Below are 115,343 nucleotides of genomic sequence, written 5' to 3'. Positions count from 1 at the left end.
CCCCGCTCCGCGACCGGGACGGCGGCCCCGGCACAGCACCGACCTGCGGGCCGAGCCGTCGGCAGCCTGCGGCGGTGCCCGCGGCGCCCGGCCCGCGCGCCGGTTCAGCCCGCCGTGATCCGCCCGGTCCGCGGCGCGCTGTCGGTGAAGGCGAGCGCGGGCAGGGCCACCGGGCGCGGCGGGACGGGCGCCTCGGCCGGCGCGGTGACGGCGTTCCACCGGCCGCCCGCCGCGCCCTGCCCCCCGCTCCCGCCGCCACCACCGCTGCCCCCGCCTCCCCCGCCCTTGCCGAGCGCGACGGTCTGCGCCTGCCCGGCCGGGCGGAACAGGATGCGGGTCGGGTCGGGCGACTCCGGGTCGAGCCACAGCTCGCTGCCCGCCGGGCCGCCGAACTCGCAGTCCAGCACCGCGATGTCGTCGGGCTTCCCGTCGTCGGTGGCCCGGAACGCCACCCCGGCCTTGCGGTAGCCGGTCAGCCGGCTGCGGCTCAGGGTGACCGGCTCCCCGGCGAGTTGGTGCTTGAGTGTGGTCACCGCGTAGTCGGACTGCCCAGCGGCGTCGATCAGCAGCCCGTCGAGGACGGTGCCCCGGTCGCGGCCCAGCGCGTGCACCGCGACGCCGCCCGCGGCGTTGCCGTACAGCACCGAGGCGGTGTAGTCGAAGTCGTTCAGGTAGGCGCCGTGCTCGATGCCCCAGCCGCCGTTGTGGTAGGCCGCGTACTGGGTGACGGTGTGGTGGTGCTCGGCGTTCAGCCAGACGAAGACGCCGTTCTCCAGGTTGTTGTGCGCCAGGCAGCGTTCGAAGGTCCAGACGCCCTCGCTGGTCTCCGGCCACTCGTAGCCGGACGCGCCGGTGGCGCCCTGGACGCCGACGGCCACGCAGTCCCGGGCCGAGGAGCCCGTCCCGGCGCCGAGGCTGAACCCGGTGAGCCGGTAGCCGCGCGGGTCGGGCTCGAAGACGGTGCGGGAGGCGACGCAGCCCTCGTAGGCGATGTCGTCGGACGGGCCCTGCGGGGTGCGGGTGTCGATCGGGCCGTCCCACCAGTAGGCGTCCTCCCAGGTCTCGTGGGAGATGCAGCCGCGGAAGGTGATGCCGTGGCTGGCGTGCGGCACGAAGGCGTGGCTGCCGGTGTCGCGGACCACCACGCCCTCGACCACGGTGCCGCGCGAGGTGTCCAGCAGCATGTGGAAGTGCAGCCCGTACCGGCCCAGCACCGCTTCGGTGACCGGCTTCCCCTCCCAGGTGTCCTTGCCGTCGGCGCGCGGGCCGAGCCAGCGCAGCGCGGCGTGCCGGACGTCGGGCGGGCGGCTGGAGGTGAGGTGGACGTGCGCCCGGCCCTGCGCGGTGCCCTCGACCCGGACGTTGCGGCTGAGGTTGAGCACCTCCGCGCCGAAGGTCGCGCCGCCGCCGAGCGCCACCCGGGGGTGGGCGTGCCGCAGCGGGGCGGTCAGGGTGACGGTGGCGCCGTCGACCCGCGCGACGGTCACCAGGTCGTACGCGGTGGAGAAGTCCTCGGTGTCGGGCGGCGCGGTGGGGGTGACGGCCAGTTCGTCGCCGGGCTGCCAGCCCTCGGGGGCGGCGGCCAGCTTCAGCGCGGTGTCGCCGGGCCCGAGGTCGGTGGCGGCCCGGGTCCAGGCGGTGCGGGGGGCGCCGTCCAGGCGCAGGTAGCCCTGGCCGGTGACCCACAGGCCGGTGTCGCTGTCGACGACGGTCATGCCGCCGCCCGCGAAGCGGCGCTCGTCGACGTGCGGGAAGCGCAGGGTGTGGGTGTGCGCGGCGTCGGGGGCCAGCGCCAGGACGCCGCGCACCTCGACGTTGCCCGCGCTGGCCAGGGTCAGCGTCCGGTCCGCGGCGAAGACCAGCGAGCCGCTCCGCTCCACCAGCAGCGAGCCGACCTCGGCGTCGGCGTCCAGCACCACCTTGTCGGTGATCCGCACCGCGCTGCCGGGGCCCGGCGGCCTGCCGCCCCAGCCCTTGGCGTCCGACCACTTGCGGCCGCCGCCGTCCAGCACCGGGGGCGGCACGGAGGGCTGCGGGCTGCCGGACGCGGGCGGCGGGGCGCCGGTGCCGTGCTGGTGGCCGGGCGGCGCGCCGGTGCCGACGCCGAGCGGCCCGGGCCGGGCGGCGGGCTCGTCGGCCCCCGCCAGGGACTGCCGCAGGACCACTCCCCCGCCGAGCGCCGTCGCCGTCCCGACCGCCAGCCAGGTCAGCATCCTGCGCCGCCCGACCGGCGGGCGCCGGTGCCGCGCCGGGGGTTGCTCGCCCTCGCGCTGCTGTTCCACCTCGGCCGCCCTTCCGGAATCCGGGACCCCGCGTCGTCGGGGGCAGCATAAGCACGGCCGATACCGGTCCACGGCGTCTTCCGGGTGGGTTAAGCATCCTGACGTAGCACTCCGGACGCGCGTTCGACCGCCGCCCGGAAGGCCACGGGGCAGGCCTGCCGCAGGGGTTGACGTTCGGTCAATTGCCCTTTCCGGTAAGGGCCCTATGACGGCACTGCGGCTTTTCCACCATTCGAGGCGCCGATCGTGCGTAAACGGTAGGTTCGTCGTCCAATCTTGTCCCGATTGGTCTCCGCGCCCACGTCACGGGATGGTCAAGGCGATTCGTGAACGCTGGTGGAGAAGGCCGAATTCTCTCTACCTTGGGCCATCGCTATCGCACTGGATAGGCCGCCACGCCCTCTGGTGTCCGGAGCCCGGTGCGGTGAAATCCATTCACTGGGAGATGACGGTGGGGGCTTTGCCCAGACACCCCGCACTCCGGCGTCGGCTGCTCGGCCGACCGCGCGGAGTGGGACTGCTGACACTGTTGGCCGTACTGACCACGCTGCTGGTGGCGCCGCCCGCGGGCGCGTTCAGCGGGAAGGACGCACCCGAGGTCTGGGGGCCGCCGAACACTCACGTGCAGGAGACCGCCTCGGTCGCCGGCCACGACGACGACGTGACGGCGGTCACGGCCGACCCCGCGCCCGCCCGGGTCGCGGCCGCGACGCCGCGCACACCGAAGTCCGGCTCGACGACGGTCCCGGTCGGCCGGGTCTCGTCGGAGCAGCTCGCCGCCCGGGCGGGCAGCGGCGGCGCCGCGCCCTCGGCGGGCGGCCCGGCCCGCGTCCAGGCCGGCGACCTGCCGGTCTTCCTGACCGACCGGGCCCCGACCGGCACCGCCGGGAAGGACGGCGCCGCGAAGGACGGCGCCCAGGCCCGGCCGCAGGAGGCAGCCGAGCCGCCCACCGTGCGGGTGGACGTGCTGGACCGGGCCCGCTCCAGGACCGCCGGGCGCAGCGGCCCGGTGCTCGCCCTGTCCGGCGCGGGCGGTTCGGCCCGCCCCGGGCACCCGCTGGGCGTCTCGCTCGGCCTGAAGGACCTGATCGGCGACGGCACCTGGTCCGACCGGGCCCGGCTGGTCCGGCTGCCCGAGTGCGCGCTGACCACCCCGGACCTCCCGGAGTGCCGCACCAGCACCGTGGTGGCGTCCGAACTGGACGCGGTCAGCGGCACGCTGAGCGCGGACCTGGAGCTGCCGGCCGTCTCCGACGCGGGCACGAAGGCGGCGAGGGCGGCGGCCGGGACGGGCGCGCAGAGCGCCGCGCTCACCTCCGGCACCGTGGTACTGGCGGCGGAGGCCGCGCCGTCCGGCTCGCTGGGCTCGTTCGCGGCGACGCCGATCAGCCCGTCCGCGTCCTGGAGCGCGGGCACCAACGCGGGCAACTTCACCTACTCGTACACCGTGGACGTGCCGAGCCCGGTGGGCGGTGCGGCACCGAACCTGGTGCTGCAGTACGACTCCTCCTCGGTGGACGGGAAGACCGCGGCGACCAACGCGCAGCCGTCCTGGATCGGCGAGGGCTGGGACTGGTCGCCCGGGTCGATCTCCCGCTCGTACAAGCCGTGCACCAAGTCCGGCATCGACATGTCGGGCGACGAGTGCTGGGCCGGACAGGCGCTCCAGCTCAACCTGGCCGGGCACTCGGGCACCGTGGTCAGGGACGACCACAGCGGCGAGCTGCGCCTGCAGGGCGACGACGGCACGAAGATCACGCCGCTGACCGGGCTGGCCAACGGGGCCTGGAACGGCGAGGGCTTCAAGGTCACCACCACCGACGGCACCCAGTACTGGTTCGGCGCCAACCACCTGCCCGGCGGCGACGGCACCGACCCGGCCAGCAACTCGGTCAACACCGTGCCGGTCTACCACCCGCACGCCGGTGACCCCTGCTACACCAGCGCCAAGGGCGCGGCGTCCTGGTGCCAGATGGGCTGGCAGTGGAACCTGGACCACGCGGTCGACCTGCACGGCAACCTGGTGACGTACCGCTACGCCAAGGAGTCCAACTACTACAGCCGGGGCGGCGGCCAGAACAACGGCACCGGCACCCTGACCGGCTACGACCGCAACTCGTACGTGACCGAGATCGGCTACGGCGTCCGACTGGCCGACCGGATCGCGGCCAAGGGCGCGGGCGACCCGGCCGAGAAGATCGTCTTCACGGTGCGTGAGCGCTGCTGGGCCGACGGCGCGTCCTGCGCGTCCTCGCAGATGACCGCGGACCACCAGGCGAACTGGCCCGACACCCCGCTGGACCAGCTCTGCGCCTCCTCCGGGCCGTGCACCAACTACGGGCCGTCGTTCTGGACCTCCCGGATGCTGGCGAAGATCGCGACCGTGGTGTACACCGGCGGCGCGGCCCGCACCGTGGACACCTGGGAGCTGACCCAGAGCCAGGCCGACCCGGGTGACGGCACGCCCAAGCTGGCCTGGCTGAGCTCGATCAAGCGGACCGGCGGCAACGGGCAGGCCGACCTCCCGGTGCCCGCGGTGACCTTCGGCCAGCAGTCCTACCCGAACCGGGTGGACGGCATGGTCCCGCCGGTGCCCCGGTTCAACCACCCGCGGATGAAGGAGATCCGCACCGAGACCGGCGGCCGGATCACCGTCACCTACAAGGACGCCGACTGCTCCCGCAACGCCGGGCGGATCCCGTCCTCGGCGCAGGGCAACACCATGGCCTGCATGCCGGTGAAGTGGGTGCCGCCGAACTCGCCGTACAACACCAAGCCGTACGACGACTGGTTCCTGAAGTACCTGGTGTCCTCGATCAGCGAGGAGTCGATGGTGACCTCGCCGAGCACGGCGAAGATCACCGAGTACTCCTACGGCGGCGGCGCGGCCTGGCACCACGACGACTCCGAGTTCGCCGACGACGACACCCGCACCTGGGACAACTTCCGCGGCTACCAGACCGTCACCACCACCACCGGCTCCGGCGCCGACGGCCCGAAGACCAAGAACGTCACGACCTTCCTGCGCGGCATGGGCGGCCAGGTCACCGACACCTGGGGCGAGAGCGTCACCGACGCCGACGAACTGGCCGGATTCGTCCGGGAGACCCAGAACTTCGAGTCGGACGCCCCCGGCGCCAAGGTCATCGGCGGCACCCTGACCACCCCGTGGATCTCCGCCGCGACCGCCACCCACACCCCGCCGGGCGGCCTGCCCGCGCTGACCGCCAAGTACGTCAACACCGCGAAGGTGAAGGAGCGTTCGCTGCTCTCGGACGGCTCCTGGCGGACCACCGAGCGCGACGCCAGCTACGACGCCGACCACGCCGGGCGCGTCCTGACCACCGACGTCCTCGGCGACACCTCGCTGCCGGGCCTGCCGCAGCGCCAGTGCACCAGCGTCAGCTACGCGACCGGCGGCGACCCGGTGATGGTCGAGAACCCGTACCGGGTGCTCACCCTCAAGGGCGGCTGCGGCCAGCAGCCGAACGCCGACAACACCGTCTCCGACGCGCTCACCGTCTACGACGGCAAGGACGTCGGCCTGCTCGGCGACAAGGCCGACCAGACCGAGACCCGGGTGCTGGAGTCCTACGGCCCGGGCAACAGCCCCGTCTACCGGACGACCGTCCGCGCCCAGTACGACGCGTACGGCCGCCAGGTCTCCACCACCGACCCGCAGCGCACCGACCGCGCCCACCCGAACGGCGCGACCACCACGACCGCGTACAGCCCGGCGAGCGGGGCCCTGCCGACCAGCGTCGAGGTCACCAACCCGCTCGGCTGGAAGTCCACCACCACCCTGGACCCCGGGCGCAGCCTGCCCACCAAGGCCGTCGACGAGAACGGCCGCACCACCTACGAGGCGTACGACGCGCTCGGCCGCCTCACCTCCGTCTGGCAGCCCGGGCGCGCCCCGGACGCCGCCGGCACCGCCAAGAACCCGAACCGGACGTTCTCCTACGCCCTCAACGGCACCTCGGGCCCGTCCACCGTCACCAGCCGCAGCCTGCGCAACGACGGCGTCACCTACGCCTCCAGCATCGAGATCTACGACGGCCTGGGCCGGATCCGGCAGGCGCAGTCCGTGCCGGTCGCCAACTCGCTGGGCCGGCTGATCTCCGAGTCGACCTTCGACTCGCACGGCTGGCAGGTCAAGTCCACCCCGGCGTACTACAACAAGGACTCCGGCCCGACCACCGCCGTCTACCTCCCGCAGGACTCCCAGGTCCCGGCGCAGACCTGGACCGAGTACGACGGCCTCGGCCGGCCCACCGCCAGCGTCTCCGTCGCCTACGCCCAGGAGCAGTGGCGCACCCGCACCGTCTACGTCGGCGCGGACCGGGTCGACGGCATCCCCGTCCCGGGCGGCCACGCCACCACGGCGATCACCGACGCCGCCGGCCAGGTGGTCGAGTCCCGGCAGTACCACGGCGACACCCCGACCGGGGACTACGACGCCACCACCTACGGGTACGACGTCCTGGGCAACCAGACCTGGATCAAGGACTCGGCGAACCCGCCGCACCAGTGGACGTACCGGTACGACCTGCTCGGCCAGCTCACCGGCAGCACGTCCCCGGACTCCGGCGCCGCGTCCAGCATGTACGACGGGGCCGGGCACGTCGCCACCGTCACCGACGCCCGCGGCACCTCCTCCTTCACCTACGACCTGATGGGGCGGCAGACCGCCCGCTACGACGGCGGCAACACTGACGACGCGTCGAAGCGGACCGCCGCCTGGACCTACGACGCCCAGGTCCTCGGCAAGCCCGACACCTCGACCGCCTACGTCGACAACCCCGACGGCAAGGGCGGCAAGCTCGCCTACACCAAGACGGTCACCGGCTACGACCTCGGCTACCGGCCCACCGGCAGTTCGGTGACCATCCCGTCGGTCACCGGTGAGGAGCAGCTCGCCAAGACCTACACCTGGTCCCAGTCGTACGCGGGCGCGCTCGGCCTGACCGACACCACCACCATGCCCGAGGTGGGCGACCTGCCCGCCGAGACGGTCGGTTACTCCTACGACAACGACGGCAACCTGAAGACCTCCAGCGGCACGGACTACTACCTCCAGGCCGTGAAGTACGACTACTTCGGGCAGCCCTACCAGAGCACCGTCGGCCCGGCCGGGAAGCAGATCGTCTCCACCCAGAACTACGACCCCTCCACCCGGCGGGTGGTCAACTCCACGCTGGACAAGCAGACCTCGGCCAGCACCCACGTCGACTACACCGACTACACGTACGGCAGGACGGGGGCGATCACCTCCGTCCGGACCGTGCAGGACGGCCTCGCCGCCGACCTCCAGTGCTACACCTACGACTACCTGGGACGCCTGTCCGCCGCGTGGACCGACAAGGGCACCACGACCTCCAGCGGTACCGGCGCGAACATCGTCCAGGGCATCGGCGGCTGCACCGACGCCACCGAGCCGACCGCGCTCACCGCCTCGGCGAGGATCGGCGGCCCGGCTCCGTACTGGCAGTCCTACTCCTACGACCTGACCGGCAACCGCACCGGCATGGTCCAGCACGACCCGACCGGCGCGGTGGTCCGGGACAAGACGGTCGCCCAGACCTTCGGGCCGGCCGCCAACACGCCGTCCGCCGACCCGGCCACCGGCGGCGGCACCGGCGGACCGCACGCGCTGCTCACCTCCACCACGAGCGTGAACGGCACCCGGTCCACCGCCGCGTACACGTACGACGCGCTGGGCAACACCTCGTCGATCACGGACACCTCCGGCACCAAGACGCTGACCTGGAACACCCAGGGCAAGCTCACCAAGGTCCACGACACCGGCGCCTCCGGGGACACCGGCTACGTCTACGACGCGGACGGCAGCCAGCTGATCCGGCGCACCCCCGGCAAGGTCACCGTCAACCTGGGCAGCGACGAGGTCACCCTCGACACCGCCACCGACCAACTGTCCGACACCCGCTACTACCCCGCCCCCGGCGGCCTGACCATCGCCCGCACCACCTCGGCCTCCGGCAGCCGGCTCGCCTACCAGGCGGCCGACCCGCACGGCACCAACGGCGTGCAGTTCGACGCGGGCACCCTGGCCACGGTGCGGCGGCCCACCGACCCGTTCGGCAACGCCCGCGGCACCCAGCCCGGCAACGGCGCCTGGGCGGGCGACAAGGGCTTCGTCGGCGGCACCGTCGAGGGCACCGGGTTCACCAACCTCGGCGCCCGCCAGTACGACCCGAAGACCGCGCGCTTCCTATCGGTCGACCCGCTGTTCGTCGCGACCAACCCGCAGTCGTGGAACAGCTACGCCTACGCCGGCAACGACCCGGTCAACAGCTCCGACCCGGACGGCACCTGCCAGGTCCTCGACGACGGCCTCTGCCACGGCACGAAGTACACCTACATCCCGCCGAGCTCCAGCGCGGGCGACGACGGCGGCAGTGGCGGCGGTGGCGGCACCGGCACCTCGGGTGCCGACAACTCGAAGAGCAAGGCCACCAACCAGGCCCAGCAGAAGAAGGTCGACGCCGACGCCGCGCTCGCCAAGGCGAAGCAGCAGCGCGAAGAACTGATCAGCAAGATCGTCAACGTGGTCGCCGACCTGATCGGCTTCAACGACGCCCGCGCCTGCTTCACCGAGGGCGACGTGATGGGCTGCATCAACACCGCCCTGAACTTCGTTCCGTGGACCAAGGTCTTCAAGGCCGTCAAGGTCGGCATCAAGGCGTTCAAGCTCTGGCGAGAGGGCGAGAAGGCGTACACCGCCGTCCGCGGTGCCGAACGCGTCGCCAAGGAGGCCGACGAGGCCCTGTCCGTCGCCCGCAAGACCGAGCAGGAGGCGGCCGACGCCGAAGCCGCCGCCACCAAGGCGGACGCCGGACCGACACCGGAGGCCAAGGCCGACGCCCCGAGCAGCAAACCGGCCGGGGAGGAGTCACCCGCCAGGGCCGGCGACGAGGGCGGCGGGCGGACGGGCTGCAACAGCTTCCCCGCCGGCACCCTGGTCCTGATGGCCGACGGCAGCACCAAGGCCATCGAGCAGGTCCGGGACGGCGACACCGTCACGGCCACCGACCCGCAGACCGGCGAGACCGGCCCGAAGCAGGTCACCACCACCATCACCACCCCCGACGACAAGGAGTTCACCGACCTCGTCCTGGCCCCGGACGCCGACCACCCGGAGCGGACCTCCGTCCTCACCTCCACCACCCACCACCCGTACTGGAGCGAGACCCGCCGCCAGTGGGTGGACGCCGGCGACCTGGCCCCGGGCGAGCGGCTGCGCGGCCCGGACGGCGCGCTGCTCACGGTCGGCTCGGTACGCTCCTACCTGGACGGCGTCGTCACCCACAACCTGACGGTCGACCAGGTGCACACGTACTACGTGCTGGTCGGGACGGCTCCGGTCCTGGTCCACAACTGCCCGACCGCCGAGGACCCGCCGTACCCGCAGTTCAGCAAGTACGAGCGGGTCGTCAAGAAGATGGGGCCCGAGCCGAACGCCACCATCCGGGACCTGGAGAAGCGGAACATCAGGGACGTGAACAAATCTTCCGAGAGCACGCTCAAGCAGAGGCTGGCCACCGCGCGCGCCAGAAACCCCAAGCGCATGCTGAGGTCGGTCTTCACTCCCAGGGACGGGACCTACATGGCAGTCAGCAGGGACGGCGTCTGGTTCGACGAGGGCAACCACCGCGCCTGGAAGCTGATCGAGATGGCAAAAGCGGGGAAGCTGCCCTGGGACACGCCGGTGTACGTCTGGCGGATCGACACCACGCCCATCCCGACGAAGATCCACTGATGGCGGACCGATCCGCGCCCGCTCCCGAGAGGCGCGACCTGCGTGTCAGGACCAGGGCGCAGCAGTCCGGTTTCTCCGAGGCCCGGTCGCTCGCCAGGCACGGCGTCGACCCGGTGTCGGCGGTCGGGTACGGCTGCCCTCCCGGCTTCGGGCACGCGGCGGAGGTGATCGCCGAGATCGCCGCGACGCACCACCTGCTGGTCCTGGCGGCGTGCCGGGTGCAGGCCCCGCCGACCCTGGTGGAACGGTTCGCGTGGCAGCACGCGGGCCCGGCGGCCCGGTGCTGGCTCTCCTCGTGCGCCACCGACTACGGGTGGCCCCCCACGGGGGCGCTGCCGCCGCCCGGGGAGGGCGGCCCCGGCGAGGCGTCCGCGGTGCGGGCGCTGGAGGAGGCTCGGCGGGTGAGCACCGCCGCGCTGGCCTCCGGCGAGCGACCGGTGCTCCCCGTCCCGCTGCGGCCGGTGCGCACGGCGTACGCCCTGGCCCTGGCCGGAGCGGCGGAGTTGCACGCGCTGGCGCGGCGGGAGCCGCCGCTGCCGGTCGACGGGGAGGACCACTTGGCGGCGGGCCCTTGGCGGCGGATCGAGGCCGTCGCGGACACCTGCACCCGGCTGCCGGTGCCCGCCGACTCCCCGCCCGGCCTGCGGTCGGCGCTGGCGGCTTTCGAGATGCGGTTCGCCACCGGGAACGTCCGTTCCGCCGAGGGGAGGGAGTGGCTGCGCGCCGCGCGGTCCCGCCGGGGCCGGTGACCTGAGGAAGGGGTGTGCCCCCTCGCCCGCCGACGTACTGGCGGGCGAGGGGGCACACCCCGTTCTCCGGTGCGGCGGCCTCCCGTCAGGCGACCGGCGTGGTGCGCCAGCGCTGGGCGTAGGACTGGTTGCAGTCGTAGAGCTGGAGCAGGGTACCGTTGGTGGTGTCGCCGTTGGGCAGGTCCAGGCAGCGGCCCGAGAGGACGTGCAGCAGGGAGCCGTCCGGGCGGACGATCCACTGCTGGTTGGTGCTGCCCGTGCAGTCGGCGAGCTGGAGCCTGGTCCCGTTGCCGGCGGCGGCGCCGGCAACGGCGGCCTCGACGCAGTGGGTCATGATCTTCAGGGTGCCGTTGGGCTTGACGGTGAACTGCTGGGCGGCGCTGCCGTTGCAGTCCCAGATCTCCACCTGCTGGCCCGCCTGGTCCAAGGACGAAGGGTCGTCGGCGCACTTGTTCGCGGCGGTGTCGATCACCAGCGGGCCGGTGCCGCTGCCCGCGTCGGTCGGGGTGTCGTAGACCGCCACGTCGCCGATCCGGCCGGAGAACGCGGTGCCGAAGCCGCCGCCCTGCTGGGCGGAGCCGATCACCAGCGTCCCGTTGAGGGCGAACCCGGCGGCGTGGGCCCGGACGCCGGCCAGCGCGCCGTTCACGTACAGGCTCATGACCTTGGTGGTGGCGTTGTAGCTGACGGTGAGCCGGTCCCAGCGGCCGTCCTGCCAGCGGGCGGCGTTGCTGAGCGTGGAGTCGGTGGTGTCGAAGGACGGCAGGGCGGTGTCGGAGGTGGCGAGCTTGAACTGCCAGTTGCCGTCCGCACCGGGGGCCAGCACCAGTCCGCTGGAGGCGGCGCCCCTGGTGCTGAGCACGGCGCCCTGGGCGGTGGTGCCGCTGGGCTTGGCCCAGACCGTCGCGGTGAAGGACTTGCCGGTGTCGATCCGGAACTGCCGGCCCTGGCTGTCCGCCTCGATCCGGCCCGGCGCGGCGTTGCCGCCGAACGACGCCACGGTGGTGGCGGCGCCGTCCACGGTGTCGGCCGGGAAGGAGACCGCGCCGGTGGGCGCGGCGGTCACCGAGCCGGGGTAGTAGCCGGGCAGCGTGCCGTCGGCGGCGGTGCCCTGCAGCCGGTAGCGCTCCACCGGGCGGCGGGCGGAGCCCTGGTCGGCGCCGGTGCCCGCGAGGGCGGTGACGGCGGTGGCCGGGGTGCCGTCGGCGGTGCTGCCGGTCCAGATCTGCAGCCTGCCGTTCGCGTCGACGGTCCACAGGTCGGTGACGCCGTCCTTGTTGGCGTCGCCGCTGGAGCCGAGCTTCGGGTAGGCCGCGGTGGTGAACTTGGGGCCGCCGAGGACGCGCGCGCCGGGCCCGGTCGGGGCGGCGAGCGCGGACAGGTCGAGCGTGCCGTCGGCCTTGAGCTTGACGTCGTGGGCGCGCAGGGTGCCGTCGCCCTTGTCGCGGGTCCACAGGGTGGGCTGCGCGGTGCCGCCGGCCGCGCCGGGGTTAACCAGTTCGTAGCCGTTCCAGGTGCCGGTGCCGGAGACCAGCACGGCGGGGGCGTCCAGGTGGTCGGTGGTGCTGGCCCGGTAGAGCCACAGGTTGCCGCCCTCGACGGTGAGGACGGCGGTCTGCTCGCGCCGGACGATGTTGTCGCCCTTGGTGAGGGGCGCCTTGGGCGCGCCCAGCGCGACGAGCTGCTGGAGGTTCGACCAGTCGTCGCGCCAGCCGGTCGGGGCGGTGCCGAGCGCGGTGCCGTCGGGGTTCGCCCAGAGCCGGTTCTTCAGCAGCGGGGTCGGGGTGCCGATGGTGCCGTCGTTGTTGTTCGGGAAGTCGTACAGCTGGGTGGCCAGGTCGGGGGTGGCGTTGCTCCAGGCGAGCACGTCGTCGCTCAGGCCGGAGCGCAGCGCGCCGCGGTGGGTGATCCTGGTCTGGCCGTCCTTGAAGCCGTGGCCGCCGGGGAAGAGCTCCAGCGGCGCGGCCTGGGCGGTGGTCGGGTCGCTGTCGAGGGACATTGTGCGCAGGTTGCCGAGGTCGTCGGGCAGCAGGACGTCGCCGCGGCCGTCGCCGTTCAGATCGCCGGGGGTGCCGGCGGCGCCGTTGGCCGGGTTCCAGGGCACGTAGAAGGTGTAGCGGGCGGGCTGGCTGTAGTTGCCGGCCACGTCCATGGCCTGCACGTAGAGGCTGTTGGTGCCCCAGTTGGCGGGCTTGAGGCGGAGATCGCCCTTGGCCCCGCCGAAGGTGCCGGAGGTGGGGCCGGTGGGGTCGGTGCACTTCCAGCCGGTGACCGGGGTCGGGTCGGTGCTCCAGCGCAGGCAGGCCACGCCGGAGGCGCTGAGGCCGTTGGCGGGGGGCGGGTCGCTCGCGGCGAGGGAGAAGGTGCCGCTGTCGCCGAGCTTCTTGGTCGGGAACTGTCCGAGGACGCCGCTGGCCGGGAAGTCGGTGGAGGAGACGGTCACCTGGGGTGCCGTCTTGTCGACCCGGAAGTAGCACCACGGGGTGTCGCCGGAGCTGAGGAACTGGTCGGTGGCGCTGGCGGTCCAGCCGTACTGGTGGCCGTCGACGAGCTGGCCGAGCGGGACGCCGACGGTGCCCCAGCCGCCGAGCAGGCCGGTGCTGGGCCAGGGGCCGTAGTTCGGGTCGTTGTCGTCCCAGATGTGGAAGGTGGTGTTGACCGAGGAGTTGATCGGCGACCAGATGTTGGCCTGGAGGTTGACGTACTGGTTGCCGCCGACCCAGCCCAGCGCGTACCAGGGGTCGCCGCCCGGGTGCTGGCAGCTGTCGTTGCGGGTGCCGAACTGCGGGTCGTTGACGAAGCCGGGGGTGGGCCAGGTGCTCGGGTTCCAGATGGTCGGCGCGATGTCGTAGTAGACCGAGATCACCGGGTCGGGCGCCAGGTGGTGGCGCAGCCCCTTGTCGTACTCGTCGCTGGTGGTGATGCCGACGGTCCACGGGGTGACCTGGTTGTTGACCAGGTACTGGACCCAGTCCTTGACGTTGAACTTGAGCGTGCCGACGTTCTTGAGGTGGTCGCCGGCGGCCCAGGTGCAGCCCCGCATCTTGCTCGCGTAGCCGCAGGGCTGGTTGTACCAGGTCGGGTTCCCGTTGAACGCCGGGGTGCTGTACAGCTCGAAGGTGGTGTCGACGGCGGTGTTGGCGGCGTCGGTGACGCCCACCTCCATGGTCGCGCTGGTGATGGTGGCGGTGCCGTGGCCGCCGCCGGCCATCAGGCCGCTCGGGACGCCGAACTGGTAGTAGGCCCGGTAGCGGCCGTAACCGGTGCAGTTGCTGTAGCCGCAGTAGCCGACGCCGATCGGGGAGCCGGTGTTGACGGTCGCGGTGTCGGGGTGGTTCTCCTGCACCTGGGCGTTGTTCGACTTGGTGAGGGGGGTGCCGACCTCGGGGTCGAGGTACCAGGGGCCGGTGCCCTTGCCGAAGCTGTTCCGGTCGGGGGTCAGCACCAGCTCGGTCGCGGACACGCTGACGCCCATCGGGGCCACCACGGCGGCGTCGCCGGGCTGTTCGGCCGAGGACTGCGCGGAGTCGGTCGTCCCGGCGTCGGCGGGGGCGGGCGCGGCCAGCAGGGACTTCGCGGCGGCCTTGGCGGTGCCGCCCGCAGGAGCCTGCGGGCCGGGGCGGGTGGAGTCCCACTGGAACGGGGTGGGCGCCTGGAAGCGGACCGTGCCGCTCCCGTCGGTCAGCGAGACGTTGCCCGCGGCGTCGGCCACGGGGGCCAGCCCGGTGGTGCGGATCGGGAAGTGCAGCTCCCGCAGCCGCGGGTCGGCGGCGGCCTGGGCGGTCTTCACCACCACCACGTCGCGCCAGCCGCCGTCGGGGCGGGCCGTCACCTGGAGGTCCACGTCCGGCAGCACGTTCGAGTAGGTCGCGGTCGCGCCGTCCAGCGTCGGCGCGGGCAGCGCGAACGGGGCGGTGAGCGACATCTGCTTGCCGTCGGCCGTGGTGACGGTGGCCAGCGGCCCGCTGCCGCCGCCGGAGAGCACCAGGTCGGCATCGGTGACGGCGGGCCGGACCGAGCCGTCCCCGGCCCGGCGCAGCGCCGGGTCGAGGGTCTGCCAGTTGCCCGAGCGCTTGGTGCGGACGGGCTGGACGTGGTTCTCGCTGTACAGCGAGTGGCCGTCGGTCGCGGCGAAGGTCTCGGCGAGTTCGGTGGTCAGTGCGTCGACCTTCACCGGCCGGCCGGTCTGCTGGGCCTGTTGGAGCGCCGCCCGGACGGCCGCGGTCTGCCCGCTCTCGGCGGGCGGCTCGGCGACGGCGGCTCCGGGCGCCGGGGTCGGTGCCGGGTCGGCGGCCGCGGCGAACGGGGCCGGCAGCGCGGCCAGCAGCAGTGCGGCGGTGGCGGTGGCCACCGCCCGCGGCAGGGCGCCGCTCCCCCCGGGGCGCCCGGTGCGGCGGCGTACCGCCTGCGGGATTCTTGACATGTCTGGGTACCTGTCCCCTCCCGTCGGCCCGCCTGTCAGAAGCCGAGCGGGTGATCGGAGACGAACGATGCAGTCCCGATGAATATCTGGTCAAGTGGCTTCGGCGGCTTGTCCGTTGATGACCGAATTGATCGTCCGCACCCGGACGGCAGGACCCGCCGAATGGCACTCCGCTCCCCCCGGCACCACCCGACCGGGCCGCCGCCCCCCGGCCCCGGAAGACCGGCCGGACACGGAACCCCCCGGCCACCCATGGAACCTGATGCCGCCTCCGCCCATCCTCCGGCCGCCGGAGCGGCGGGCCCCGGCGGCCTGGAGGGCCGTTTCTCCGGAATTCCGAAATGCCGGGACAATCGAAAGCCGCACCGACCGCTTCCGCCGCACCGGGCCTCCGGACCGGGGTGGGCCGGATCGCCGGAACCGGGCCCCGGAGCGGGCGGCGCGGGCCGTCGACGGCCGAGCGGCACCGACCCGCACCCTCAGTGACATTTGCCACGAACCGGGTCACACCACCCGGCCGACCACGACCCGCCGCGAGAGCCCGGAAGCACCAAAGGCCCAAAAGTGGACCAAAGTCCCCTATGACCCAAACCGGACACAAGATCCGCTTTCGCCTGACGCACCCGCAGCGCCCGGTCGACACAGCGGAGTTCCGGGCGGAATTCTTGATCACCTTTTCCCCGCCGCGCGGGAGGCCGCACCGGCATTTGCCAATCCTGCTTAAGTCCGCTTAATCTCCTGCCCACGTTCGTGGACACACGGACCCAGCTCACCCGGGACGCCGAGTCCTGCCGCCGGGTGGGCCGGCTCATGCACAACGCACCACGGCAGGGGCGGGGGAACCAGGTAAGTCGCCCCGGGCGGTCGAAGGACCGCACGGGGCTTGGGGTGAAGCCGGGCGCACCACACGGTGCGCGCGGCCGGGCAACTCCAGCCCGAATCCGACAGCTCACCTCGCAGGCGTGGGAGAGGAACGCTTCTTCATGCTGCCCATCAGCGCCAAGCGCGCCCGCCGCCTGATCGCCACCACCGGTGTCGTCGGCATCGGACTCACGATCCCCTGCCTGACCGGTGGCGTCGCCTCCGCGGCCACCGTCTCGACCTGGGACAAGGTCGCGCAGTGCGAGTCCAGCGGCAACTGGTCGATCAACACCGGCAACGGCTTCTACGGCGGCCTCCAGTTCACCGCCTCCACCTGGGCCGAGTTCGGCGGCACCGCGTACGCCTCGCGCGCCGACCTGGCCACCAAGGACCAGCAGATCTCCGTCGCCGAGAAGGTGCTGGCCTCGCAGGGCCCCGGCGCCTGGCCGGTGTGCTCGATCCAGGCCGGCCTCACCAAGGGCGGCGCCGCCCCCGAGGTGAACACCTCCGGCTCCGCGCAGACCCAGGCCCCGGCCCAGACCCAGCAGCCGCAGGCCCAGCAGTCGCAGACCCAGCAGTCGCAGCCGCAGTCCGGCGGCAAGGGCAAGTCCCAGCACGGCTGGTCGCAGGGCACGTCGCAGGCCCAGCCGCAGGCCGAGCAGAGCGCCCCGGCCGCCACCACCGACCGGGCCGCCGGCACCTACACCGTCGCGGCGGGCGACTGGCTGTCCGCGATCGCGCAGAACCAGCACGTCGACGGCGGCTGGCAGAAGCTGTACGACCTGAACCGCTCGGTCCTCACCGAGGGTCCGGACATGATCTACCCGGGTCAGCAGCTCTCCCTCGGCGGGTCCGCCACCGCGCAGCAGTCGGCGCCGGCCACCAAGCCCTCCGCCACCAAGTCCGCCACCAAGTCCTCCGCCGCCCAGGGCTCGTCCTGGACGAACAACCGCTCCTCCGCCAAGCCGTCCGGCGCCCCGGCGAAGTCGTCGACCGGCTCGACGCAGACCGCCACCGCGTCGACCGCCACCACCGCGGCGACCACGACCGCCGGCACCACCACCACCGCCGCCAAGGCGACCGGTTCCAAGGCCGCCGCGATCGACTTCGCGCTGTCCAAGGTCGGCCAGGCGTACGTCTACGGCGGCACCGGCAACGGCGGCTGGGACTGCTCTGGCCTGACCCAGGCCGCGTTCCGCCAGGCCGGCATCAGCCTGCCGCGCGTCGCCGCCGACCAGGCGGACTACTCGACCCGCGTCTCGCTGGACAGCCTGCAGCCGGGCGACCTGCTGTTCTGGTCGAACAACGGCTCGAACTCGGGCGTCTACCACGTCGCCCTGTACGTCGGCGACGGCAAGTACGTCGAGGCCGCGAACCCGAGCGCCGGCGTCCGCACCGAGACCGTCGCCAACTGGGCCCCCGACTTCGCGGGCCGCGTCTGATCGCGGGCACGACCGCCGCTGCCCCCGGGGACCCTGGTCGGCCCCGGGGGCAGCGGCCTGTCCTCGGCCCGAGAAGGCCCGACGCCCGACGACCGACGCCCGGGGAGCAGCACCGTGGCGAAGGTGACGATCACGCCGGACGCGGACCCGGCCCTGGAGGTGATGGTGCGCGTCGGCGCCGCCGGCCGCCGGGACGGCGAGCGCCTCCTCCCCGGGCCCCCGCCGCGGCAGAGGGCTGACCCCCCGGCGGGCGACCGGGGCGCCCCGGAGCCCGCAACCTCCGTGACTGTCAAGTAACTTACCGTCTAGTAAGTTTACCGGCGAGTACCTACCCTGGGCGAACCCCCACCCCACCCAAGGGAGTTCGCTCATGGCACACCCCCTCGCCCGGGCCGCCCGCGCCGCCCGCCCGCCCGTCGAGGTGCTCCGCACCGGCGGGCGGGTCGTCGAGGCCCGGTCCCCGTACCTGGTGCCACCGCCCGAGGGCGGGAGCCTGGGCGACCTGCCGTTCCGCAACGCGGAGGCCGCACCGGAGGCGGTGGTGCTGACACGCCGTCAACCGGACGGCTCCTGGCGGGACGTGACGGCGCGGGAGTTCGCGGACCGGGTCGCGGCGGTGGCCCGCGGCCTGGTCGCGGTCGGGGTGGGCCCCGGCGCGCGGATCGTGCTGATGTCGCGGACCAGGTACGAGTGGACGCTGCTGGACTTCGCCGCCTGGGCGGCCGGCGCGTGCGTGGTGCCGGTGTACCCGACCTCCTCGGTGGAGCAGGCGGAGTGGATCGTCCGGGACTCGGGGGCGGTGCTGGCGCTCGCGGAGGACGCCGGAACCGCCGAGGTGCTGACCGTCGCGATCGCCCGCACCGGCGGCACGGTCCCGCTGTGGCGGCTGGACGAGGACGCCGTCGGCGAGCTCACCGCCCTCGGCCGCCCCGTCCCCGCCGAGGAGCTGGACCGCCGCCGGAGGGCCCGGGGCCCGGCGGACGAGGCGACGCTGATCTACACCTCGGGCACCACCGGCCGCCCCAAGGGCTGCCTGCTCACCCACGCCAACTTCCTCACCGAGGCGGCGAACTGCCACGCCCTGCTGGGGCCGGTCTTCGAGGAGGCGACCGGCCGGGCGCCGTGCACCCTGCTGTTCCTGCCGCTGGCGCACGTGCTGGGCCGGATGATCCAGGTGACCTGCGTGTACGGCCGGGTCCGGATCGGCCACAGCCCCTCCCTGAAACCGGCCGACCTGCGGCCGGACCTGGCCTCCTTCGGCGCGACCTTCCTGGTCGGCGTCCCCTACCTGTTCGAGAAGATCCACCAGTTGGGCCGGGCCGAGGCGCAGGCGAAGGGCGCGGTGAAGGTGTTCGACCGGGCGGCCGCGGTGGCGGTGCGCCACGCCCGGGCCGAGCTGGACGCGCTGGCCGGCGGCCGCCCGGTGCCGCTCCCGCTGCGCCTGGCGCACGGCCTGTACGACGCGCTGGTGTACCGGCGGGTGCGGGCGGCGATGGGCGGCCGGGTGCGGTACGCGATCAGCGGCGGCTCCTCGATCGACCCGGAGCTGCTGCTGTTCTTCGCGGGCGCGGGCGTGCTGGTGCACGAGGGCTACGGGCTGACCGAGAGCAGCGGCCCGTCCACGGTGAACCCGCCGCTGCGGCCGCGTCCGGGCACGGTCGGGCAGCCGGTGCCGGGCAGCGCGGTGCGGATCGCCGAGGACGGCGAGGTGTTCCTGTCCGGCGGTCAGCTCTTCGACGGCTACTACGAGTTGGGCGCGCCGCGGCCCCGACGGCCGCAGTGGTTCGCCACCGGCGACCTGGGCCGGCTGGACGAGGACGGCTACCTGACCGTCACCGGCCGCAAGAAGGAGGTCCTGGTGACCTCCGGCGGCAAGAACGTCTCCCCCGGCCCGCTGGAGGACCGGCTGCGCGGCCACCCGCTGATCAGCCAGGCCCTGGTGGTCGGCAACGGCCGCCCGTACGTGGGCGCGCTGCTCACCCTGGACGCCGAGGCGGTGGAGCGCTTCCTCGCGCTCGACCCGCCCGCCGCACCCGCCGCGTCGGGCGGCGTGGACGTCGGCAGCGCCGTCCCGGTGCACCCGGCGGTGCTGGCGGCGCTCGCCGAGGCGGTGCGGGGCGTCAACGCGACGGTCTCGCGCGCCGAGTCGATCCGGCGGGCGCGGGTGGTGGCGGGCGACTTCACCGAGGAGCGCGGCCTGCTGACGCCCTCGCTGAAGGTGCGCCGCCAGGCCGTCGGCGCCGCCTACCGCCGCGACGTCGAGCAGCTCTACGCGTAGCGGACGGCCCCCGGGAGGTGGTCCTCCCGGGGGCCGCGCCGTGCGGGGCGCCTCCAGCCGTGCGGGGCGCCTCAGCCGTTGCGCGGGCCCGACCCGGTGGAGCCGCGCATCACCAGCTCGGGCTGGAACATGAACTCGGAGCGCTGCGCCGGGTTCCCGCCGACCTCCTCCAGCAGGGCGTCGACGGCGGCGGTGGCCATCGCCTCGACCGGCTGCCGGACGGTGGTGAGCGGCGGTTCGGTGAACGCTATCAACGGGGAGTCGTCGAAGCCGACCACCGAGACGTCCTGCGGCACCGACAGCCCGCGTTGGCGCACCGCCCGGATCGCGCCGAGCGCCATCATGTCGGAGCCGCAGACGATCGCGGTGCAGCCCTTGTCGAGCAGCGCCTGGGCGGCGGCGTGCCCGCCCTCCACGCTGAACAGGGTGTGGTGGACGAGTTCCCCGGCCTGTGCCTCGGTGCGCCCGGTGAGCTGCCGGACGGCGGCCGTGAAGCCCTCGATCTTGCGGAGCACCGGCACGTACCGCTGCTGGCCGACCGCGAGGCCGATCTTCTCGTGGCCGAGTTCGACCAGGTGCTGGACGGCCATCCACATGGCGGCCCGGTCGTCCGGGGAGATGAACGGCGCGGCGATCTTGTCGCTGTAGCCGTTGATCAGCACGAACGGGACCTGGCGGCCGGTGAGTTTGGCGTACCGGTCGTGGTCGGCGGTGGTGTCGGCGTGCAGGCCGGAGACGAAGACGATGCCGGCGACGCCGCGCTCCACCAGCATCTCGACGAGTTCGTCCTCGGTGGAGCCGCCCGGGGTCTGGGTGCAGAGCACCGGCGTGTAGCCGTGCCGGCTGAGCACCTGTTCGATGACCTGGGCCAGGGCCGGGAAGATCGGGTTGCTGAGCTCCGGGGTGATCAGGCCGATCAGCCCGGCGCTGCGCTGGCGCAGCCGGGTGGGCCGCTCGTAGCCGAGGACGTCGAGCGCGGCCAGCACGGTCTGCCTGGTGGTCGCGGAGACGCCCGCCTTGCCGTTGAGTACGCGGCTGACGGTGGCTTCGCTGACCCCCGCCTGCGCCGCGATGTCGGAGAGTCGCGCCGTAGTCACGATCCCAGAGCCTATTGCAACCACGTCAGACCGCCCACCACGCGGTGCTGTCGGCCGGGAGTTCTACGCCGTTCTCCGCAGGGCCGGTCTCGGCGGAGGCGAGCAGCAGGCGGCCGGGGGCGGGGATCCGGACGCCCTCGCCGGTGGTGTTCACCGTGCACACGAAGGAGCCCCGGGCCGAGTCGCGCCGGAAGGCCAGCACGCCCTCGGGGGCGGGCAGCCAGCCGACCTGGTCGCCGGCGCCGAGCGCGGGCTGGGCGCGGCGGACGGCGAGCGCGGAGCGGTACAGCTCCAGGGTCGAGGTCGGGTCGCCGGTCTGGACCTCGACCGACAGGCCGGCCCACTCGGCGGGCTGCGGCAGCCAGCTGGGGCCGCCGGGGTTGGGGCCGAAGCCGTAGGGGGCCTCGGTGCCGGACCACGGGATCGGGACGCGGCAGCCGTCGCGGTAGCCGTCCTGGCCGGCCTGCCGGAAGAAGGACGGGTCCTGGCGAACCTCGTCGGGCAGGTCGGTGACGTCGGGCAGGCCGAGTTCCTCGCCCTGGTAGAGGTAGGCGGAGCCGGGCAGCGCGAGCATCAGCAGGGTGGCGGCGCGGGCCCGGCGCAGGCCGAGGGCGCGGTCGCCGGGGGTGCGGATCTGGGTGCCCAGGCCGGGCGGGTTGGCGAACCGGGTGGCGTGCCGGGTGACGTCGTGGTTGGAGAGCACCCAGGTGGTGGGGGCCTGCACCGGGCGCATCGAGTCGAGCGAGACGTCGATCACCTCGCGCAGCGCGGCGGCGTCCCAACCGGTGCCCAGGTACTGGAAGTTGAACGCCTGGTGCAGCTCGTCGGGGCGGACGTAGTTGGCGGTGCGCTGGACGGTCGGGGTCCACGCCTCGGCGACGCCGATCCGGTCGCCGGGGTACTCGTCGAGGATCTGCCGCCAGCTGCGGTAGATGGCGTGCACGCCGTCCTGGTCGAAGAACGGCATGACGTCGTTGCCGAGCAGCTTGAGCTGGTCGTGGCTGCCGAGGTCGGGCAGGCCGGGGGCCTTGACCATGCCGTGGGCGACGTCGATCCGGAAGCCGTCGACGCCCATGTCGAGCCAGAACCGCAGGATGGAGCGGAACTCGTCGGCGACCGCCGGGTTGTCCCAGTTGAAGTCGGGCTGCTCGGGGGCGAACAGGTGCAGGTACCAGTCGCCCGGGGCACCGTCGGGGTCGGTGGTGCGGGTCCAGGCGGGGCCGCCGAAGATGGACTCCCAGTCGTTGGGCGGGAGTTCGCCGTCCTCGCCCTTGCCGGGACGGAAGTGGTAGCGCTCGCGCAGCGGGGAGCCGGGGCCCTCGCGCAGCGCGCGCTGGAACCACTCGTGCTGGTCGGAGGAGTGGTTGGGGACGAGGTCGACGATGATCCGCAGGCCCAGCTCGTGGGCGTCGCGGATCAGCGCGTCGGCGTCCAGCAGGGTGCCGAACATCGGGTCGACGGCCCGGTAGTCGGCCACGTCGTAGCCGGCGTCGGCCTGCGGGGAGGCGTAGAACGGCGAGAGCCAGACCGCGTCCACGCCCAGGTCGCGCAGGTAGGGCAGCCGGGCGCGGATGCCGGGCAGGTCGCCCATGCCGTCGCCGTTGCCGTCGGCGAAGCTGCGCGGGTACACCTGGTAGATGACCGCGTCCCGCCACCAGCCGTCTCTGGCGGCGTCGTTCGCGGCAGTCGTCCGGGCGGCGGGAACGGCGGCGGGAACGGCGGGCCCGGAGGCGTCGGCCAGGTTCTGGGTCATTGGACGGTCATCCCTTGGAGGCGGTGGAAGTGGCGTGGGAGGTGGCGGTGCTCAGGACTTCGCGGCGCCGGCCGTCAGGCCGGTGACCAGGTGGCGCTGCACCAGGTAGAAGACGACCGCGGCGGGGATGGCGATGAGCACCGAGGTGGCGGCCATCAGCTGCCACTGGTGGTCGTGCTCGCTGACGAACGAGGACAGGCCGACCGCCAGGGTGTACTTGTCGGACGAGAGCATGAAGGTCGAGGCGTAGGCGACCTCGCCCCAGGCGGTGAGGAAGGAGTAGAACGCCGCCACCGCCAGGCCCGGGCGGGCCAGCGGCAGGATCAGCCGCCAGAAGGTGCCGATCGGGGAGAGCCCGTCGACCCGGCCGGCCTCGTCGATCTCCACCGGGATGGTGTCGAAGTAGCCCTTCAGCAGCCAGGCGCAGTAGGGCACGGTGGTGGCCGAGTAGACCAGGATCAGGCCGGTGTAGCTGTCCAGCATGCCGAGGTTCGACAGGATGTAGTACATCGGCACGATCAGCACCGCGATCGGGAACATCTGGGTGACCAGCAGGGTCCACATCAGCTGGCGGTAGCCGGGGAAGCGCATCCGGGAGACCGCGTAGCCGGTGGAGGCGGCGATCAGCACGCCGATCACGGTGGTGCCGGCGGCCACGATCGCCGAGTTGCCGAACCAGGTGAAGAACCCGGTGTCGTCGATCACCTTGCCGTAGTTGGCGAAGGTCATCTTGTCGAAGATCTTCGCCGGGTGCAGGTAGTCGTTGTCGTCCGGCCCGAGCGAGATGTACGCGATGTACAGCACCGGGAAGAGCGCGATCAGGCTGGCGACGGTCAGGGCGCCGTGCGCGAGCGCGGCGGCGAGCGGGGAGGACTGGCCGCGCCGCCGGACCTTGGCGGGGCGCTTCGCGGGGGCCGCGTCGGCGGCGGGGCGGTCGGCGGTGAGTGTCATGGGGCTGCCTGCCTGGTCGGGTTCCTCGGTCTGGTGGGCGGTCTCGGTGCTCATCCGTTGGCCTTCTCGTTCCGGGCCAGCCAGCGGCGGTAGAAGCTGGTGAAGACGACCAGGATCGACAGCAGCAGGATCCCGTAGGTCGCGGACTGCGCGTAGTCGGAGGGCTGTTGGCCGAAGCCGAGGCGGTAGGCCCAGGTGACCAGGATCTGCGCGTCGGGGGCGCCGGAGCCGAACAGCAGGAAGATGACCGCGAACTGGTTGAAGGTCCAGATCACGCCGAGCAGCACGACGGTGGAGGAGACGGTCCGCAGGCCGGGCAGGGTGACGTGGCGGAAGCGCTGCCAGGGGCTGGCGCCGTCCATCTCGGCGGCCTCGTACAGCTCGCCGGGGATCGACTGGAGCCCGCCGAGCAGCGAGATCATCATGAACGGCACGCCGACCCAGGTGTTGACCATGATCGCGGCGGCCTTCTGCGCCAGCGGGTCGGAGAGCCAGGCGGGTTCGGGCAGGTGCAGGAAGGACAGCAGTCCGTTGACGGCGCCGCCGTCGGCGAGCATCAGCCGCCAGGAGAAGACGGTGACGAAGGTCGGCACCGCCCAGGGCAGGATCAGCACCAGCCGGTACAGGCCGCGGCCGCGCATCTTCCGGTTGAGCAGCATCGCCAGGGCCAGGCCGATGGTGTAGTGCAGGACGACGCAGATCGCGGTCCAGGCCACCGTCCAGATGAAGTGCGACCAGAAGCGGTCGTACGCGGTCGGCCCCCACAGCACGTCCGCGTAGTTGTCCAGCCCGACGAAGTCGAAGCTGTCGGGGATGTGGTTGACGCCGATCTGCCGGCCGACGTTGAGGCTGGTGGCGTTGGTCAGGGTCAGGTAGATGCCGCGCACCAGCGGGTAGCCGACCAGCACCCCCAGGACGATCACGACCGGCGCGATCATCGCGTACGCGTACCAGTACTTCGAGTACGACAGCCTGATGCGCTGTACGACCGCAACTGCCATGGGTTGACACCTTCTCCGGGAGGTCCGCCGCCTGCCTCGGCGACGGCTGGGGGTCTGGACGGGTCCGCCCGGCCCACCGTCAGGTGTGGGCCGGGCGGCCGATCTCCTACTTGGTGAAGTCCGGGAGGAGCTTCGCGTAGTCGGTGGCGGTGGCGTCCAGGCCGGCCTTGGTGTCGCTCTGGTCCTGGACGATCTTGCCGAGGTTGGTGCCGAAGGAGCCGAACAGCGAGGCGTACTCGGGCAGTTCGGGGCGCGGCTGGGCGGAGGTCAGGATCGCCTGGAAGTCCGCGATGCCGGGGTTGGCCTTGACCTCGGCGGTGTAGGCGTCGCTGCGGGTGGGCAGGGTGCCGTTCTTCAGCGCGAGGAAGGTCTGGCTCTCGGCGGAGGTGAGGAACGCGGCGAGCTTCTCGGCGGCGGCCTTGTGGGCGGCGTCGGAGCCGGCGTAGACGGAGACGTTGTGGCCGCCGGTGGGGGCGCCGCCCTTGCCGGTGGAGCCGTTCGGGACGGCGGCGATGCCGAGGTTCTTCGGGTCGGCGAACGCGGCGCCCTTGTAGACGTTGGTGACCTCCCACGGGCCCTGGATGATCGCCGCGACCTTGCCGCTGTTGAAGGCGTCCATCATGTGCGCGTAGGCGTCGGTGGTGACGTCGGCCTTGACCGTGCCGGGCGAGGTGAACATCGACTTGTAGGTGTCGACCGCCTTGACGGCCTCGGCCGAGTTGACGGTGATCTTCTTGCCGGCGGCGTCCACCATGTTGGTGCCCTCGCCGTACAGGAACGGCATCGCGTAGTAGCCGTCCGCGGCCTTCAGCCAGAAGCCGTCGACGCCGGCCTTCTCCTTCAGCTGGGCGGCGTCGGCCTTGAGCTCGTCCCAGGTGGCGGGGGCGGTCGTGATGCCGGCCTTGGCGAAGAGCTCCTTGTTGTACATCAGGGCCAGGGTGTCGGTGACCAGCGGGACGCCGTAGGTCTTGCCGGCGTACTTGGCCTGCTGGATCAGCGAGGGCTGGAAGACGGAGGCGTCGGTCAGCGCGGGGGTGCCGTCCAGCGGCTCCAGGTAGCCGGCCTTGGCGAAGGCGGAGGTCCAGCCGACCTCGGAGCGGAAGACGTCCGGGGCGCCCTTGGCGCCCATCGCGGTCTGCAGCTTGTTCTGCGCGGTGTCGAACGGCACGTTGACGAAGTTGACCTTGACGTTCGGGTTCGCGGCCTCGAACTTCTTGACCAGTTCCTGGTAGTTGGGCGCCTCGTTGGTGGCGTTCGAGGTGTCCCAGTAGGTGATGGTGACCGGTCCGCCGTCGCCCTTGGCGTCCGAGCCGGAGCCGCTGCTGCTGCAGGCCGCCATGGTGACTGCGAGAGCCGCAACGAGAGCGGAGGCCGCGATGCCACGCCGCATGGAAACTCCTTGAAAGGTGGGGGTGCCCGAGAGGGAGGAGGACCGCGCATAATGGCTGTCCCGAGCCGACTGCGCCGTTGCGGCCGTCGGGCTTGAGCAGGAACGTAACAGCGCGGCAACCGGGACTGAAAGTCCTTGCAGCAAGTTTCTGCAAGGCGACGGGGATCGTTACGTCCACGTGTCCTTAGAGTTGCCGCCGCGCGTCTTGACCATCCGTCGCCTTGCGGAAACTCCTTGCAGTCGGCCGGCCCCCGGACGTGCGGAGAAGGCCCCCGGGAGCAGCGCTCCCGGGGGCCTTCGCGAGGCTCGGACGGTCAGCCGTCGGTGCCCAGCCGCAGCACGGTGGTCGAGCGGAACTCCTGCCCCGGCCGCAGCTCGGTCGACGGGTAGGACGGCTGGTGCGGCGAGTCCGGGTGGTGCTGGGTCTCCAGCGCCACCCCGGCGTACGGGCCGTAGGCCGTGCCGGACGGGCCGGTGACCGAGCCGTCGAAGCCGTTCGCGGTGTACACCTGGAGGCCCGGCTCGGTGGTCAGCACCTCCAGGGTGCGCCCGCTGCCCGGGTCCGCCAGCAGCGCGGCCCGCACCGGCGGCCCGTCCGCGGGGCGCTCGCGCAGCACCCAGTTGTGGTCGTAGCCGCGGGAGGACTTCAGCTGCGGGTGCTCCTCGGCGATGCCCGCGCCGATCGGCCGGGCGGTGGTGAAGTCGAACGGGGTGCCCGCCACCGGCTCGTACGGGCCGTACGGGATCTGCCGCTCGTCCACCGGCGTGTACGCGTCCGCGTCGAGGGTCAGCAGGTGGCCCAGCACGTCGCCGCGGCCCTCGCCGGCCAGGTTGACGTAGGCGTGGTTGGTCAGGTTGACCACCGTCGGCTTGGTGGTCACCGCCCGGTAGGAGACGGTCAGCTCGGAGCCGGCGAGCGTGAAGTCGACCCAGACGTCCAGCGCGCCCGGGAAGCCCTGGTCGCCGTCGGGCGAGTGCAGGTGCATCCGCACCCCGCCGGGGATCTCCTCGGCGTCCCACACCCGGTGCGCGAAGGAGTCGGGGCCGCCGTGCAGGGTCACGCCGCCGCCGGTGGGCAGCAGCGGGTGGTCCTCGCCGTCGACGGTGATCCGGCTGTCCGCGATCCGGTTGGCGTACCGGCCGACGGTGGCCCCGTAGTGCTTGGCCGGGCCGAGCAGGGTGCCCACGTCCCGGCTGGTGAGCAGCAGTTGGGCCGGGTTGCCGGAGCGGTCCGGGGCGGTCAGGGTGTGCAGCGCGGCGCCGAGGGTGATCACGGTCGCCTCGACCGGGCCGGACCGCAGCGTCCAGCGCTCCAGCCCCATCCCGGCGCCGGAGTGGTCGTACGGTGCCCGGTGCACCTCGGTGGGCGCGGCCGACGCGGTCATGGGACTGCTCCTCAGTTCGTGATCACCCTGCCCGGTCAGCGTAGCCCGACCCGGCGCGCGGACCGGCGACCCGCCCCGCGCGCCGACAGGATCGGCCGAACCGTCAGTCGGGCTGCCCGGGGCCGTCGGCGGGCAGCCCGAGGGCGTCCGCGAGCCCCTCCGGGCCGGTGCCGAGCTTGCGGTGCACGGCGGCCAGCCGCTGCTTGACGATCCCCAGCGGGATGCCCAGCTCCTCGGCGATCCGCTGCGGCGGCAGCGGCCGGACCGCGAGCCGGGCCACCTCCAGCTCGTGCGGGTTGAGGGTGTCCTTGGCCGGGGCCAGCGGGCGGCTCGGCTGCAGCCCGGCCGAGGAGAGCACGTTGCGGGCCCGCACCTCCAGCCCGTCCGCGCCGCAGTGCTTGGCCAGCTCCATGCCCTGGTACAGGTGCTCCGCGGCCTCCAGGCTGCGGCCGACCTGCACCAGCGCCGCGCCCAGGTCGACCAGGGCGTGCGCGTGCTCGTAGCTGGCCGGGGAGCGGCCCAGCCAGCCGACCGCCTCCTGGAGCAGCTCGACGGCGTGCGCGCCCTCCCAGACGCTGGCGGCCAGCCGCAGCGCGGTGCCGATCGCGGACGGCGAACCGGACACCTTGGCCCGCTCCACCGCGTCCTCGCCGTTCTTCCGGGCGGACGGCAGGTCCTGGTGCGCCATCGCCACCGCCAGGTAGCCGGCCCACGGGGCGTGCACGGTGGAGCGCCAGCCGCGCTTGTCCAGCCGGGTGCCGGTCTCGGCGAGCACCTCGACGGCCATCCCGTAGTCGCCGCGGGAGATCAGCAGCTTGCCGTAGATGGTGGCCACGTCGGGCAGCAGCAGCGCGGTCTGGTGGTAGGGCGGCAGGAAGCGGTACTTGACCGCGATCTCCCACGCCTCGTGGTCGCGGCCGCGGGCCAGCAGGGTGTCGATCAGCGCGCCGACCAGGTTCCAGGTCAGCGGCAGGCCGGCGCCCATCCGGTCGGCGCTCCGCAGGCCCCGGCGCAGGAAGTCCTCGGCCTCCGGGAGGAAGCCGCGGCGCAGCCGGGCGTAGCCCATCAGGAAGTAGGCGAACCCGCGGTGCGCGCCGCTCCACCCGGCGATCTCGAACTCCAGGATGGCGGAGCTGAACAGCTTCTCGGCGCGGGCGAGTTCGTCGTTGTAGGCGAAGCACAGGCCGAGCAGCGCGGGCAGTTCGAAGTTCCAGGTGGTGTTGGTCCAGCCGAGGCCGCGCGGCAGCCGGCCGTCGACCAGGGCGTCCTCGGCGGCCCGCAGCGCCTCGGTGGCGCTGCCGCCCTGGAGCGTGAGGTCCCAGGCGTACAGCGCGCGGACCGGGCGGGCCACCTCGCTGTCCGGGTCGACCTCGGCGACCAGCCGGCGGACCCGCGCGGCGCGCCCGGGCCCGTCCTCCTCGTCGCGTTGCAGGGCGGTGTAGAGCAGGTGGGCGACCAGCAGCCGGACCCGGCCGGGGCCCTCGGGGGCGCGCTCCGACTCGTCCAGGCAGAGCGCGGCGGCCGCGCTCAGGTCGCCGCCGTGGGCGATCACCTCGGAGAGCCGGAACACCGCCTCGACCCGCAGGTCGGGGCTGAGGCCGTCCTCCATGTCGATGGCGCGGCGCAGTTGGTTGGCGGTGGCGCCGGGGTCGGTGAGCAGGCTGGCGCAGGCCAGCTCGTACAGCACCTCGGCCTGGTCATCCTCGTCCGGCGGCTCGTTCAGGGCGCGCTCCAGACAGCGGCGGGCGGCCTCGGGGGCGCCGATGGCCAGGTTCTCGGCGGCGGCCCGGCGCAGTTTGCGCACGATGACGTCGTCGCCCTCGCCGGGGTGGGTCTCCAGCAGGTGGCGGGAGGAGGAGAGCAGCGAGCCGCCGCTGTTCTCGATCGCGGTGGCGGCCATGCCGTGCATGCCGGTGCGGACGGCGGGCGGGATCGACTGGTAGATCGAGGTGGCGATCAGCGGGTGGACGAACTCCAGCCTGCCGTTGGGCTGGCTGGTGAGGACCCGCATCCGGCGCAGCACCTGGATCGACTCGGCGGCCTGCGCGGGGCCCTGCCCGCAGATCGTGGCGGCCAGCTCCTCCTTGATCTCGGTGCCGAGCAGCGCGGCGGCCCAGGCGAAGCGCAGCACGGTGGTGCCGAGCTTGTCGAGCCAGTAGTCCCGGCCCTCGCCGCGGGCGGCCGCGGCCAGGTCGCGCAGCCGGGGCGAGTTCTCCTCGACCGGTTCGAGGTTCTGGTCGCGGACCTCGCGCAGCAGCGCCACCGTGTCGTACGGGGCGCCGGCGGTGACCGCCCAGACCTGGCGGCAGAACGCGTCGTCGGCCTCGGCGAACTCGCCGTGCACGATGGCGGCCACCGAGACCGGGTTGAGCGGCAGCAACTCGTGCTTGCGGGCGGCCCGTTCGTGGATCTGCTGGGCCAGCGCGCGGGCCTCGTCCTCGAACTCGTGCCGGTAGGCGAAGACCAGCAGCACGGGCAGTTCGCGGGCGCGCACCGCGAAGGACGCCAGCCAGGTCAGCGACTCCTGGTCGACGGCGTGCAGGTCGTCGACGATCACCACCAGCGGGGCGCGCCGGGGCGCGAGCTGGGTGATGACGAAGTCCAGTCCGTCGCGGACGCTCTGCGGGTCGATCCGCTCGACCTCGTCGGACGGCGGGGCCAGCCCGATGGCCGGGGCCACGATGTTGTGCCAGCTGCCGAACACCTCCTCGACCTCGGCCTCGTCCAGGTCGCTGAGCACCGGCAGGAGCAGTTGCCGCAGCACCCGGAACGGCTCCCGGCGCTGGCGCTCGCTGCCCCGGGCGAACAGCACGGTCGAGTCCTGGCGGGCACCGGCGATCCGGCGGACCTGCTCCAGCATCGAGGTCTTGCCGATGCCGGGCGAGCCGGAGAAGACCAGCAGCTCGCCGATCTTCAGTCCGCCCGCGGCGAATTCGCGGCACAACCTGTCCACGGCCTGATCGACGGAACGCAGTTCCTGATCGCGTTCCCAAAGCCGCTGACCGACCGCGTCCGCGGCGGCCTCCCACTCCTGCGGCCCGTTCTGCTCTTCGGCCACGTCCGTCCCTCCGCCTCGCCGTCCGGCACTCCGTTCCCGACCTTAGCGCCGTCGCGGGCCGCGCGGGCGGCGTTCGCGCAGGCAGGGGTACCTGACGCAGGGTTAGACGGCGATGCCCGGGGCAAATCCCTTACCAGCCATGACATCTGACGATCCGATCGGATAACTTTCAGACCACAAAGGTGTAGTCGATCTTCGCCGGGGAAGGCCATCGCCGGGACCGCGCACCCTGATCGGCGGCGCACCGGAAACAGGCTGCACTGGAGACACGTTGGCTGCAATACCCCCGCTCTTCTGCCCCATCCCGTCCGGCCTGCACCCCGATCACGAAGCCGTCGGCAAGAGCACCGAACTCTGGCTCGAAACGATGGGCTTCGCCGCGGACGCGGAACGGCGGCGCCGTCTCCTCGCCATCGGCGCGCACGAATTCGTCTGCCGGATAGCCAAGGACGCGGACGGCACCACCGGGCTGGAACTGGTCTCGCAGTGGCTGTGCAGCATGCTCACGCTGGACGACGAGTGGGACACCGGCAGGCTCAGCCGGGACCCCTCCCGTGTACTCACCATAGCAGCCACACTACTGGCTGTTATCAATTCGCCGAATTCCCACCCGGACGAGACCGACCTCTACGTCGCCTCGGTGCGCGACGTGTTCGCCCGGGCCCGCGACTGGGCCCCCGCGCTGTCGGTCAAGCGCTGGGCGGACAGCCAGCTGGAGTCCTTCATGGGCGCCGCCGCCATCGTCGCCTACCGCACCGAGCGCCGGCCGATGACGCTCTCCGAGTACCTGACCATCGGCCCGCTGGACCGCGGCAGCCGCTCCTGCATCGAGATCATCGAGGTCTGCGAGCGCACCGCCGTCCCGCAGTCCCAGCTGGACTCGCCCCGGGTGCACGCGCTGACCGAGGCCGCCAAGTTCCTGGTGCTGGTCTCGGCCGACGTCTACTCCTTCCGCCGCGAGGACGACCACGGCGCGCTGGAGAGCAACATCGTGGACGCGCTCCAGCGGCACCTGGGCTGCGGCCGGGAGCAGGCCCTGCTGGAGGCCGCCGCCCTGCACGACCGCACCATGTGCCTGTTCCTCCGCCTCGCCGACCGCACCTCCCGCCGGGCCGGGGCCGAACTGCGGCGCTACATCCAGCAGTTGTCCAACCTGGTGAGCGGGAACCTGGAGTGGGGCTTCACCTCCGCCCGCTACACCGAGCGCACCCCCGGGACGCTCCCGACCGCCGAACGCGCCGAACGGCCCGCCGACGGCCGGCTCACCCCGCCGCCCTACCCCGAGATCGCCTGGTGGTGGGACCAGCTGTGGTGACGGCCGGCCCCGACGGACCGCTCCGGGCGCTCCCGGCGCTCCGGGCACCGTGCAAGCCGTGACGCGCCGCTCAGGCCAGCAGCCTGGCCTTCGCCGCGGCGAACTCCTCCGGGGTGAGCAGCCCCTGCTGCACCAGCTGCGCCAACCGGGTCAGCTGGTCCGCCACGTCCTCGCCGCCGGGGGCGGGAGCGGCAGCGGCGGGAGCGGCGGGAGCGGCAGCGGCGGGCACGGGTGCCGGCGCGGCCTGCTGCTGCGCGGCCCGGTCCTGCTCGGCCCGCAGCTCGGCGATCGCCTCGTCCTGGCCCCGCTCGTCGGCGGCCCGCCGGGCCCCGGCCCGGCCCGCGGCGTACGCGGCGCCGCCCACCACCAGCCCGCGGGCCAGCGGACGGCCCACCGGGCGGACCACCCGGACCGGCCGGATCGGCCTCATCGGTCGGAACACGCCGTCCTCACTCTCCCGCCGCGACGCGCGCCTCGGCGGCGCGGACGGCCTCTTCGATGTTCTCCGGCGGGATGCGCACCCCGGAGGCGATCCGGCCGCCGACCGCGCGCAGCGCCGCGGCGGCCTCCTCGGCCCACAGGTGCTCGACCAGCACGATCAGCGCCGCGCTGCCGGGCTCCAGCAGTTCGGCCGCCTCCTGGGCGTCCTCCGGCCCGATCAGCGGCAGTTCCGCCCCGTCCGGGCCCGCGACGCCCCGCAGGTGTTCGAAGTCGGTCAGCTCCCCGTAGGTGGCCTCGCCCTCGGCGTCCCGGACGACCGCCAGCGAGTCGATCACCCGGACCCCGGCCGCGTCCCGCAGCCGGGCCAGCACGTCGGCCGCCTCGGCGCCGACGGTCGCCTCCGGGAAGGTCAGGACGAGCAGTTCGGCCGGTCCCATCAGGGGCCCCCTTCGGTGGGCGAATTCCCGGTGTCCCTCGTGTCGCGCATGTCGGGATCAGACCACACGGATGCCGGAGGGGCGCGGCACGCCACGCGGTCGGCGGACCGGCCCGGGCTCCGGGTGGCCCAAGGCGGCTGGCGGACGGCGGCCCGCCGTGGTCCCGTCGAGGCAGGACCAGATCCACCGTCAAGGAGCCATCCGCCATGACCATCGCCGTCGACAAACTCTCCGACCCGGCCGTCCGCCGCCTGCTCGGCGCCGTCAACTCCGGTGACCGGGACGCCTTCTTCGCCGCCCTGACCGAGGACGCCACGATGTCCGACGACGGCTCGGAGCGCGACCTGGCGGACTGGGTGGACCGGGAGATCTTCTCCTCGCACGGGCACATCGAGGTGCAGACCGAGAAGTCCGGCGGACGCGCCGTGGTCGCCGACTACCGCAACGACACCTGGGGCGAGATGCGCACCGCCTGGCGCTTCACCGTCGCCCCGGACGGCCGGGTCAGCCGCTTCGAGACCGGCCAGGCCTGACGCCCGACCCGGCCCCGCGCCGTCCGTTTCGCCCGCTCCCGGGCGCCGGTCTCAGCCCCGCTCCGCCAGGCACCGCCGGACGGCGGCGATCAGCGCCCGGGAGCGGACGTCCCCGGTGACGCCCGGCTGCATGCCGTTGGTGACGTAGCCGAAGCCGATGCCCAGCTCCGGGTCGGCGAAGCCCAGCGAACCGCCCCGGCCCGGGTGGCCGAAGCTCGCCGGGGAGGCCATCGGCGAGGTGCCGCCGTGCCGGAAGAAGCCCTGGCCGAAGGCGGTGTTGACGATCAGCACCCGGTCCGGGCCCTGCACCGAGGGACCGGCCGCCTCGGCCAGCGTGCCGGGCTCGAACAGCGCGGGCAGCCGCTGCCCGGGCGCGTCGGCCCGGTCGGCGGCGCCGATCAGCGCCGCGTAGAACCGGGCCAGCGAACGGGCGGTGCCGATCCCGCCCGCGCCCGGCACCTCGACCGCCTGCACCGCCGGGTCGTTCAGGTCCACGCTGCTGCGCACCGCGCCGAACGAGCGGGCGGTCAGCGAGTGCGGGTCCCGGTAGGCGTCCAGCACGGACTGCTTGGGGCGCATCCGCATCCCGCCGGGCGCGAGCCGGGCCGCCTCCGGCGCGGGCAGGTCGACCAGCCGGCCGACCCGGCCGGCCGCGGCGGGAGGCAGGCCGATCCACAGGTCCAGGCCGAGCGGGGCGGCGATCTCCTCCGCGAAGTACCGGCCCACGCTGCGGCCCCCGGCCCGCCGGACCACCTCGCCGACCAGCCAGCCGAAGGTCAGCGGGTGGTACCCGTGCGCGGTGCCGGGCTCCCAGGCGGGGGCCTGGGCGGCGACGGCCGCGGCGGCCGGCTCCCAGGCCAGCACGTCCTCGATCCGCAGCGGCACGTCCAGCGCGGGCAGCCCGGCCTGGTGCGAGAGCAGCCAGCGCACCGGCACCCGCCCCTTCCCGGCCTGCGCGAACTCCGGCCAGTACGAGGCCACCGGCGCGTCCAGGTCGAGCAGCCCGCGCTGCGCGAGGTGCAGCGCGGCGGAGGCGGTCAGCCCCTTGGTGACGGACCGCAGCACCTGCGCCGTCCCCTCCCCCCAGCCGACCGCCGGGGCCGGCCGGGCCCCGACCTCCGGCCGGGCGTCCCCGCCCCACAGGTCGACCACCTTCCGCCCGTCGAGGTACAGCGCGAAGGCCGCGCCCAACTCCCCGTACTCCCGGAAGTTGCCCGCGAAAGCCTCCCGGACCGGCTCGAACCCGGCCGCCGCGAACCCCTGGATCTGCTGGTTCTCCACCCTCCCACCCTAGACAACCGCGCTCCCCCGCGATCACTTCGCGGTCCCCCGGGCTCCTCCGGGTCGCTCCCGCGTCACTCCACCGTCCACCCGATGTGCCCGATGCCCGAGGAGTAGACGGCGCAGTGGCCGGAGGACTCCTCGGTCCGGCCCGGCAGGGCCGTCACCGAGTTGCCCGTCACGTCCGGCGCCCAGCCGCAGACGATGTCGGCGTGGAAGGTGACCGGGGAGCCGGTGTTGTTGGTGCAGTCGACGCCTCCGTACAGCGGGTCGTTGTGGTGGATCCAGGTGGTGCAGTCCAGGCCCGAACGGACCGACTCGACGGCGGCCCCGACCCGGGCCGGGGCCGGGGCCGGGGCGGCCGAGGCGGGCAGCGCGGTGCCGAGCGCGACCAGGGCGGCGGCGACGGACAGGGCGGCGGCGCGGTTCTTCAACTCTGCTCCTCGGAGGGGTTCCTGACGTTCCGACCGGGTCATTCCCGGGCCGATCACTGCGTATACCAACTCTTTCGGGTGACACCGCCGCGGACCGCCGGAGCACGCCACAATGGCGGACATGGACACTCCCGCCACCGGTCCGGCCACCGACTCCGGCGCCGGCCCCTTCACCGGCCCCGCCACCCACCCCGACGAGATCCTCGACGTGGTCGACGAACAGGACCGGGTGCTGCGCACCGCCCCCCGTTCCGAGGTCTACCGCGACGGCCTGATCCACCGCTGCGTCTTCGTCCTGGTCCGCGACCCGCGGGGCCGGATCTTCACCCACCGCCGCACCGACACCAAGGCGTTCGCCCCCGGCGCCCACGACTGCTTCGTCGGCGGCGTGGTCGGCGCCGGCGAGAGCTACCGCGAGGCCGCCGTCCGGGAGGCCGAGGAGGAGCTCGGCGTCACCGGCATCCGCACCCGCCCGCTGTTCCGCTTCCTCTACACCGACGGCGACCGCTACAGCTGGTGGTCCGACGTCCACGAGGCCGAGTGGGACGGCCCGGTGCACCCCCAGGAGTCCGAGGTCGCCTGGTACGACTGGCTCACCGAGGAGCAGCTCGCCGAACGGCTCACTGGCTGGGAGTTCGTCCCGGACGGCCGCGAGGCGTACCGCCGCTACCTGGAGCGGCGCGCCAGCGCCTGACCGCCGCCCGCCCCGGCCCGTCGCCCCGGCGGCGCTGCCGACGCTCCGGCCGCTCCCCGGGCCCTCGTCGCCCACCCGCCGGGCCCGAAGAACTAGGGTGGGCCGCATGGCTTCCCGTACGCCGCCCGCGGCCCCCCTCGCGGAGGAACAGCGTCCCGCCGCCCGCGCGCCCCGGCGGCGGCTGAGCGTCGACGAGCGCCGCGAGCAGCTGATCGCGGTGGCGCTCCAACTCTTCTCGGACCGCGCGCCCGAGGACGTCTCGATCGACGACATCGCCGCCGCCGCGGGCGCCTCCCGCCCGCTGGTGTACCACTACTTCCCGGGCAAGCAGGCCCTGTACGAGGAGGCGCTGCGCCGGGCCGGGCGCGAGCTGGCCGGGCGGTTCGAGGAGCCCGGCGAGGGCCCGCTCTCCGAGCGGCTGTACCGCGTCATGGGCCGCTACCTCGACTTCGTGCAGTCCCACGCGGCCGGTTTCACCGCCCTGCTGCGCGGCGGCTCGGTCGCCGCCAGCCCGGACGCGGACGCCGTCATCGACCAGGTCCGGCGGGCCGCGCAGGAGCAGATCCTGCTGCACCTCGGCGTCCCGGCGCCCAGCCCGGCCCTGCGCCGGACCGTCCGGGCCTGGATCGCCAACGCCGAGATCAGCTCGCTGGACTGGCTCTCCGACAGGCCCGTCCCGGTCGAGACGCTCCAGCTCCAGCTGGTCCAGGAGCTGGTCGCGGCGCTCGCCGTCACCGCCACCCGCGACCCGGAACTGGCCGCCCTGCTCGGCGAGTTCTTCGCCACCGAACGCCCCGACGGCCCGACCGCCCGGCTGCTCCGCGACCTCGCCGCGACCTTCGCCGCCCCCGCCCTCACCGAGTCCCTGTTCCGGCTCGCCGCCCCGCCCGCCCCCTGACCTCCCGTCGCCCCCGGCCAACCCACCGTCCGCGCCGTCGCGGTCTGATAAGAATTGGCTGAACTGTCCACACCCGAGAACGAGGGGGCTCGGCGAATGACGCAGGACGGCTTCGCCGCCGCAGACCGGATCACGGCCACGCTGGACGCGGCGTGCGCCGCACTTCTCGGCAGCCGCGCCACCCACTACCAGGCCGACGCGCTCACCGCGTTCCGCCGCTCCGAACACCCCGCCGCCAAGGCCCTGTTCGGCCTGCGGATCAGCCAGATCGGCCCCGGCCTGCTCGCCGTGCCCCGGCTCGGCACCGTCGTCGAGGTGTCCGGCAACCGCCGTCCGAACGCCGCCGCCGGCCGCGAGGCCGTCCCGGTGCTGGCCCAGCGCTACGGGGCGTCGGCGCTCGGACTGACCGACGTGTCGGCGGCCTCGGCGCTGCGGCTGTCCGCCGAGCCGGTCGGGCTGGACGAGGAGGGCGTGGCCGGGTTCACCCGGGCGCTCGCCGCGCTCGCGGAGCCGAGGACGACGGTGGCGCCCGACGAACTGCCGACCGGCTCGGGGGTGGAGGCCCGGCTGGTGGTGCCGCCCGCGTTCCACACCCTGACCGTCCGCGGCTCGGGCAACGCGCTCTCCGCGCACCTGGCGGAGACCGCCGAGGAGGTGTTCTCGGGCGGCACCCCGGCCGAGCGCAACGACTTCGCGGTGGTCGCGGCGATGCTGGCCGAGCGGTTCGCGGCGGCGGACGTCGCGTACGCGGGTGTCGGCGCCCTGCTGGTGAACGGCCGGCGCTCCCGGGTGTCGCTGGTGGTGTCGACCGTCCAGTGCGCCCAGCCGATCCAGGACCTGGCGGTGGACCTGTCCACCGAGCGCCCGTACGCCGAGGTGTGGACGGTGCTGCTGCCGTCCGGCCCGGCCGCGCTGCTGGTGGAGACCCGGGCCGTCCCCGCGCTGAAGGAGCTGCGGGACGGGAGCCCGAGCGGCCGGGTGGTGAGCACCGCGGTCGAGGCGTTCCTGCCGATGCCGGACGGGGCCACCGTGCTGACCGTCCAGCTGACCACCTCGGACACCGAGGACTGGGACGTGTACACCGAGGTCTTCGCGGACCTGCTCTGCACGGTCCAACTCGCCTGGGACGGCGTGGCGGTGGCCCCGACGCCGGTCCCGGTGGGCCGGACCGTCCCGGCCCAGCCGCCGGCCACGCCCGCACCCACGACGGTGCCCGCGCAGGCCGCCGCCCCGACCCCCGCCCCGACCGCGCCGACGGCCCCGCCGGTGTCCCCTCCGGTGCAGGCCCCGACGCCGGTCGCCGCGTCCGAACAGCCCGAAAGCCCGTCGGGGACGGCGGTACGGGTACCGCCCTCCGACTTCAACCCGTTCGGCACGCCGGCCCCGGGCGACCTGCCCGCCCAGACCACCGCCTCCCCGGTGCTGGCCTCCACGGACGCGTTCGCCGCGCCCGCCGCCGCCCCGGCCGCCGAGGAGCGGGAGGAGGCGGACCCGACCAAGGGACGCCTGGTCAACGTCCCGCCCCCGGACTTCAACCCCTTCGCTTCCGCGGCCCCCAGCGCCCCGGCCGCCCCCGCGGCTCCGGCTCCCGCCGCCGACCCGTTTGCGGGCAGCGACCCCTTCGGCGCCCCGACCCCCGCACCCGCCACACCGGAACCGACCCCCGAACCGGAACAGGCCGACCCCACCAAGGGCCGACTCGTCAACGTCCCGCCGCCCGACTTCAACCCCTTCGCCGCAACCACCGCCCCCGCGACCCAGGCCCCGGCCGCCGAGGAGCGGGAGGAAGCCGACCCGACCAAGGGCCGCCTGGTCAACGTCCCGCCCCCGGACTTCAACCCCTTCGCCTCCGCGGCCCCCGCCGCCCCGGCCGCCCCCGCGGCTCCGGCTCCCGCCGCCGACCCGTTCGCGGGCAGCGACCCCTTCGGCGCCCCGACCCCCGCACCCGCCGCACCGGAACCGACCCCCGAACCGGAACAGGCCGACCCCACCAAGGGCCGACTCGTCAACGTCCCGCCCCCGGACTTCAACCCCTTCGCCGCAACCACCGCCCCCGCCACACCGGCCCCCGCCACCGAAGAGCGGGAGGAAGCCGACCCGACCAAGGGCCGCCTCGTCAAGGTCCCCCCGGCCGACTTCAATCCCTTCGCCTCCGCGGCCCCCCGCACCACCACCGCAGCCGCCCCCGCCGCCCCGGCTCCCGCCCCCGCCCCGGTGGCGCGCGCCCCGCGTCCGGCCAGCGCCGACCCGTTCGGGACGACGCTCTCCTCCGAGCCGTCCGACCCGTTCGGCACCGTGGCCACGCCGTCTCCGAGTGCCCCGGCCGCGAACATCCCGCCGCGTCCGAGCGCCCCGCCCGCGGTCCCGGCCCCGGCCGCCCCGGCGGAGCCGGCGGACCCGACCAAGGGGCGGCTGGTCAACGTCCCGCCGCCGGACTTCAACCCCTTCGCCGCAGCTGCTCCCGGCAGCACCACCGCCGCCGAAGCCCCCGCCGAGGAGCCGGAGGAGGCCGACCCGACCAAGGGCCGCCTGGTCAAGGTCCCGCCGCCGGACTTCAACCCCTTCGCCGCAGCGGCTCCGCGCGCCAACGCCCCGGCCCAGCCGCCGGCCCAGACCCCGCCGCCCCCGCCCGCGAGCAGCCCCTTCGGCTGATCCCGCACCCGCCCCACCGAACGGCGAGCCGGTCCCCGGCTCGCCGTTCGCCTTTCCGCCGACCCGCCGCCCCGTCAGCCGGTCAGCCGGTCAGCCTGCCAACCCGTCAGCCGGTCTCCACCGCCCGCCGGTCGTCGACTTCCTCGGCGAGCGAGGCCATCCGGTAGAGCGCGACGAAGTAGCCGGTGGCGTACGAGTCGGCGGCGACGGCGGGCAGCAGGTCGGAGAGGAGGGCGAGGCGCTGGCTCAGGTGCTCACGGTGGCGGGGGGCGAGCGGGCCGTCGAGGGCGGCGGCGGTGCAGGCGGTGAGGGTGGTGGCGAGGGTGAGGAGGCACGTGCCGCCGGGTTCCCGGTCGTGCCAGCCCGGGGGGAACCGCAGGGCCTCGAACTCCGCCAGGAGTTGTGCCAACAGTTCGATCTCACGTTCGAGCATGCCAATGATCATGCCGCACCCACCGGCTCGATGGGAACGCGTGTCACACACATCACCCTCACGCACTCCCCGCCCCCGCCCGCGTCCTGCCCGTCCTCCCCCGTGACCGCGCCGCCGGAGGACCCGCCGCTCAAACCCCCGACTCCCGTCCCCTTGCGGAAAATTCGGCATGGTACAGACCCATTGCCATTCCATTACCTGACCCCTACCCTCCAATGACACAGGACTTCCCGGGCTCCCCGACGGCCGAGGAGTTCCCCTCCCGCGCCCGCCCGCCGGGACTCCGGCCGGGTCGCGGCCTGCCATCCGCACCTGCACCTCTCCTCCCCCACCGGCAGTGGAGCCGTCCCGCGCGCGCCCCGCACGGCACCGCTCCCGGGCAGGAGCCCCTTCATGCGCAGACGTCGGTACCGCCTCCCCCTCCTCGCCGCCGGCAGCCTGCTCGCCCCGCTGCCGACGGTGTCCCTACCGGCCGGGGCCGCGCACGCGGCCGAGCCCACCGCGGTCTTCCACCAGGACCAGAACCAGAACCGAGGCACGGGTTACGGCGGCGGCTACACCGTCACCACCGCTGGCAGCGCCGCCATCAACGGCTGGACGCCGGAGTTCGACCTCCCCGCGAACCGCACCCTCGGCGCGCGGTGGAACGCCACGTACACCGCCGCGGCCTCGCACGTCACGGTGAAGAACCCGAGCTGGCAGCCGCAGATCGCCCCCGGCACCTCCTACGGCTTCGGCTTCAACGTGGCCTACTCGGGCCCGTACGCCGAGCTGCGGAACTGCAAGCTGAACGGCCGGCCCGTGCGACGGCGGTGGCGGCGACACCCGGCCGCCGACGATCCCGGCCGACGTCACCGCGTCCCGGTCCGGCACGGGCCGGGCCACGCTCTCCTGGACGGCGTCCACCGACGACGTCAAGGTCGCCGGGTACGACGTGTACGAGGGCGCGGCCAAGCTGTCCACGGCGACGGGCGACGGCACGGCGGTGACGCTCACCGGCCTGGCGGACGGCCCGCACACCTGCACGGTGGTCACGTTCGACCCCTCGGCCAACCGCTCGGCGGCCTCCGCCCCGGCGACGCTCACCATCGTCCCGCCGCCGCCGGACACCGTGGCCCCGTCCGTCCCCGCCCCGCCACCGCGGCGACGGTCTCCAACCTGACCATCGGCTACTTCACCCAGTGGTCGGTGTACGCGCGCGGCTACAGCCTGAAGAAGCTGGACACCTCGGGCAGCGCCGCGAAACTCGACCACCTGAACTACGCGTTCGCCCACATCCACCCGTCCACCAAACAGTGCTTCCCCACCAACAAGGCGGCGGGCAACGACTCCGACCCGAACGCGGGCGACGGCGCGGGCGACGTCTGGGCGGACTTCGGGCGCGGCTGGGACGCGGCCACCTCGGTGGCGGGCACGACCGACACCTGGGACCAGCAGCTGGCCGGCAACTTCAACCAGCTCCGCAGCTCAAGGCCAAGCACCCGCACCTCAAGGTGCGGATCTCGCTGGGCGGTTGGTCCTACAGCAAGTGGTTCTCCGACGCGGCGGCCACCGACGCCTCGCGCAAGGCGCCGGTCTCCTCCTGCATCGACCTGGACTGGGCGCGGCCGAACTCGGAGGCCACCTCGGCAACGTCGTCCGGCCCGCCGACAAGGCCGACTGCACCCTGCCGGCCCAGGAGTTCCACCGCCAGCTGGACGCCCTCGACGCGAGCACCGGCAAGCACTACACGCTGAGCGCCTTCCTGCCCGCCGACCCGGCGAAGAGCACCGCGGGCATCGACGTCCCGGGCCTGTTCGGGGCGTTCGACTTCGCCGCCGGCGACCCCTCCGCCCCGGACCGGCGCTTCAGCTCCGAGATCGCCATCAACGCGTACGTGAACGGCGGCGCCCCGAAGTCGGAACTGACACTGGGCGTCCCGTTCCACGGCCGCGGCTGGACGGGCGTGCCGCGCGGCAGCACCAACGGCCTGCTCCAGCCCGCGACCGGCCCCGCGCCGGGCAGCCACGAGAACTACCACACAAGTCAAGTAGCTTGCCACGAAAGGTGGTTACACCCTCTACCGGGACCCGGTGGCCGGCCGCTCCTACCCCCACAACGGCACCGTGCTCTACACCTACGACGACCCGACCGAGATCACCCGGAAGGCCAACTGGATCAAGGAGCAGGGCCTCGCCGGGGCGATGGTCTGGCCCTTCGACGGCGACACCGCCAACAGCGAGTTGATGACTGCCATCGCCAACGGGCTCAACTAGCGCATTGATTGACGGATAGTCAGGCGCGGCGTGCCAGGTGCACCACATCGGGCACGCCGCGCTCGACCGGCACCTCCTCGGTCCGTACGCCGGTGAACCCGGCCTCCCGCAGCGCCCGTTCGAAGGCGGCGGACGGCTGGGCGCTCCACACCGCCAGCACCCCGCCGGGGTTGAGCCGGGCGGCGGCGGAGGCCAGCCCGGCCGGGGCGTACAGGCGGCCGTTCTCGGTGCCGACCGTCCAGTCGGGGCCGTTGTCGACGTCGAGGCAGAGCGCGTCGTAGCGCTCCCCGTCCCGCCCGAGGTACTCGACCAGGTCGGTGTGCAGCACCTCCACCCGGGGGTCGTCCAGCGCCCCGGCGGAGAACGCGCCGAGCGGGCCGGTGCGGTGCCAGTCGATGATCGCCGCCTCGCGCTCGACCACCGCGATCCGCGCCCAGCGCGGCTCGGCGGCGGCGTGCGCCAGCGAGAAGCCGACGCCCAGCCCGCCGATCAGCACGCTGGGGCGCTCCACCGCCGCCAGCCCGTCCAACGCGGCCCGCACCAGCAGCCGTTCGGAGCGGCCGTCGACGGTGTCCATCAGGAAGCAGCCGTTCACGATGACCTCGCAGTGCTCCCCGCGCCGCCGCAGCACCACCTCGCCGCTCGCGCTCTCCCGCCGGTCGAGCACTTCGGCCTCGGACAGGCCCTGGCGGCTGGGCAGCACGGACATGCGGCAACTCCTGGGAAGGTCGGCACCGGTCGTTGACCCACTGACCCTAACCGACCCGGCCGGTCACCGTGGGCTACCCCTGCGGATCGGGCGTGAACCCGGCCGGCGCGACCGGCGCGCCGCCCTTCACCTTCGGGCTGCGCCGCCCGCGCCGCTCCAGCCACTTGGCGAACCAGGAGAGCAGCAGACACATCCCGATGTAGACCGGGGCGATCACCATGACCACCGGGATGAACGGCAGGTCGTAGTCGAGGTTGGTGGCGATCAGCTTCCCGGCGTGCAGGAACTCCTCGTAGGTGATCAGGAACCCGAGCGAGGTGTCCTTGAGCGCCACCACCAGCTGGCTGACGATGGTCGGCAGCATCGCCCGGTTCGCCTGCGGCACCAGCACGTACGCCATCACCTGGGTCTTGCGCAGCCCCAGCGCGTACGCCGCCTCCCGCTGCCCCCTGGGCACCGCAAGCACCCCGGCCCGGAACACCTCGGCCAGCACCGAGCCGTTGTACAGCGTCAGCCCGGCGACCAGCGCCCACATCGGCGGCGCCTTGAGCGCGACGAAGATGAAGAAGATCATCACCAGCAGCGGCATCGCCCGGAAGAACTCCACCACCACGGTGGAGACCCAGCGCACCACCCGGTGCTCGGAGAGCCGACCGGCGGCGAACAGCGCGCCGAAGGGCAGCGCGAACAGGGCCGTCCAGCCGAAGGCCTTCAGGGTGTTGGCCAGGCCGCGCAGCAGCAGTTCCTGAACGCCCTTGTACTCGAAGGGCATCCACTTCTGGTACGTGAACTGCTGGGTGTGGAACAGCATGTAGACCACCCAGCCGATCACCGCGACGATCAGCAGCAGCGCCAGCCACCCGTACAGCCGGTGCCGGGCCAGCGCCTTCGGGCCGGGGACGTCGTACAGCGCGGAGGACTCCACCGTCATCGGGACACCGCCACCCGTCGTTCCAGCAGGTTGAACAGGGCGCTGATCGCCAGCGTCAGGACCAGGTACCCGAGCGCGATCCAGACGAAGGTCCAGACGATGCTGTAGCCCAGCTCGTTGAGGGTCCGATAGGTGCCGAGCAGTTCGACCACGCTGAACGACCCGGCGATCGCGGTGTTCTTGGCCAGCGCGATCATCACGCTGCCCAGCGGGGCGACCACCGCCCGGTACGCCTGCGGCAGGATCACCAGGCCCAGCGTCTGGGTGAAGGTCAGGCCCAGGCTGCGGGCCGCCTCGCCCTGCCCGACCGGCACCGTGTTCACCCCGGAGCGCAGCGTCTCGCAGACGAACGCCGAGGTGTAGCAGCCCAGCGCGAGCACCGCGAAGGTGAAGAACGGCAGCGTGATGTCGAACCGGGGCAGGCCCAGCACCACGATGAAGAACAGCAGCGTCAGCGGCGTGTTGCGCAGCACCGTCACCCACCCGGTGCCGAACGCCCGCAGCGGCTTGACCGGCGACACCCGGAAGCCCGCGACCACCACCCCGAGCACCAGCGACAGCGCCGCGCTCACCAGGGTCAGCCACAGCGTGCCGAGGAACCCGTGCCAGTACGTGGACCAGTTGTCGGTCAGGACGTTCACCTGTCCTCCTCCCTCTACTGGTACCGGTCGACGGCCGGCGGCTCGGGCGCGGGCACCCCGGACAGGCCGAGCGTCGCCTCGTACGCCTTCTTCCAGTCGCCGTTCTGCTCGTGCCGCTCCAGCGCGTCGTCCAGCGCCAGGCGCAGCGCGGTGTCGTTCTTCGGCACGCCGATGCCGTACGGCTCGGTGGAGAACGGCTGCCCGGCGATCTTCAACTCCTCCGGGACCTTCGCCGCGTAGCCCTGCAGGATCGCGTTGTCGGTGGTCACCGCGTCGACCTGGCCGGTGATCAGGTTGTCCACGCAGGCCGAGTAGGTGTCGTAGCCGATCAGCTTGGCCTTCGGGTAGTCCTGCTGGATCCGCTGGTACGGGGTCGCCCCGGCGGCCGAGCAGACCTTCCGCCCGGCCAGGTCCTGCGGCCCGTCGATCCCGGTCTCGTCCTTGCGGACCAGCAGGGACTGCCCGGCGGTGAAGTACGGCCCGGCGAAGCCGACCAGCTTCTTGCGGTTGTCGTTGATGGTGTAGGTGCCCACGTAGTAGTCGACCTGTCCGTTCTGCAGCGCCGTCTCGCGGTTGGCGGAGGCGATGGTGCGGAACTCGATCTGCTCCGGGGCGAAGCCCAGGTCGGCGCCGACCATCTTGGCGATCTCGATGTCGAAGCCGGAGTACGCGCCGGTCGCCGGGTTCTTCTGCCCCAGGTACGGCTGGTCCTCCTTGGCGCCCACCACCAGGTGGCCGCGGGCGCGGGCCGCGTCCAGGGTCGGCGAGCCGGTGACGGCGTCGCCGCCGCGCACCTGGTAGCTGGGCAGCGCGCCGGCCTGCGGGCCCTTCGGCGGCGGGGTGCCCTCCTTGCCGCAGCCGGACAGGCCCGCCAGCACCGCGAGCACCGCGAGCAGGGGCACGAGGCGTCTCCTCACCCGGACCACCTCAGTGCTTCAGGATCTTGGAGAGGAAGTCCCGGGCCCGCTCGCTGCGCGGGTCGGCGAAGAACTCCTCGGGGACGCGGTCCTCGATGATCCGGCCGTCCGCCATGAACACCACGCGGTTGGCGGCCGACCGGGCGAAGCCCATCTCGTGGGTCACCACCACCATCGTCATGCCCTCGGCGGCCAGCGAGCGCATCACCTCCAGCACCTCGTTGATCATCTCGGGGTCGAGCGCGGAGGTCGGCTCGTCGAACAGCAGCGCCTTCGGGTCCATCGCCAGCGCCCGGGCGATCGCCACCCGCTGCTGCTGGCCGCCGGACAGCTGCGCCGGGTACTTGGCCGCGTGCGCCTCCAGCCCGACCCGCTCCAGCAGTTGGCGGCCCTTGGCCTCCGCCTCGGCCTTCCCGCGCTTGCGGACCTTGATCTGGGCCAGCGTCACGTTCTGCAGCACCGTCTTGTGCGCGAACAGGTTGAAGGACTGGAACACCATCCCCACCTCGGCGCGCAGCTTCGCCAGGCCCTTGCCCTCCGCGGGCAGCGGCTGCCCCTCGATCAGGATGCTGCCGCTCTCCACCGTCTCCAGCCGGTTGATCGCCCGGCACAGCGTGGACTTGCCCGACCCGGAGGGGCCGATCACCACCACGACTTCGCCCCGGCCCACCACCAGGTCGATGTCCTGGAGCACGTGCAGCTGCCCGAAGTGCTTGTTCACCCCGCGCAGTTCGATCAGCGGCTCCCCCACCAGGCCGCCCGGCACCCCTGCCGGCACTCCTCCCGGTGCCGCCCCGGCGCCCTCCCCCGGGGCCGTCACCTGGCGCGCCGGCCCTTCAGCAGCCAGCCCAGCGCCGTCCCGGCCAGCAGCGTCGCCAGCAGTGCGATCCACAGCGGGCAGGTGACGGTGAACACCCAGAACTGGATCCTCACCTTCTCCAGGTTGGCGAACAGGAACCAGATCGCCAGCACCACGATGACGCCGATCCCGATGTACCGGGTCGGAATCCCCGCGATCTCGTTGCGCTGGGTGCCTGACGGAGAACCACCTGATGTCTTGGTCACCCCCGCAGTCTGCGCCCGCCCCGCCCACCGACCACCGCGCCACCCCGCCGCCGGCCGCCATTCACCCGCCCATTCACCCGTCCGCGCCACACCCCCTCCGGGGCGGCGGACGGGTGGTGCGGCGGCGGGGCCCGCCCACCGGACCGCCGCCCCTCCCGTCGGGCCGTCACCTCTCCTCGGGTCTCCTCGGGTCTCCTCGGGCCGCTACCTCTCGTCGCGCCAGGACCGCCAGAGCGCCGCGTACGGCCCGCCGGAGGCCACCAGCTCCGGGTGCGGCCCGTACTCGGTGATCCGGCCCTGCTCGACCACCGCGATCACGTCGGCGTCGTGCGCGGTGTGCAGGCGGTGGGCGATCGCCACCACGGTGCGCCCGGCCAGCACCCGGGAGAGCGAGCGCTCCAGGTGCCGGGCCGCCCGCGGGTCGAGCAGCGAGGTGGCCTCGTCCAGCACCAGGGTGTGCGGGTCGGCCAGCACCAGCCGGGCCAGCGCCAGTTGCTGGGCCTGGGCGGGCGTCAGCGCGGCGCCGCCGGAGCCGACCTCGGTGTCCAGCCCGTCCGGCAGCGCGTCCACCCACTCCTCGGCGTCGACCGCGGCCAGCGCGGCCCGCAGTTCGGTGTCGTCGGCCTCCGCCCGGGCCAGGTGCAGGTTGTCCCGCAGGGTGCCGACGAAGACGTGGTGCTCCTGGTTGACCAGCGCGACCTCGGTGCGCACCCGCTCGGCCGGCATCCGCGACAGCTGGGCCCCGCCGAGCGTGACCAGGCCCCGGCCCGGCGCGTAGATGCCCGCCAGCAGCCGGCCCAGCGTCGACTTGCCCGCCCCCGACGGCCCGACCAGGGCCACCCGGCTGCCCGGCTCGACGTCCAGCGTGATGTCGCGCAGCACGTCCGCCCCCTCGTGGTAGCCGAAGCTGACCTCCCGGGCCTCGACCCGGCGGCCGTCCGGGCGCAGCGCCGCGTCGGTCTCCGGCTCGGCGACCTCGTGGACGCCGACCAGCCGGGCCAGCGAGGTCTGCCCGACCTGCAACTCGTCGTACCAGCGCAGGATCCGGGAGACCGGGTGCACCAGCGCCTGGGCGTACAGCACGCCGGTGGTCAGCCGGCCCGGGCTGACCCAGCCGTGCAGGGCGAACAGCCCGCCCAGCACCAGGGTGCCGAGCACGGCCAGCGCGTAGGTGCCGTCCACGGTGGGGAACCAGACGCTGCGCAGCCACAGCGTGTACCGCTCCCAGGAGACCCACTCGCGGATCTTCCGGTCGGTCAGTTGCACCCGGCGGTCGCCGAGCCGCAGCGCCTCGACCGTCCGCCCGGCGTCGACCGTCTCGGCGAGCACGGTGTTGACCGCCGCGTACCCGGCCGACTCGTTGCGGTACGACTGCGGGGCCCGGCGGAAGTACCACCGGGAGGTGAAGAACAGCAGCGGCAGGCCGAGCACGGCGGTGGCGGCCAGCAGCGGCGAGGTGACCAGCAGCGCGCCGAGCACCAGCACCACCGAGACCACCGCGACCACCAGTTCGGGCACCGCGTCGCGGACCGAGCGGGCCAGCCGGTCGATGTCGGTGGTGCCCCGGGAGACCAGGTCACCGGTGCCGGCCCGCTCCAGCACGCCGAGCGGCAGCGCCACCGAGCGGACCAGGAAGTCCTCCCGCAGGTCGGCCAGCGCCTCCTCGCCGAGCACGCTGCCGCGCAGCAGCGACAGCCCGGTGAACACCGACTGCACCACCAGCGCGGCCAGGTACCACCCGATCGCGGCGGCGATCCGCCCGCCGCCGCTCCCCGCCGACAGCGACTGCACCAGCGACCCGAGCACCGCCGGCCCGACCAGCCCCGCCACCGTCGCCGTCCCGTGCAGCGCCACCACCGCCGCCAGGCCCCCGCGGTGCCGCCGCAGCAGCATCCGCCCGTACGCCCGCACGGCCGCGGTGGAGCCGACCGGCAGCGTGGTGGCCGGCCCCTGCTCGTGGATCTTCGGGGGCTTCACGGCGTGCTCCTTCGGTTTCGACCGCGGCTGCGGCGACGACTACGGCCACGGCTGCGGCCACAGCTACGACTGCGGATCGGCTGGACGTCCGGACGGCGGCCGGCCGCCGGGCCGGGCCGGGGGCCGGACGGGTGCCCGCTCACTCCGCACCCCCCGGCAGCACCGAGCCCACCGGCACCTCGGCCGACCCCGCCGGACCGCCCGGCCCCACCGGCTCCGATGCGCCCACCGGCTCCGGCGCGCCGGTCTCCGGCGGCGCGCTCTCGTCCCGGGTGACGACGGCCCGGTAGCGCGGCTCGGCGGCCATCAGCTCGCGGTGGGTGCCGGTGGCGGCGACCCGGCCCCGCTGGAGCAGCAGGACGGTGTCGGCCTGGTCGAGCAGCAGCGGGCTGGTGGCGAAGACCACCGTGGTGCGCCCGGCCCGCAGTTCGCGCAGGCCCGCGGCGATCCGCGCCTCGGTGTGGGCGTCGACGGCGCTGGTCGGCTCGTCGAGCACCAGTACCGGCGGGTCGGCCACCAGCGCGCGGGCCAGCGCGAGGCGTTGGCGCTGGCCGCCGGAGAGCGAGCGGCCGCGCTCGGTGATCCGGGCCGCCATCGGGTCGTCCGCGCATTCGGGCGAGCCCTCGACCAGTGCCTCCAGCGCGTCCTGCGCGCGGGCGGCGGCCAGCGCCTCGGCGGGTCCGACCCGGCCGGAGCGGGGGACGTCGAACAGGTCGGCCAGGGTGCCGGAGAGCAACACCGGCTCCTTGTCGTGGACCAGCACCGCCGCCCGGGCGGCGGCCAGCGGCACCCCGTCCAGGGCGACCCCGCCGAGCCGGACGGAGGGCTTGGCCCGCTCGCCCTCGGCGAGCACCGGCCGCCCGCCGAGCCGGGCCGCCAACTCCCCCGCCGCGTCCGGGTCCCCGCAGACCACGGCGGTCAGCCGACCGGCCCGGACGGTCAGCCCGCTGACCGGGTCGTGCAGGTCCGACCGCGCGGCCCGGCGCACCAGCTCCGCCACCCCGGACGAGCCGACCGCCACCCCCGCACCGTCCGCGTCCACTGCCCCGCCGGAACCGTCCGCACCCGGCTCGTCAACGCCTTCAACACCGTCCGTGAAGAAGGGATTTGACGTTCCGTCACCATTGCTCTCGGCCGCCCCACCAGAGCCGTCCGCACCCGGCACGTCAACGCCGTCCGCGAAGACCCGACCTGACGATCCGCCACCCTCACCCCCGGCCGCCCCGCCCTCGCGGGTCAGCGAGAGCACCTTGACCGCCCGCCCGGCGGAGACCCGGGCGACGCTCCAGGCGTGCGCGGCCTCGCCGATCACCCGCAGCGGGGCGGCGAGGAAGGCGGTGGCCCCGTAGACGGCGATCAGCTCGCCGACGCCGATCGACCCGTCGAGGGCCAGCCGGGCGCCGTACCAGGTGACGCCGATGACGAACAGGCCGGGCAGCAGCACCTCCTGGGCCTGCATCACCGCCCAGGTCCGGGCGGTGCGGACGGCGGCGGCCCGGACCCGCTGGGAGGCGGCCCGGTAGCGGCGCAGGAACAGCTCCTCGCCGCCGATGCCGCGCAGCACCCGCAGCCCGGCCACCGTGTCGGCGGCCAACTCGGAGGCCCGGCCGCCGAGCGCCCGCTGCTCGGTGTAGCGCCGCTCGAACGGCCCGAGCAGCGGCCACACCGCGGCGGCCAGCACGGGCACCCCGAGCAGCACGGCCAGCCCGAGGCCGGGCTGGCGCCACAGCACCACGGCGCTGACGCCGAGCCAGGCCAGCACCGCGCCGCGCAGCCGGGCGGTGAGTTCGACGTACCAGCCGATCTTCTCGACGTCGCCGCTGGAGACGGCGACGATCTCGCCGGTGGCGATCCGCCGGCTCAGGCCGCCGCCCAGCGCGGAGGCCTGGCGGGCCACCAACTGGCGGACCTGGGAGGCGGCGTGGATCCAGTTCCACACCACCTGGCGGTGCACCAGCACCGTCATCGCGGTCTGCGTGGCGGACAGCAGTAGGGCGAGCAGCCCGGCCGTCAGCAGGGCGCGGGTGTCCCGGTCGACGACGGCTTGGACGCCTCGGCCGACCGCGACGGGCAGCGCGGCCATCGAGCCGAGCTCCAGGGTGCACCACAGCGTGGCGAGCAACTGGCCCCGGCGCTGGGCCCGGCCGAGCCAGCGCAGGAAGCCGAGCGGTGAGCTGAGGTCCGGGCTGCCGGGATCGGGCAGCGGAAGGGGGACGAGCGGCATGGTCGCTCCGTTACGGGGACGGGACGGGCAGGGGAGCGCCCGGACGGGACGCGGCGGGACAGCAGGCCAGAAGCGGGGAGCAGGAGGGAGGGAGGGCGTCCGGCCGGGGGAACACGGGCGGGCGGCGTCGGTCGGCCGGGCCCGGTGCGGGCTCCGGCGCGTCGGAGGTGCGCGGCGGAAGGCGTGGTCAGCTCGTCACATGCGGTGAGCCTGGCCGTCCCGCTGTGACGCACGCAACAGGTTTTCCGGCGGATCGGCCCGATCCGGCCGTCGGCCCCGTCCACTTTCATCCGTTCCGGGGAACTCTCCGGCGCGGGGAATAAGCCGGAGTTCACCGCCGTTGCCACCGCTCCGGAAGCAGAGAAGCAGAAGCCAACCGCAACCGAAGGGCACTCCTTCCGTGACCAGCACCCCCGCAGTACCCCCGACCACCTCGACCCCCTCGACCCCCTCGGCCGAGGCGGTCCCCGCGGTCCCCTCGATCGCACTGAACAACGGCGTGCGCATCCCGCAGCTCGGCTTCGGCGTCTGGCAGGTGCCGGACGAGGAGGCCGTCCCGGCGGTGCGCACCGCGCTGGAGGCCGGCTACCGCTCGATCGACACCGCCGCGATCTACGAGAACGAGACGGGCACCGGTCAGGCGATCGCCGAGTCCGGCGTGGCCCGCGACGAGCTGTTCGTGACCACCAAGCTGTGGAACTCCGGCACCGTCGACTGGTCCGGCGAGCAGGGCCAGGGCCGGGTGCTGCGCGCCTTCGACGAGTCGCTCGGCCGCCTCGGCCTCGACCGGCTGGACCTGTACCTGATCCACTGGCCGCGCCCGATGCACGGCAACACCTTCCTGAACATCTGGCGCGCCTTCGAGCAGCTGCACGCCGAGGGCCGGGTCCGCGCGATCGGCGTCTCGAACTTCCGGGTGGCGGACTTGGAGCTGCTGCTCAAGGAGGCCGAGGTGAAGCCGGTGCTCAACCAGATCGAGCTGCACCCCTACTTCCCGCAGGCCGAGCTGCGCGCCCTGCACGCCGAGCACGGCATCGCCACCGAGGCGTGGAGCCCGCTGGGCCAGGGCAAGGACCTGCTGGCCGAGCCCGCCCTGCTGGCCGTCGCCGCCAAGCACGGCCGCACCGCGGCCCAGGTGGTGCTGCGCTGGCACCTGCAGTCCGGCGTGATCGCCATCCCGAAGTCGGTCACCCCCGCCCGGATCCGGGAGAACCTGGACGTCACGGGCTTCGAGCTGGACGCCGAGGACCTGGCCGCGATCGACGGGATCGCCACCGGGCAGCGGATCGGCCCGGACCCGGCCGCCTTCGACTGGAACTGACGCCCCGTCCGCTGACGCAGAGTCAGCAAGGAGCGGGTCCGTGAACGTCGGAAGGGGCCGACACCCGAGGGTGTCGGCCCCTTCCGACACGTCCCGGGCGGTGCCGCGTTACCGGCCGGGGCGCGGTCGCCGCCCGAACGACCGGGCGACGCTTTGCAGAATCGTTACAGCCGGGCCGCCTTCGCGAGCAGGGCGAGCGCCTGCGCGTGCTCCTGCGGCTCCAGCGGGGAGAGCAGCGCCTCCTGGACCTCGCGGACCCCTGCGGTGGAGCGGTGCAGCAGCTCCTGGCCGGTCGGGGAGAGCGAGAGCAGGTTGCGCCGACCGTCCGAGGGGTCGCGGCGGCGCAGCACCAGGCCGCGCCGGACCAGCCGGCTGACCATCTCGGCCATCGTCGCCTTGTCCAGCGAGGCCAGCTCGCCGACCGTGCGCTGGTCGGCGCCCGGCTCGGTCTCCAGCGCGTCCAGCACCGCGTACTGAGGTGCCGTCAGCTCGGTGCCGACCTTCTCCGACCAGAGCTTGGTGTGCACCTGCTGGGCGACCCGGATCAGGTAGCCGATGGCCCGCTGGGCGTCCAGCGTGGGCCGGGCGTCCCCCATCACGGCGACCGCGGAGGGCTCCAGCCGGGCTATCCGGGCCATCACCCGGACGATCTCCAGCTGCTCCTCGGGGCTGAGCGGCTCGAACAGGGTCCGCTGGACCCGGACCACGCCGCCGGTCGCCTCGCGCACGGCCTGAGCGCCGTTCTGCGAGAGGGCCAGCAGCTTGCGCCGGCCGTCGGCCGGGTCCCGGCGGCGGAGCACCAGGCCCCGCCGGACCAGCCGGGCGACCATCTCGGCCATGGTCGCCTTGTCGAGCGAGGCCCGTTCGCCGACCGTGCGCTGGTCGGCTCCGGGCTCCAGGGCCAGTACCAGCAGCACCGCGAACTGCGGGGCCGTCAGCTCGGTACCGACGTATTCGGACCACAAGCGGGTGTGCACCTGCTGGGCCACGCGGATGAGGTGACCGGGCGACTGCTGCAGTCGGCCGGGCACGCGGGTTGTCGGGATCTCCCCCAGCACCATGAAATCCGTCCCGGTGTCACGCCCGGGTGTGTGTGGGACACCCGAGCGGGGCAGTAACGGCGAGTGAGCATCCCGCTGTGAGTGAGGACGCGCCGGCCGTGCAGCCGGTGGCTGCTGGCGCACACTATACAAACGGTCGGCCTGGACTGGCAGGTAGGGGCGCAGAGTAGTCGCAGGTTCGGTGAAGTTGGCATATTTCCCCCGTATGTCGGGTCCACGACCAATCCGGTTCACCCGCTCGGCCGCTTTCCGCCCTCACCCTCCGTCACCTGCGGCGCTGCCCCTGGTCGGAAACCCTACCCGTCGGTAAGGTTGCCGGGCTGCGCTGTGCGCACCTCCTTTATTTCTCATCCACGGGTCACCGGCCCGCGCCGGTCCCGTCGTCCGACTTCGAGAGAGACGAGTACGAAGATGACCGAGCAGAGCACGTCCGTGACCGCCGACGCTCCGGTGCGGGTGGCCGTCGTGACGGGTGCGGCCCGTGGGATCGGAGCGGCCACCGCGCTCCGACTGGCAGCGGACGGTTACGCCGTCGCCGTGGTCGACCTGGCGGAGGACGCCGCCAAGGACACCGTCGAGGCGATCGAGGCCGCGGGCGGCCGCGCGCTGGCCGTCGGCGCGGACGTCTCGGACGCGGAGCAGGTGCAGGCCGCGGTGGACCGGATCGCCGCCGAGCTGGGCACCCCGGTGGTGCTGGTGAACAACGCGGGCGTGCTCCGCGACAACCTGCTGTTCAAGATGTCCGAGTCGGACTGGGACACCGTGATGAACGTCCACCTCAAGGGCGCCTTCCTGATGACCCGCGCGGTGCAGAAGCACATGGTGGCGGCCGGTTTCGGCCGGATCGTCAACCTCTCCTCCTCCTCCGCCCAGGGCAACCGCGGCCAGGCCAACTACTCGGCCGCCAAGGCCGGCCTCCAGGGCTTCACCAAGACCCTGGCGATCGAGCTCGGCAAGTTCGGCATCACCGCCAACGCGGTCGCCCCCGGCTTCATCGCCACCGACATGACCGCGGCCACCGCGGCCCGGGTCGGCATGGAGTTCGAGGCGTTCAAGCAGGCCGCCGCCTCCGCCATCCCGGTCCAGCGGGTCGGCGTGCCGGACGACATCGCGCACACCATCTCCTTCCTGGCCTCCGAGGGCGCCGGCTTCGTCTCCGGCCAGGTCATCTACGTCGCGGGCGGCCCGCTCGACTAGTCGGACGGGCGGCGCGCGACACGCCCGCGGCGCGTTCGTGGTGCGCCGTCCGGGGCCCGGGTCCAGACTCGATGGCAGACCTCCCGCCGCCGGCCCGGCGGCGGGCGCGCCCCGCCGGAGGGGCCGGGCCGGTCCCTCCGGCGCTCCACCCACGGAGGATCTTGATGACCGATTCCACGGACAGCGAGTCCATGCCGACGCCCGACAACCTGCTGCACACCGGGGCCGAGCACCCGGTCGACCCCGAGGACCTGGTGATGGCCTCGGGGCGCACCCCCACCCCGGAGCTGCTCGCGAAGGCCAAGAAGCAGCTGGAGGAGCAGGGCGCGGCGGCCGTCGAGCGGCTGCTGCCCTGAGCCCGGCGCCGCCCGTTCGAATCGGCGGCCGATTTCCCGGAAGCGACCCGGAAGTGACCTGGGTCACGGGAAATCGGCCGCCTCATTCGTTCCCGCACTACCCTCCGGCCTATTGGAGAAACTGCCGGAATGCGGCGCTCCGGAGCGCCGGGGAGCGTGATTTCCCCCACCCTCCGCCCCTTTCCCCCGCCGCGGCCCCGGGGGTTGAACTGCCGCTATGGAGAAACCAGGGACGACACGTCACCGCCGGGTGACAGATCGGCCGAATAGCCCGGGTCTCTCCGGGCCGACCGGTAATGTCGAGGCCGTGCCAGCCAAGCCCGAATCCCCCGAGCAACCGATATCGACCGCACCGCGCACGGTTCCGGTCCGATCCGGACACGGTTCCCTCACCGGAACGACCGATTCCGCGCTCCCGTCGATCAGTCGGCGGCACGCCCTGCTCTTCGGCCTGGTCGGGGTGCTCTACCTGGTGGTGGTCCTGGCCATCCTGTACGACTCCCCGCTGGTCGACCTGGACTGGTCCCTCCAGCAGCTGCGGCCGTACCGGCAGTGGCCCGGGGCACTGCCGTACCTCGACATCTGGGTGATCGCCGGACAGCGCGGCCCGACCGCGATCGCGGCCTGCCTGTGGCTGGGCTGGCGCTGCTACCGCTCGCACTCCGCCCGGCCGCTGCTGGTGATGGGGATGGCGCTGCTGCTGCTGAACGTCACGGTCGGCGGAGTGAAGATCCTGACCGGCCGGCTGGGCCCGCACTACGCGCACTACGTGGGCTCGCCCGAGCTGTTCTCCGGCGGCAGCATCTTCCCCTCGGGCCACACCGCGAACGCCGTGGTCACCTGGGGCGTGCTGGCCTACCTGGCCACCCGCTGGCGGCGCACCGGCACCGTGCTGGCCGGGCTCACCGCGGCCTCGATCGGGCTGACCACCGTCTACCTGGGCACCCACTGGATCTCGGACGTGTTCGCGGGCTGGGCGGCGGGCGCACTGGTGCTGCTCTCGCTGCCGCTGGCCGAGCCGGCCGTCGCCGCGCTGGACCGGCGGGTGCTGGCCGCCTGGCACCGGGAGGGCCGCTTCGCCCGCCCGGCCGCCGCGCCCCGGCCCCGCCCGGCGGCGGCGGCCCGCCCGGCGTGGCCGCCGCACCCGCTGCCGTCCTCCGCTCAGCCCGCCCAGGCGCGCTCCACCACGCCGTCGCACACCGTCAGGTTGAGCCGGTCCGAGCGGTACTCCATGGTCAGCAGCGCCTCCGGCGCCAGCACCCGCACGGTGCGCCAGCCGCGCTCGGCGGCCAGCGCCCGGGCCGGTTCCACCGGCAGCCCCGGGTAGTCCTCCAGCCGGTCGTCCATCGTCCCGCCTCCCCGTTCCCGAAAGGGTGGTGCCCCGCGAGGGGTCCTACCCTGGAAGGGTACGAGGGAGGCGGTTGCGTATGCGGCGGGCCAGGACGCCGAAGGTGTGGCGGAGCGGGAGCGAGCCGGTCACCGCGCGCAGTGACCTGAAGCTGCGGTTCCTGCTGTCGGTGCTGTTCGTGCCGTTCTTCGCGCTGTGCACGGCCGGGTTCGCGGTGTGGGCCGCGCTGGCCTCCCCGCACGGCGCGCCCAGCAGCGGGACGCTGGTGGTGTTCGCGGTGGGCTGCGGGGTGCTGACCCTGGTGGCGGCGGCGGACCTGTGGGTCGTGGTGCGCCGCCGCCGCACCGAGCTGTGAACCCCTGGCGCCGTCAGGTCGGCGCCGGGGGCCCGGTCAGCGCGAGCCGACCGCCTGCTTGACCAGGGTCCGCCCGAAGTCCCACATCAGGCCGCTGCCGCGGTGGGCGTCGTCCATCACCTCGGTGAAGGCGTCGACGAAGCGGTCGACCTCCTTCTCGGTGACGATCAGCGGCGGGATCAGCTTGATCACCTCCAGGTGGTCGCCGGAGACCTGGGTGAGGATCCGGTGCCGCTGGAGCAGCGGGACGACCACCATCTGTGCGAACAGGCCCTTGCGGGCGGCCTGCAGCGCCGTCCAGCCGGTGCGTAGCTTGAGCGACTTGGGGCGGCCGAACTCGATGCCGATCATCAGTCCGCGCCCGCGCACCTCGGCGAGCAGCTCGTACCGCTCGGTCAGCGCCGCCAGCCTGGTCCGAAACAGCTCGCCGACCTTCGCGGCGTTCTCCACCACGCCCTCCTGCCGCATCACGTGCAGGGTGGCCAGGCCGGCCGCCATCGCCTGGGCGTTGGAGCCGAAGCTGGCGGAGTGGACCAGCACCCGGTCCATCGAGGAGTACACCTTCTCGAAGATCCACGACTTGCCGAGCGTCGCCCCGATCGGCACGTACCCGCCGGAGAGCGCCTTGGCGGCGCACACCAGGTCGGGGTGGACGCCCTCCTCGGCCTGGTAGGCGAAGAAGGTGCCGGTGCGGCCGACGCCGGTCTGCACCTCGTCGCAGATCAGCAGCGCCTTGTGCTCGTGCAGCAGCGCCTGGGCGGCGGCCAGCCAGCCGGGCGGCGGGGCGAGCACGCCCTTGCCCTGGATCGGCTCGACGATCAGCGCCGCGACGTCGCCCTTCCTGAGCTCCTTCGTCAGCGCGGCCAGGTCGCCGAGCGGGATCGGGGTGTCGGGCAGCAGCGGGTCGAAGCCCTTGCGGAAGCCGCCCTCGCCGTTGACGGACAGCGAGCCGGCGGTCAGGCCGTGGAAGGCGTGGTCGCAGTACAGGACGCGGCGCTTCCCGGTGGCGTACCGGGCGAACTTGAGCGCCGTCTCGACCGCCTCGGTGCCGCTGTTGCCGAAGAACACCCGGTCCAGGCCGGGCGCGTGGGCGATCAGCTGCTCGGCGAGCAGGCCGGGCAGCGGGGAGCAGTCGAAGCGGGTCAGGTCGGCCGTCTCCAGCTCCATCACCTGCTCGATCGCGGACCGGACGGCGGGGTGGTGCCGGCCGAGCGCGAAGATGCCGAACCCGGCGAGCATGTCGAGGTACTCGTTGCCCTCGGCGTCGTAGAAGTACGGGCCTTTGGCGCGTTCGTAGTACCGGTCGAAGCCGATGGTGTGCAGCATCCGGGGCAGCTGCGGGTTGAGGTAGCGGGCGTGCAGCTCGTAGCGCTCGCCGCCCCGGGCGTCGAGCAGGGCGGCGAGGTCGAGCGGTTCGGCCTGGGTCACGCTGGTTCGCTCCAATCGGTCACTTGCGCGGCACCCTGGGCCGGTACTCCTGGGCGCCGCTCCGCGTGCCGGGCAGCAGGCGGCGGGCGTAGGCGGCGGTCTGGGCGGCGACGCCGGTGCCGGTGAGCCCGATCTCCTCGAGGATCTCACCGCGCGAGGCGTGCGCCAGGAACTCCTGCGGGACGCCCAGGTCGCGCAGCGGGGTGTCGACCTCGGCGTCCCGCATGGCCTGGGCGACGGCCGCGCCGACGCCGCCGGCCCGGCCGTTGTCCTCGACGGTGACCACCATCCGGTGCGCGGCGGCCAGCGCGACGAGGGCGGGGTCGACCGGCTTGACCCAGCGCGGGTCGACCACGGTGGCGGTGATCCCGTCGGCGGCCAGCAGCGCGGCGGCGTCCAGGCAGGCGGCGGCCATCGGGCCGACGGCGACCAGCAGCACGTCGGGGCTGGGCCCGGTGCGGGCCAGCACGTCGACGCCGCCGATCCGTTCGACCGCCGGGATCGCGGGCCCGAGGTCGCCCTTGGGGAAGCGCACCACGGTGGGGGCGTCCTCGACGGCGACGGCCTCGCGGAGCTGTTCGCGCAGCCGGTCGGCGTCGCGCGGGGCGGCCAGCCGCAGCCCGGGGACGACCTGGAGGATCGACATGTCCCACATGCCGTTGTGCGAGGCCCCGTCGTTGCCGGTGACCCCGGCCCGGTCGAGCACGAAGGTGACGCCCAGCCGGTGCAGCGCGACGTCCATCAGGACCTGGTCGAAGGCCCGGTTCAGGAAGGTCGCGTAGACCGCGACGACCGGGTGCAGCCCGCCGGTGGCCAGGCCCGCGGCGGAGGCCACCGCGTGCTGCTCGGCGATCCCGACGTCGTAGGTGCGCCCGGGGTGGGCCGCGGCGAACGGGCCGAGCCCGACCGGGTGCAGCATCGCGGCGGTGATCGCCACGATGTCGGGCCGCTCGGCGCCGAGCGCGAGCATCTCCTGCCCGAACACGGACGTCCAGGAGGCGCCGGCGGACGGGGAGACCGGCAGGCAGGTGTACGGGTCGATCGGGCCCACCGCGTGGAAGCGGTCGGCCTCGTCCTGCTCGGCGGGCCGGTAGCCGCGGCCCTTGACGGTCAGGCAGTGCACGATGACCGGCCCGCCGAAGTGCCGGGCCTGGCGCAGCGCCTGCTCGACGGCGGCGATGTCGTGGCCGTCGATCGGGCCGAGGTACTTGAGGCCGAGGTCCTCGAACATGCCCTGCGGCGCGAAGGCGTCCTTGAAGCCCTTCTTGGCGCCGTGCAGCGCGTCGAACAGCGGCGGTCCGACCACCGGGGTGCGCTGGAGGGCATCCTTGCCCCAGGCGAGGAAGCGCTCGTAGCCGCGGGTGGTGCGCAGGGTGGCGAGGTGGTGGGCCAGGCCGCCGATGGTCGGCGCGTAGGAGCGCTCGTTGTCGTTGACGACGATGACCAGCGGGCGGTCCTGGGCCTCGGCGATGTTGTTGAGCGCCTCCCAGGCCATGCCGCCGGTGAGCGCGCCGTCGCCGATCACCGCGACGGTGCAGCGGTCGACGCCGAGCAGCTGGTTGGCCTTGGCGATGCCGTCGGCGTAGCCGAGCGCGGTGGAGGCGTGCGAGTTCTCGATCAGGTCGTGCTCGGACTCGGCCCGCGAGGGGTAGCCGGACAGGCCGTCCTTGGCGCGCAGCCGGCCGAAGTCCTGCCGGCCGGTGAGCAGCTTGTGGACGTACGCCTGGTGGCCGGTGTCCCACAGCACGCGGTCGTGCGGGGAGTCGAAGACCCGGTGCAGGGCGATGCTGAGCTCGACCACGCCGAGGTTGGGGCCGAGGTGGCCGCCGGTGCGGGTGACGGCGTCGATCAGGAAGTCGCGGATCTCGTCGGCGAGCAGCGGCAGCTGCTCGGGGTGCAGGCGTCGGAGGTCGGCGGGCCCGGTGATCCGGCTCAGCAGTGGCATGGCGTACCCCTCACGGCTGGTTCGGTGTGCGTGGACTGTCGGTGTCCAGCCTGCGGCCCGGCGGTCGCGGTCGCCTGTCGGCGTGGGCCGCCCGCGCGGGCGCGGGCGGCCGGCTGACGGCCGGTCAGACCGCCTTGGGCGAGGCGAGCGTCTCGCGGGCGGCGCGGATCGACTCCTTGAGCGAGCCCATGGTGGCGAGCACCGCGGTCGGCTCGTAGCCGCAGTGGGCCATGCAGTTGTCGCAGCGCGGGTCGCGGCCGCGGCCGTACTTGTCCCAGTCGGTCTTCTCGATCAGTTCGCGGTAGGTGGGGACGTAGCCGTCCGACATCAGGTAGCAGGGGCGCTGCCAGCCGAACAGCGAGTAGTTGGGGATGCCCCAGGCGGTGCACTCGAAGTCGACCTTGCCCTCCAGGAAGTCCAGGAAGAGCGGGCTGTGGTTGAGCCGCCAGCGCCGCCGGTTGCCGCCGGCGAACGCCTTGCGGAACAGCTCGCGGGTCTGCTCGACGCCGAGGAAGTGCTCCTGGTCGGGGGCCTTCTCGTAGGCGTAGGCCGGGGAGATCATCATCTCGTCGACCTTGAGGTCGTCGTTGAGGAAGTCCAGCACCTCGACCACGGTCTGCGCGGTGTCGGTGTTGAAGAAGGTCGAGTTGGTGGTGACCCGGAAGCCCCGCCGCTTGGCCTCCTTGATCGCCTCGACCGCCTCCGCGAACGTCCCCTCCTTGGCCACCGAGGCGTCGTGCCGCTCCTCCAGGCCGTCGATGTGGACGGCGAAGGTGAAGTACGGCGAAGGGGTGAACTTCTCGAGCTTCTTGCGCAGCAGCAGGGCGTTGGTGCACAGGAAGACGTACTTGCGGCGGGCCACCAGCTGGCGGACGATCTCGTCGATCTGGGGGTGCATCAGCGGCTCGCCGCCGGCGATGGAGACCATCGGGGCCCCGCACTCCAGGACCGCGCCGACCGCCTGGGCGACCGGCATCCGCTGCTTGAGGACGCCCGCGGGGTGCTGGATCTTCCCGCAGCCCTCGCACTTGAGGTTGCAGGCGAACAGCGGCTCCAGCTCGACGATGAGCGGGAACTTCTTCCGGCCCCTGATCTTCTGCTGCATGAGGTAGGTGGACACGCGGACGGTCTGGCGCAGCGGCATGGCCATGGCTTAGCTCGCCTCCTGGGGGAGCGTCGAGGGCTGTGGGTTCGTCGGCTGGGCGGGCGCGGCAACGGCCTGCCGGTGCCACGCGGTGAGGGCGGGGACGGCGGCGCGCAGGGTCCGCCAGGCCCGCACCCCGGCGGGCAGGGTGCCGGGGCGGATCAGTTCCCGCTCGGGGGTGTCGACCACCACCCGCAGCACGGCCGCGGGCAGGTCGGGGGCGTGCGCGGCCCGGGCGGCCAGTACGGCGGCGGCCTCCATGTCGACGGCGAGCGCGCCCTCGCGGTGCAGCCGGGCCCGTTCGGCGCCGCGCACCACGTGGTCGGCGGTGCGGTGGGTGCCGAGGTGGACCCGCAGGCCGGCCTCCTCCAGGGCGGTGGCCAGCGCGGGCGCGGAGGCCAGCGGGTGGTCGCCGCCCTCGGCGTCGGTGACCCGGTCGGCGACGATCACCTCGCCGGGGCGCACCCCGGGCCCGAGCGCGGCGCCGAACCCGGCGACCAGCAGCGCGCCGTAGCCGCCGGCGTCGAGCAGGGCGGCGGCCCGTCGCCCGGCGGTCCGGCGGCCCATGCCGGTGCGGGCCAGCACCGGGGGGCCGCCGACCGCGCCGGACCAGTCACCGCCGCGCAGCGCCCAGGCTTCGGGCCCGAGCGCGCACAGCACCAGCAGCGGGGCGCTCACGCGTCCGCCCCGGTCTCGTCGGGCGGGCGCTCCGCGCCCGCGGTCCCTTCGATGATGGGCTCACTCCGTTCGCTCATCGTTCACCCGCTCGGCCGAGCGGGGCGTCGTGCACGTAGCGGCCGAGCGCGGTGACCGGGAAGACCAGCCGGTACAGGTGGTAGTTGATGGAGAAGTCCCAGGGGAAGCCGGTGCCGGTGAACTGTGGTTCGTCCCACGTCCCGTCGCCGCGCTGGGTGGCGGTGAGCCAGGCGACGCCGCGGGCGACCGGCTCGGAGTCGCGCTCGCCGGCCGCGAGCAGCGCCATCAGCGCCCAGGCGGTCTGCGAGGCGGTGGACTCGCCGCGGCCGGCCCAGGTGGCCGGGTCCTCGTAGGAGCGCATGTCCTCGCCCCAGCCCCCGTCCGGGTTCTGCCGGTCGGTCAGCCAGGCGACGGCGCGCCGGACGGCGGGGTGGCCGGGGGTGATCCCGGCGGCGATCAGCGCGGGCACCACCGAGCCGGTGCCGTAGATGTAGTTGGTGCCCCAGCGGCCGAACCAGGAGCCGTCCGCCTCCTGGTGGCGCAGCAGCCAGGCGACGCCGCGCCGGGTGCGCGGGTCCCGGGCGCGGCCGGTCTCGGCGAGCATCTCCACCACGTGCGCGGTGACGTCCGCCGAGGGCGGGTCGATGACCTCGCCGAAGTCGCAGAACGGGAGCTTGTTGGGGAGCTTGCTGGTGTTGTCGGCGTCGAAGGCCCCCCAGGCGCCGTCCTTGGACTGCATGCCGAGGTTCCAGCGGACGGCCCGCTCGACGGCGCCGTCCAGCCGGGCGGCGTCGGGGTGGTCGATCCGGCGCAGCGCGAGGACCACCTCGGCGGTGTCGTCCACGTCCGGGTAGGTGTCGTTCTCGAACTCGAAGGCCCAGCCGCCGGGGGCCAGCCGGGGGCGCTTGACGGCCCAGTCGCCGCGGGTGGTGATCTCCTCGTCGAGCATCCAGCCGCCGGCCCGGACCAGCGCGGGGTGGTCGCCGGGCAGTCCGGCGTCGCGCAGCGCGATGGCGGCCAGGCAGGTGTCCCAGACCGGGGACTGGCAGGCCTCCAGCCAGCGCTTGCCGTCCTCGGTGTGGACGGTGAAGGAGTCGAAGGCGGCGAGTCCGGCCTTCATCACCGGGTGGTCGAGCCGGTAGCCGAGCAGTCGCAGGGCGATCAGCGAGTAGACGGCGGGCGGCTGGATGCCGCCCCAGCAGCCGTCGGCCTCCTGCCGCTCGATGATCCAGGCGGCGGCCTGCCGCAGCGCCAGGCGGCGCACCGGCTTGATGGCGTGCCGGTGGTAGCGGTGCATCAGCTGGTCGAGCCGCTGGAACAGGCCGTCCCAGGTGTGCGGCGGGGCCAGCGGGCGCTCGGGGTACGGGTTCGCCGGGTCGGTGTGCAGCTCGGTGAGGTCGAACGGGGCGGGGCGGACCGGGCGGTGCGCGGAGACCACGGTGAGCGGGACGATGGTCTGCCGGGCCCACTGGCCGAAGGAGTAGATGTTCAGCGGCGCCCAGCTGGGCAGGAACAGCACCTCGGGCGGCAGCTCGGGGAGCTTCTCCCAGGGCCACCAGCCGAACAGGGCGAGCCAGATCCGGGTGAACACCCGGCTGGCGGCGATGCCGCCGCGCTCGCGGACGAAGGCGGCGGCGGCCCGCATGTGCGGGGCGTCCGGCGCGTCCCCGGCGAGCCGGAGGGCGACGTACGCCTCGACGGTGGTGGAGAGTTCGGGCGGGCCGCCGTGGAAGGTGGCCCAGGTGCCGTCCTCCCGCTGGCGGGAGCGGATCCAGGCCGCGGTGGCCCGGGTCTGCTCCTCGGTGCGGATGCCCAGGAACTCCCTGAGCAGCAGGTCTTCGGCGTCCATGGTGACGTTGGTCTCCAGGTCGCCCTTCCACCAGCCGTCGGCGTGCTGGAGTGACAGCAGGTGTGCGGTGGCACGGCTGAGCGCCGCCGCGGGTGAGGAATCGTCAGATCGTGTTAAGGCAACTGAGGTTTGGGGTCCGAGCCTTCCACCCGCGGTTGCTGTCACTCTTACGTCACCTCTCTCTGACCACCACGAATTCGGCGAGTGCGACGAAGTGCTCGCGCACCTCGTCGGCCATCGACACCTCGCCGAGGGCGGCGAGGGCGGTGTCGTACTGGCGGCGGGCCTCTTCCTGGGTCCAGGCCCGTCCGCCGGCCTGCTCGATCAGCGCGGCGCGGGCGGCGAGCGTCTGCTCGCTCTCCTCGCCGCGGCCGGTCGGGTCGGCCAGCTGTGCGGCCAGCTCGCGGGAGGCGGTGCCCCCCTCGGCCAGCGCGGCGCACACCGGCAGCGACTTCTTGCGCGACTGGAGGTCGCTCCAGTGCGGCTTGCCGGTCACTTCGGTGGCGCCCCAGATGCCCAGCAGGTCGTCCACCGCCTGGAACGCCAGGCCCAGGTGGTGGCCGTACCGCTGGAGCGCGCCGGAGACCCGGTCGTCGGCCCCGGCCAGCACGGCGCCGATCGCGGCCGAGGCCGCCAGCAGGGCGCCGGTCTTGCCGCCCTCCATGGCCAGGCACTCCTCGACCGTCACGACGTCGCGCTGCTCGAACGAGACGTCCAGCGCCTGGCCGTCGATCAGCCCCCGGGTGGCGGTGGTGATCAGCCGGACCGCGCGGGCGGCGTCGGCCGGGTCGGCCCCGCCGGTCACCGCGGCGTCCAGCAGGACCTCGGTGCCGAGGGTGGCCAGCGCGTCGCCGGCCAGCACGGCCTGGGCCGGGCCGAACACCGTCCAGGCGGTGGCCCGGTGCCTGCGCGTCTCGTCACCGTCCATCAGATCATCATGGAGCAGCGAGAAGTTGTGCACCAGCTCCACCGACACGCCGCCCGGTACGCCCACCCGCGCGTCGGCGCCCACCGCCTCGGCCGACAGCAGGGCCAGCGCCGGGCGCACGGCCTTGCCGCCGTCGCCCGCGGCCGGCCGGCCGTCCCGGTCGATCCAGCCGAAGTGGTAGGCGGCGACGGTGTCCATCGGTGCCGCCAAACGGGCGATGGCCGCGCGCATCGGCGGCGTGCAGAGCGTGCGTCCGCGCGCCAGCAGGTCCAGGACGGTCGGGGTGTCCTCGACCGTCGAGCCGGTGCGTGCCTCCACGTGCGTTCCCTCTCGGTGCGTCCGCCCGGCCGCGGCGGGCGGCCGTCCGGTTGTGGTGTCGGTGGTCGGGGAGTGGGGGCTCGGCGTCATCGGGGCCACCGCCCGTCCCCCCGGTCTACCGGGAGCCGGCCGTGGCCGGACAGGGCGGCGTCGGCGGCGGCGTGGCCGCTGCGCACCGCGCCCTCCATGGTGGCTGGCCAGCCGGTGGCCGTCCAGGACCCGGCGAGCAGGACGCCGGGCAGGTCGGTGCGCGCGCCGGGGCGCAGCCGGGCGGTGCCGGGCGCCGGGTCGAAGGTGGCGGTGCGCTCCCGGGTGACGAAGAAGTCCAGCACCCCGGCGCCGCGGGCCGCGGGCAGCAGCCGCTCCAGCTCCGGCAGGTAGCGGGCGCGCAGCTCGGCGACCGGCAGGTCGATCTCGTCCTCGGCGGCGGACTGCGAGAGCGCCAGGTACTGGGCGCCGGGGACGGCCAGGCCGGAGTGCCGGGTGCGGTCGAAGACGAACTGCACCGGGGAGCCGAGCGCCGCGAAGAACGGGCGGCGGATCAGCGGCCGGTCGTAGACCACGTGCACGTTGAGGATCGGGGCGGTGCCGAAGTCGGCCAGCCGCCGCTGGTCGGGGATCGCGCCGGGCAGCAGCAGGGCGGCCGCGGTGTCCTGGGCGCCGGCCAGTACCACGGTGTCCGCGGTGAGCAGTTCGCCGCCCTCCAGCCGGACGGCGTGCGGTTCGGCGGCCTTCAGCTCGGCGGCCCGGGTGCGCAGCAGCACCCGGACGCCGGCCCGCTCCAGCTCGGCCAGCGCCCGGTCGTGGTGGATCTCGCCGAGCGGGACGGCGGCGGTGCCGATGTCGGCGGCGCCGGGGTCGGAGAGCAGGCCGGTCTGGAACACCGTCGCGGCCAGCGCCATCGAGGTGCGGTCGGCGGTGGCGTTCAGGGTGGCCACGCCGACCAGGTCCCAGACGGCGGCCACGGTGGCCGGGGTCTGGCCGTGCCGGCGCAGCCAGTCGCCGAAGGAGACGTCGTCCAGCGCCGGGTCGGTGAGGTCGAGCTTCTGCAGGGCGAGCGCGCCGCGCACCACCCGCAGCCGGTCGGCCGGGCTCAGGTGGCGGTAGGTGGCCAGGCTGCCGGCCAGGTGCAGCGGGACGGGCAGGTCGGCGCGGCGCAGCCGGCCCAGGGTGCGGGTGCCGTCGGGGGCGAGGGCGAGCACCGGGACGTCCAGCCGGGGCTGGATCTCGACCAGCCGGCCGGCGCCGAGCCGGTCGACCAGGCCGCGGTAGGCGGTGCAGCAGCGCAGGTAGACGTGCTGGCCGTTGTCCACGGTCAGTTCGCCGCGCTTGAAGGAGAAGGCCAGGCCGCCGAGCCGGGGCCGGGCCTCCAGCAGGGTGGTGCGCACGCCCGCGTCGGCCAGGCGGAGGGCGGCGGTGATCCCGGCCAGGCCGCCGCCGACCACCACGGCGGTGCGCTCGCGCGGCGCTGTCGGCGTGCTCATCGGCCCTCCCGGACGGCAGTGGACGGTGGGCACAACAACGTGCGCATGCGTCGTGATTCCCTGTTGACACAGCGTGACAGAACTGGCGCGAGAATCAAGAACGCCCTCCGGCGAGCCCGGACAGTGCCACGTACGCCTTCTCCCAGCCGGGCAGCGAGACCCGGCCGCGGAGCACCGAGTGCGGGTCGGCGGCGATCCGGCCGAGCAGGCGGTGGTAGATGCCGGCCATCGCGGCGGTGGCGGCGCGGCTGCGGCGGTCGAGCATCGGCAGCAGCCGCAGGCCCTCCTCGAAGGCGCGCTGGGCGCGTTCGGCCTCGAAGGCGACCAGGCCGGTGAAGTCGGCGTCGGCCGGGAGGGCGGCCGGGGCGAAGCCCGCCCGGCAGCCGAACCGGTCCAGGTCCTCGGTGGGCAGGTAGGTGCGGCCGTTCAGGGCGTCCTCGCGCAGGTCGCGCAGGATGTTGGTGAGCTGCAGGGCCAGGCCCAGGGTGTCGGCGTACTCGGCGCCGCGCTCCCACTCGTCGCAGCCGTAGACGCCCAGCGAGAGGCGGCCGATCGAGCCGGCCACGCAGCGGCAGTAGACCTTGAGCTCGTCGTAGGTGCGGTACTCGACGCCCTTGAGGTCCATCTCGACGCCGTCGATCAGCTCGTCGAAGCCGTCGAGCGGGATCGGGAAGCGGCGGGCCGCGTCGGCCAGCGCGACCTTGATCGGGTCGGTGTCCTCCTCGGCGACGACGCCCGCCCGGACCTCGTCCAGCAGGGCGCGGGTGCGGGCCAGTGCCTCGGCCTTCTGCCCGTCGGGCAGTTCGCCGTCGCCGATGTCGTCGACCCGGCGGGCCAGCGCGTACAGCGCCGACATCGCCAGCCGCTTGGCCTCGGGCAGCAGCCGGATGCCGTAGCTGAAGTTGCGGGCCTGCAGGGCGGTGACCGCCTCGCAGTACCGGTACGCCGCCATGACCGGCGCGGACGCCAGTGGTGATGCCCCCACGCGGGCGCTCACCTTCCCTTCACGAAGAGTGCCGCCGCCCGGCCGGCCAGGCGGCGCTTGTCGGGCTTCGCCCGGTGCGCGAGCACGTCGAACCCGACCGCCTCGATGGCGTCCAGGGCCGCGTACCCGCCGGCGGTGAATCCCGCCAGCAGCAGTCGGAGCCTCCCGTGAACCGTACCCACCAGGGGCGCGCCGCGGTCGAGCAGGGTCCGGGCCCGGCTCGCCTCCCAGGCGACCAGCTGGCGCACGCCGCGGGAGGCGGTGTCGGCGGCGAGGTCGCGCTCGGTGACGCCGAAGGCCGCCAGGTCCTCCAGCGGGAGGTAGATCCGGCCGCGGTCGAGGTCCTCGGCGACGTCCTGGAGGTGCTCGACGATCTGCAGCGCGGTGCAGATCGCGTCGGACAGCTCGGTCCGCTCCGGGGTGGCCCGGCCGGCCAGCGCCAGCACCAGGCGGCCGACCGGGTCGGCGGAGAGCGTGCAGTAGTGGCGCAGGTCCGCGTAGCCGGGGTAGCGGGTGGTGGTCTGGTCCACCCGGTTGGCCTCGATCAGCCGGCGGAACGGCTCGGGGGTGACGGCGTGCCGCTCGATCAGCGGGACCAGCCGGCGCATCAGCGGGTGCCGGGGCTCGGCCGGGTCGGCGCCCAGGACGGTGCCGTGCGGGGACCGGTCGCCGCCGAGGGCGGTGGCGAAGGCGCGGTCGAGGTCGCGCTCCAGGCCGTCGAGCAGGGCGAGCCGGAAGCCCTCGTCCGCGGGCGTGCCCGGCACGTCCAGCAGCCGGGCGACGGCGGCCGGGTCGGCGAGGTCGCCGTCCCCCGCGTCGTCGACCAGGCGGGCGAAGCCGTAGACCGCCATCAGGTCGCCGCGCCAGGCGGCGGGCAGGAAGCCGGGGGCGACCGGGAAGTTCTCCAGGTCGGCCTTGTCCAGCGTCACCGCCATTGTCCGGTTATCTGACTTAGTTGCATCCGACACTGCCGTCACTCCCCCGTTCTACACCGGGCCGCACCGCCACCGCGCCACGGACACGCTTCCGCCACCGCGCCTTCACCCGCCGCACGGCGCAGGGCCGGTGCCCGGGGATCCGCTCCCCGCGCACCGGCCCTGCGCCGTGCGACCCGCCCCCGCTCAGGGGCGCTCGCCCTTCTCGTACCGGCGGACCACCTCGTCGGTGTGCCCGTCCATGATCAGCTCGCCGTGCTCGATCCAGATGGTGCGCTCGCAGACCTCGCGGATCGCGTTGTTGTCGTGGCTGACCAGGAAGACCGTGCCGGCCTCCTTGCGCAGCTCGTTGATCCGGGCCTTGGAGCGCTGCTGGAAGCCCTGGTCGCCGGTGGCGAGGGCCTCGTCGATCAGCAGCACGTCGTGGGTCTTCGCCGCCGCGATGGAGAACCGCAGGCGGGCGCCCATGCCGGAGGAGTACGTGCGCATCGGCAGCGAGATGAAGTCGCCCTTCTCGTTGATGCCCGAGAAGTCGACGATGTTCTGGTAGCGCTTGCGCACCTGGGCCGGGGACATGCCCATCGCCAGGCAGCCCAGCACCACGTTGCGCTCGCCGGTCAGGTCGTTCATCAGCGCCGCGTTGACGCCCAGCAGCGAGGGCTGGCCGTTGGTGTAGATGGCCCCCCGCTCGGTCGGCAGCAGGCCGGCGATGGCCGCCAGCATGGTCGACTTGCCGGAGCCGTTCGAGCCGATCAGGCCGATCGCCTCGCCCTTGTACGCGGTGAAGCTGATGCCGCGCACCGCGTGCACCTCGCGGATCGAGGGCGACTTCTTGCGGGTGATGATCCGGCTCAGCGCCGAGGTGGCGCTGCCCTTGCCGGAACCGGCGCCGTGCACCTTGTAGACGATGTGCACGTCGTCCACCACCACGGTGGGGACCCGGGCCTTGTCGGTGTCCACCGCGGTGGCCTCCTTGACGGTGTCGAGAGCTGCGTCAGCCACGGCCGTACTCCTCCTCTGCCTTCCAGAAGAACAGGAAACCGACGGCGAAGGCGACGACCGCCCAGGTGGTGGCCATGATCCAGATGTGGTCGGGCAGGATCAGCGCCTTCGGCAGCGCGTTGCCGTGGGCGTCCCAGCCGCCCGGGTAGAGCTTCTTGTCGAAGCTCTCGGGCATGAAGGCGTAGCGGATCAGGTCCATGTAGACCACGGCCGGGTTCCACGAGTAGAGCGTCTGCCAGAACGGCGGCCACTTCTCGATGAAGCTCGACACGCTGTACATCACGCCGGAGACGTACATCCAGGTGCGCAGCAGGAACGGCATCAGCTGCGAGATGTCGGAGGTCTTGGAGCCGATCCGGGCCATCACCAGGGCCAGACCGGTGTTGAACATCGACTGGAGCACCAGCGCCGGGATGATCAGCAGCCAGGTCGTGCCCGGGGTGATGCCGTTCAGCAGCACGATGACGACCAGCACCACCATCGAGATCAGCAACTGCTGGAGCTGGATGATGGTGAAGGCGATCGGCAGGCTGGCGCGCGGGAAGTGCAGCGCCCGGATCAGGCCCAGGTTGTCGGAGATCGACCGGGTGCCGGCCTGGATCGCGCTCTGCGAGAACTGGAAGATGAAGACGCCGATGCAGAGCCAGGCGATGTAGTTCGGGACGGTGTCCCGGTTGCTCATGATCAGGCCGAAGACCAGGTAGAACACCGCGCAGTTCAGCAGCGGGGTGAGCACCTGCCAGACCTGGCCGAGCTTCGCCGTGGTGTACTGCGCGACCAGCCGGGCGGTGGCGAACGCGCTGATGAAGGCGCGGCGGGCCCAGAGCTGGCGGACGTACTGGGACAGGCTCGGCCGCTTGCCGCTGACGGACAACCCGTACTTGTCCGCGAGCTGCTTCGGGGTCAGACCCGTGTCGGAACCCCTTGGTGCGGAGAGGTTGACCGGGTCACTCAGTGTCGACACATTCGTCCTTCAGGGGTCGAAATCCCCCGCCGAGGGGGGCGGGGCGGGGGACCGGGGTGTACCACGGGAGCTCTGGTGCGCTCGCGGCCGGACCGGGGGAAGGCGGACCGACCGGTTGCGATCAGATGATTGGCGGTCTGCCGAGCCTGGTCAAGCGCCAGACGGTGGACCACTTCATCGGCCGGCGCGGGCCGCAGGGCTCGCTCCAACCGGCCCGGAACCCGCCGAGCCACGCCTTCAGCGCCGCCCCGGAGGGACGCCTGAGCACGGTCAGCAGGAACCAGGTTCCCAAGTAGAGAGGCACCAGCGGGGCCGGAAGGTTCCGCCGGGCCAGCCAGACCCGGTTGCGGGCCACGTTGTGGAAGTACGCGGCGTGCCGGGCCGGGGAGGTCGCCGGGTGGTGCAGGACCACGTCCGGGCGGTAGTCGATCGACCAGCCGGCGTCCAGCGCCCGCCAGGCCAGGTCGGTCTCCTCGTGGGCGTAGAAGAACTCCGCGGGCAGCTGGCCGGCCTGCGGGAAGACCGCGCTGCGCACCGCGCTGGCGCCGCCCAGGAAGGTGGTCACCCGGGAGCCGTGCATCGGGTCGCTGGCCCGCAGCCGGGGCACGTGGCGGCGCTGGGTGGTGCCGGTCTCCGGGTCGGCGATCCGGAACGAGACGATGCCCAGCGCCGGGTCGGCGGTGAACGCCTCGCGCAGCAGCTTCGCCGAGTCGGTGTTCGGCAGCAGGCCGTCGTCGTCCAGGAAGAGCACCGCGTCGACGTCCCGGCCGTCCGGGCCGAACAGCTCGATGCCGACGTTGCGGCCGCCCGGGATGCCGAGGTTCTCGGGCAGCTCGACGCTGCGCACGCCCTCGGGCAGGACCGGCAGCGGGGCGCCGTTGCCGACCACCGCGAGCTCCACCGGCGGGCCCTGCTGGGCGCGCACCGACTCGATCAGGGCGTTCAGCTCGGCGGGCCGGTTGCCCATCGTGATGATGACCGCGCCGAGGCGGAAGTCGTCGCTCACCGCAGCCTGCTGGAGAGCACGATGGACAGCAGGTGCAGGACGGTCTGGAGCACCGCGATGGCGGCCAGCACCACGACGGCGAGCCGGGTGAAGAACAGGTCGCCGCGGACCGCGTCGGCGATGCCGGCGGCCAGGATGAACAGCGACGCCTCGACCGCGCCGACCAGGCGGTGGAACTTGAGCAGCGAGGCGGCCCGGCGGGCCCTGGCGACCGCGGTCGAGCGCGGCACCGAGGCGCTGTCCTCGACGGCGGTCAGGCCGGAGCGGGCCCGGGCCACGTCCACCAGGTCGGTCTCGGACTTGATCAGGATCGCGCCGAGCGCGGCCAGCGTGCCCAGGAAGGCCCACTGCCAGGCGGCGTGCGCGCCCTCGCGGTGGAACAGGTCGGCGGCCCGCAGGCCCAGGCCGGTGAGCAGCGCGGCCTCGGACATGTAGTGGCCGACCCGGTCCAGGTAGACGCCGGTCAGCGAGGTCTGCCGGCGCCAGCGGGCCACCTCGCCGTCCACGCAGTCCAGCAGCAGGTAGACCTGGATCAGCAGGGCGCCGAGGACCGCGCCGGTCAGGCCCGGGACCAGCAGGGCGACGCCGGCCAGGATGCCGGTGAGCATCATCAGGTAGGTCAGGCCGTTGGGCGTGATCACCGTGAAGGTCGACAGGACCCGGGTGATCCGCAGCGAGATCCGCCGCATGTAGAGGCGGCCCGCCCAGTGCTCCGCGCTGCGGCGCTGCAGCATGCCCTCGGGGTGGATCACCGCCCGCAGTTCCTCGATCGACGGGCGCCGGGTGAGGTCGACCGGCGGGCGTTCAGCTGTTGACGGCTTGGACATAGTCGGCGTACGCGTCCCTGATGTCTGTGACGGAGAGGTCGAGGTGTTCGAGGATGGTGAAGCGCCCCGGTCTGGTGTTCGGAGCGTAGTGCACCGCTTCGGTGAACTCCGCCTCGGTGAAGCCGAGCTGATCGGCGGTCACCGGCAGGCCGTGGAAGCGCAGGCGCTCCACGATCAGTCCGGACAGGTCCCGCTCGCCCCGCAGGTGGCAGGCGAAGGCCGCGCCGAGGCCGACCTGTTCGCCGTGCTGGCCGGGTCGCTTGGGGTGCAGCTCGACCAGGGCGTGCGAGATCTCGTGGCAGGCGCCCGAGCTGGGCCGGGTGCTGCCCGCGATGTTCATCGCGATGCCGGACAGTACCAGGGCTTCCGCCAGCGTCGTCAGCAGGTCCGGGTCCTCCAGGGTGCCCGGGTGCCGGAGCAGGTTCTCGCCGGCCGAACGGGCCATCGCCACGGCCAGTCCGTCGACCGGTTCGCCGGTGACCGCGTGCGAGAGCTCCCAGTCCGCGCAGGCGGAGATGTTGGAGACCGCGTCGCCGATCCCGCCCGCCACGAACCGCTTCGGGGCCTTGGCGATCACGTCCAGGTCGACGATGATGCCGATCGGGCTGGGCACCCCGTAGGAGCCGCGCCCGGCGTCGTTGTCCAGGGTGGAGACCGGGGAGCACAGGCCGTCGTGGGCCAGGTTGGTGGCGACCGCGACCACCGGCAGGCCGACCCGCGCCGCGGCGTACTTCGCCACGTCGATGATCTTGCCGCCGCCGAGGCCGACCAGCGCGTCGTAGTGGCCGCGGCGGATCTCGTCGGTCAGCCGCACCGCGCTGTCCAGGGTGCCGTCGGCGACCCGGTACCAGTCGGCGCCGGGCAGCGCCGGCTCCAGGCGCTCGCGCAGCAGCTCGCCGGAGCCGCCGCTGATCGCCACCGCGATCCGGCCGCCGGCCGACAGCCGCTGGTCGGCGAGGATGCCGCCGAGCGAGTCCAGGGCGCCCGCGCGGATCTCCACGAAGACCGGCGAGGGCACCAGGCGGGTCAGTACCGGCACGCGATCTCCCGGGCCTTGGCGAGGTCCTCGTGGTTGTCGACCTCGACCCAGGAGACCTCGCCGATCGGCTGCACGTCGACGGTCAGGCCGCGGTCGACCATCTCCTGGTAGCCGTCCTCGTAGTACAGCTGCGGGTCGCGCTCGTAGACCGCCTTCAGCGCGTCGGCCAGGGCGTCGGCGGCGGACGGGTTGATCACGGTGACGCCGATGTACTCGCCGGTGGCGTCCAGCGGGTCCATCAGCTTGGTGATCCGGCGCACCCCCAGCTCGGGGTCGACGACGACCTTCATCTCCTCGTCGGCGAGCTTCTTCACGGTGTCCAGCGCGAGCAGGATGCCGGGGGCCCGGCCCTCCTTGATCCGGCGGTCGTTGCCGTCCAGCATGGTGCGCTGCACCGAGGCCGGGTGCACGGTGTCGCCGTTGGCCAGCAGCAGGCCCTCGGCGAACAGCTCGCGGGCGCACCAGAGCGAGTAGGCGTTGTTCCACTCCTCGGCCTTGTCGTTCTCGACCAGGGTGAGCTTGACGCCGTACCTGCGCTCCAGCGCCTCCCGGCGCTCGCGGACCGCCTCCTGGCGGTAGCCCACCACGATCGCCGCCTCGCGCAGGCCGACCTCGGCGAAGTTCCCCAGCGTCAGGTCGAGCACCGTCCGCTCCCCGTCCACCGGCACCAGCGCCTTGGGCAGGGTGTCGGTGTAGGGGCGGAGCCGGCGGCCGGCGCCGGCGGCCAGGACGAGGCCGATCATGCGGGACTCCACGTTCTCTCGGGTGCCGCGGGCGCCGATCCGGACCGGTCGTTCCGGATCGGTCGGTGCCGTGCGGGCCTGGTGCGGCCGCGGCTGCGGCGCGCCGAGCGGGCGGCCGCTGCGGGCCGCCCGGTGTCACTGATGGTAGGCGACCTCGGCGACCTGCCAGAACGCGGGCCCGCACGGCGCCGGTGATCGTTCGGGGGAGATCGGTGAACGTCCGGTGACCGGGGTGGACCGCCGGTCGAACACTTCTGCCGGTGGTCCCGTCCTCCCGCCCCGGGGTGTGCGTCGCGGGCCCGCGACGGGTGGGGCATGCGGCAGACTTGGGCCCCGACGCCGTCGCCCGGACCGGCCGGTCCGGGCCGACGCGCGTGCAGCCGACCCCAAGGACCGGGGCGGGCAGCCGCGGACCGCACGGCCCGGGCGGCGGCCCCGGTCCACGTGCCGAAAGGGGCATTGTGCCCATGAGCCCTGCCGTCAGCCCGACCGAGCCCCTCTCGCCGGAACTGGCCCCCCCGCCCTCGGCCGCGCCCGGCGAGATCCTGCTGGAACTGGTCGACGACGACGGCGCGACCATCGGGACCGGCGAGAAGCTCTGGGCGCACCAGCAGCCGGGCCGGCTGCACCGGGCGTTCTCGGTCTTCCTCTTCGACCGCCAGGGCCGGCTGCTGCTCCAGCGCCGGGCCCTCGGCAAGTACCACTCCCCCGGCGTCTGGTCGAACACCTGCTGCGGCCACCCCTACCCGGGCGAGCAGCCCTTCACCGCCGCCGCCCGCCGCACCGCGGAGGAGCTGGGCGCCGCGCCGGCCCTGCTCTGCGAGGCGGGCACCGTCCGCTACGACCTGCCCGACGAGGCGTCCGGGCTGATCGAGCGGGAGTGGAACCACCTGTTCGTCGGGCTGGTCACCGCCGAGCTGGAGCCGGACCCGGAGGAGATCGAGGACACCCGGTTCGTGACCGCGGCGGAGCTGCGCGAGCTGCGGGCCGAGAAGCCGTTCTCGGTGTGGTTCGAGACGGTCTTCGAGGCCGCGCTGCCGGGCATCCGGGAGATCGCCGGGCACGACTGGTAGGAGCGGCCCTCCCGGCCCTCCCGGTCCGGTCCCGTCCGGTCCGGTGGTCGTCTCAGTTGTCGTCGTCGTCGGGGTCGGCCTCCGGGCCCGCCCCGGCGGCGGGCAGCGGCAGGCTGGCCCAGATCACCTTGCCGCCGTCCTCGGTGCGCTCCACGTCGCACTCCCCGCCCGCCTGCAGGGTGATGCTCTTGACCAGCAGCAGCCCGCGCCCGCCCGGCCGGGCCGGGTCGTTCTCCTGCGCCTTGGGGCGGTACGGGTGGCGGTCGACCACCGAGATCCGCACCCGGTCCGCGCCGATGGCCAGCTCGCACACCACCTCGGGCGAGAGCACCGCCGCGTGCGTGACGGCGTTGGAGACCAGCTCGGAGACGATCAGCAGCAGGTCGTCCACCAGCTCCTGGTAGCGCTCCCCCGCCATCCCCTGGGCCAGCAGCCGGTCGCGCACCGCGTGCCGGGTGCGCGGCACCGACGCCTCGTGGGAGAGCGCCGAGAAGCGCCACACCCCGGTCTCCGGGCCCGGCGCGGGCCGGGGACCGGGCGCGCGGCCCGGCCACCAGCTCGCGGCGTCGGGGACCGCCTTGTCCGTCTGTTCCACTGCATGCCGCCCTTCACGCGGTGACGGGAGGCTCCCGCGCCGGGGTCCGACCGGCGGCGGCTGTCGGGAATCGGGCGTTCCGCTCAAGGCTCCCTGGTGCACAGAGGCTAGGAGAGCACTCCCCGGCGACCCGCACCGGGACTGGAACTACGCGTGTCGTGAAGGTTCCCGACCGATTCGGTACGCGTTCTGCGCCGTCCTGGCCGGTCCCGTCCCGCCACGGGCCCACTGTTGCCGCCAGAACGCCCGTCCGAAATCGCCCGCGCCCCCGCCCACCAGCGCAATCGCCCGCCGGACCACCGCCTCGCCGCCCGGCTTGTCCGGTTCCGCCCCGTTCGCCGCGCGGCGGCCGTCCCGGCACCCTAAAACGCAGGTGAGAAGCACTCCCCGGGCCTGGTAGTGTTCTCTCTGTCGCCAGGGGGCAGCCGCGAGGAAGCCCCGAGGTGAACACCCGGTCCGGGTGGCGGAATGGCAGACGCGCTAGCTTGAGGTGCTAGTGCCCTTTATCGGGCGTGGGGGTTCAAGTCCCCCCTCGGACACCAGCGAAGACCCCTGTTGATCAGGGGTCTTCTTGCTTTTCCGGGTGGTGACGGCCGGGCCGGCCACCGGTCGGTGGCCGGCCCGGCCGTCACCAGTCGTCGTCCCTGGTGGGTACGCCGCCCACTTCGAGCCAGAGGTACTCCCGGCCCTGGGTCCTGCGGTGTCCGAAGCGGTCGCCCTTGGCGAGGACGCCGAGGACGGCCGTGGTCGACTCGCGGTCGTCGGTTCCGCGGACGCGGACGGCCACTCGGACCGCGCCGCCCCCGGTCCAGGTCACCGAGGGGCGTTCCCCCAGCAACGTGCTTAATTCTGCGGCGAGTTCACCGGCTTTCGCCCGTGCCGCCCGCAACTCCTCGTCAGCCACAGACGTGCATCGTAGGGGTTGGGGAGGGGCGGCAGCACCTGTCGGGCGGACGGTGGTGGACGGCCGGGGCCGGTGTCCGGGGCGGGGGTCGGAGCCGCCGCTCCGGACACCGGGGGGTGGCCGTTCACCAGGGGATGGGGCCGCCCTCGGTGAGGAAGGAGCGGTCGGGGAGTTCGTCGGCCGGGGCGGTGGCCAGGCTCAGGACGGCGGCGGCGCCCTCCTCGACGGTCCTGGTGCCGGTGTGGTTGTTCATGTCGGTGGCGACGAAGCCCGGGGAGACCGCGTGGACGGTGACGCCGCTGTCGCGGAGGGCGGCCGCGTAGAGCACGGTGGCCATGTTCAGGCCGGCCTTGGAGACGTTGTAGGGGAGCAGGTCGGGGCGGCCGGGCGCGGTGCCGGGGCCGGTGCGGGCGAAGGTGGCGAGCGAGCTGGTCAGGTTGACCACCCGGCCGGACGCCTTGCGCAGCAGCGGGAGCAGGGCCTGGGTGACCGCGAACGGGCCGACCAGGTTGGTCTCCAGGACGGCGCGCAGGTCGTCGACGGTCAGGTCCTCGACCGGGCGCAGGGTGCCGCGCGGGATGCCGGTGATGCCGGCGTTGTTGACCAGCAGGTCGAGCCGGTCGGACTCGGCGGCGACCGTCCCGGCGGCGGCCCGGACCGAGTCGTGGTCGGTGACGTCGAGCCGCAGCGGGCGGACGTCGCCGGCGGCGGCCAGTTCGGCGGCCGTCCGCCGGCCGCGCTCCTCGTCGCGGGCGGCGGCGAACACGGTGTAACCGCGTTCGGCCAGCTGCCGGGCGATCTCCCGGCCCAGGCCGCGGGTCGCGCCGGTGACCAGGGCCACCGGCGCGACCGCGCCGCTCGGACCGCCGGGGGCGGTCGTCACCGGGCGCCCTCCTTGGCCTTGTCACCGGCGGGCGCGGCCGGGGCGGCGGGGGCCGGGGCGGCCGGCGGGGTCAGTTTCAGCCAGATGAAGCTGACCACCAGGGCCAGGGCGACCACCACGGTGCAGAAGATGTAGACGTTGCGGTAGGAGTCCAGGGTGTGGCCGCCGTCCGCGGTGGCGCTGTTCTGCATGATGACGGCGAGGGCGGCGATGCCGAGGGCGCCGCCGAACTGCCGGGAGGTGGTGTTGACGCCGCTGCCGACCGCGAACTTGGTCGGCGGGGCGGAGAACGCGGCGGCGCTGGAGGTGCCCATGGTGGTGGCGCCCATGCCGATGCCGACGATGAAGCCGGCCGGCAGCCAGAGCGCGAGGAAGGCGGCGTGGCTGGTGAGGCCGAAGATCATCAGGAAGCCGCAGGCCAGGATCGCCACCAGGCCGAGCAGGGTGACGCCGCGCGGGCCGCCGATCTTCGGGGCGATCTTGCCCATGTTGAGGGCCGCGACGGAGGCGAAGATGGCGCCGGGGGTCATCGCCAGGCCGGCCTCCATCTCGGAGTACTGCCACAGGTCGGTGATGTAGAGCACGCCGACCAGCAGCCACGGGTACTGGGCCATGCCGTAGAGCAGCGAGACCACGTTGGTGGCGGCGAAGCCCCCGTTGCGGAACAGCGGCATCTCGACGGCGGGCACCGGGTGGCTGGTGGAGCGCAGCAGCGCCAGGGCGAGGGCGGCCAGGCCGGCCACCAGCACCACGACGGTCTTGACGGACAGCCAGCCCCAGGTCACGCCCTCGGTGACGCCGAGGGTGAGCAGGCCGACGCCGACCGCCATCAGCACGGTGCCCAGCGGGTCGGGCAGCCGGGAGCCCTCCGGGCGGGGGGCCGGGGCGAGCAGGCGCAGCGCCGAGACGGTGAGCAGGATGCCGAAGGGCAGGTTGATGTAGAACACCGAGCGCCAGCCGAGCTGGTCGACCAGGATGCCGCCGACGGTCGGGCCGACGGCGGCGGCCAGCGCGGAGGCCGCGCTCCACAGGCCGATCGACTTGACCCGGCCGTCGGCCGGGCCGTCGAGCAGCAGGATGGCGAGCGAGGCGGGGATCATCGCCGCCGCACCGATGCCCTGGAGCATCCGCATGCCGATCAGCACCGGGATGTTCGGGGCGAGGGCGCAGAGCAGCGAGGCGACGGTGAAGGCGCCGATGCCGAAGACGAACAGGCGGCGTCGGCCGAGCACGTCGGCGAGCCGGCCCGCGGGGGCCAGCAGCGCGGCGAACATGACCGCGTACCCGGTGATGACCCAGGAGAGCTGTGTCAGCGACGCGGCCGGGAAGTCGTGGTGGAGCTTGGGAACGGCCAGGTTGGTGACGGTCGAGTCGAGCATCGCGAGGAAGGTTCCTCCCGACGCCGTCAGGGTCACCAGCCGGTACTCCCGCGCGGTGCGGGTGGGTGCGGGCGTCGTCACTGCTTGGTACTCCTGTGTCGTGGACGCGGGCGGGGCGGTCGGCCCCCGGGGGTGGCGCGCGGTCAGTCCTCTTCGCGCGCACCGAGCTTGATGGCCTGTTCGACCTGGAGGATGCGGGCCCGGTCGAGGTCGCCGGCGATCTTCTCGTCCTGTTCCATCAGCGACTCGATGTCGTGGTTCTCGTAGCCGATGATGCCGATGTCGGCGAAGGTCGCCCGCATCTTGTCGCCGAACAGGCCGATGTCCTTGAGGGTCGGCACTATGCGGGAGAACAGGTGGCTCTGGAAGGTCTTGAAGTGCACCGAGTTCTTCATGAACTCCATGCACTCGTCGGCGTCGACGTCGAGGTTGCGCCAGACCTCCTCGCCGATGAACCGCTGCCGCATCAGGTGGCAGGCCTCGGTGCAGAACTCCTCGCGCTCGGCCCGCTCGGCGGAGGTGAGGTGCGGGTAGTAGTCGCGCAGCGCGAGCCGGCCGAAGGCGACGTGGCGGGCCTCGTCCTGCATGACGTAGGTGTTGAGGGCCTGGGCGAGCGGCTCGGTGGCGGTGTCGCGGATCAGGCCGAAGGCGGCCAGCGCGAGGCCCTCGATCAGCACCTGCATGCCGAGGTAGGTCATGTCCCAACGGGAGTCGGAGATGACGTCGTTCAGCAGGGCCTTGAGGCCGGGGTTGATCGGGTAGGCGAGCTGGAGCTTCTCGCGCAGGTAGCGGGAGTAGACCTCGACGTGCCGGGCCTCGTCCATCACCTGGGTCGCCGCGTAGAACTTGGAGTCCAGGTCGGGCACGGTGTGGACGATCTTCGAGGAGCAGATCAGCGCGCCCTGCTCGCCGTGCAGGAACTGGGAGAACTGCCAGGCCGTCAAGTGGTGGCGCACGGTGCCGCGTTCGGCCTGGCTGAGCTTGTCCCAGACCCGGGAGCCGTAGATCGCGATGGTCTGCTCCGGGACGCCCATCGGGTCGTTGACGTCGACCTCGATGGACCAGTCGAGGCGGTCGGCGGCGTCCCACTGCTTCTGCTTGCCCTTCTCGTACAGGTTGAGCAGGCGGTCACGGCCTTCGTCGTACTCCCAGTCGAAGACCGTGGTGGCGCCACCGGGGACCTCCCACCTCGTCTGTTCGACCGGGAGTGCGTACATGCGAGTGCTCACGAGTTCCCCTCCAGGGAAAGGCTGGCCGGGCGGTCACGGCCGCGCTGCCGAGGGCAGCCCGAGTACGCGTCAAGTCTGGATCAACCCTGTGCGGCGGGGCAGTGGGGATTACCCTGGGGTACGGAGTTCCCGGGTCCGGTGAACCCTGGGGTTCCCTCCCGTGCCGGAGGTGCGGACCGCCGGAACGGACCGGGAGGCGCTCGATCGACGTGGCCGAAACGACCTACGGGGAGAGTCGTATGAGCAGCACAGGGAACGATCACCGGCGCCGACGAACCAACGTCGGTCGGTCGGTGGCCGGGGCGGAGCCGGCACAGGCCCGGAACGGCGGTCCCCTGGTGGGGCGCGGCCGGGTGCTGGAGGCGCTGGGCGGGGCGTTGGACCGGCTGCTGGCCCGGGGGGGCACGGCCCTGGTCAAGGTGACCGGCGACGCCGGCGTGGGCCGGAGCACGGTGCTGGGCGAGTTCTCCCGGACCGCCCGCGCCGCGGAGGCCGTGGTGCTCAGTTTCCGTACCGCGGAGGAGCGTTCGGAGATCCCGCTGGGCACCTTCGCGGAGGGCATGACCGGGCTGGAGGAGCTGCCCGGGCTCTCCGGGGTCTCGGGCGGCCAGGTGGTGCGCAGGTCGCTGGACGCCTACCCGCCGGGCCCGCTGGTCCTGGTGATGGACGACCTGCACATGGCCGACCCGCAGTCCGTCGAGACCCTGGCCGACCTGTTACGGCACCCGCCCCGGCCGTCGACGCTGTTCGTCCTCGGGTACCGCGACCGGCAGAACACCGGCGCGCTGCTGCGGGCCCTGGGCGGCCGGGCCAAGGAGATGCCGGTCGAGCACCTCCACCTGGAACCGCTGCTGGAGCAGGACTACGACGAACTGCTGGCCGGGGTGGCCACCTCGGTCACCCGCCGCCGGCTGCACCGGGAGAGCGGCGGCAACCCCGAGTACCTGAAGGTGCTGCTGGCCGAGCAGGCGGTCTCGACCGCCCCGCTGGACGGCGGCCTGACCCCGCAGCCGTCCCGCTCGGACTGCTACGCGGCCTTCGACAAGGAGATCGCCCCGCTGGCCCCGGAGACCCGCGGCGTGGCGGAGACCGCGGCGGTGCTGGGCGACGAGTTCGAGGTGGGCCTGGTCGCCGAGCTGCTCGGCCTGTCGTCGGCGACGGTGCTGATGGCGATCGGCGAGCTGATCCGGCGCGACCTGATCCGGCCGGTCGTCCCCGGCCAGTACTTCGCCTTCCGGCACCCGGTGGTGCGCCGCTCGGTCTACCACAACAGCGAACTGAGCTGGCGGGTCGGCATGCACGGCCGGGCCGACGCGGCGCTGTGCGCCCGCGGGGCGTCCGCGATGGAGCGGGCCCCGCACGTCGAGCAGTGCACCGCCTACGGCGACCAGGAGGCGATCGGCCTGCTGGAGAGCGCCGCCCGGGCCGTCTCGCTGGACGACCCGGACGCCACCTGCGCCTGGCTCACCACCGCGCTGCACGCGCTGCCGCAGGGGCCCGGGCACGACCCGCAGCGGGGCCGGCTGATGCTGCAACTGGCCGAGGCGCAGGCGCTGTCCGGGCGGCTGCTGGACTCCCGCCACCTGATGCACCAGGCCCTGGAGATGCTCCCCACCGGGGACCTGGCCGAGCACGCCGTCGCGGTCGCCTCGGTCGCCAAGGTGCAGCGGCTGCTGGGCCGCCCGGAGGAGACCGCCGCGCTGCTGCACCGCGAGCTGGAGGCGCTCGGCGAGGAGGTCACCCCGGCCTGCGCGATGCTCAAGTTCGAGGTGTCCACCGGGCTGCTGCACCGCGGCGACCCGGACGGCGCCTACCGGGCCGCCGAGGAGGTGCTGACCATCGCCGCCCAGCTCCGGCACCGGCCGTTGCAGGCCTCCGCGCTGGGCGTGATGGCGATGGCCGCCAGCGCGGTCGGCCGGCCGGCGCCCGCGCTGGACCACCACGCGAGCGCCACCGCGACGCTGGACAGCATGCTGGACAGCGAGTTGGCGCAGAGCCTGGACGCCACCGTGTGGATCGGCTGGAGCGGCGTGCTGCTGGAGCGCTGGAACGACGCGCTGCGGCACTTCCACAAGGGTGCCGAGTTCGCCACCCGGTCCGGTTCGCGGCTGTTCCTGCCGCACCTGCTGGCCGGGCAGGCGTACGTGCTGTGCGAGCGGGCCCGGCTGGCCGAGGCGCGCTCCACCGCGGAGCACGCGGTGTACCTGGCCGAGCTGTCCGGCAGCCCGGAGGCGCTGGTCAACTCGTACGCGATCCTGGCGTACGTGGACATCGCGCAGGGCCGCCGGGTGGAGGCGCTGACCAGTGCCGGCAAGGCCACCGTGCAGCCGCCCCGGTCGGCGGGCGGGTGGAAGGAGATGATGGCGCTGCGGGCGCTGTCCGAGGCGAAGCTGCTGAACGGGGACGCCGAGAGCTGCCTGGCGCTGATCGCGAAGGCCGGCGGGCCCGACCTGCCGCAGGCCGACGCGGGCAGCCGGGTCGCCTGGTACGAGCTGCTGACCCGGGCCGAGCTGGCCCTGGGGCAGCCCGAGGCGGCCCGGGTCTGGGCCGACCGGGCCTGGGCGGCGGCGGCCCGGCTGGACAAGCCCGGCCGCTACGCGTTGGCCGAACTCGCCCGCGCGCACGTGCTGTTGGCCCGTCAGCGGGAGGACGCGGTGCCGACCGCGCAGCAGGCCGTGCAGGGCCTGGAGCTGGCCGGCCGGTCGTTGGACGCGCTGCGGGCCCGGGTGGTGCTGGGGGCGGCGCTGTGGCAGCAGGGCCGGCACGAGGAGGCCGGGCGGGAGCTGAAGTCCGCCGAGTCGGCGCTGAACCAGCTCGGCGCCCCGGTGCTGGCCCGGGCCGCCCGTTCGGAGCGCCGCCGGCTGGCGGCCGGGGCGCCCCGGACCAGACCGGGCGACTCAGAGCGGACGGTCACCGCGCTGACCGGCCGGGAGCGCCAGATCGCCGGGCTGCTCGGCGACGGCCTGACCAACCGTCAGATCGCCAAGTGCCTGCACATCTCCGAGAAGACCGTGGAGATGCACCTGTCCAACGTCTTCGCGAAGCTGGGCGTGGCCAACCGGGCGGCGGTCTCGGCGATCATCACTCGCGAACGGCTGGAGGGGGATCCGGTGCCCGTGGACCGGCCCCGGGTCGGGACCTCCTCCGGGGACCGGGCCTAGCGCACCGGGCGGCAGGCCGGCGATCTGCTGGATGAAGGTCTCCAGTCTGGCGTTCAGGGCCTGTTCGGCACGGCGCCGTGCCGAACAGGCCCGCTGCTTCCTCCGCGGCTCGCCCACAACTCCCCCCTCAGAGCGGAATGTTGCTGTGCTTCTTGTACGGCGGCGCCATTCGCTTGGTGCGCAGTGCGCGCAGGGCCTTGATGACCGAGACCCTGGTCTCGGACGGGGTGATCACGTCGTCGATGCAGCCGTGCTCGGCGGCCACGTACGGGCTGATGACGGTCCGTTCGTACTCCTCGGTGAGTTCGCGGCGGGCCGCCTCCGGGTCGTCGGCGGCGGCGATCCGCTGGTGGAACAGCACGTCGACGCCGCCGCGGGCGCCCATCACGCCGATCTCGGCGGTGGGCCAGGCCAGGCACAGGTCGGCGCCGAGCTCCTTGGAGCCCATCACCGCGTAGCCGCCGCCGTAGGCCCGGCGGACGATCACGGTGACCTTGGGGACGGTCGACTCGATGTAGGCGAAGCCCAGTTTGGCACCGCGCCGGATGATGCCGGCGTACTCCTGCACGGTGCCGGGCAGGAAGCCGGGCACGTCGACCAGGGTGAGGATCGGCAGGTTGAAGGCGTCGCAGAAGCGGACGAAGCGGGCCGCCTTCTCGGCCGCGTCGATGTCCAGCGAACCGGCCAGGAACTTGGGCTGGTTGGCGACCACGCCGATGCTGCGGCCCTCGATCCGGGCGAAGCCGCACAGGATGTTCGGGGCGAACTCCGGGTGCACCTCCAGCAGTTCGCCGTCGTCGAGGATCCGGTCGAGCACCTCGGCCATGTCGTACGCCTGCTCCACCGCGTCCGGCATCACGGCGTCCAGCTCCAGGTCGGCGGCGGTCACCTCCGACACCTCGGGGGCCGGGAAGACCGGCGGGTCCACGCAGTTGTTGCTCGGCAGGAAGGAGAGCAGCTCCTTGACGTAGAGGAGGGCGTCCTCCTCGTCGGTGGCCATGTAGTGGGCGTTTCCGGTGCGGCGGGCGTGCACGGCGGCGCCGCCGAGCTCCTCCAGGCCGACGCTCTCGCCGGTCACCGAGCGGATCACGTCCGGGCCGGTGACGAACATGTGCGAGGTCCGCTCGACCATCACCACGAAGTCGGTGGCGGCCGGGGTGTAGACCGCGCCGCCCGCGCAGACGCCCATGATCACCGAGATCTGCGGGATCACCCCGGAGGCGGTCACCACCCGGCGGGCCACCTGGCCGTAGGCGGCCAGCGCGAGCACGCCCTCCTGGAGCCGGGCCCCGCTGGAGTCGTTGATGCCGACCACCGGGCAGCCGGTCTGCAGGGCCAGGTCGAGCAGCTTGCCGACCTTGACGCCGAACATCTCGCCGACGCTGCCGTTGTGCGAGGTGACGTCCTGGGCGTAGACGCAGATCGGGCGGCCGTCGACGGTGCCCGTCCCGGTGACCACGCCGTCGCCCGCCGGGCGGTTGGCCTCCAGGCCGAAGTTGGTGGAGCGGTGGCGCACCAGCGGGTCGGTCTCCAGGAAGGAGCCGGGGTCGAGCAGCAGCTCGATCCGCTCCCGGGCGGTGAACTTGCCCAGCGCCCGGCGGCGGCGGGCGGCCCGCGGCGAGCCGGGGCGGCGGGCCTCCTCGCGGCGGGCCAGGTGCTCGGCGATCCGCTGCGCGGTGGTCGGCCGCCCGGCGGGGGCGGCGGCGGGGGCGGTGACGGCGGGCGCGGCGGGTGCGGCGGCGGCCGGGGTCTCGGTCGCCGCCGGGGCCGCGGTCTCGGTGCTCATCGGGCGGCTCCCGCCGCGGCCCGGGGGGCGAAGGAGCGGCCGAGCGCGAACTCGGCGACCTGGCGGCCGACCAGGGCGAGCTGTTCGAGGCAGCGCCGGTCGGCCTCGGTGCCGTCGTCGCGCAGCTTCTGCTCGGCCGAGTTGACGGTGATGCCGAGCGGGGTGGGCCAGCCGCGCAGGGCGTGCACGGTGGCCCGCAGCGAGGCCAGGGTGCCGCCGCCGGTCTGCCAGCCGGCCGCGGTGACCACGCAGCCGACCGCCCGGCCGTCCAGGTAGGGGCGCGGGTCGTGGCGCAGTTCCTCCAGGTGGTCGAGGGCGTTCTTGACCAGGGCGGCGACCCCGCCGTGGTAGCTCGGGCTGGCCAGCACGAAGCCGTCGGCCCGGGCCACCTGGTCGAGGAACTCCCGGGTGGCGGCGGTGGGTTCGCCGCGGCCGGGGACGAACACCGGCAGTCGGCCGAGGTCCTCGCCGCCGAACATCCGCACCTCGGCGCCGGCCCGGGCGGCGCCGTCCAGCGCGAGGCGCAGCGCGCGCTCGGTCGTCGAGTCCGGTCTGCCGGTGCCTCCGATGCCGATCACCAGCGGTGGCCGGGGCGCGGCCGTCCAGTCAACCATCTGCTCGTCTCCTCCCCCGTCCCCCGGACGGGACGGTGTTCAGGCGTGGGTGCGCGGGCGGCGCGGGCGCAGGTCGGTCCACACCTCCTCGATGCGGGCCAGGCAGTCCTCCTTGGGGCCGGTGAAGCCTTCGGGGGTCCAGCCGGCGGGGACCGGCAGGGCGGCCTCCCAGATGGAGTGCTGGTTCTCGTGGTTGACCACGACCAGGTACTCGGGCGTGCTGTCGGACACGGTGGGCTGCCTCTCTCGTCGCGGGTGCGGCGGCGGGTGCCGCCGCCGGTGCGGTTCCTGTCGCGGGTGCGGGTACCGGGTACCGGGCACCGGCGCGGCCGGGCGGCGCGGGGCCGCCCGGCGGTCGGGTGCTACTTGCGGGTGTCCTTGACGATCCGGCCGCCCTTGACCACCAGGACCACCCGGCTGGGGTCGTCGAAGAGCTCGGGCTCGGCCAGCGGGTCGAAGTCGACGGCGATCAGGTCGGCCAGCTTGCCGGTCTCGATCGAGCCGATCCGGTCGTCGACCCGCATGATCCTGGCGTTGACCGAGGTGGCCGAGCGGATCGCCTCGGCGGCGCCGAGCACCTTGGCCTTGAGGGCGATCTCCAGGCCGCGGCGGTCCTGCTTGGGGCCGATCAGGTCGGAGCCGGAGCCGATCAGCACGCCGGCCTCGCGGGCGGCGAGCAGGCCGTCGATCATGCCCTGCATGGTGTCGCCGACCCGTTCGCGGATCTGCGGCGGCAGGCCGTGCTGGTCGAAGTTCTCCTCGAGCACCTTGGCGATGGCCAGGGTCGGGACCAGGTTGACCCGGCCGGCCGCCATCATCGCGGCGGTCTCCTCATCGATGCCGGTGCCGTGCTCGACGCACTCCACGCCGGCCTTGACCGCGTTGTGGATGCCGTGCACGTTGTGGGCGTGCACGGTCACGTAGGTGTGCCGGGCCTTGGCCTCGGTGACGGCGGTGGCGATCTCCTCGACGGTGAACTGGGTGTCGTCGAGGGAGTCGGCGATGGAGACCACGCCGCCGGTGACGGCCATCTTGAGGAAGCTGGCGCCCTGCCGGAAGCACTCGCGGGCGGCCTTGCGGACCTCGTCGCAGCCGTCCGAGATCCGGCCGACGGCGGTCAGGCCGCGGACCCGGAAGTGGAAGCTGTCGTCCGGCGGGGCGAACGGCGAGCCCAGGTGGCCGTGGCCGCCGCACTGGACCAGCGGCGAGGCGGAGGCCCAGATCCGCGGGCCGGGCACCAGGCCGCGGCCGACGGTGCGCAGCACGCCGTGGTCGATGCCGCCGCAGTCGCGGACGGCGGTGAAGCCGGCGTCGATGGTCTCGCGCAGGGTGCGGAAGATGTCGGCGGCGCGTTCGGCGACCGAGACCTCCAGGTTGAGCACGGCGCGCATCTCGCTGGAGTGGCCGATGTGCACGTGGGCGTCGATCAGGCCGGGCAGCAGGGTGAGGCCGCTGAGGTCGACCAGGTCGGCGTCCCCGGCCGGGCCGTCGACGCCGATCCCGGCGATCTTGTCGTCCTCCACCAGGACCGAGGCGCGCGCGACGGGGTCGCCGCCGAGTCCGTCGATCATGGTGGCGCCGGTCAGGAGCAGGGCCATGTCAGTTCTCCGTGGTGGTGGGTTGCGGGTCCCGGTCGGCGTCGGTGTCGGCGGGCGCGGGCAGCAGGCGCCGGCGGACGAAGAAGCCGAGCATCCGGGTGAAGTAGTCGGCGTCCAGGGGCGGGGCGGCGCAGGTGCGCGGGTCGGTGAGGGCCAGCGTGTTGGCGCTGTCCATCACCGGCATCGCCCGGTCGGGGGTCTCGCCGATCATCGCCATCAGCGGGGCGAGCGCGCTGTCCTCGCCGTCCCGGTCGACCTGTTCGATCAGCGCGTCGCGCCACTCGTGGAACGGGACGCTGCGGACCGGGAAGCCGAACTCCCGGATCCGGTCGAAGATCTCGTTCCACTCCAGGGTGTCGGGGCTGATGGTGTGGAAGGTGCGGCCCGGCGACTTGGGGTCGGCCAGCAGCTGGACGACCTGCCGGGCGGTGTGGTCGACGGTGCCGACCGCCAGCGGGTAGCGGCGCAGCGGGGCCAGGCCGAGCTGGACGCAGCCCTGGATCACCTTGGTGACGTAGTCCTCGCTGTTGGCGGCGCCGTTGCGGCTGTCGGGCAGCACCGCGCCGGCCCGGTGCACGGCGACCGGGACGCCGCGTTCGCGGGCCAGCGCGATCAGGCCCTCGGCGACCCACTTGCTCTGGCTGTACGCGGTGTCGTGGCCGACCGGCGGCGGCAGCGGGTCGTCCTCGCGGATCAGGGTGGCGCCGCCGACCACCGCGCCGGCCAGCACGGCGAGGGTGGAGACGTAGTGGACGGGCTTGAGCCGGGCGGTGGTGGCCAGCCGCAGCACCTCCTGGGTGCCGAGCACGTTGGACGCCTTCAGCGCCCGGTAGGGGCGGACGAAGTTGACCCAGGCGCCGCAGTGCAGGACGGTGTCGACCTGCTCGGCGAGGGCGGCGAAGCGCTCCGCGCCGAGGCCGAGCAGCGGCTGGGCGAGGTCGCCGGTGACCACCCGCAGCCGGCGGGCGGCGGGCTGCGGCAGGCCGTAGGAGTCCAGCACGGCGCGCAGCCGCTCCTCGCCCTCGGCCTCGGTGGCGGCCCGGACCAGGCAGAGCACGGTGGCGTCGGTGCTCGCCAGCAGCTCGGCGCAGAGGAACGCGCCGACGAAGCCGGTGGCGCCGGTGAGCAGCACGGTGCGCGGCGGGCCGTCCTGGAGCGGCGGCAGTCCCTCGGCGGTGATCGCCGGGTCGAGCCGCACCTCGTCCTCCAGCACCGGGCCGGCCGGCGGGGCCGCGGCGGCGCCGTCGGCGAGGCGGTCGACCAGGGCGGCGAGCGCGGCGACCGAGGAGGCCCGCAGCACGTCCCGGGCGGAGAGCGTGGAGATGCCGGAGCGGCGCAGCTGGCGGGTGGCCTGGGTGACCATCAGGGAGTGCGCGCCGAGGTCGAAGAAGTCCTCGTCGACGCCGATCCGTTCGAGGCCGAGCAGGTCGCACCAGATCCGGGCGACCTGGAGCTCGCGCGGGGTGCGGGGCGCGTCGTCGGGCTGGGCCGGGGCGGTTCCGGCGGTGTCCGGGTCGGTGTGCAGGCCGGTGTCCCGGGCGGCGGTGTCCGGTTCGGCGGCGGCGGGTTCGGCCAGGGCGCTGCGGCCGGGTTCGACCCAGTGCCGGGCGCGCTCGAACGGGTAGCCGGGCAGCGGGACGCGGCGCGGGTCGGCGGGGCCGTGGAAGGCCGGCCAGTCGACCTCGACGCCCTGCTGCCAGAGCCGGCCGACGGCGGTGACCAGGTGCGCCAGGTCGGGCACCGGGTCGCGCGGCAGGCCCATGGTGGGGATCGCCACCGGGGCGGGGGCCAGCCGCTGGGCGGCGGCGAGCGCGGTGAGCGCCCGGCCCGGGCCGACCTCCAGCAGGACCCGGCCGGGCCGGTCCAGGGCGGTGCGCAGGCCGTCGGCGTACCGGACGGGCTGGCGCAGGTGGCGGGCCCAGTAGCCGGGGTCGGTGGCCTCGGCGGCGGTCAGCGGGCGGCCGGTGACGCTGGAGACGACCGGCAGCCGCGGGGCGGACAGGGTCAGGGCGGAGACCCGGCGGGTGAACTCGGGCAGGTGCGGCTCGACCATCCAGGAGTGGCTGGCGACCGGGACGCTGACCTTGCGGCAGTCGACGCCCTCGGCGCGCAGTTCGGTGAGCAGCGCGGCGATGTCCGCGTCCGGCCCGGCGACCACGGTCAGGTCGGGGGCGTTGACGGCGGAGACCGAGATCCGCGCGCCGAGCCGGGGGGCGAGCAGCGCCTCGGGCTGCTGGACCACCAGCATCCGGCCGGGCTCCATGGCGGCGAACAGCTCGCCGCGGGCCAGCGTGATCTCCAGCGCGTCCTCCAGCGGGAACACCCCGGCCAGGCAGGCCGCGACGTACTCGCCGAGGCTGTGGCCGAGCAGGGCGGCGGGCCGCACTCCCCAGGCCATCAGCTGCCGGGCCAGCGCGTACTCGACGGTGAACAGCGAGGAGATCACCCCGGCGCCCTGGTCGCGGCCCATGGTGGCGGCGCCGCCGCGCAGTTCGCGGCCCTCCAGCGGGGTGAAGGCGGACGGGAAGAGCAGTCGGCGCAGGTCGTAGCCGAGCCGGGGTTCGAGGATCGCGGCGCAGCGGTCGACCTCCGCGCGGAACACCTCCTCGGAGCGGTAGACGTCCAGCCCCATGTCGGGGTGCTGCATGCCGCCGCCGGGGAAGGTGAACACCGCCTCCTGGCGGCCGCCGCGGACGGTGCGGGTGGTGAGCCGCTCGGGTTCGGCGCCGCGCAGCACGGAGACCGCGTCGGCCGGGTCGGTGCAGACCGCGAAGCGGCGCACCGGGAAGGCCCGGCGGCCGTCCTGGAGGGTGAAGGCGGTGTCGGCCAGCGGGGCGGCGGCGCCGGGGCCGGCCAGGTGGTCGGCGAGCCGGTCGGCGGCCCGGTCGGCGGCCTCCTTGGTGTGCGCGGACAGCGGCAGCAGCTGCCAGGCGCGGGCCCGCCCGGTGCGCTCGGCGGGGGCGGGGGCCTGCTCGACGACGACGTGGGCGTTGGTGCCGCCGACGCCGAAGGAGCTGACGCCGGCCCGGCGCGGGGTGCCGTCGGTGTGCCAGTCGGCGGCCTCGGCGGGGACGTGGAACGGGGTGCGCTCCAGTGCCAGGTCGGGGTTGGGGGCGGTGAAGTTGGCGGTCGGCGGGATCACCGCGTGGTGCACGGCCAGGGCGGCGCGCATCAGTCCGGCGACGCCGGCCGCGGCGTCCAGGTGGCCGATGTTGGCCTTGACCGAGCCGAGCGCGCACTGGCCGGGCCGGGTGCCGGGCGAGTCGAACGCCTGGGTGAGGGCGGTGACCTCGATCGGGTCGCCGACCCGGGTGGCGGTGCCGTGCGTCTCGACGTAGCCGACGGTGGCGGGGTCGACGCCGGCCACCGCGAGGGCCGCGGCGACCGCCCGGGACTGGCCGTCGACGCTGGGCGCCGCGTAACCGGCCTTCAGCGAGCCGTCGTTGTTGATCGCGGAGCCGCGGATCACCGCGTAGACGTGGTCGCGGTCGGCGAGCGCCTCGCTGAGCCGGCGCAGCACCAGCACCACCGCGCCGTTGCCGGGCACGGTGCCGCCGCTGTCGGCGTCGAACGGGCGGCAGTGGCCGTCGGCGCTGAACAGGCCGCTGTCGGCGGCGGGGTAGCCGCTCTTCAGCGGCAGGTTGATCGCCACGCCGCCGACCAGCGCGGTGTCGCACTCGTAGTTGAGCAGCGACTGGCAGGCCAGGTGGGTGGCGACCAGCGAGGTGGAGCAGGCGGTCTGCACGGTCAGCGCGGGCCCGGTGAGGTCCATGGTGTGGGCGACCCGGGTGGCCAGGAAGTCCTTGTCGTTGAACATCCGGGCGACGGGGGCCATCGGGGAGCGCTGGAAGCGGGCGTTGGTGGAGAGGTTGGCCATCAGGTACTTGTTCATGAAGGTGCCGGCGAACACGCCGACCTCCCCGGTGAACCGGGCCGGGTCGTGGCCGCTGTCCTCGACGGCCTGCCAGGCGGTCTCGCAGAACACCCGGTGCTGCGGGTCCATGGTCTCCGCCTCGCGGGCGTTGAACCCGAAGAAGGCGGCGTCGAAGGCGTCGGCCTCCGGGAGGTACCCGGCGGCGGGGACGTAGTCGGGGTCGTCGGCGGTGGCCGGGTCGACGCCGGCGGCGAGCAGTTCCTCCCGGGTGAAGCGGGTGATCGACTCGACGCCGTCGCGCATGTTGCGCCAGAACCCGTCGACGGTGTCGGCCCCGGGCACCCGGCAGGCCATGCCGACCACGGCGACCGGCTCGACCTCGTACTCCTCGGGGGCCTGCGGTTGCTGCGGGCTGGTCATCGCGCGTCCTTCCGATCACGGCGCAGCCGGGCCTGGCGGGCGAGGGCGGCGGCGCGCCGGCCGGCCGCCTCGCGGACCTGCTCGATGTCCTGCTCCCGTTCGGCCCGCCGCCGGTCGGCGCCCTCGTGGGCGGCGACCAGGGTGCGGACGGTGGGGTAGCGGAACAGGTCGACCAGGGAGAGCGTGTCGCCGAGGACCGGCTGGAGCCGGCTCCTGGCCTGGACGGCGAGCAGCGAGTTGCCGCCGGACTCGAAGAAGTTGTCCTCGACGCCGATCCGTTCGGCGCGCAGGACGGCCGCGAACACCTCGGCGACCTGCCGCTCCAGGTCGCTGCCGGGGGCCTGGTAGGCGGTGGCGGGGCGGGCCTGCGGATCGGGCAGCCGGTTGCGGTCCACCTTGCCGTTGGGGGTGCGGGGCAAGGCGTCGAGCAGCACCAGGTCGGCGGGGACCATGTAGTCGGGCAGGGTGAGCGCGGCGTGCGCCTTGAGCGCGGCGGCGGTCGGCGGTTCGGCGTCCTCGCCGCGGGCGGCGGGCACGCAGTAGGCGACCAGCCGGCCGTGGTCCCCGCTGCCGCGGACGGTGGCGACCGCCTCGGTGACCTCGGGGTGGGCGGCCAGCACGGCCTCGATCTCGCCGAGTTCGATCCGGTGGCCGAGCACCTTGACCTGGTGGTCGAGCCGGCCGAGGAACTCCAGTTCGCCGTCGGGGCGGCGGCGGACCAGGTCGCCGGTGCGGTAGAGCCGGGCGCCGGGCTCGCCGGAGAACGGGTCCGGGACGAAGCGCTCGGCGGTGAGCGCGGCCCGGCCGAGGTAGCCGCGGGCGATGCCGGGGCCGCCGAGCAGCAGCTCGCCGGGCACCCGGTCCGGGACCGGCCGCAGGTGCGGGTCGACCACGTAGGCGCGGACGTTGGCCAGCGGGCGGCCGATGGCGACCGGCCCGTCGACGCCGACCCGCGCGGTGGTGGCCCAGACGGTGGCCTCGGTGGGCCCGTACATGTTGTGCACCCGGCCGGGCAGCAGGGCGGCGAGTTCGGCGGCCAGCGCGGGCGGCAGCGCCTCGCCGCCGACCAGCAGCCGGTCGAGGCCGGCCAGCGCGGCGCGGGAGTCCGGTTCGCGCTGGAGCACGCCGGCCACCGACGGGGTGCACTGGAGGGCGGCCGCCCGGTGGCGGGTCAGCTGGGCGGCGATCGGCTCGTCGGCCAGGGCGGTGCGGCGGCGCTGCTCGCTGAGTTCGCGGGCCTCGGCCAGCAGCGGCAGCGAGTCGAGCACCTCGTGGTGCGGGACGCCGAAGTCGATCAGGCAGGCGACCTCGTCGACGCCGACGGCCTTCATCCGGTCGACCTGGTCGGCGCAGTCGGCGGGGGTGCCGAGCAGCGCGGAGGTCTCGAAGAACCGCTCGAAGGCGCGCTCGACCAGCTGGTCGAGCTCCGCCTCGGGCAGCGCGCGCAGGTCGAGGTCGCTGCCGAGCGCCTGGCTGAGGCCGGAGAGCAGGTCCAGCGAGGACTTGATGTACGCGCACAGCGGGGCCCGGACGGTCTCCCGGACGGCGTCCCGGTCGGTGCCGACGAAGGTGTGCAGCATCAGGGTGACGTGCCCGTCGCCGGGGTGGCCGGCGGCCCGCCAGGACTCCCGGTACAGCTCGATCTTGCGGGCGAGCTGTTCGGCGCTGTGGCCGAGCAGGTGGGTGAGCAGGCCCGCGCCGGCCTCGCCGGCCAGCTGGAAGGTCTCCGGGCTGCGGGCGCTGGTGACCCAGACCGGCAGTTCGGCCTGGACCGGGGAGGGGAAGATCCGCACCTCGGTCTCGGCGCCGACGCCGTTGGTGCGCACGGTGCGCTCGCCGCGCCACAGCCGCCGCACCTCCTCCAGCGCGGTCATCATGACCTTCTTGCGGTCGGCGTACTTCTCCGGGGCGAGCACGAAGTCGTCGGGCTGCCAGCCGGAGGCGATGGACATCCCGACCCGGCCGCCGGAGAGGTTGTCCACCACGGACCACTCCTCGGCGACCCGCAGCGGGTCGTGCAGCGGCAGCACCACGCTGCCGGCCCGCACCGCGACGTTCTCGGTGATCGCGGCGACGGCGGCGGCGGTCACCGCCGGGTTGGGGTAGAGGCCGCCGAACTCGTGGAAGTGGCGTTCGGGCGTCCACACCGCGCTGAACCCGTTGCGGTCGGCGAACCGGGCGCCCTCGGTGAGCAGCCGGTAGGCGTCCTCCGGGTCGCCGCCCTGGTCGCCGCCGAAGTAGAACACGCTGAACTCGATCGGGCGGGTCTGCACCGCGGCGGTGACCGCGGCGCCGCCGCGGGCCTCGGCCGGGGTCGGCTCGTCGCCGCGGAGCACCACCCGGTAGCCGCGGGCCAGCGTCCAGAGCAGTTCGAGCACCGAGATGTCGAAGGAGACGCTGGTGACGGCCAGCCAGCCGGCCGGCGGGTCGCCGTCGAGCATCCGGTCGATGCCGCTGAAGAAGGTCTGCACGTTGCGGTGGGTGAGCATCACGCCCTTGGGGCGGCCGGTCGAGCCGGAGGTGTAGATGACGTAGGCGAGCTGGTCGGGGCTCTCCTCGGCCGGGGCCTCCGGGACCTCCAGGGCCTCCGGGGAGGCCGGAGCGGCCGGAGCGGCCTGGTCGTCCGGGTCGTCCTGGTCGATCCGCAGCAGTGCGGCGGGGCCGTCCGCGAGGCGGCGGGCGAGCGGGCCGCTGGTGACGATCACCGGGGTGCCGGAGTCCTCGACCATGAACGCCAGCCGGTCGGCCGGGTAGGCCGGGTCCAGCGGCAGGTAGGCGCCGCCGGCCTTGAGCACCGCGAGCAGCGCGACCACCAGCTCGGGCGAGCGCTCCAGGTGGATGCCGACCACCACGTCCCGGCCCACGCCGCGGGCCCGCAGCCGGGCCGCCAGGCGCTCGGCCCGCTCGTCCAGCTCCCGGTAGCAGATCGCCTGTTCGGGGGCGTCGGCGGCGGCGACCAGGGCGGGCGCGTCGGGGGTGCGGGCGGCCTGCTCGGCGATCAGCCGGTGGATCGGGGCCGTCGGGGCGGCGGACGGGGCCGGGTTCCACTCGTGCAGGATCCGCCGGGTCTCCTCGGCGGAGAGCACCGGCAGCCGGCCGATCGGCAGGTCCGGGTCGGCGGTGGCCGCGCCCAGCACGGTGCGGAACTGGGCGGCCAGGGCCTGCGCGGTCGCCTCGTCGAACAGGTCGGTGGCGTACTCCAGCCGCCCGGTGAGCCGCTCGCCGGAGCGGGTCAGGCTGAGCGTCAGGTCGAACTTGGCGCTCGCGGTGTCGCCGGGCACCATCCGGACCGTGCAGCCGGGCAGGTCGAGGCCGTCGGAGCCGCCCTCGTGGTAGCTGACCATCAGCTGGAACAGCGGGTTGTAGGCCGGGTCGCGGACCGGGTTGAGCTCCTCGATCAGCTTCTCGAACGGCAGGTCCTGGTGGGCCACGGCGGCCCGGCTCTCGTCCCGGGCGCGCAGCACCAGGTCGCGGAAGGCCGGGTTCCCGGAGACGTCGATCCGCTGGACCACGGTGTTGGCGAAGAAGCCGATCAGCGGGTGCAGTTCGGCGCGGGCGCGGCCCGCCACCGGCGAGCCGACGATGACCTCCTCGCCGCCGGTGTGGGCGTGCGCCAGGGCGGCGAACGCGGCCAGCAGCACGGCGAACGGGGTGGCGCCGCAGGCGCGGGCCAGCGCGTCCACCCGGTCGGCGGTGGCCGGGTCGACCGGGAAGTCGAGGTGCGCGCCGGCGTAGCTCTGCTGCGGCGGCCGGGGCCGGTCGGCGGGCAGGGTGGCCAGCGCGGGCGCGCCGTCCAGGCGGCGGCGCCAGTGGTCGAGCGCCTCGGCCAGCGGCTCGCCGCCGAGCCGGGCCAGCTGCTGTTCGGCGAAGGCCGCGTACTGGGTCTCCAGGGCGGGCAGCGCCGCCTCGGTGCCCTCGGCGAACTCCCGGTACAGCGCCGAGAGTTCACCGGAGAGCAGGCCCAGCGACCAGCCGTCGCAGGCGATGTGGTGCAGGCTCAGGCAGAACCAGTGCTCCTCGGCGTCCAGCCGCAGCAGCAGCGGGCGGACCATCAGGTCCTGCTCCAGGTCGAACGGGCGGCGGGCCTCCTCCTCGGCCAGCCGCTCGGCCTCGGCCAGCGGGTCGGGCAGGCCGCGCAGGTCGACCAGCGGGACGGGGACCGGGTCGGCCGGGCGGACGAACTGGCGCGGGGCGCCGTCGACCGGGCGGAACACGGTGCGCAGCACCTGGTGGCGGCGGACCACGGCGGTCAGCGCGCGCTCCAGCGCCGCGGTGTCCAGCGGGCCGGTGATCCGGTGGACCATCGGCACCACGTACACCGGGTTGTCCGGGTCGAGCTGGTCGAGGAACCAGAGCCGCTGCTGCGGGAAGGACAGCGGGTGGTGCTGCTCGGCGAGGCGCTGCCGGAGCCGTTCGGCGAGCAGCGCCCGGCGGGCGTCCGGGGAGTCGGGGGTGGTGGCCGTCATCGCTCTACCTCGTTCTCGGCCAGGTCGCGCAGCAGCGCCTCGACCTCGTCGTCGGACAGTTCGTGGAGCCGGTCGAGCAGGTCCTCGCCGTAGCCGGCGGCCGGGGCCTGGGTGTCGGCGGCGTCGGCGGCCGGGGTGTCGGCGGCGGCCCGGGCGGCGTCCACCTCGGCGGCCAGCCGGGCGACCGTGGGCAGTTGCAGGAAGCGGCGCAGCGGGACCTCGGTGCGGTGCAGCTCGTTGACCCGGGCGACGGTGCGCATGGCGAGCAGCGAGTTGCCGCCGAGGGCGAAGAAGTCGTCGGTGGCGCCGACCGCGGCGACCCCGAGCAGTTCGGCGACCAGCTCGGCCAACTCCCGTTCGGTGGCGGTGCGGGGCTCGACCCGGTCGTCCGCGGCGAGGTCCTGGTCGCCGACCGGCGGCAGCGCGGCGCGGTCGATCTTGCCGCTGGCGGTCAGCGGCATCGCGGGCAGCTGCACGTACGCGGCGGGCAGCAGGTAGGGCGGCAGCGCGGCGGCCAGGAAGTCGCGCAGCTCGGCCACCGGGAGCGGGGCATCGGCCGGGACCAGGTAGGCGACCAGGCGGCGCCCGGAGGGGGCGTCGTCGACCAGGACGGCGGTCTGCCGGACGGCGGGGTGCGCGGCGAGGGCCGCCTCGACCTCGCCGGGCTCGATCCGGAAGCCGCGGATCTTGACCTGGTGGTCGGCCCGGCCGAGGAAGTCCAGGCTGCCGTCGGGCCGGGTGCGGACCACGTCGCCGGTGCGGTACATCCGGGAGCCGTCGGCGGCGAACGGGTCGGGCAGGAAGCGGTCGGCGGTGAGTCCGGGCCGGCCGGCGTAGCCGCGGGCGACGCCGGGGCCGCCGACGTACAGCTCGCCGGGGACGCCGGTCGGGACGGGGTTCAGGTGCCGGTCGAGCACGTAGCCGGTGGTGTTGGCGATCGGGCGGCCGATCGGCACCGAGGTGGCGGCGGCGGGCAGGTCGCGGATCGGGTGGCAGACCGCGAAGGTGGTGGTCTCGGTCGGCCCGTAGCCGTTCAGCAGGTGCGCGGGGCGGCCGTCGGCCGGGCGCTCCAGCAGCTGGCGGATCCGGGCGAGGTTGAGCACGTCGCCGCCGACCAGCAGGTGGCGCAGGCCCGCGAAGGTGTCGGGGTGGGTGCCCATCACCTCGGTGAACAGCGCGGAGGTGATGAACATGCTGGTCGCGCCGTGCCGGCGCAGGGCCCGGCCGAGTCCGCCGGGGGTGAGCACCTCCTCGGTGTCGATCACCGCGAGGGTGCCGCCGTGCAGCAGCGCGCCCCACACCTCGAAGGTCAGCGCGTCGAAGGAGGCGTCGGCGATCTGCGGGAAGCACTCGTCCGGTCCGAACGCCACGTAGTCCGTCGCGCTGACCAGCCGCAGCACCGAGCGGTGCTCGACCATCACGCCCTTGGGGCGGCCGGTGGAGCCGGAGGTGAACAGGACGTAGGCGAGGCCGTCGGGGGCGGCGTCCGTCTCGGGGGCGGTGGCGGGGGCGGCGGCCAGCTCCTCGGCCAGGGCGTCGAGGGCGAGCGGCTCGGCGGTGCCCGGCGGGACCAGGCCGGTCAGGTCGGCGCGGGTGAGCACCACGGGGGCCTCGGTGTCGGCGAGCATCGCGGCGATCCGCTCGCGCGGGTAGCCGGGGTCGAGCGGCACGTAGCCGCCGCCCGCCTTGAGGACGGCGAGCAGGGCGGTGACCATCCGGTCGCCGCGCTCCAGCAGGACGCCCACCGGGGTGTCCCGGCCGACGCCGCGCCGCCGCAGCAGGTGGGCGATCCGGTTGGACTCCTCGTCCAGCTCCCGGTAGGTGGCGGAGCGCTCGCCGTGCACCAGCGCGGTCCTGTCCGGGTGGCGGGCGGCCTGTTCGGCGAACAGGCCGCCGATGGTGCGGTCGGCGCCGTAGGCGGTGGCGGGCCCGGCGGCGGCGTCGAGCACCCGGCGGCGCTCGGCCTCCGGGAGCAGGTCGAGCCGGTCGTAGGGCAGTTCGGGGTCGTCGAGGGCGGCGGCCAGCAGGGTGAAGTAGTGGCCGACCATCCGGCGGACGGTCTCCGGCTCGAACAGGTCGGTGGCGTACTCCCAGATCAGGGTGATCGGGGCGTCGTCGTCGGCCACGCCGTGGCCGGCCCGCTGCTCGGCGCGGGGCAGCACGACCACGTTCAGGTCGGTCTTGGCGGAGCCGTTGTGCCGCTCCAGGACGCTGCCGCTCAGGCCGGCGAACTCCAGGTCGGGCAGCTGCGAGTCGTGGAAGCTGAACATGACCTGGAACAGCGGGTTGCGGGACGGGTCGCGGGGCAGGTCGAGCGCCTCGACCAGCCGGTCCAGCGGGGTGTCCTGCCACTGGTGGGCGCGGCCGACGGTGGCGTGCACCCGCTGGGCGAGCCGGTCGAAGCCGGGGGCGCCGGAGAGGTCGACGCGCAGCGGCACGGTGTTCACGACCATGCCCATCATCTGCTCGATCTCGGCGAGCCGGCGGTTGGCCATGCCGGTGCCGACCACCAGGTCGTGCTGGCCGCTGTAGCGGGACATCAGGGCGGCGAAGCCGGTGAGCATCGCGGTGTACAGGGTGACGCCGCGGGAGCGGGCGTGGCTGCGCAGCGCGCGGGCTAGGCCGGACGGCAGGTCGATCCGGACGGCGGCGCCGGCGAAGGACTGGTCGGCGGGCCGCGGGTGGTCGGTGGCCAGCTCCAACGCGGCCGGGACGCCCGCGAGTTCGCGGGTCCAGTGGTCGAGGTAGCCGTCCAGCACCGCGCCCCGCAGCCACTCGCGCTGCCAGCGGGAGAAGTCGGTGTAGCCGATCGGCGGCTCGGGCAGCGGGGAGGGGCGGCCCGCGGCGAGCGCCGGGTAGATGTCCTGGAGCTCGTGCAGGAACAGCGCGTACGACCAGCCGTCGTGCACCAGGTGGTGCTCGACGTGCACCAGGGTGTGGTCCTCGGCGGTGTGCCGGATCAGCACCCAGCGGGCCAGCGGCGGCGCGGCCAGGTCGAAGGGGGCGTCGACGGTGCGCCGGACGATCTCCTCGGCGCGCTTCTCGCGGGCGGCCTCGTCGGGCTCGTCGCTGAGGTCGTGCAGCGGCAGGTCGACATCCATCGGGGCGAGCGGGATCTGCCGGGGCTGTCCGTCGACGGCGCGGAAGGCGGTGCGGAACACGTCGTGCCGGCGGACGATCTCGGTGAGTGTGGCGTTCAGCGCGGCGGGGTCGAGCGGGCCGCGCAGCCGGATGGTGGCCTGGGCGTTGTAGGCGAGGTTGCCGGGGGCCAGCTCCTCCAGGTACCAGATCCGCTCCTGCGGGAAGGAGAGCGGCACCGGCACGCCCAGCGCCCGGTCGGCGGCGGCGGTGATCCGCGGGACGGCGGGCGCGGCGTCCGGGGAGTCGAGGTGGGCGGCCATCGCGGCGACGGTGCGGGCCTCGTGGATCTGCCGCAGCGGCAGTTCGCGGTGCAGTTCGGAGCGGACCCGGGAGGCGAGCCGGCCGGCCAGCAGGGAGTGGCCGCCGAGCGCGAAGAAGTCGTCGTCGCGGGCGATCCGGTCGACCGCCAGCAGGTCGGCGAGGATCGCGGCCAGCGCCCGTTCGGTGGGCGTGGCGGGCGCCTGCCCGGCGTCGAGGGGTTCGGCGCGCTGCGGCAGCGGCAGCGCCGCGCGGTCGATCTTGCCGCTGGGGGTGAGCGGCATCCGCTCCAGCACCAGCACGGTGTCGGGCACCATGTGCGCGGGCAGCAGCGCGGCGAGGTGGGCGCGCAGCCGCGCGGGGTCGAGGACGGCGCCCGGGGCCGGGGCGGCGTAGCCGACCAGCCGGGGTCCGGCGCCCAGGTCGGGGGCGGTGACCACGCTGTCGGCGACGTCGGGGTGCTCGGCGAGCCGGCGGGCGATCTCGTCGGGTTCGATCCGGAAGCCGCGGATCTTCACCTGGTGGTCGATCCGGCCGAGGAACTCCAGGTCGCCGTCCGGGCGGCGGACCACCAGGTCGCCGGTGCGGTAGCGCAGCGCGTCGGGCCGCCCGCCGTCCGGGTCGGGGACGAAGCGCTCGGCGGTCAGGTCGGGGCGGTGCAGGTAGCCGCGGGCGACGCCGAGGCCGCCGACCAGCAGTTCGCCGGGGGTGCCGTCGGGCACCGGGCGCAGCTCCCCGTCGACGACGGCGGTGTGCGCGCCGGCGATGGCGCGGCCGATCGACGGCTTGCCGCCGCCGGGGGCGAGTTCGGCGACGGTGGCCCAGACGGTGGTCTCGGTGGGGCCGTAGGCGTTGAACATCCGGCGGCCGGGCAGCCAGCGTTCGGCGAGCGGCTCGGGGAGCGCCTCGCCGGCGCAGACCAGCACCTCCAGGTCGGGCAGGTCGGTGTCGGGCAGGGTGGCGAGCACGGACGGCGGCACGGTGAGGTGGCTGATCCGCCGCTCGCGCAGGAAGTCGCCGAGCCCGGGGCCGGGGGCGATGTCCTCGCGCGGGGCGAGCACCAGGGTGGCGCCGGTGGCCAGCGCCATCACCGTCTCGAACACCGAGGCGTCGAAGCTGGTGGGGGCGAACTGCAGGACGCGGTGGCCGGGGCCGGTGCCGAACGCCTCGGCCTGGGCGGCGATCAGGTTGGCCAGGCCGCGCTGGAGCAGGGCCACGCCCTTGGGGCGGCCGGTGGAGCCGGAGGTGTAGATGACGTACGCCAGTTGTCCGTCCTCGGCCGCCGCCCGGGGGCCGGCCGGGTCGGAGCCCTGCGCCGGGTCGATCGTCCGGACGTCCGGGACGGGCGCCGGGCCGGGCAGCCCGGCGTCGCCGACGACCAGCTCCAGGCGGGCGTCGGCGGCCATGTGGGCGAGCCGGTCGGCCGGGTAGGCGGGGTCGAGCGGCAGCCAGGCGGCGCCGGTGCGCAGCACGGCGAGGACGGCCACCGGGAGGTCGAGCGAGGGCCTGGTGGCGATGCCGACCACGGCGCCCCGCTCCACCCCCTGCCGGGCCAGTTCGGCGGCCAGCGCCCCGGCCCGGTCGGCCAGTTCGCGGTAGGTCAGCCGGGTGCCGCGGAACTCGACCGCGACGGCGTCGGGCATTCTCGCGGCCAGGCCGTCGAAGACGTCGAGGAAAAACGGATTCCGTGCTTCCATCTGTGCGCGTTCCCCCTGGTGTCGGGACTTCACCGCAGCGCGGCGAAGGGAAGGCGGAGCATCGTTTGCCGGGCCGCCGCCGGGATATTCAGGACGCCGGGTCGAAAATCCACCGGGCCGCGCCCCGCGGTTCGAACAGGATCCGGGACTTCCCGTCGAAGTCGACGGATTCCGGGAGTTCGCCCGGGGCCGTTTCGGCCACGGACAACCGGATTTCCGCAATCCGGTCGGTGGTGCCTTCGCCGGCATTCAGGACCAGCTCGAAGTCCTCGCCGGAGAGCCGGATCGCGCCGTCCGCGGCGGCGGTCCGTTCGAAGCCCAGCGCGCCCAGCACCGCGGCCAGCCGCTCGGCCCGCTCGGGGCCGGTCTCCAGGGTCACGCCGGTCAGGTCGCGCAGCAGCCGGCCGTCCTCGGCGGTGCCGAGCGAGGCGTCCAGGTAGTCGGCGCGGCGCATGGCGCCGTCGGGCCGGGGCACCGCCCCGAGGCTCTCGAAGTACTCGGGGGTGACCTCGTTGAGGAACAGCAGGATCCGGCTGCCCTCGCCCAGGTCGGCGTTGATCAGGTGGTACCAGGGCTGCTGCTCGCCGCTGCCGGGGTCGGCCCGGGTGACCAGTTGGTGCTGGTGGCGCAGGCCGGCCTCGTCCAGCAGCCGGTGCGCGACCGGCGAGGAGCCGGGCTCCTCGAAGGAGAAGACCAGACCGCCGGTGAGCGGCGAGGCGCTGGGCATCGGGCTGCCGAAGAGTTCGACCAGGGTGTTGCGGCCGGCCACGCCGAGCGTGGAGTAGGAGCCGGCGACCGAGCTGTCGGCCACCTTGCGCTTGACCCGGCCGAACCGGCCCTCGACGAAGCTGTTCGAATCGACGGCCGTCAGCACGTCCTCGCCGACCAGGACCATCACGTGGTCGATGCGCGGCACCGGGCGCTCGGCGCCGGAGGCGGATCCGCCTGTCATCGGTCTCCCCGATCTCGTTCCCGCCCTCGGCTTCCGTGTCCGGTCACCCACGGGCGGACCAGGCCATCTGGCCGCTCGAGTCTTGCATCGGGCTCCGTTCGAACACACCGGGGGAAAACCCTGGGGACCCCTGGGACGACCCTGGGTTCCACCCTGCCTCGGGAGGACCGGGCTTGACACCGCGTCGAATCCCGGGCGAGCATCCTTCCGGTCCGTTCGATTTGCGATTCGGGGGAACCGTGCAGATCAATCTCCTCGGTGCCGTGTCCGTCACCACCGGCGGCATTGAACGAACAATTCCCGCGAACCGGGTCCGCACACTCCTGGCCGTCCTGGCCCTGAATATCGGCCGGGTGGTCCCGCAGCAGGAACTGGCCGAGGAACTCTGGTCCGGCCGGCCCCCGGCCGGTGTCCCGAACGCGCTCCAGGCCGCCGCCACCCGGCTGCGCCGGGTGCTGGAGGGCCCGGCCCGCGAGCGCACCGGCGGGACGGCGCTGCGCTCCGTCCCGCACGGCTACCTGCTCGACCTGGACCGCGACTGCGTGGACGCCAACCGCTTCCTCGCGCTCACCGCGCAGGGCTCGGCGGCGCTCGCCGCGGAGCCCGGCCGGGCCCTCGGGCTGCTCCGCTCCGGCCTCCACCTGTGGCGCGGCCCGGCCCTGGTGGACGTCGGCGACGGCCTGCGCTGCCGCTCGGCGGCGACGCTCTTCGAGGAGCGGCGGCTGACCGCCCAGGAGGACCTGGCCGAGGCGCTGCTCGCGGTCGGCGACGTCCGGCAGGCGGTCGCCGAACTGCGCCGACTGACCGCGGCCCGGCCCGCCCACGAGCGGTTCTGCGAACTGCTCATGGTGGCGCTGTACCGCTCCGGCCGGCAGAGCGAGGCACTGACCGCCTACCACCGCACCCGGCTGCGGCTGGACGAGGACTTCGGCCTGCGGCCGGGCGACGCCATGCAGCGCCGCTACGCCGAGATCCTCTCCCAGGACCCGGCGCTGCTCGGCCCGGCCGGCTTCCGCGTCCCGGTGGCCGCGGCGGGCTGACCCGCTCCACCGGCCCGACCGGCCGGCGCCGGCCCGACCGGCTGCACCGACCTGACCCGCTCCACCGATCCGACCAGCCGCACCGGACCGACCTGCTCCACCGGCCACCGGTGCCCGCCGGCGCCCGCGCGGTGCCCCGAACCGCCCGGTGCCGCCGCGACTTCCGCGACTTCCGCGACTTCCGCGACTTCCGCCAAAGGAGCGTACTGCCATGACCTCGAACCGCCCCCGCCCGCCCGGCGGCCCCCGGTGACCCCGGCGACACCGGCGGCCGTGCTCTGCGGGATCGGCAGTTGCCTGCCCGCGCGCCGGGTCGGCAACGACGAGCTCGCCGGGGTGCTGGACACCTCCGACGAGTGGATCCGCTCGCGCACCGGCATCGGCGGCCGCCACTGGGCCGACCCGGACACCGCGACCTCCGACCTGGCGGTCGGCGCGGGCCGGCGGGCGCTGGCCAGCTGCGCCCCCGAGGACCGGCCGGGGGTGGACGCGGTGGTGGTCGCCACCACCACCCCGGACCGCAGCTGCCCGGCCACCGCCCCGCTGGTGGCGGCCCGGCTGGGCCTGGGCCCGGTCGCCGCGTACGACGTGGCGGCGGTCTGCACCGGCTTCGTGTACGCGCTGGCCTCGGCGAGCGGCCTGATCGCCGCGGGCATCGCCGAGCGGGTCCTGGTGATCGGCGCGGACACCTTCTCCAGCATCCTCGACCCGGCCGACCGGACCACCTCGGTGATCTTCGGCGACGGCGCGGGCGCGGTGGTGCTGCGGGCCGGCCACCCGGACGAGCCGGGCGCGCTGGGCGCGTTCGACCTGGGCAGCGACGGGGACGGGTACGACCTGATCACCGTCCGCGGCGGCGGCTCCGAGCAGCACCTGTCCACGGCCGCCCCGGAGCCGGGGCGGGCGTACTTCACGATGGACGGCAAGGCGGTCTTCCGGCACGCGGTGGAGCGGATGTCGCGCTCCTCGCGCACCGTGCTGGACCGGGCCGGCTGGGAGCTGTCCGGCCTGGACTGGATGGTCGGCCACCAGGCCAACCGGCGCATCCTGGACCGGCTCGCCGACGACCTCGGGGTGCCGCGCGAGCGCTCGGTCGGCAACATCGCCGAGGTCGGCAACACCTCGGCGGCCTCGATCCCGCTCGCCCTGGACGACGCCCGCGGCGCCGGCCTGCTCAAGCCCGGCGACCGCGTCCTGCTGACCGCCTTCGGCGGCGGCCTCACCTGGGGCTCCGCCACCCTCACCTGGCCCGGACCGGACCGCTTCGTGTCCTGACGCCCGGTCAGTTCCCGTTCTCCACCCGCACGTTCCGCATCCCGCGACGACGAAGGAGCCACCATGGCCACGATGTACGACACCCTCGCCGACCTGATGGTCGACCAGTTCCAGGTGGAGCGCTCGGAGATCCGGCCCGACGTCACCTTCGAGGACCTGGAGATGGACTCGCTGTTCCTGGTCGAGCTGCTGCTGGTGGTGCAGAAGGAGGTCGGGGTGCAGATCTCCGACGACGTCGCCACCCCCCGGGACACCATCGGCCGGGCCGCCGAGGCGATCGAGGAGCAGGTCGCCGCCGCGAAGGCGTCATGACCGGCACCCCGGTCGCGGTCACCGGTCTCGGCCTGGTCACTCCGGCCGGGATCGGTGCCGCGGCGAGCTGGCAGGGCGTGCTGGCGGGGGTCTCCGCCGCCCGGCGCGACCCCGCGCTGGCCGGGCTGCCCGTGGACATCTCGTGCGCCGTGCCGGGCTTCGAACCGGCCAAGCACGTGGGGCGGCGCAGCTCGCTGATGCACGACCGGTTCACCCAGCTCGCCGTCACGGCCGCCCGCGAGGCGGTCCTGGACAGCGGGCTGGACACCGGGAGCTGGGACGCCGCCCGGGTCGGCGTGGTGATCGGCTGCGGGCTCGGCGGCGTCTCCACCTGGGAGAAGCAGCACCGCCGGATGCTCGAGGACGGGCCGACCACGGTCTCCGCGCTGCTGATCCCGATGCTGGTGCCGAACATGGTGGCCGGCCACCTGGCGATGGAGTTCGGCGCGACCGGCCCCAACCTGGTGACCGCGACCGCCTGCGCCTCCGGCTCGACCGCCGTCGGCATCGCCATGGGCCTGCTGCGCGACGGCAGTTGCGACGTGGTGATCGCCGGCGGCAGCGAGGCCGGGATCTCCCCGCTGATCGTCACCGGCTTCGCCCAGATGGGCGCGCTGTCCCGCCGCACCGACGACCCGGCGGCCGCCTCGCGTCCGTTCAGCCAGGACCGGGACGGCTTCGTGATCGGCGAGGGCAGCGGCATCCTGGTGCTGGAGCGGGAGGCGGACGCCCGCGCCCGCGGCGCCCGGGTCCGGGCCCGGCTGCTGGGCTTCGGCGGCTCGGCGGACGCCCACCACATGACCGCCCCCGACCCGGAGGGCGTCGGCCAGGGCCGGGCGCTGACCTCGGCGCTCGCCGACGCGGGCGCCGCGCCGGACGAGGTCGACCACGTCAACGCGCACGGCACCTCGACGCCGCTGAACGACGTCGCCGAGGCCCGGCTGCTGGAGCGGGTGATCGGCACCGGCGCGTCCGTCACCTCGGTCAAGGGCGTGCTGGGCCACTCGCTGGGCGCGGCCGGCGCGGTGGAGGCCGCGCTGACGGTGCTCACCGTGGAGCACGCGACAGTGCCGCCGACGGCGAACCTGGAGCAGCCCGACCCGGAGATCAAGCTGGACCTGGTGGCCGGGGCGCCGCGTCCGCAGCAGGTCGGCCTGGCGGTGAGCAACTCCTTCGGGTTCGGCGGCCAGAACGCGGTCCTGGTGGTCGGCCGGGCCTGACCGCCCCTCCGACCGGGCCCGACCGACCGCCCTGCCGACCGGGCCCGACCGCCCCTCACACACAACGGAAATGGGACCGTGAGCGAGACCTTGGTCAACGACAGGACCGACAACAGGTACGACGTCATCGTGGTCGGCGCCGGCTCGGCCGGCTGCGCGGTCGCCGCCCGCTGCGCCGAGGCGGGCGCCCGGGTCCTGCTGCTGGAGGCGGGCGGCGCCGACACCAACCCGGCGATCCACGACCCGCGGCGCTTCGGCGAGCTGTGGTTCGGCCCGGAGGACTGGGCGTACCGCACCGCCGCCCAGCCGGGGGCGGCCGACCGGCAGCTGCACTGGCCGCGCGGCCGGGTGCTGGGCGGGTCGAGCTCGCTCAACGCCATGATCTGGGCCCGCGGCGCGGCGCTCGACTACGACCACTGGGCGTACCTCGGCAACGCCGGCTGGTCCTGGGCGGACGTGCTGCCGGTGTTCCGCCGGATCGAGGACTACGACACCGGCGGGGACGGGCTGCGCGGCGCGGGCGGCCCGGTGCCGGTGCTCACCGACTACCGGCCCGACCCGGTGCACCTGGCCTTCCTGGAGGCCGCCGGGAGCATCGGCGTCGAGCGGCAGGAGAACTACAACGACGGCCGCCCGCACGGCATTTCGCAGATCCAGTTCACCATCGCGCAGGGCCGCCGGTTCAGCGCCGCCGCCGCGTACCTGCGCCGCCCGGGGGTGGCCGGTCCCGAGGTGCTGACGGGGGCTCGGGCCCGGCGGCTGCTGCTCCGGGACGGGCGCTGCACCGGCGTGGAGTGGGTGCGCGAGGGCCGGTTGGAGTCGGCCACCGCGGACGCCGAGGTGGTGGTCAGCGCGGGCGCGATCGAGTCGCCCCGGCTGCTGATGCTCTCCGGCATCGGCGACCCGGCCGAGCTGAAGGCGGTCGGGGTGGAGGTGGCGGCGGCCCTGCCCGGGGTCGGCCGGAACCTGCACGACCACCTGCTGGTGCCAGTGCTGTTCTCCACCGAGCGCGACCCGGGCCGCCCCTCCGAGGGGCTGGGCCCGGCCCAGACGCACCTGTTCTGGCACAGCGGCCCGGGCCTGCCCGGCCCCGACCTCCAGCCGCTGCACTTCCCCGTCCCGATGTACCTGCCCGGCATGTCCGGCCCGCCGACCGGCTTCACCCTCCAGGCGGGCCTGGTCCGGCCGGCCGGGCGCGGCTCGATCCGGCTGACCGGCGCCGAGCCGGAGGACGAACTGCTCATCGACCCGGGCGTGTTGAGCACCGCGGCGGACGTGGACCGGCTGGTCGCCGCGGTCGAGCTCTGCCGCGAGCTGGGCAACGCGGAGCCGCTGCGCACCGAGTGGGGCGCGCGCGAGCTGTACCCCGGCCCGGCGGGCTCCGGCGCGGAGCTGCGCGAGCACGTCCGGCGCACCGTCGGCACCTACCACCACCAGGTCGGCACCTGCCGGATGGGCGTGGACGCGGACGCGGTGGTCGACCCGCGGCTGCGGGTGCACGGGGTGGCGGGCCTGCGGGTCGCCGACGCCTCGGTCTTCCCGACGGTGACCACCGGCAACACGCACGCCCCGGCGCTGCTGGTGGGCGAGCGGGCGGCCGAGTTCATCGCGGCCGAGCACGGCACCGGGTGGGTGGGCGCGGCGAACTGACGGACCGTCGGAAAAGTGGGGGGCGGACCGGCGGCTGCCGGTCCGCCCCCGTCGTCGGTGGCGCGTCAGTGCGGGCGGGCCCCGATCAGCTCCGGGGCGTTGCGCTCGACCAGCTCCTCCAGCAGCGCGGTCTCCGGGTTGTACGGGGTGATCACCACCAGCCGGTGCACGCCGAGTTCGGCGTAGGCGCGGACGGTGTCCGGGTCGAGCGGCCGGGAGGGGGCGACGGTGATCCGCAGCGGCGGGCCCTGGCGGCCGACCTCGGCGGCGGCCCCGGCCAGCGAGCGCAGCTGCTCGGCGGTGGCGGCCGGGCTCAGCCGGAAGCCGAACCACTCGTCGCCGTACCGGGCGGCCCGCCGGTGCGCGGCCCGGCTGTGGCCGCCGACCAGCAGCGGCACCGGGCGCTGCCGGGGGCGGGGGTGCGCGTCGACGCCCGCGAAGTCGACGAACTTGCCGTGCTGGGACGGGTGTTCGTCCTCCCAGAGCGAGCGGACGGCCCGCAGGTACTCGTCCATCTGGGCGCCGCGTTCGCGCACCGGGACGCCGAGGGCGCGCAGTTCGGGCTCCAGGTAGCCGACGGCGGTGCCGAACAGCAGGCGGCCGTCGCTGACCACGTCGAGCGAGGCGAGCTGCTTGGCCAGCACCAGCGGGTTGCGCTGCGGCAGCACGATGCAGCCGGTGCCGAGCCGGATCCGCTCGGTGCGGGAGGCGAGGTGGGTGAGCGCCACCAGGGGTTCGAGCAGCGGCTGGTCGGGCTCCAGCGGCGACTCGGGGGTGCGCGGGGCCGGCAGCACGACGTGGTCGGCGGCCCACAGCGACTCGTAGCCGAGCCGCTCGGCGCGGCGGGCGAGGCGGGTGGCCGTGGCCGGGTCGGCGAACGGGCCCAGGTTGGCGCCGAACAGCCCGACGACGGGCAGGGCGGGTGCGGAGTCGATCACGGGGTGGGTGTTCCCTCGACCTGGGCCAGGAACACCTCCACCGCGGCCCGGAAAGCGGCCGGCTCTTCCAGGTGCGGCAGGTGGCCGGAGGCGCCGAACTCCAGCCGCCAGGCGCGCGGCAGGCCCCGGTAGAGCGCGTCGGCGGCCTCCGGGACGACCTGGTCGTACCGGCCGGAGACCACCAGCGCGGGCAGGTCGACCGCGGCCAGCCGGTCGGTGAAGTCCCAGTCCCGCAGGCTGCCGGTCATGCTGAACTCGCTCTCCCCCATCATCGTCCGGTACACCGTGGGGTCCTCGGCCATCGCGGCCATGGTGCGGCGCAGCGCCTCGGGCGCGGGCCCGGCCCGGTAGACGTGCCGCCGGTAGAACGCGGTCATCGCCTCCCCGTACGCGGCCGGGTCGACCGGCTCGCCCGCCTCGTGCCGCGCCAGCACCTCGCGCTGCTCGGCGGGCAGCCGGGCCAGCAGCCCGGCGACGCCGCGGACGTAGGCGGGCGAGGAGGCGAAGGTGTCGGCCAGGACCAGCGCGCGCAGGCCGGCGGGCCGGGTCAGCGCGGTCTCCAGGGCGAGCATGCCGCCCCAGGAGTGGCCGAGCAGGTGGAAGCCGCCGGACAGGCCCAACGCGTCGGCCAGAGCGTGCAGTTCCTCGACGAACAGCTCGGGGGTCCAGAACCCGGCGGGCGCCTCGGGGCGGTGCCCGGAGCGGCCGACGCCGTACTGGTCGTAGAGCACGCAGGGCCGGCCGGCGGCGGCGAGCGCCTCGGCGAGCGGCACCAGGTAGTCGTGGGTCATGCCGGGGCCGCCGTGGCAGAGCACCAGCGGCGCCCGGCCGCCGCCGCCGTCGCCCTCGCCGTCACCGGGGAGGTCGCCGGGGTGGCCCCCGACCACCCGGTACCAGGTGCGGCCCCGGCGCCACTCCAGCAGGCTCCCGGCCCCGTCCCGCCGCGTCGACTCCGCCATGTCGGCCCCCCGTTCGATGGTCCGGACATCATCGCGACCGACCCTGACCGGAGGCTGACCGCGTCCTGACCCCCGGGGTGGCGGGGGTGCGGTCAGCCTGCGGTCAGCCCCCGGTCAGACGCTGCTGGCACGATGTCGGCCGGTCGTCTGACGTGCGGCGGCCGGTTGTCCGCCGCCCGTGCGAGCAGTCCGGAGGAGCCCGTGAACGAGGTCCGTCCCCCCCAGCCCGAGGAGATCGGTGCCGCGGTCCGCCAGGTGCTCGGCGACTCGCTCGGCTACCTGTACCCGGCCGCGCTGCGGGTCGCGGTCCGGCTGGGCCTGCCCGACCTGCTGCTGTCCGGCCCGCAGAGCGCCGAGCAGCTGGCCAAGGCGGTCGGCGCGGACGCCCCGTCGCTGTACCGGGTGCTGCGCTTCCTGGCCACCCGCGGCCTGTTCCGCGAGGACGAGGCGGGCGCCTTCCACCTGACCCCGGCCGCGCACGTGCTGCGCTCCGACGTCCCGTACTCGGTGCGCAGCACCGCGCTGCTGCTGACCGACCGGATGTACTGGGAGTCCACCGGCCGCCTGGAGCAGACCGTCCGGGACGGCCGCACCGCCTTCGACGGGATCTTCGGCGCCCCGCTCTTCGACCACCTGGCCGCCGTCCCCGAGGACGCCGAGACCTTCAACCGGGGCATCGCCGACCTGTCGGTGATCGAGCAGGGCGGCATCGCCGACAGCTACGAGTTCCCGGCCGAGGGCACCGTGGTGGACGTCGGCGGCGGCCCCGGCGGCTTCCTGCGCACCGTGCTGAGCCGCAATCCGGGCCTGCGCGGCGTGCTGTACGAGCAGGCGTCGGTGCTGGCCGGGCACGAGCTGGACGACCCGGCGATCGCGGGCCGCTGGGAGACCGCCGAGGGCGACTTCTTCAGCACCGCCCCGGGCGGCGGCGACCTGTACGTGCTCAAGCGGGTGCTGCACGACTGGGACGACGAGCACTGCCTGCGCATCCTGCGCGCGGTGCGGGCGGCGATGCCGGAGCACGCCCGGCTGCTGATCGTCGACGCGGTGGTCCCGGCCGGCAACGACCCGCACCCCGGCAAGCTCTACGACATCGCCATGATGACCATCTTCGACGGCAAGGAGCGCACCGAGCCGGAGTTCGACGCCCTGCTGGCGGCCACCGGCCTGCGCCGGACCCGGACCGTCCCGACGCCGGGCACGGTGTCGGTCGTCGAGGCCGTCCGGGCCTGACCCGGGGCGCCTTCCCCGCCGCCGTCGCTCCGCCACCGCCGTTCCGCCGCCGTTCCGCCGCCGCCGTTCCGCCGCCGTTCCGCCGCCGTCCAGGGAGACGCGATGCCCACTCAGCAGGACCCGGGGACCCCGGAGAGCGCCGGTCCGCCGCGCGGCCGGACCGAACCGGTCTTCGTGCACTTCGACGACCTCGACGCGATGGGGTTCGTCCACAACTCCCGCTACCCGGTGCTGCTGGAGCACGCGCTGACGGTGTTCTGGGCCCGCGAGGGCTTCACCTTCACCGACGGCCGCTACAGCCGGCCGGACGTGTTCCTCGCGGTCGCCGAGTTCGCGATCTCCTACCGCAGCCCGATCCGCGGCATCGGCGAGGTCGGCGTGCACTTCTGGATCTCCCGGCTCACCGACAGCACCGCCGAGTACGGCTTCCGGGTGCTGTCCGCCGACGGCGGCACGGTGCACGCCGAGGGCCGCCGGGTGCACGTGCGGATCGACCGCGAGACCCTCCGACCGACCTCCTGGACACCGGAGTTCCACACCGTGGCGAAGACACTGCTGTGACCGGACACCGTACCGACGTCCCCGCCGACGACGTCCCCGCCGCCGCTCCCGCCGCAGCCGACGCCGGGTCCGCCGCGGTGGGCTCCGCTCCCGCCGCGGCGGGCTCCGCGCCGTCGCCGGAGCGGGTGGGCCGCGGCTTCGTCGCGGGCATCGCGCTCGCCTCGCTGGGCCTGTGGGCCGCCCTGTACACGCCCGTCCAGGTGCTGCTGGCCCGGCAGCTGGAGGTGTTCTCCCCCGGCCACAAGGAAGCCTCGCTGGCCCTGGTGACCGGGGTCGGCGCCCTGGTCGCCCTGGTCGCCAACCCGCTGGTGGGCGCGCTGTCCGACCGGACCACCTCGCGGTTCGGTCGGCGCGGGCCGTGGCTGGCGGGCGGCAGCCTGCTGGGCGCGGCGGGCCTCGGGCTGCTCGCCGGGCAGCACACGGTGGCCGGGCTGATGGCGGGCTGGGTGATGGTCCAGCTGGGCCTGAGCGCGGCGCAGGCCGCGCTGGTCGCGGTGGTGCCGGCCCGGGTGCCGGTCTCCCAGCGGGCCGTGGTGAGCGCCTGGGTGGGGGCGACCCAGCCGCTGGCGGTGCTGGTCGGCACCGCCGCGGTGACCGGCCTGGCGGACGACGCGGCCGGTTACCTGGTGCTGCTCGTCCTGCTGCTGGCGGCCCAGCTGCCCTTCCTGCGCTCCCTGCGCGAGGCACCGGCCAAGGCAGCGGCGGAGCGGAGCCCGGCGGCGGGCGGCCGGATCGGGCCGCGCGCCCTGCTGCGCTCCTTCCTGATCAGCCCGCGCCGCCACCCGGACTTCGCGCTGGCCTGGCTGACCCGGCTGCTGATCCAGCTCGGCAACGCCACCGGCACCCTCTACCTGCTGTACTTCCTGCGCGACCGGATCCACTACGAGACGCTCTTCCCGGGCCGCAGGGCCGAGCAGGGCCTGCTGGTGCTGGTCGGCCTGTACTCGGTGGGCATCGTGCTGGCGGCCTTCGCGGGCGGCGTGGTCTCGGACCGGATCGGCCGCCGCAAGGCCCCGGTGACGGCGGCCGGCCTGGTCATCGCGGTGGGCGCCGGACTGCTGGCGGCGGTGCCGACCTGGCCGGTGGCGATCGTCGCGGCGGCGCTGTTCGGGCTCGGCTACGGCGTGTACGTCTCGGTCGACCAGGCGCTGATCACCGAGGTCCTGCCGGACCCGGAGACCTACGGCAAGGACCTGGGCGTGATCAACGTGGCGGCGGCGCTCCCCCACGTGCTCGGCCCGGCGATCGCCGCCCTGCTGGTCACCCACCTGGGCGGCTACCCGGCCCTGTTCGGCACCACGGCGGTGCTCAGCGCCCTCGGCGCGGTCCTGGTCCAGCGCATCCGCGGCGTCCGCTGAACCGGCCGTCCGCCGGGACGGCACCCGTGGAGAGGCCGCCCGTGGAGAGGGCGCCCGCGGAGAGGGCGCCCGCCGAACCGCGGACGGGCGGGCCCGGGCGGGCGTCCGGGGGCGGGGTCAGGTGCAGTCGGGGCAGAGGCCGCGGTAGGTGACCTCAGCGGTGGCGACGGTGAAGCCGAAGCGTTCGGCGGTGGGGAGGGCGGCGAGCGGGTCGCCGGTGGGGTGGACGTCGCGGACGGTGCCGCAGCCGGAGCAGACCAGGTGCTGGTGGGGCTGGTGGGCGTTGGGGTCGTAGCGCTTGGCGCGGCCGTCGGTGGCGACCTCGAGGACCTCACCGAGGGTGACCAGTTCGCCGAGCGTGTTGTAGACGGTGGCCCGGGAGATCTCGGGGAGGCGGTCGGCGGCGCGGGCGTGCACCTCGTCCGCGGTGAGGTGGACGTGGTCGCCGTCGAGCACCTCGGCGACCACCCGGCGCTGGGAGGTCAGCCGCCAGCCGCGGGCCCGCAGTCGTTCCAGCAGGTCACTCATCTCGTTCACCCAATCAGCTCAACATTCGCCCGAACTGTACAGCGGGTGTCGCCGGACACCCGATTCGAGCGGGACCACCACCCGATTGACCATGTTCTTGACTTAGACTTCGTCTATCTTAGGATCTGTTCCGGCGAACAGCCAAGGTGCCCGTCGCAGAACGTGATCCGCCCGACCCGGAGGGACATCCCATGCCCGAGAACGACGACGCCATCGTCACCGACCCCAAGTCCGAGGGTGCGGGCGGCTGCCCGGTCGCGCACGGCCGGGCCGCCCATCCGACCCAGGGCGGCGGCAACCAGCAGTGGTGGCCGCGCCGGCTGAACCTGAAGATCCTGGCGAAGAACCCGGCGGTGGCGAACCCGCTGGGCGCGGACTTCGACTACCCGGCGGCCTTCGCCTCGCTCGACCTGCCGGCCGTCAAGCGCGACATCGAGACGGTGCTGACCACCTCGCAGGACTGGTGGCCGGCCGACTTCGGCCACTACGGCCCGCTGATCATCCGGATGGCCTGGCACAGCGCCGGCACCTACCGGATCACCGACGGCCGCGGCGGCGCGGGCGCCGGCCAGCAGCGCTTCGCCCCGCTCAACTCCTGGCCGGACAACGCCAACCTGGACAAGGCCCGCCGCCTGCTCTGGCCGGTGAAGCAGAAGTACGGCCAGGCGCTGTCCTGGGCCGACCTGCTGATCCTGTCGGGCAACGTGGCGCTGGAGTCGATGGGCTTCGAGACCTTCGGCTTCGGCGGCGGCCGGGCGGACGTCTGGGAGGCCGACGAGGACGTGTACTGGGGCCCGGAGACCACCTGGCTGGGTGACGAGCGCTACACCGGGGACCGCCACCTGGAGGAGCCGCTGGGCGCCGTCCAGATGGGCCTGATCTACGTCAACCCGGAGGGCCCCAACGGCAACCCGGACCCGGTCGCGGCGGCCCGCGACATCCGCGAGACCTTCCGCCGGATGGCGATGAACGACGAGGAGACCGTCGCGCTGATCGCCGGCGGCCACACCTTCGGCAAGACCCACGGCGCGGGCCCGGCGGACAACGTCGGCGACGACCCCGAGGGCGCGGCGCTGGAGGAGCAGGGCCTGGGCTGGAAGAGCAGCTACGGCTCCGGCAAGGGCGCCGACGCGATCACCTCCGGCCTGGAGGTGACCTGGACCAACACCCCCACCGCCTGGGACAACTCCTTCTTCGAGATCCTGTTCGGCCACGAGTGGGAGCTGACCAAGTCCCCGGCCGGCGCGCACCAGTGGAAGCCGAAGGACGGCGCCGGCGCGGGCACCGTGCCGGACGCCTTCGACCCGGCGAAGAAGCACGCCCCGCAGATGCTCACCACCGACCTGGCGCTGCGCTTCGACCCGGTGTACGAGCAGATCTCCCGCCGCTTCCTGAACGACCCGGCGGCGTTCGCGGACGCCTTCGCCCGGGCCTGGTACAAGCTGACCCACCGCGACCTGGGCCCGGTCGTCCGCTACCTCGGCCCGGAGGTCCCGTCCGAGGAGCTGCTCTGGCAGGACCCGCTGCCGGCCGCCCAGGGCGAGCCGATCGACGCGGCGGACGTGGCGGCGCTCAAGGCGAAGCTGCTGGACTCCGGCCTGACCACCGCCCAGCTGGTGTCCACCGCGTGGGCCTCGGCGGCGTCCTTCCGCGGCAGCGACAAGCGCGGCGGCGCGAACGGCGCCCGGGTCCGGCTGGAGCCGCAGCGCGGCTGGGAGGTCAACGACCCGGAGCAGCTGGCGCAGGTGCTGCGGGTGCTGGAGGGCGTGCAGCAGGAGTTCAACGCGCGGGGCGGCAAGCAGGTCTCGCTGGCCGACCTGATCGTGCTGGGCGGCACCGCGGCGGTCGAGCGGGCCGCGAAGGAGGGCGGCGTCGAGGTCGAGGTGGGCTTCCGCCCGGGCCGGGTGGACGCCACCCAGGAGAAGACCGACGTCGAGTCGTTCGCCGCGCTGGAGCCGCAGGCCGACGGGTTCCGCAACTACCAGGGCAAGGGCACCCGGCTGCCGGCCGAGTACCTGCTGGTGGACCGCGCCAACCTGCTGAACCTGTCCGCCCCCGAGCTGACCGTCCTGGTCGGCGGCCTGCGGGTGCTGGGCGCCAACACCGGCGGCTCGCAGCACGGCGTGCTCACCGAGCGCCCGGGCACGCTGTCCAACGACTTCTTCGTCAACCTGCTGGACCTGGGCACCGTCTGGGCCCCGGTCGCCTCCGACAACACGGTGTACGAGGGCCGGGACGCCTCCGGCGCGGTGAAGTGGACCGGCACCCGGGCCGACCTGGTGTTCGGCTCCAACTCGGAGCTGCGGGCGCTGGCCGAGGTGTACGCCTCGGACGACGCCGAGGAGAAGTTCGTCAAGGACTTCGCCGCCGCCTGGACGAAGGTCATGGAGCTGGACCGCTTCGACCTGGCGTGAGGGTGAGCTGACGGAGGGCCCGGACCGCACCGGCGGTCCGGGCCCTCCGCCGTGCCGTCAGCGGCGCAGCTCCAGGGTGCAGCACTTGACCGCGCCGCCGGCCCGGAGCAGTTCGGTCAGGTCGACGCCGATCGGGGTGAAGCCGCGTTCGCGCAGCCGCTCGGCCAGGCCGACGGCGGCCTCCGGGAGGACGACGTGCGCGCCGTCGGAGACCGCGTTCAGGCCGAACACCCGGGCGTCGTCGGCGTCGGCCAGCAGCGCGTCGGGGTAGAGGCGCTCCAGGACCGCCCGGGAGGCGGCGTCGAAGGCCGGCGGGTGGTACATGATCTCGGTGTCGCTGAGCACCGCGAGCGCGGTGTCCAGGTGGTAGTAGCGGGGGTCGACCAGCCGCAGGGTGACCACCTCGCGGCCGAGGAACTCGCGGGCCTCGGCGTGCGCGGCGGTCTCGGTGCGGAAGCCGGTGCCGGCCAGGATGCGCTCGCCGGCCACCAGCAGGTCGCCCTCGCCCTCGTTGGTCCGCTCGGCGTCCTTGACCCGCCAGCCGCGCTCGCGGAACCAGTCGGCGTACGCGGGGCCCTCGGCGGCCCGTTCGGGGTGGCGGAAGCGG

At 74.0% G+C, this 115,343-nt stretch carries 83 protein-coding genes, 1 tRNA gene, 2 pseudogenes and 1 riboswitch (1 of these 87 running past the window's edge); of the genes and pseudogenes, 31 read left to right on the top strand and 55 right to left on the bottom strand.

Features of this window, described 5'->3' with window-relative positions:
- Positions 1-104: 104 nt before the first annotated feature.
- Entirely contained in the window at positions 105-2,282 is a 2,178-nt protein-coding gene (locus tag ACIP60_RS28135) for a hypothetical protein (protein ID WP_400689232.1), read from the bottom strand.
- Positions 2,283-2,811: 529 nt separating this feature from the next.
- On the opposite strand from ACIP60_RS28135, the gene ACIP60_RS28130 reads away from it, so the two are divergent.
- Both ACIP60_RS28130 and ACIP60_RS28125 read left to right on the top strand, forming a co-directional pair.
- Positions 2,812-10,062 carry a polymorphic toxin-type HINT domain-containing protein gene (locus ACIP60_RS28130; protein ID WP_400689229.1) on the top strand — a complete coding sequence of 2,417 codons (7,251 nt, stop codon included), beginning with the start codon at positions 2,812-2,814 and terminating at the stop codon, positions 10,060-10,062.
- A complete protein-coding gene (locus tag ACIP60_RS28125) occupies positions 10,062-10,811 on the top strand; it encodes a hypothetical protein (protein ID WP_400689227.1) in 750 nt (249 codons plus the stop codon). The genes ACIP60_RS28130 and ACIP60_RS28125 overlap by 1 nt, the downstream gene beginning before the upstream one ends.
- A gap of 85 nt (positions 10,812-10,896) precedes the next feature.
- Here the strand turns inward: ACIP60_RS28125 and ACIP60_RS28120 are convergent, their stop codons facing one another.
- Positions 10,897-15,234: a ricin-type beta-trefoil lectin domain protein gene (locus ACIP60_RS28120; RefSeq protein ID WP_400689224.1), complete on the bottom strand. Its 4,338-nt coding sequence runs from the start codon at positions 15,232-15,234 to the stop codon at positions 10,897-10,899.
- Between the two features lie 808 nt (positions 15,235-16,042).
- Positions 16,043-16,212: riboswitch (cyclic di-AMP (ydaO/yuaA leader) on the top strand.
- A 5-nt stretch (positions 16,213-16,217) separates the two neighbouring features.
- On the opposite strand from ACIP60_RS28120, the gene ACIP60_RS28115 reads away from it, so the two are divergent.
- Positions 16,218-17,537, top strand: coding sequence for a transglycosylase family protein (locus ACIP60_RS28115; RefSeq protein ID WP_400689222.1), 1,320 nt, complete (start codon positions 16,218-16,220; stop codon positions 17,535-17,537).
- A gap of 370 nt (positions 17,538-17,907) precedes the next feature.
- Positions 17,908-19,815, top strand: a complete 1,908-nt coding sequence (locus ACIP60_RS28110) for an AMP-dependent synthetase/ligase (protein WP_400689219.1) — start codon at positions 17,908-17,910, stop codon at positions 19,813-19,815.
- 71 nt (positions 19,816-19,886) lie between these two features.
- On the opposite strand, the gene ACIP60_RS28105 is transcribed toward ACIP60_RS28110, so the two are convergent.
- The 7 genes from ACIP60_RS28105 to ACIP60_RS28075 form a co-directional block, all read right to left on the bottom strand.
- The gene (locus tag ACIP60_RS28105; RefSeq protein WP_400689216.1) at positions 19,887-20,912 is read right to left on the bottom strand and encodes a LacI family DNA-binding transcriptional regulator; all 1,026 of its coding nucleotides are present in this window, start codon (positions 20,910-20,912) and stop codon (positions 19,887-19,889) included.
- Between the two features lie 25 nt (positions 20,913-20,937).
- Positions 20,938-22,665 carry a glycoside hydrolase family 13 protein gene (locus ACIP60_RS28100; protein WP_400689213.1) on the bottom strand — a complete coding sequence of 576 codons (1,728 nt, stop codon included), beginning with the start codon at positions 22,663-22,665 and terminating at the stop codon, positions 20,938-20,940.
- Between the two features lie 51 nt (positions 22,666-22,716).
- Positions 22,717-23,670 carry a sugar ABC transporter permease gene (locus tag ACIP60_RS28095; RefSeq protein WP_400689210.1) on the bottom strand — a complete coding sequence of 318 codons (954 nt, stop codon included), beginning with the start codon at positions 23,668-23,670 and terminating at the stop codon, positions 22,717-22,719.
- Positions 23,667-24,617, bottom strand: a complete 951-nt coding sequence (locus ACIP60_RS28090; protein ID WP_400689207.1) for a carbohydrate ABC transporter permease — start codon at positions 24,615-24,617, stop codon at positions 23,667-23,669. The genes ACIP60_RS28095 and ACIP60_RS28090 overlap by 4 nt, the downstream gene beginning before the upstream one ends.
- A 106-nt stretch (positions 24,618-24,723) precedes the next feature.
- Positions 24,724-26,007 (bottom strand): extracellular solute-binding protein, encoded by a 1,284-nt coding sequence (locus tag ACIP60_RS28085; RefSeq protein WP_400689204.1) that lies wholly within the window; start codon positions 26,005-26,007, stop codon positions 24,724-24,726.
- Positions 26,008-26,321: 314 nt separating this feature from the next.
- A complete protein-coding gene (locus tag ACIP60_RS28080; protein ID WP_400689201.1) occupies positions 26,322-27,392 on the bottom strand; it encodes an aldose epimerase family protein in 1,071 nt (356 codons plus the stop codon).
- 103 nt (positions 27,393-27,495) lie between these two features.
- Positions 27,496-30,450 (bottom strand): ATP-binding protein, encoded by a 2,955-nt coding sequence (locus ACIP60_RS28075; RefSeq protein ID WP_400689198.1) that lies wholly within the window; start codon positions 30,448-30,450, stop codon positions 27,496-27,498.
- 271 nt (positions 30,451-30,721) lie between these two features.
- On the opposite strand from ACIP60_RS28075, the gene ACIP60_RS28070 reads away from it, so the two are divergent.
- Complete coding sequence (locus ACIP60_RS28070; RefSeq protein WP_400689195.1) at positions 30,722-31,765, top strand: hypothetical protein; 1,044 nt, start codon at positions 30,722-30,724, stop codon at positions 31,763-31,765.
- 70 nt (positions 31,766-31,835) lie between these two features.
- On the opposite strand, the gene ACIP60_RS28065 is transcribed toward ACIP60_RS28070, so the two are convergent.
- Together ACIP60_RS28065 and ACIP60_RS28060 are read right to left on the bottom strand one after the other, a co-directional pair.
- The gene (locus ACIP60_RS28065) at positions 31,836-32,207 is read right to left on the bottom strand and encodes an SHOCT domain-containing protein (RefSeq protein ID WP_400689192.1); all 372 of its coding nucleotides are present in this window, start codon (positions 32,205-32,207) and stop codon (positions 31,836-31,838) included.
- A 7-nt stretch (positions 32,208-32,214) separates the two neighbouring features.
- The gene (locus tag ACIP60_RS28060; RefSeq protein ID WP_400689189.1) at positions 32,215-32,643 is read right to left on the bottom strand and encodes a DUF6325 family protein; all 429 of its coding nucleotides are present in this window, start codon (positions 32,641-32,643) and stop codon (positions 32,215-32,217) included.
- Between the two features lie 206 nt (positions 32,644-32,849).
- Here ACIP60_RS28060 and ACIP60_RS28055 point away from each other — a divergent pair, with 206 nt between their 5' ends.
- Positions 32,850-33,176: a hypothetical protein gene (locus ACIP60_RS28055; RefSeq protein ID WP_100835497.1), complete on the top strand. Its 327-nt coding sequence runs from the start codon at positions 32,850-32,852 to the stop codon at positions 33,174-33,176.
- Between the two features lie 51 nt (positions 33,177-33,227).
- Here ACIP60_RS28055 and ACIP60_RS28050 read toward each other — a convergent pair whose 3' ends face one another.
- Both ACIP60_RS28050 and ACIP60_RS28045 read right to left on the bottom strand, forming a co-directional pair.
- The gene (locus tag ACIP60_RS28050) at positions 33,228-34,457 is read right to left on the bottom strand and encodes a serine hydrolase domain-containing protein (RefSeq protein WP_400689185.1); all 1,230 of its coding nucleotides are present in this window, start codon (positions 34,455-34,457) and stop codon (positions 33,228-33,230) included.
- A 74-nt stretch (positions 34,458-34,531) separates the two neighbouring features.
- Complete coding sequence (locus ACIP60_RS28045) at positions 34,532-34,891, bottom strand: hypothetical protein (RefSeq protein ID WP_400689181.1); 360 nt, start codon at positions 34,889-34,891, stop codon at positions 34,532-34,534.
- 121 nt (positions 34,892-35,012) lie between these two features.
- On the opposite strand from ACIP60_RS28045, the gene ACIP60_RS28040 reads away from it, so the two are divergent.
- From ACIP60_RS28040 to ACIP60_RS28030, 3 genes are all read left to right on the top strand, one after another.
- On the top strand, positions 35,013-35,585 hold the full coding sequence (locus ACIP60_RS28040) for an NUDIX hydrolase (protein WP_400689180.1): 573 nt from the start codon (positions 35,013-35,015) through the stop codon (positions 35,583-35,585).
- A gap of 106 nt (positions 35,586-35,691) precedes the next feature.
- Positions 35,692-36,483: a TetR/AcrR family transcriptional regulator gene (locus tag ACIP60_RS28035; protein ID WP_400689178.1), complete on the top strand. Its 792-nt coding sequence runs from the start codon at positions 35,692-35,694 to the stop codon at positions 36,481-36,483.
- 96 nt (positions 36,484-36,579) lie between these two features.
- The gene (locus ACIP60_RS28030; RefSeq protein ID WP_400689175.1) at positions 36,580-39,135 is read left to right on the top strand and encodes a hypothetical protein; all 2,556 of its coding nucleotides are present in this window, start codon (positions 36,580-36,582) and stop codon (positions 39,133-39,135) included.
- A gap of 106 nt (positions 39,136-39,241) precedes the next feature.
- Here ACIP60_RS28030 and ACIP60_RS28025 read toward each other — a convergent pair whose 3' ends face one another.
- The gene (locus tag ACIP60_RS28025) at positions 39,242-39,568 is read right to left on the bottom strand and encodes a hypothetical protein (protein ID WP_400689172.1); all 327 of its coding nucleotides are present in this window, start codon (positions 39,566-39,568) and stop codon (positions 39,242-39,244) included.
- A 393-nt stretch (positions 39,569-39,961) separates the two neighbouring features.
- On the opposite strand from ACIP60_RS28025, the pseudogene ACIP60_RS28020 reads away from it, so the two are divergent.
- The 5 genes and pseudogenes from ACIP60_RS28020 to ACIP60_RS28000 all read left to right on the top strand — a co-directional run.
- Positions 39,962-40,306, top strand: a pseudogene (locus tag ACIP60_RS28020) (cellulose binding domain-containing protein); the annotation flags it as partial.
- Between the two features lie 196 nt (positions 40,307-40,502).
- The gene (locus ACIP60_RS28015; protein ID WP_400689169.1) at positions 40,503-40,730 is read left to right on the top strand and encodes a hypothetical protein; all 228 of its coding nucleotides are present in this window, start codon (positions 40,503-40,505) and stop codon (positions 40,728-40,730) included.
- A gap of 19 nt (positions 40,731-40,749) precedes the next feature.
- Positions 40,750-41,304: a glycosyl hydrolase family 18 protein gene (locus tag ACIP60_RS28010; protein ID WP_400689166.1), complete on the top strand. Its 555-nt coding sequence runs from the start codon at positions 40,750-40,752 to the stop codon at positions 41,302-41,304.
- Positions 41,235-41,492: pseudogene (locus ACIP60_RS28005) on the top strand (glycoside hydrolase); the annotation flags it as partial. The gene ACIP60_RS28010 and the pseudogene ACIP60_RS28005, both read left to right, overlap by 70 nt.
- A gap of 148 nt (positions 41,493-41,640) precedes the next feature.
- Entirely contained in the window at positions 41,641-41,823 is a 183-nt protein-coding gene (locus ACIP60_RS28000) for a glycosyl hydrolase family 18 protein (RefSeq protein WP_400689163.1), read from the top strand.
- Positions 41,824-41,842: 19 nt separating this feature from the next.
- Here ACIP60_RS28000 and ACIP60_RS27995 read toward each other — a convergent pair whose 3' ends face one another.
- The 8 genes from ACIP60_RS27995 to ACIP60_RS27960 form a co-directional block, all read right to left on the bottom strand.
- Positions 41,843-42,532: a spermidine synthase gene (locus tag ACIP60_RS27995; RefSeq protein WP_400689160.1), complete on the bottom strand. Its 690-nt coding sequence runs from the start codon at positions 42,530-42,532 to the stop codon at positions 41,843-41,845.
- A 73-nt stretch (positions 42,533-42,605) separates the two neighbouring features.
- Positions 42,606-43,463, bottom strand: coding sequence for an amino acid ABC transporter permease (locus ACIP60_RS27990; protein ID WP_400689157.1), 858 nt, complete (start codon positions 43,461-43,463; stop codon positions 42,606-42,608).
- Complete coding sequence (locus ACIP60_RS27985; protein ID WP_111554309.1) at positions 43,460-44,104, bottom strand: amino acid ABC transporter permease; 645 nt, start codon at positions 44,102-44,104, stop codon at positions 43,460-43,462. The genes ACIP60_RS27990 and ACIP60_RS27985 overlap by 4 nt, the downstream gene beginning before the upstream one ends.
- A 14-nt stretch (positions 44,105-44,118) precedes the next feature.
- Positions 44,119-45,006: a glutamate ABC transporter substrate-binding protein gene (locus ACIP60_RS27980; RefSeq protein ID WP_400689152.1), complete on the bottom strand. Its 888-nt coding sequence runs from the start codon at positions 45,004-45,006 to the stop codon at positions 44,119-44,121.
- Positions 45,007-45,031: 25 nt separating this feature from the next.
- A complete protein-coding gene (locus ACIP60_RS27975; protein ID WP_400689291.1) occupies positions 45,032-45,775 on the bottom strand; it encodes an amino acid ABC transporter ATP-binding protein in 744 nt (247 codons plus the stop codon).
- A 62-nt stretch (positions 45,776-45,837) separates the two neighbouring features.
- Positions 45,838-46,086, bottom strand: coding sequence for a LapA family protein (locus ACIP60_RS27970; RefSeq protein WP_100835509.1), 249 nt, complete (start codon positions 46,084-46,086; stop codon positions 45,838-45,840).
- 204 nt (positions 46,087-46,290) lie between these two features.
- Entirely contained in the window at positions 46,291-48,063 is a 1,773-nt protein-coding gene (locus tag ACIP60_RS27965; RefSeq protein WP_400689149.1) for an ABC transporter ATP-binding protein, read from the bottom strand.
- Positions 48,064-48,202: 139 nt separating this feature from the next.
- The gene (locus ACIP60_RS27960; RefSeq protein ID WP_400689146.1) at positions 48,203-50,287 is read right to left on the bottom strand and encodes an ABC transporter transmembrane domain-containing protein; all 2,085 of its coding nucleotides are present in this window, start codon (positions 50,285-50,287) and stop codon (positions 48,203-48,205) included.
- A 481-nt stretch (positions 50,288-50,768) separates the two neighbouring features.
- On the opposite strand from ACIP60_RS27960, the gene ACIP60_RS27955 reads away from it, so the two are divergent.
- Positions 50,769-51,608: an aldo/keto reductase gene (locus ACIP60_RS27955; RefSeq protein WP_400689288.1), complete on the top strand. Its 840-nt coding sequence runs from the start codon at positions 50,769-50,771 to the stop codon at positions 51,606-51,608.
- Between the two features lie 164 nt (positions 51,609-51,772).
- Here the strand turns inward: ACIP60_RS27955 and ACIP60_RS27950 are convergent, their stop codons facing one another.
- Positions 51,773-52,573 (bottom strand): MarR family winged helix-turn-helix transcriptional regulator, encoded by an 801-nt coding sequence (locus ACIP60_RS27950; protein ID WP_233533620.1) that lies wholly within the window; start codon positions 52,571-52,573, stop codon positions 51,773-51,775.
- Between the two features lie 507 nt (positions 52,574-53,080).
- Between ACIP60_RS27950 and fabG the strand changes: the two genes are divergently transcribed.
- The 4 genes from fabG (at position 53,081) to ACIP60_RS27930 (ending at position 55,925) form a co-directional block, all read left to right on the top strand.
- Positions 53,081-53,866, top strand: coding sequence for a 3-oxoacyl-ACP reductase FabG (gene fabG, locus ACIP60_RS27945; protein WP_400689141.1), 786 nt, complete (start codon positions 53,081-53,083; stop codon positions 53,864-53,866).
- 164 nt (positions 53,867-54,030) lie between these two features.
- Positions 54,031-54,222 (top strand): hypothetical protein, encoded by a 192-nt coding sequence (locus ACIP60_RS27940; RefSeq protein ID WP_100835514.1) that lies wholly within the window; start codon positions 54,031-54,033, stop codon positions 54,220-54,222.
- Between the two features lie 307 nt (positions 54,223-54,529).
- On the top strand, positions 54,530-55,549 hold the full coding sequence (locus ACIP60_RS27935) for a phosphatase PAP2 family protein (protein WP_400689137.1): 1,020 nt from the start codon (positions 54,530-54,532) through the stop codon (positions 55,547-55,549).
- Positions 55,550-55,673: 124 nt separating this feature from the next.
- On the top strand, positions 55,674-55,925 hold the full coding sequence (locus tag ACIP60_RS27930; RefSeq protein WP_282205242.1) for a DUF6343 family protein: 252 nt from the start codon (positions 55,674-55,676) through the stop codon (positions 55,923-55,925).
- Positions 55,926-55,961: 36 nt separating this feature from the next.
- On the opposite strand, the gene ACIP60_RS27925 is transcribed toward ACIP60_RS27930, so the two are convergent.
- The 15 genes from ACIP60_RS27925 to ACIP60_RS27855 all read right to left on the bottom strand — a co-directional run bounded on the left by ACIP60_RS27925 (position 55,962) and on the right by ACIP60_RS27855 (position 73,218).
- On the bottom strand, positions 55,962-57,353 hold the full coding sequence (locus ACIP60_RS27925) for an aspartate aminotransferase family protein (protein WP_400689135.1): 1,392 nt from the start codon (positions 57,351-57,353) through the stop codon (positions 55,962-55,964).
- A gap of 19 nt (positions 57,354-57,372) precedes the next feature.
- The gene (dxs, locus tag ACIP60_RS27920) at positions 57,373-59,298 is read right to left on the bottom strand and encodes a 1-deoxy-D-xylulose-5-phosphate synthase (protein ID WP_400689132.1); all 1,926 of its coding nucleotides are present in this window, start codon (positions 59,296-59,298) and stop codon (positions 57,373-57,375) included.
- A 124-nt stretch (positions 59,299-59,422) separates the two neighbouring features.
- The gene (gene hpnH / locus ACIP60_RS27915; protein WP_100835518.1) at positions 59,423-60,448 is read right to left on the bottom strand and encodes an adenosyl-hopene transferase HpnH; all 1,026 of its coding nucleotides are present in this window, start codon (positions 60,446-60,448) and stop codon (positions 59,423-59,425) included.
- A 3-nt stretch (positions 60,449-60,451) separates the two neighbouring features.
- Complete coding sequence (locus tag ACIP60_RS27910) at positions 60,452-61,120, bottom strand: 1-hydroxy-2-methyl-2-butenyl 4-diphosphate reductase (protein WP_400689127.1); 669 nt, start codon at positions 61,118-61,120, stop codon at positions 60,452-60,454.
- A 73-nt stretch (positions 61,121-61,193) separates the two neighbouring features.
- A complete protein-coding gene (gene shc / locus ACIP60_RS27905) occupies positions 61,194-63,152 on the bottom strand; it encodes a squalene--hopene cyclase (protein ID WP_400689124.1) in 1,959 nt (652 codons plus the stop codon).
- 7 nt (positions 63,153-63,159) lie between these two features.
- Positions 63,160-64,233, bottom strand: coding sequence for a polyprenyl synthetase family protein (locus ACIP60_RS27900; protein ID WP_400689121.1), 1,074 nt, complete (start codon positions 64,231-64,233; stop codon positions 63,160-63,162).
- Positions 64,234-64,319: 86 nt separating this feature from the next.
- Positions 64,320-65,717: a hydroxysqualene dehydroxylase HpnE gene (gene hpnE / locus ACIP60_RS27895; protein ID WP_400689118.1), complete on the bottom strand. Its 1,398-nt coding sequence runs from the start codon at positions 65,715-65,717 to the stop codon at positions 64,320-64,322.
- A gap of 94 nt (positions 65,718-65,811) precedes the next feature.
- Positions 65,812-66,669 carry a presqualene diphosphate synthase HpnD gene (gene hpnD / locus ACIP60_RS27890; RefSeq protein ID WP_400689285.1) on the bottom strand — a complete coding sequence of 286 codons (858 nt, stop codon included), beginning with the start codon at positions 66,667-66,669 and terminating at the stop codon, positions 65,812-65,814.
- Positions 66,670-66,710: 41 nt separating this feature from the next.
- Complete coding sequence (gene hpnC / locus ACIP60_RS27885; protein ID WP_400689115.1) at positions 66,711-67,637, bottom strand: squalene synthase HpnC; 927 nt, start codon at positions 67,635-67,637, stop codon at positions 66,711-66,713.
- A gap of 186 nt (positions 67,638-67,823) precedes the next feature.
- Positions 67,824-68,639 carry an ABC transporter ATP-binding protein gene (locus tag ACIP60_RS27880; protein ID WP_100835525.1) on the bottom strand — a complete coding sequence of 272 codons (816 nt, stop codon included), beginning with the start codon at positions 68,637-68,639 and terminating at the stop codon, positions 67,824-67,826.
- Entirely contained in the window at positions 68,632-69,603 is a 972-nt protein-coding gene (locus ACIP60_RS27875) for an ABC transporter permease (RefSeq protein ID WP_400689111.1), read from the bottom strand. The genes ACIP60_RS27880 and ACIP60_RS27875 overlap by 8 nt, the downstream gene beginning before the upstream one ends.
- Positions 69,604-69,724: 121 nt before the next feature.
- On the bottom strand, positions 69,725-70,570 hold the full coding sequence (locus ACIP60_RS27870; protein ID WP_100838383.1) for a glycosyltransferase: 846 nt from the start codon (positions 70,568-70,570) through the stop codon (positions 69,725-69,727).
- A 35-nt stretch (positions 70,571-70,605) separates the two neighbouring features.
- Positions 70,606-71,343, bottom strand: a complete 738-nt coding sequence (locus ACIP60_RS27865; protein WP_400689281.1) for a CDP-alcohol phosphatidyltransferase family protein — start codon at positions 71,341-71,343, stop codon at positions 70,606-70,608.
- Between the two features lie 70 nt (positions 71,344-71,413).
- A complete protein-coding gene (locus ACIP60_RS27860) occupies positions 71,414-72,475 on the bottom strand; it encodes an iron-containing alcohol dehydrogenase family protein (RefSeq protein ID WP_100835528.1) in 1,062 nt (353 codons plus the stop codon).
- Positions 72,463-73,218: a sugar phosphate nucleotidyltransferase gene (locus ACIP60_RS27855; protein WP_400689107.1), complete on the bottom strand. Its 756-nt coding sequence runs from the start codon at positions 73,216-73,218 to the stop codon at positions 72,463-72,465. Before ACIP60_RS27855 ends, ACIP60_RS27860 begins: the two co-directional genes overlap by 13 nt.
- Positions 73,219-73,679: 461 nt before the next feature.
- Here ACIP60_RS27855 and idi point away from each other — a divergent pair, with 461 nt between their 5' ends.
- On the top strand, positions 73,680-74,291 hold the full coding sequence (gene idi / locus ACIP60_RS27850) for an isopentenyl-diphosphate Delta-isomerase (protein ID WP_400689104.1): 612 nt from the start codon (positions 73,680-73,682) through the stop codon (positions 74,289-74,291).
- 52 nt (positions 74,292-74,343) lie between these two features.
- Here idi and ACIP60_RS27845 read toward each other — a convergent pair whose 3' ends face one another.
- The gene (locus ACIP60_RS27845) at positions 74,344-74,886 is read right to left on the bottom strand and encodes an ATP-binding protein (RefSeq protein WP_400689101.1); all 543 of its coding nucleotides are present in this window, start codon (positions 74,884-74,886) and stop codon (positions 74,344-74,346) included.
- 454 nt (positions 74,887-75,340) lie between these two features.
- Here ACIP60_RS27845 and ACIP60_RS27840 point away from each other — a divergent pair.
- Positions 75,341-75,428, top strand: a tRNA-Leu gene (locus tag ACIP60_RS27840).
- 86 nt (positions 75,429-75,514) lie between these two features.
- Here the strand turns inward: ACIP60_RS27840 and ACIP60_RS27835 are convergent.
- From ACIP60_RS27835 to ACIP60_RS27820, 4 genes are all read right to left on the bottom strand, one after another.
- Positions 75,515-75,790, bottom strand: a complete 276-nt coding sequence (locus tag ACIP60_RS27835; protein WP_100835531.1) for a hypothetical protein — start codon at positions 75,788-75,790, stop codon at positions 75,515-75,517.
- 124 nt (positions 75,791-75,914) lie between these two features.
- A complete protein-coding gene (locus ACIP60_RS27830; RefSeq protein WP_400689098.1) occupies positions 75,915-76,673 on the bottom strand; it encodes an SDR family NAD(P)-dependent oxidoreductase in 759 nt (252 codons plus the stop codon).
- Positions 76,670-78,133: a DHA2 family efflux MFS transporter permease subunit gene (locus ACIP60_RS27825; RefSeq protein ID WP_400689095.1), complete on the bottom strand. Its 1,464-nt coding sequence runs from the start codon at positions 78,131-78,133 to the stop codon at positions 76,670-76,672. The genes ACIP60_RS27830 and ACIP60_RS27825 overlap by 4 nt, the downstream gene beginning before the upstream one ends.
- A gap of 62 nt (positions 78,134-78,195) precedes the next feature.
- Positions 78,196-79,281: a ferritin-like domain-containing protein gene (locus ACIP60_RS27820; RefSeq protein ID WP_282205262.1), complete on the bottom strand. Its 1,086-nt coding sequence runs from the start codon at positions 79,279-79,281 to the stop codon at positions 78,196-78,198.
- A 239-nt stretch (positions 79,282-79,520) separates the two neighbouring features.
- Between ACIP60_RS27820 and ACIP60_RS27815 the strand changes: the two genes are divergently transcribed.
- Entirely contained in the window at positions 79,521-82,442 is a 2,922-nt protein-coding gene (locus tag ACIP60_RS27815) for a LuxR C-terminal-related transcriptional regulator (RefSeq protein ID WP_400689092.1), read from the top strand.
- A gap of 127 nt (positions 82,443-82,569) precedes the next feature.
- On the opposite strand, the gene ACIP60_RS27810 is transcribed toward ACIP60_RS27815, so the two are convergent.
- The 8 genes from ACIP60_RS27810 to ACIP60_RS27775 form a co-directional block, all read right to left on the bottom strand.
- The gene (locus ACIP60_RS27810; protein WP_400689089.1) at positions 82,570-84,228 is read right to left on the bottom strand and encodes an acyl-CoA carboxylase subunit beta; all 1,659 of its coding nucleotides are present in this window, start codon (positions 84,226-84,228) and stop codon (positions 82,570-82,572) included.
- Positions 84,225-84,842: an NADPH-dependent FMN reductase gene (locus tag ACIP60_RS27805; RefSeq protein WP_400689086.1), complete on the bottom strand. Its 618-nt coding sequence runs from the start codon at positions 84,840-84,842 to the stop codon at positions 84,225-84,227. The genes ACIP60_RS27810 and ACIP60_RS27805 overlap by 4 nt, the downstream gene beginning before the upstream one ends.
- A 39-nt stretch (positions 84,843-84,881) precedes the next feature.
- A complete protein-coding gene (locus tag ACIP60_RS27800; RefSeq protein ID WP_100835537.1) occupies positions 84,882-85,073 on the bottom strand; it encodes an MbtH family protein in 192 nt (63 codons plus the stop codon).
- A 131-nt stretch (positions 85,074-85,204) separates the two neighbouring features.
- Entirely contained in the window at positions 85,205-86,440 is a 1,236-nt protein-coding gene (locus tag ACIP60_RS27795; RefSeq protein ID WP_400689082.1) for an amidohydrolase family protein, read from the bottom strand.
- Position 86,441: 1 nt separating this feature from the next.
- On the bottom strand, positions 86,442-90,734 hold the full coding sequence (locus tag ACIP60_RS27790) for a type I polyketide synthase (protein WP_400689079.1): 4,293 nt from the start codon (positions 90,732-90,734) through the stop codon (positions 86,442-86,444).
- Entirely contained in the window at positions 90,731-95,200 is a 4,470-nt protein-coding gene (locus ACIP60_RS27785) for a MupA/Atu3671 family FMN-dependent luciferase-like monooxygenase (protein WP_400689076.1), read from the bottom strand. The genes ACIP60_RS27790 and ACIP60_RS27785 overlap by 4 nt, the downstream gene beginning before the upstream one ends.
- Positions 95,197-100,296 carry an amino acid adenylation domain-containing protein gene (locus ACIP60_RS27780; protein WP_400689073.1) on the bottom strand — a complete coding sequence of 1,700 codons (5,100 nt, stop codon included), beginning with the start codon at positions 100,294-100,296 and terminating at the stop codon, positions 95,197-95,199. The genes ACIP60_RS27785 and ACIP60_RS27780 overlap by 4 nt, the downstream gene beginning before the upstream one ends.
- A gap of 88 nt (positions 100,297-100,384) precedes the next feature.
- Complete coding sequence (locus ACIP60_RS27775) at positions 100,385-101,248, bottom strand: DUF5829 family protein (protein ID WP_400689070.1); 864 nt, start codon at positions 101,246-101,248, stop codon at positions 100,385-100,387.
- Positions 101,249-101,511: 263 nt separating this feature from the next.
- Here ACIP60_RS27775 and ACIP60_RS27770 point away from each other — a divergent pair, with 263 nt between their 5' ends.
- The 5 genes from ACIP60_RS27770 to ACIP60_RS27750 all read left to right on the top strand — a co-directional run bounded on the left by ACIP60_RS27770 (position 101,512) and on the right by ACIP60_RS27750 (position 106,745).
- Positions 101,512-102,288 (top strand): BTAD domain-containing putative transcriptional regulator, encoded by a 777-nt coding sequence (locus tag ACIP60_RS27770; RefSeq protein WP_400689068.1) that lies wholly within the window; start codon positions 101,512-101,514, stop codon positions 102,286-102,288.
- A 273-nt stretch (positions 102,289-102,561) separates the two neighbouring features.
- Entirely contained in the window at positions 102,562-103,563 is a 1,002-nt protein-coding gene (locus tag ACIP60_RS27765; protein ID WP_400689065.1) for a beta-ketoacyl-ACP synthase III, read from the top strand.
- 63 nt (positions 103,564-103,626) lie between these two features.
- On the top strand, positions 103,627-103,875 hold the full coding sequence (locus tag ACIP60_RS27760; protein ID WP_100835545.1) for an acyl carrier protein: 249 nt from the start codon (positions 103,627-103,629) through the stop codon (positions 103,873-103,875).
- Complete coding sequence (locus ACIP60_RS27755) at positions 103,872-105,095, top strand: beta-ketoacyl-[acyl-carrier-protein] synthase family protein (protein ID WP_400689061.1); 1,224 nt, start codon at positions 103,872-103,874, stop codon at positions 105,093-105,095. The genes ACIP60_RS27760 and ACIP60_RS27755 overlap by 4 nt, the downstream gene beginning before the upstream one ends.
- Before the next feature lie 78 nt (positions 105,096-105,173).
- Entirely contained in the window at positions 105,174-106,745 is a 1,572-nt protein-coding gene (locus ACIP60_RS27750; RefSeq protein ID WP_400689058.1) for a GMC family oxidoreductase, read from the top strand.
- Positions 106,746-106,810: 65 nt separating this feature from the next.
- Here the strand turns inward: ACIP60_RS27750 and ACIP60_RS27745 are convergent, their stop codons facing one another.
- Both ACIP60_RS27745 and ACIP60_RS27740 read right to left on the bottom strand, forming a co-directional pair.
- Positions 106,811-107,683, bottom strand: a complete 873-nt coding sequence (locus ACIP60_RS27745; protein ID WP_400689055.1) for an LLM class F420-dependent oxidoreductase — start codon at positions 107,681-107,683, stop codon at positions 106,811-106,813.
- Positions 107,680-108,642, bottom strand: coding sequence for a proline iminopeptidase-family hydrolase (locus ACIP60_RS27740; protein ID WP_400689052.1), 963 nt, complete (start codon positions 108,640-108,642; stop codon positions 107,680-107,682). The genes ACIP60_RS27745 and ACIP60_RS27740 overlap by 4 nt, the downstream gene beginning before the upstream one ends.
- Positions 108,643-108,843: 201 nt before the next feature.
- Here ACIP60_RS27740 and ACIP60_RS27735 point away from each other — a divergent pair, with 201 nt between their 5' ends.
- The 3 genes from ACIP60_RS27735 (at position 108,844) to ACIP60_RS27725 (ending at position 111,794) form a co-directional block, all read left to right on the top strand.
- Positions 108,844-109,875 carry a methyltransferase gene (locus ACIP60_RS27735; protein WP_400689049.1) on the top strand — a complete coding sequence of 344 codons (1,032 nt, stop codon included), beginning with the start codon at positions 108,844-108,846 and terminating at the stop codon, positions 109,873-109,875.
- 102 nt (positions 109,876-109,977) lie between these two features.
- A complete protein-coding gene (locus ACIP60_RS27730) occupies positions 109,978-110,436 on the top strand; it encodes an acyl-CoA thioesterase (RefSeq protein ID WP_400689046.1) in 459 nt (152 codons plus the stop codon).
- Entirely contained in the window at positions 110,433-111,794 is a 1,362-nt protein-coding gene (locus tag ACIP60_RS27725; protein WP_400689043.1) for an MFS transporter, read from the top strand. Before ACIP60_RS27730 ends, ACIP60_RS27725 begins: the two co-directional genes overlap by 4 nt.
- A gap of 117 nt (positions 111,795-111,911) precedes the next feature.
- Here ACIP60_RS27725 and ACIP60_RS27720 read toward each other — a convergent pair whose 3' ends face one another.
- A complete protein-coding gene (locus ACIP60_RS27720) occupies positions 111,912-112,322 on the bottom strand; it encodes a Fur family transcriptional regulator (RefSeq protein WP_400689278.1) in 411 nt (136 codons plus the stop codon).
- 191 nt (positions 112,323-112,513) lie between these two features.
- On the opposite strand from ACIP60_RS27720, the gene katG reads away from it, so the two are divergent.
- Positions 112,514-114,736: a catalase/peroxidase HPI gene (gene katG, locus ACIP60_RS27715; protein ID WP_400689040.1), complete on the top strand. Its 2,223-nt coding sequence runs from the start codon at positions 112,514-112,516 to the stop codon at positions 114,734-114,736.
- Positions 114,737-114,793: 57 nt separating this feature from the next.
- Here katG and ddaH read toward each other — a convergent pair whose 3' ends face one another.
- Positions 114,794-115,343 carry the 3' portion of a dimethylargininase gene (ddaH, locus tag ACIP60_RS27710; RefSeq protein WP_400689038.1) on the bottom strand. Its footprint extends 260 nt past the window's final position, so only the last 550 of its 810 coding nucleotides appear in the window; its start codon lies off the right edge, out of view; it ends in the stop codon at positions 114,794-114,796.

Origin of the sequence: Kitasatospora sp. NPDC088783 (assembly GCF_044750705.1) — a bacterium.
GTDB classification, from domain to species: Bacteria; Actinomycetota; Actinomycetes; order Streptomycetales; family Streptomycetaceae; genus Kitasatospora; species Kitasatospora fiedleri.
Note: the sequence above shows the minus strand (reverse complement) of the source record. Positions and strands in the feature narration are given on the sequence as shown.

Excerpts from the sequence above, each read along its gene's own strand:
- ACIP60_RS27775 (WP_400689070.1), bottom strand. The coding sequence starts at position 101,248 with ATGACAGGCGGATCCGCCTCCGGCGCCGAGCGCCCGGTGCCGCGCATC.
- ACIP60_RS28030 (WP_400689175.1), top strand. The coding sequence starts at position 36,580 with ATGACGCAGGACGGCTTCGCCGCCGCAGACCGGATCACGGCCACGCTG.
- ACIP60_RS28060 (WP_400689189.1), bottom strand. The coding sequence starts at position 32,643 with ATGGGACCGGCCGAACTGCTCGTCCTGACCTTCCCGGAGGCGACCGTC.
- ACIP60_RS28110 (WP_400689219.1), top strand. The coding sequence starts at position 17,908 with ATGGCACACCCCCTCGCCCGGGCCGCCCGCGCCGCCCGCCCGCCCGTC.
- hpnD (WP_400689285.1), bottom strand. The coding sequence starts at position 66,669 with ATGGCGGCGTACCGGTACTGCGAGGCGGTCACCGCCCTGCAGGCCCGC.
- ACIP60_RS27720 (WP_400689278.1), bottom strand. The coding sequence starts at position 112,322 with ATGAGTGACCTGCTGGAACGACTGCGGGCCCGCGGCTGGCGGCTGACC.
- ACIP60_RS27730 (WP_400689046.1), top strand. The coding sequence starts at position 109,978 with ATGCCCACTCAGCAGGACCCGGGGACCCCGGAGAGCGCCGGTCCGCCG.
- ACIP60_RS27790 (WP_400689079.1), bottom strand. The coding sequence starts at position 90,734 with ATGACCAGCCCGCAGCAACCGCAGGCCCCCGAGGAGTACGAGGTCGAG.
- ACIP60_RS27795 (WP_400689082.1), bottom strand. The coding sequence starts at position 86,440 with ATGGCCCTGCTCCTGACCGGCGCCACCATGATCGACGGACTCGGCGGC.
- ACIP60_RS28090 (WP_400689207.1), bottom strand. The coding sequence starts at position 24,617 with ATGGCAGTTGCGGTCGTACAGCGCATCAGGCTGTCGTACTCGAAGTAC.
- ACIP60_RS28080 (WP_400689201.1), bottom strand. The coding sequence starts at position 27,392 with ATGACCGCGTCGGCCGCGCCCACCGAGGTGCACCGGGCACCGTACGAC.
- ACIP60_RS28100 (WP_400689213.1), bottom strand. The coding sequence starts at position 22,665 with ATGACCCAGAACCTGGCCGACGCCTCCGGGCCCGCCGTTCCCGCCGCC.
- ACIP60_RS28085 (WP_400689204.1), bottom strand. The coding sequence starts at position 26,007 with ATGCGGCGTGGCATCGCGGCCTCCGCTCTCGTTGCGGCTCTCGCAGTC.
- dxs (WP_400689132.1), bottom strand. The coding sequence starts at position 59,298 with ATGCCACTGCTGAGCCGGATCACCGGGCCCGCCGACCTCCGACGCCTG.
- ACIP60_RS28035 (WP_400689178.1), top strand. The coding sequence starts at position 35,692 with ATGGCTTCCCGTACGCCGCCCGCGGCCCCCCTCGCGGAGGAACAGCGT.
- hpnE (WP_400689118.1), bottom strand. The coding sequence starts at position 65,717 with ATGAGCACGCCGACAGCGCCGCGCGAGCGCACCGCCGTGGTGGTCGGC.
- ACIP60_RS27755 (WP_400689061.1), top strand. The coding sequence starts at position 103,872 with ATGACCGGCACCCCGGTCGCGGTCACCGGTCTCGGCCTGGTCACTCCG.
- ACIP60_RS27870 (WP_100838383.1), bottom strand. The coding sequence starts at position 70,570 with ATGGGCAACCGGCCCGCCGAGCTGAACGCCCTGATCGAGTCGGTGCGC.
- ACIP60_RS27995 (WP_400689160.1), bottom strand. The coding sequence starts at position 42,532 with ATGTCCGTGCTGCCCAGCCGCCAGGGCCTGTCCGAGGCCGAAGTGCTC.
- ACIP60_RS27740 (WP_400689052.1), bottom strand. The coding sequence starts at position 108,642 with ATGGCGGAGTCGACGCGGCGGGACGGGGCCGGGAGCCTGCTGGAGTGG.
- ACIP60_RS28120 (WP_400689224.1), bottom strand. The coding sequence starts at position 15,234 with ATGTCAAGAATCCCGCAGGCGGTACGCCGCCGCACCGGGCGCCCCGGG.
- ACIP60_RS27805 (WP_400689086.1), bottom strand. The coding sequence starts at position 84,842 with ATGGTTGACTGGACGGCCGCGCCCCGGCCACCGCTGGTGATCGGCATC.
- fabG (WP_400689141.1), top strand. The coding sequence starts at position 53,081 with ATGACCGAGCAGAGCACGTCCGTGACCGCCGACGCTCCGGTGCGGGTG.
- hpnC (WP_400689115.1), bottom strand. The coding sequence starts at position 67,637 with ATGGCGGTGACGCTGGACAAGGCCGACCTGGAGAACTTCCCGGTCGCC.
- ACIP60_RS28025 (WP_400689172.1), bottom strand. The coding sequence starts at position 39,568 with ATGCTCGAACGTGAGATCGAACTGTTGGCACAACTCCTGGCGGAGTTC.
- ACIP60_RS27865 (WP_400689281.1), bottom strand. The coding sequence starts at position 71,343 with ATGCTGCAGCGCCGCAGCGCGGAGCACTGGGCGGGCCGCCTCTACATG.
- ACIP60_RS27960 (WP_400689146.1), bottom strand. The coding sequence starts at position 50,287 with ATGCCGCTCGTCCCCCTTCCGCTGCCCGATCCCGGCAGCCCGGACCTC.
- ACIP60_RS27760 (WP_100835545.1), top strand. The coding sequence starts at position 103,627 with ATGGCCACGATGTACGACACCCTCGCCGACCTGATGGTCGACCAGTTC.
- ACIP60_RS27940 (WP_100835514.1), top strand. The coding sequence starts at position 54,031 with ATGACCGATTCCACGGACAGCGAGTCCATGCCGACGCCCGACAACCTG.
- ACIP60_RS27855 (WP_400689107.1), bottom strand. The coding sequence starts at position 73,218 with ATGATCGGCCTCGTCCTGGCCGCCGGCGCCGGCCGCCGGCTCCGCCCC.
- ACIP60_RS28055 (WP_100835497.1), top strand. The coding sequence starts at position 32,850 with ATGACCATCGCCGTCGACAAACTCTCCGACCCGGCCGTCCGCCGCCTG.
- ACIP60_RS27810 (WP_400689089.1), bottom strand. The coding sequence starts at position 84,228 with ATGAGCACCGAGACCGCGGCCCCGGCGGCGACCGAGACCCCGGCCGCC.
- ACIP60_RS28115 (WP_400689222.1), top strand. The coding sequence starts at position 16,218 with ATGCTGCCCATCAGCGCCAAGCGCGCCCGCCGCCTGATCGCCACCACC.
- ACIP60_RS27785 (WP_400689076.1), bottom strand. The coding sequence starts at position 95,200 with ATGACGGCCACCACCCCCGACTCCCCGGACGCCCGCCGGGCGCTGCTC.
- ACIP60_RS28125 (WP_400689227.1), top strand. The coding sequence starts at position 10,062 with ATGGCGGACCGATCCGCGCCCGCTCCCGAGAGGCGCGACCTGCGTGTC.
- hpnH (WP_100835518.1), bottom strand. The coding sequence starts at position 60,448 with ATGGCCATGCCGCTGCGCCAGACCGTCCGCGTGTCCACCTACCTCATG.
- katG (WP_400689040.1), top strand. The coding sequence starts at position 112,514 with ATGCCCGAGAACGACGACGCCATCGTCACCGACCCCAAGTCCGAGGGT.
- ACIP60_RS27815 (WP_400689092.1), top strand. The coding sequence starts at position 79,521 with ATGAGCAGCACAGGGAACGATCACCGGCGCCGACGAACCAACGTCGGT.
- ACIP60_RS27780 (WP_400689073.1), bottom strand. The coding sequence starts at position 100,296 with ATGGAAGCACGGAATCCGTTTTTCCTCGACGTCTTCGACGGCCTGGCC.
- ACIP60_RS28095 (WP_400689210.1), bottom strand. The coding sequence starts at position 23,670 with ATGAGCACCGAGACCGCCCACCAGACCGAGGAACCCGACCAGGCAGGC.
- ACIP60_RS27990 (WP_400689157.1), bottom strand. The coding sequence starts at position 43,463 with ATGACGGTGGAGTCCTCCGCGCTGTACGACGTCCCCGGCCCGAAGGCG.
- ACIP60_RS28040 (WP_400689180.1), top strand. The coding sequence starts at position 35,013 with ATGGACACTCCCGCCACCGGTCCGGCCACCGACTCCGGCGCCGGCCCC.